Source organism: Leptolyngbya sp. 7M (assembly GCF_018128485.1).
In genome coordinates, this window is the sequence record NZ_CP070897.1 from 230,687 (window position 1) to 344,422 (window position 113,736).

Here is a 113,736-nt window from a genome sequence, read left to right on the forward strand (position 1 = left end):
TCAGCTGCAAATTGCTGAGCGGTTGCCTGTACGTCCTTGTTCTCCTTTAAGCGCTGTGCTACGCGCTCAGCCAGGGCCGCCGCTGCTTCGTAAGCCCGCCGGTTTCGTAGGCTGACGTCAAGCTCCTTTTTTGCTTCTTCAAAGGATTTAGGTACGGCTTCGCCGCGTCGAAGAATAAAATAGCGTCCCTGATAGTTGATCGGCTCGGTGATCTCGCCAGGCTGCATACGGATCAATCGCTGATATGGATCATCCGGCTTGTTCGGATTTTCGCGAACCGGCCCCGGAAGGTCGCCGCCCTTGCCTGCAGATGCAGGATTCTCAGAGAATCCCTTTGCAAGTTCGGCAAATGCCTCTTTTGTTACTGTTGCTCCATCTTTTCTGAGGCGAGACACGAGCTCGTTCGCTTTTTCGTAAACCTTGCCGTCAAATTCCGGTTTTGCAACACGGAGGACGATCTCCTGTCCAAGCACGCCGGAAATGCGCTTATCTTCGGGCAACTTATCATATTCTGCCCGAAGGTCTTCGTCTGTAATCGGAAGTTTTTCGCCGATCTTCGCGGTATTGACAAAAACGTAACGGATCTTTTTCTGCGGCATACTGATGTAATATGCCGACTTGTTCTTCTCAAAATAATCGCGAAGCTCTGCATCCGTCGGAACAATTGTTTGGGCAAGCGTCGCGGGTGAAAGAGCTATGTATGAAAGATCGAACTTTGTGTTCGAACGCTGAAAATCTGCTATAAGCTCTTCTTCAGAAACTGTTACACCGGCTGTTAGAAAGGTCTGCAGCTTTCGTCCGCTTATCTGATCACGGACCGATTCTTCGTAGGTCCTAACGCTTCCGAACTGATTAGTAACGTTCTGCTCATATCTAAGCTGGTCCCATTGTTTGCCCTCTTCGGGTTTATTTTGCTCGCGTATTTCGGCCGCAACCTCGGCATCAGAAGCTGTAAGGCCGAGCCTTGCCGCCTCAAGCCGAATTATTTTGCCGCTGATCGAACCGTTCAGCACCGTTCGCGTCGGGTACGGGCGGCCCTGCATAAACTGGCTCATGGCCTGTTTCTGCCTTGCGATCTCGCCGACCGTGATATACTCACTGCCGACTTTCGCAGCGCTCTCTGTGCTGTTGATCAGATTGGCATCCAGCCCGCCTCGCGTAGGTGCATAAAAAAGCACAAGGCTGAGCACCATAACAATGGCAAACAAAAGAAGAACGAAATTTCGGGTCCGTTCCAAACGTCTGAAAAGCTTAAGCATCGGTTTTTACTTGGTTACTACTAATATTCTGGCCTCTAGGGATAAATAAAAAGTGTAGCAAAGGCGCAAGATTTTCCAAAGTAAAATGAAGGTCTCGGGCGGGGCGAGCGGTTGCTTAGAGATCCGTACGATTGCGTCATAGAATATACGGGATTATTGTAAATAGTTGGCTCCAGAACGTTTTGCCTTTCGATGACGGAAGAAAGAAAGATCGAAACTATCGGCATTGTCGTCAAACCAGGCCACACCGATGCTCTGAAGACCGCTCGTGAATTAGCCGAATGGCTCGTTTCGCGTGGGCTCAACCTTGCGGGTGAACCGCACTGTCCGGCGGAAGCGATCGATCAGAGCGATTCGCTGGTGGGTGCCGAACTTTGCTCTTTGTCGGATCTGATCGTCGTTCTGGGCGGCGATGGGACAATGATCTCGACCGCACGGCTCGTCGGCGATTCTGAGGCTCTTGTTCTGATCATGGTGACCTGACAGGATTCATCGATCATTATTTCGACACGAACATTGGCCATAAACGTGAACGGGAAAGTTATCTAAAGATAGTCAAGACGGTGGGATATTCCGCTGAACAGATACTCTTCGTCTCAGATATTCCACAAGAATTGGAAGCCGCGATGGAAAGTGGACTTCAGGTGGCATTGTCAATTCGTCCCGGGAACGCTGAGGCCACCGCGGAAAACATTTTTCCTACCTTGAAGAGCTTCGACGAGTTGGAATAGATTGCCCGCAACGCTTGATTTACATTTTCAGCTTTGTTTGTATTGAGCTATGAAAAGCGGAATTGAAACAGCAACATTGGCGGCAGGGTGTTTTTGGTGTGTCGAAGCAGTATTTGATGACCTAGAGGGCGTTCTTGACGTAGTTTCAGGGTATTCTGGCGGTTACAAAGAAAACCCGACCTACCAAGAAGTTTGCTCCGAAACTACCGGCCACGCCGAAGTTGTCCAGATCAAGTTCGATCCCGAGGTTTTGAGTTATGCAGACCTCCTTCGTGTATTTTTCTCAGTTCATGATCCGACTACGCTCAACCGTCAGGGTAATGACATAGGCACATCTTACCGCTCGGCGATCTTTTACCACTCTAAAGAGCAGGAACAAACTGCACACGAGATCATTGATGAGGTTACCAAGGAAGGTATTTACAGTGATCCTATAGTTACAGAAGTGTCCCAATTTGATAAGTTCTGGCCGGCTGAAGATTATCATCAGGAATATTTTGCGAATAATCCGAATCAGCCCTACTGTGCTGCCGTGGTAGCACCGAAAGTAGCAAAATTCAGAAAAAAATTCACAAGCCGCTTAAAACAAAAATGAGTTGACGGTTTAAACATTGTTTGTTAGTATTTCATTTACTTCGCTTTGCGAAGTCAAATCCTTCCACGTATCTCCTTCAATTTACCCTCCCTCAAAAAGTTCTATCTATATTTCTATCTATTTGGGAGCCGTGTCTCATGTTGCAGAGATCTGGTGCAATAAAGTTTTGCGCATCTTGTTTTTTACTCATCATATGTGTTGCTTTCACACACTTGCTAGAAGAAATTACTTTTGCTCAAAAGTATAACGTAAGTGAACCAGCATTAATGGCCGGGAACATTTCCGGAAGGGTTTTTCAAGACTTTAATGGAAACGGGAATTTCGATTCGACAACTACGATCGCTAACAATGGCTTTGGGACTATCGGTGTCGCCATTGACCGCGGCATAAGCGGTGTGCAGGTACGAGCGTTCAATGCCGCCGGTGTTAACGTTACGCCGGGAGGGGTTGTGAATACTGACTCTAGCGGAAATTACACGATCTCGACAACAGATGCGGGTTCTGGTCCTTATCGTGTTGAGTTCACTAACCTTCCAGCTGGGTACTTCCCTTCGGCACGCAGCACAGATTCTGTGAATGGCGGGACAGCGACAAATTCTGGGTCAACAACACAGTTTGTTGCGTCAGCCCCGACCTCGAACGTTAATCTTGCGATAAACCATCCAATGGATTACTCTCAAAATAACCCTGAAGTTGCGGTCGCGATCTACTATGCTGGCGATCAGATAACTGGGGTGAACAGCGCATTACCCGCGCTTTCTACATTCCCTTATTCCGCAGGTAGTACCGACACATCCACGTCTGCAAGTATCCCCCTCTACGATTCTCCGGCATTGAATCCGATGGATATTACTGCGAGCCAGGCGGGGCCGACATTTGGCCTCGCATATGCAAGACGTGCAAAACGCCTATACGCAGCCGCATATTTCAAACGTCATGTTGGTTTTGGGCCACAAGGGCCAAATGCGATCTATGTCATTGACCGAACAGGACTCGGGACGGTTATTGGCCACTTCATCGTACCCGGTCCCGCCACCAACTTTCACGACACTTCGAATTATCCTCGTGATAATGGCAACACTGGTTGGGACGCTGTAGGCAAATCAAGCCTGGGCGGGCTTGCAATATCTGAGGATGAATCTATTTTGTACACCATAAATCTGGCGAACCGGACGCTTTATGCGCTGAATTCCAGTACGGGTGCGCTGGTAGCTTCACAGGCTACGCCGACAAGTTTGCCTTTGCCTTCGGGGACTTGTCCTGCGGCAGATGCTCGTCCTTTTGCGGTTACTATGCATCGAGGGCTGCTTTACGTCGGAATGGTGTGCAGTGCACAATCCAGTCCGAACGTTGACAGTTTTACGGATTCAAACAGCAATGGCATTCACGATGCGGGTGATTATTTCGTTGACTATAACAACAATGGTGTTCGCAACACAGGTGAGCCATATCTAAATCTGGTGGGCGGCACTGGCTATGATGCGGGAGAGGCTTTTACTGACGTGGACGGAAATGGTGTTTACAATTTGGGCGACGCCAGAAATCTTAGAGCATATGTTTACACGGTAAATCCATCAACGCTTGTCTTTAGCTCTTCACCTGTGTTTCAGATGCCGCTTAACTATCGCCGCGGCTTCAACCAAGTAAATCAGAGCGCGACCGGAACCTGGCGTCCCTGGTCAACGATATATCGAAACGCTTCGACCAATGCGACGCGTGTCGTTTATTCGCAGCCAATGTTGACCGATATCGCTTTCGATAACGGCAATTTGGTTCTTGGCTTCCGTGACCGGCTCGGTGATCAAGTCGGTAATGGAGCCTTATCGAATCCGGGTGATCCAAGCAATACGACATTCTATCAGCCGCGAACTGCGGGTGATATTATCAGGGCATGTGGAACGTTAGGGTCATGGACATTGGAAAACAACGGGCTGTGCGGTGGAACGGGAGGCGCCCCCGCCAACGTCGCCGAAGGTCCTGGCGGCGGTGAGTTCTACTACGGAGATTCATACACCCTTTCCGCTAATTTCGTTTTTCCAACGACTACTATCTTTGGAAAAGGAAGTAATCATTCAGAAACCGGCTCAGGCGGCGTAGCACAATTGCCTGGCGCACCAGATGTTATGATCACGAACTTCGATGCCGTACCTAATGTTGCTAATACGATACACGATGGCGGTATCCGCTGGCTGAGCAATACAACAGGGGCGTTCACAAAAGGGTATCGTCTTTATGACGGAGACGGTAACGACCCGGATACGATGGGAAAAGCCGGAGGCGTTGGCACAAGCATTGAGCTGCTTGTAGATCCGGCCCCGATCGAGATAGGGAATCGCGTTTGGCGCGACCTGAACAACAACGGTGTTCAGGACCCTAACGAACCCGGCATCGCCGGTGTAACGGTCAGGCTCTATCAGGGTTCAACCTTGGTCGGAATAGCGGTTACCGATGCAAATGGCGAATACTATTTTGTCGGCTCTTCATCCCCGGATTCTAACACGAGTGACAATATCGGACAGGTCAATGGTGGCATCCAATATCAAACAGCTTATCAGGTTCGCATAGACAATCCGACCAATTACGCATCGGGCGGGCCGCTTTTTGGGTTGATCGCAACAATACCTAATCAGAATACCCAGCTTGGAGATACCGATCAATCAGATTCAGATGCCTTGAACATGCCGAACCCGCCTGGTTCTCCTTCTGGCACGTTTCCCGTTATATCACTAACAACGGGCGGGCTAGGAGCAAACAACCATACATTCGATGTAGGATTTCGCCTCGCGCCTTCAGCTGCCAACGTTACTATATCTGGCTCAGTTTTTACGGCAAAGGGTATCCCTTTAAGTGGTGTCGATGTTTATCTTGTAGAAGCCGACGGCAGCACTCACCGTAGGCGAACCGGAACATTTGGTCACTACGTTTTTGCGGACATTGCCGCGGGTCAGCATATATTCGTGCATGTTGCCTCTCGACGATATAGCTTCATCGACCCGGTTAGATCAATAACGACGCTGGATAACATAGACGACCTGGTGTTCCGGTCCAGTGAACCTTGATCAAAGTTTACCGAACAGCATAAGCACACCGATCACAATGAAGGCTACAGCGACGATACGCTGTAGCCATTCTGCGGGAACTACTTGGGTCAACGCTCCGCCAACCAAAACCGCGAGCAGCGACACAATTACCAGTGCTGCACTTGCACCAAGAAACACAGCGATCTTTGAATCGGTCTTGGCGGTCAGGGTTATGATAGCGAGTTGGGTTTTATCACCAAGTTCGGCAAGAAACAGGGTTATGAACGCGGTTCCGAATATCTTCCAATCCATTCGGTCAGTTTAGCGCGAAATGCTCACGTCAACTCAATAGTCCGCGAGCTTTTCGAACTGACGGGTAAGCAGCATCCGATCGATCAGTGCCCGACGGCGACTGATCACTGTTCGAAAGCGGTGTGTGGTAAAACCCAACAGCTTTTTTAGCTCGGCAGATTGTTGCAACTTACAGAACATATGCAGCAGGATGGCTGATATGGCATTTGCTAATTGAGTTGCTGAGATACGCTCTGAAACATACAGTCTGCTGTCGGCAAATTCAAACTCTTTTTTTGTCGGATCGACAAATGGATAACGTTCGGCGACAAGTGAGCAAGCATTAGAAAAAATCCGTTCAAAATCTAGTCGCTGCGCAATGAACGCCATTTCCGCATTCTTCAATAGCTCAAGGATCAGTTCTTTTAGCTCAGCACGGTCGCGCATTCGCGAAATCTCGTCACGCTGCCTTTGTGACGAAATGATCTCAGAAGCGTTCGTATCGGTCCTCGAATAGGCCATTCTTCTAGCACTGGCTGAGATGTGCTCATCGACATAGACCCGCGCGGGTCTTTCCTTGAAAATGTATTCAAAAACGTTGACCTGCCCATGAGGTTCTCTTGACCGTGCAAGCAAATCCTTTAGAGCCTTCTCACCATTGTCAAAGGTTTTTGTTTGATGATCGAATTGACGTACGTGAACGCTACGTCCGGGCCGAAAGATCACCTCAGCCTCATAGTCTGAAAACTCGATGTGGATCCGGCCAACGAAGTGATAATGATAAAGGTGCTTTATCAGCTTCCCGACGTCAACAAATGACGTACTAAGCTTCTTATGGATAGGTTCTATCCGCATCACACCAAATGAGGCCGCAAATACCTCAGGGGATCAACTCTCTTTACTCTTGCTAGCACAAAAGGGCGAATCGGATAGGCATTCCAATTTTCTATTGCAGGATTTCTTGTTTTCTTAGTATTAACGTCGGCATTAACACCTTTACATTTCTTTACGATTCGAAACGAGACCATTCGTTGGATACACACGTCTAAATGATGCAGTTTTAGATCAAATAAGAACTACTTCCTTTGGAGGGTAATATGATCCAAGTACTCGTATTTTTGGCCGTGTTTGTGATAAGCGCTATCTCGGCTTTCTCACAGAGCGGTGAGGTAGATTTCTCAGGCAAATGGTCGCTTGACATCGAAGCTTCAAAGCTCGAGGCTCGTGACCGCATTGAATCAATGACAATGGACGTCTCGCAAAGCGCTGCCGAGATAACCATCGGAACAGTGACCAAACGTGCTGCCCCGCCGGATGGCGGAATGGGCGGACGCGGCGGCGGAATGGGAATGGGCAGGCCCGGCGGAGATGCCAAATTGACCTACAGCCTTGACGGTAAAGAAAAAACGATCGATCAGGCTACCCCAATGGGATCCGTGCCGGTTAGCCTAAAAGCAAAAATGGACAGCGGTAAACTGAAATTGAGCCAGACCCGTACTATAAGTGGTCCAATGGGAGAGATCTCCTTGACGACAAAAGAAGAGTGGAGCTTATCTTCGGATGGCAAGACATTGACAGTAAAACGCGAGACCATAACCCCACGCGGGACAATGTCCTCTACATTGGTCTTTACAAAAAACTAAAGCTTTCGCGATTGCCGATGATCATTCGGCAAAGCTCAGTTCTTCCGTTATTTCCTTAGCATAGTGCCGGGCAAGCTCAAGCTCGTCCGGCTTTAATGAAACTGCCCCAACCACTGCGTGTCCGCCGCCGCCATACCTTTCGCAGATCTCAGCAATGTTATGGACCCGCGGGCGCGGGGACCAAGGATTCGACCCGACCGAGATCTTTGTCCGGAACGAACTTTGGCTTACTGATACGACGTATGTGGTTTCGGGATAGAAATAATATGGTATGAACTTATTGTATCCCTCTATTCCGGTTCCGGCCAGATCAAAGGTTACAACGCCGCGTTCATAGGACGCCCGGCCCTTTATAACATCAACCGTCTTCCAGTGTTCATCGAGTATCGGATCAAGACGGGCTTTGATCGCATTGTCTTCAATGATCTCATCAAGCCGCATCTCGGTCATCATAGTAATTATTCGCTCAACAAATACAGGATCGCGCTCGCCTTCGATGACCTGCATTAATTTAAGTGCCGAAGATCGCAGCTCCACACACTGAGCCGCGTTCTCATAGAACGCCCCATCAATTATGTGGGCCCATTCTACAAGCTCCTCCAGGAATGGATCATAGAACCCGAACCTCTCCCTTGCGATACGTGCAATGAATTCAGCACACGATGCACTCTTAGTATCCAAAAATTTTCGTCCAGAGGTATCTGCAAGGAAATGTCGCTCATCTGCTTCCGACAAGAATGCTGATTGGTGATGATCGAACCACCAGGTCAAACGGTCGTCAGCACAATACTTGAAGTCGACTATTGCATTCTCATCTCCGTCAAGCAACTCCCTGTCAAAGGCATTGCCGGCGCGATGCATTGTAGGGGTATAACCGATCTCTGCATCAGCTGCTATCGAGCCGCGATAGAATTTTGTGAATATTGCGGCTGAAGAAACACCATCGAAGCAATTTCCGTGATAAAGGATCCGAAGTCTCATATGAGAACCTTTGCCCGAAGGCAAAACACTTCAGCTTAGAATTCGGGGATCCTTTCGTCAAGGGGTGAAAGCTATCAGTTTCGGCCCTTCAGGTATTCAGACGGAAGCGGATTATCAGGCGTCTCCGCAAGCCAGAAGATACTCATCACCCACCAACGCTTGCCGTCATATAGCAGCTGGATGCTGTTTATTCCGCGCATGAACGGGGTTTTCTCTTCTCTTTTTCGAAAAGCCTCGTAGGTTGAGAATGCATGGGCCAATGTGCCGTATCGGTCAACACGCCGGGCAACCTCCCGTTCATGAAAGCCATTATTCTTAAAGAACGGAGCGTTAGCGGTAATATAATCCTCCACGGACATTACGCTTGCAGCGGTCATACCTGTTTGGGCGTTTCTTCCGCTTGGAATGAGGCGTGCATCTTTGTGAAACAGTGTGCGGAGGCGATCCCAATCCCGTTCGACACCAGCATCGCCAGATATCACATCGTAAACAGCTTTGAGGATCTGGTCGATCGAGCCGACGTCCGCTGGATCTGCTTCTCTAGGTTGTGCAGAGATCACCGTCGCCGAGGTTGAAAGCATTAACAAAAGTATAAGTGCATATTTCATTCCGCTTTTTACGAAGCATCGATCATTAAGTTTCATCGTTAAGGGCTCCGAATAGAAAATTTGGTCTCGATCCGCTGTTGCACCAATGGCGGCAGCTGTTCGAAAAGATCAAGGCCGGTGCGTTCTTCTATCTCGGAAATGCTTGTAAGATACATCTTCCAGTCATTATTCTCTATCTTTTCAATATTAGGCATATCTACGGCGATGATCTGCATTCTATTTGGCAGTTCCTCGATCCTTCGTCCTCGCGGTACTGAAACGATCACCTTCCAGCAATTAGTTGGGGCGGTTACTTTTCGCTTTAGCCTTTCTCTTTCACCGTAAACACCGGCTATCTGATATACATCATTGCCCCGTCTCACAAGCGAACGTGCATGGGATTCAAGCTTCTGCCACGGATATTGGTTCAGAGCCGGTGTTTGAGGAACGATATTCGTCATCATGAAAGTTTCTTCATTAAGACGGGCATTGCCGAATCGATCAGCGCTCGGCACCATATGCCCGCGATCGTATCCGCTACCGGAGTAGTCGTAATAGTCTATTCGGGCAAATCCCTGCGGCAAACGCAGATCAGGACGGAACTGCGGTCGCATCAGCGGATCGCCAAGATCTTCGCGGACAGTTCTCCAAGAAACCCAGTTCACTGTCCCAAGCGACTCGTTGTAAGAAAACACTGAGCCGTTGCCGACCACAAGGAAATTATTTCTATCCGTAGGATCAAGAGTTGCCTTGGAAGGATTGCCAAAAGCGGCATGCGGGCTTTCAGGCCGAAACACCTCTTTTACAGGGCTATCTCCAGCTGCTGAGTGTTCTACCTCGCGGCCCCATGGCAGCTGTACGCAACCATTCAAAAAGAACGCGCAAAAAAGCAGAACTAAAAACATTCTAAACATTCGGCTACGGAGTCTCTCGCCAAGGATCATCTCAAGAATATTACCAAACTGCATTGCTCTTGGTTGCAAGCCAAAGTGGGTTGAGAAAAGCCAATTATCTTAGTGACGCCACAATGCGTTAAAATCAGTATGATGACGGATCGTCTCCATATACTCGGAAAAAAGCGGAGCGAATTGGCACAGATCTTTGCCGAAATGGGAGAGCCCCGCTTTAGAGCAGACCAGATGTTCCGCTCCGTCTACGGCCGACGCCTTCGTTCTTTTGATGAGATGACGGACCTCCCAAAAGGATTGAGGAAGAAGCTTTCGGAGGAAATTCAGCTTTGCTCGTTGATTGTCGAGTCAACGTTTATATCACTCGACGGAACTCGTCGATTTTTGATGAGAACTCATGATGGATATCCGGTAGAAACGGTTTTCATCCCCACAGAGAACCGCGATACGATTTGTTTTTCTTCACAGTCCGGATGCCCGCTTAAGTGCGATTTTTGTCTCACCGCCCGTCTTGGTCTGTTAAGGAATCTGACAGCCGGAGAAATAATCGAACAGATAATTATTGTACTTAATGATGTTTACGGCGTTGGAAAGGAGGCTCCGCACGGCACGAACTTGGTCGCTATGGGAGAAGGTGAACCTTTTCTTAACTTCGAGAACCTGCTAAACGCGGTTGAGATAATGTCGGACGAGACTGGTCTTCATATAGTTCCCGGCCGGATAACCATTTCGACCGCAGGGATCGTGCCCAAGATATATGAATTTGCTGAGCTTGATCGGAGACCGAATCTGGCCATTTCATTGACGGCCGCGAATGACGAACTGCGCAACCGACTGATGCCGATCAACAAACGCTGGCCAATAAAGGAATTGATGGATGCTGCCAAAACTTTCGAACAGACACTGAAACGCGGCGAGCGGTTTACATTTGAATATGTACTTCTTGGCGATGTAAACGATTCAGCCGAGCATGCTGCCGAACTTGCCGAGCTGATAAGAAAAAGCGGCTTGCAAAAAGTAAAGATCAATTTGATACCGCACAATCCTGCGGAAGGCCTTGAATACTCCCCTTCGGACCCACAACACGTAAAACGTTTTAAGAAAGATCTTGCCTCCTACGGGATCGATTCATATATCAGAACGCCACGCGGGCGCGACATTTATGCCGCTTGCGGACAACTAGCTGCAAAAGCGGCTTAGCTTTGTTATGGAACTTTTAATTCCCGGACTTATTCTTGTTGCATTGATGGTCTGGGCGTCAACCAAGATCAAGCGAGATGCTGCTGCGGCCTTTGCGGCTGAGAGGATCGATAATGAGCGCTTCTCTATCGATAAACCCGAAGGTTTCTTGCATGTGATAAATGATGATTCCGGCTTCGCATTCCGGGCATATTCGAAAGAATACGGTAATGGGGATGCTAAAGGCATAAGACAGGCAGAAATAGAGATCGAGATCTTTGAAGACTCAACTATCGAAGAGCGCAAAGAGACCCTGGCCAATGAAATAGGAGCTATTGATAATGAATATGTTTTTATAGATGCCGGTCGTAGGGCGTTTCGGGGTTTGATACCATATAAAAGGAATGAGATCGGGTTCTGCCAACATTTCAAGATTGTTCAGGAAAACAGTCGCGTGTTTGAATTGCGTGCCATCGTTCTCGCAGAGCATTTCGAATCATTGGAAGACGATCTGGAAAAAGCTATGAAAAGTTTTCATATCAAATGAACCATCTGACAGATAATTATTTGCATCTCATCTTACTTATGAAACGAAACGCCATTTTCTCTCTACCAATATTTCTGGCGGTTGTTCTCGCGGCCTCCTTAACGTCATCCGCTCAGACGGTATCCGGGTCGATCGGCAATGGGACCGTAGCAAAAGGCGGAACAGCCAGGGGAACGATCGTACTTTCGATACCCGGGAATTTGCATGTCAACTCTTCGCGTCCCAATAGTGAATATCTTATCCCCACCTCGGTCGCCCTTTCCACCTCGGGTGGTGTAGTTGTAAGCAGAGTGACATATCCGCGCGGCGTAAACCGCCGATTTCAGTTCTCTGATAAGCCGATAAATGTGTACGAAGGGACGGTAAGGTTTCCTTTTACGGTCCGCGTGCCCTCCAATTTTCGCGGAAATACTGTAACAGTAAACGCCGTGGTCAGATACCAGGCTTGCAATGATGAGGTTTGTTTCCCTCCGCGAGTTCGCAACATTACAATGACGGCGCGTGTCCGGTAAGTTTATCGGATTACATCAAAACTCTGGGGCACAAATTCTACTGCCCTTAATTCGCCGACAATCTTTCCTTTTGGCTTTGCATCGGGAAAGTAGGTGACGACTGCCCATAAACCGGGAAAGCGGGAGTTGCAGCCAAGTTCGACTTTACCCGCATTCGAAACAAAAGATGTTAACGTGACCGCTCCGGATACAGGAACCCGTAGGCTAATTTCCTGTGCTTCGACCCATGCGATCGCAGTCATATTCTTTCCGGAACATTCGATCCGGTCTATCTGGCCTAGCTTTCTGATCTCACCTTCGGCAGGCTTCCGCAAGCCCTCATTTATTTGCTGAAGGATCAATTTACTCTGCTCGCGTTCGTATGCGGCCTGGCGACTCCGCCGGAGTTTCGCAAGCTCTTCTTCGATCTTCCGTTCATTCGCAGCCAGATCGGTGGGCGGACCACCGATAACGTAGGTCGTTGGTGCGGCAAGCTCTTCGGCTGTCATAAACCTAAAGAATTCAGGAACAAAAATGATCGTTGAAAGAACCCCTTTGGTCTTGCTCCGCTCATCAGTCTCAGGACGATAGAAAAGCACAACAAGGTCCTCTTTATATGAGACATCGCAACCAATTTCGCGTTCGTTGGTTCCCTCAAGCAGCACGTCCAACGAGATCGATTGAAAATCACGGCTTTGCAACGCGAAGTCCCCTTGATCTCCCTTTATCTCATAACGAACCAACCCGCCGGAACAGGTTATGTGTTCTATCCGGCCTGTTGCTTTTACCTCTCCATACTTTGGGACGCCGACCCTGTGGTTTAGGTTTCTTAATACGCGTTCCCTATCAATGCGTTTTACCTCTTCAGCTGAAACCTCCTCTCGTCGCACCAACCTGATATCTGGTCGGATTGAGATCAGACCGCCATTCATCAGCTCGATCCCGGCAAGTTGTCTATTCGATTCCTCTAACTGCTTAACACTAGCAACTATTTCTTCAGCCTCACGGCTAGTGCGTTCATCAGAAGAGTTTTTCATCAGTCTTTCTGCCAGAGTTCTCGCATCTGCGAACTTTCCTTGCCGAAGCAAGATCTTCGACATCAATATGATGATCTCCTCGTTTCCCGGTTCCATCTGAAGTCCTCGGCGCAAAAGTCCTAGTGCTTCATCGATATACACACCGTTGACCATATTTACCCAGGCAAGCATCTTATAGCTTTGGGAAAACTCTGGGTTGAGTTCGATCGATCTCTGTAGAGACTCCCGAATTTTGGCGAAATTCTCTTCAGGAAAGCTTCTTACATAACCGAACTCGTCCATGCTCTCGCGACTAAGGGCATAAGCGTAAGAATAATGCGCAAGATGGTTTCGGTTGTCCGTCGCGATCGCCGTTTCGAGAAGCTCTCTTGCCTCATCAAATCGGCGTTCGCGCATACGCATCAGGCCGAGAGATGTGTGGGCCAATACTGAACCTGAGTCTAGTTCAAGCGCGCGTGCCAGATACTTTTCAGCGGCTTGACTGTCTCCTAACCGATAGAGCAGATCACCTAGATAAGCATTCGCTTGTGCCTCAGGCAGCGGAGTTGAGGTCATTGAATCCTCAAAATTTAGCTTGTTGCCCAACTTGATCACGGCTCCCTTGAACGAACGCTGGTCCAAATACTTTTTGAGCTCGCGTTCCATTTCCGAGTAACTTACCCCGAATGCCTTATTAAACCCTGATTCGAGCGAGCCTCCTTTGACAATGTCCGATACGAAGCTGCCTAACGAATCTGCGTTCGAGTCCTGCCGGCCATGCATAAGAAAATGAATTAGGGCCCAAGACTGAGCGTAAAAGATACTTCGAGAGCGTTCCCCGCCCGCGTGAACCTCACGATTGCTGATCGTAAAAAGATCTTTAAGAGGCATCATTTTGCTCGAACGAAGAAGCTCAAGATGGGCTACGTGATAATCGCCAAGAAAGATAATCTGGTCTTGTTCTATGCGAAAAGTTTCATAGTATTCAGCAAGGCCCTCATTAAACCAAGCCGGCAGATTCATTCTTCCAAAATTAGTGTCCATAAGATAATGGACGTACTCGTGGAATATGGTCTGAAAAGGATCCTGACTGCTTTTTTCAGCCGAAAGAGTTATGTAATTCATATCCTCGCTGGCCTGAAAATATCCGACGATCCCGTCATCTGGTTTTCCGTCGGGACGCTTCGGCTTGAATGACCGATAGTTTGACGAATTTTTGAAGACGATCACATTGGTTTGGCGTGGACTACTGAATTGAATTTTAGGAAAAAGAAGGCGAAAGGATTCGCGGAACTGTTCCAGACGGGTGCCGATGGCTTTTATGTCCTTTTCACTTGCATCTCCTATCAGATAAAAATTCTTAGTCCTAACCGAGATCCAGTTACCTTTCTCTCTCAATTGGCCATTGCCCGAGAAAGTCAATACTAAAAGGACTACAAGCGATGGGATTATCCTACATTTCAAAAACATTTTTACCTCTGGGATGGTATCGCGATTCTATTAGAGAGAAGTTGTTTCGGTCAACAAGAATGTGACCCGATAAGTGTGATCACACGGACCCGATCACCGAGAGTAGGCGGCCCGTCCGGCCAAATTTCTGTTTCTCGATACGATATGAAAAAAAGAGGTCGCTTCGCTCCATTGTGCAGAATGGGGCAGTAAATATCTGAGCAGGTGGAACACCTCTTGAGGTGAGTTGTTCGCGATTCGCTTGATGAAGATCGATAAAGGCGTGCCCCGGCCGCGTTTGCTTGAAAAGATGATCCGCGGCTTCGAATGCAGAGCTAAAGGCGTCTATCACTTCCTGCCCAACCTCATAATTTCTTCCACATGCGGCCGGACCGATCGCGGCCCATATGTCATTCGGATCCGTATCGAATTCCTGCATCATTCGATCAATTGTTAACGTTACGATGCCGCCTACGGTTCCTCGCCATCCTGCATGAACTGCCGCATAGGACCCGGTACGTTCATCACCGATCAGCACAGGAACACAATCCGCCGTCTTTACACCAACAAGCAGATTCTTTACCTGCGAAATGATGGCATCGCTTCGGGTTTCCGTTTCATCGGCATCAACTTCATTGCGAATGATCTTGATATCTGTTCCGTGCACTTGCCATACTGTCGATAGTTTAAGGTCACCCGGAAAAAGGTTCATGAAACGACGACGATTCTCGAATATATTTTCCGCTAGGTCGTCATCAAATCCGGCTAGATTAAGATCCGTCCCGAATCCCGCCTGTCGGCCGTCCTCCAAATTATTAAGGTTTGAAACACCGCCAAGCCGTGTCGAAAATGCGTTTATGAAGCCGGCCTCCTTTAGCGGTTCGCAGATCAATGCCCTCAGACCTGCCTCGTCTCGCCAATAGAACCCCGATTCTGCTAAAGTTTCATCGTCAACGGATGAATTGCTGGTTATGATCCTGTCCACGGGCATAGATATAGTCGAAGTCTATCGCATCGCTGAAACAATGGCGAGAACGCCGCGTTTTCGTGAGCGCGTTTTCACGCCCGCCGAACAAGAATATTGTGATTCAAAAGGGGCCGCAGCAGCACAGAGCTACGCCGGACGATTTGCTGCAAAAGAAGCCTTTCTCAAAGCTCTGAAAACGGGCTGGCGAGGAAAGATCACGTGGCATGATATACAGATAATCAACGATGCTGAAGGTGTGCCCGAATTGTCTATCTCAGGTGAGGCCGAACGTATTTTTGCCGAGCGAGGTTACGTCAGCTTACATCTTTCTATCTCTCACACGACAGAGCATGCGGTCGCTCACGTGATCTTTGAAGGGTAATGTTGTGTGCTGGCAACTTTGTATGCTGCCGGCTGCTTCCATGATACTGCTCAGATCAGTGTTTGTGTTGATATGAAATACGTCTGATAACCTTTATTTCACTTCTCCAGTCCTCATGCAATTCCCACCGCCATAGCTCGATCTCCGGCACAAGCAAACGGGCAAAACGGTCGAAATCATAATGAAAACTTAAAGCTGGAGCAACGCAATAAACCAAGGCGGGTCGATCCGCGATGATCCTTTCTCCAAACAGTCGGCCATGATTCAGGATACCTTTTCGCCGCTGTGATTCGATCCTTCGCCAATAATCCACGGCTTGCAAGACAAAAAGCGGATCGGGAGAGATCTTCAACTCGATGATGACAAGTCGGCCGTCGCGGCGGATAGCAAGAAGGTCAATCTTGTCATTCGAAGAATGAAACTGATTATAGACCGGCGAAAGTTCTAGGTTTGGGTCTAACTGTTTTATGTTCCGACGAAGGATCGATTCAAGCCAGGCTTCAGACATTCGGCGGAATAGTTCGTTCCTTCGGTTTGATGATTTGGGTGAACGGTGGATCCGTAGTTCGTCGATCATACCTGCTAGTTCCGGCTGTGTTCGCTGATCCAGTCGCCTTTGGACCTTATCGGTACCGAACCAAGCGGCTTCTCGTCCCAACACTTTGCGAACACGCGCGAAAGGAAGTCCATTAAAGCGCAGCGTTTCGCCGCGACGCGAGAAGACCACATCGATCGAATGCGGATCTTCCTGAATTATGCTTCGTGTTGTCCGGCTTGTAATTATCTCTGCCGGGATCGCAAGTTTTTGCGGCCGCCCTCGCCAAAGATCAGACAGCCGGAGCTCACTCAGGAATTCAGCTCTAGGAGGTTCTGCTGTTCGATCGATGGAGATGATCCTTAGGTTCTGTTTACTACCTTTTGCCAATAACGGAAACAAACGCTGCAATGCCCGAGCCTGACGGTTTTCCGCAGCTATCCAAACCTCTTCGGCCCCATCACGCGTTCGAGCACGAAGGTGATGAAGCCACTTTAATGCAGAAGCAAAGAGCGATTCGTGTGAAATGGTACCGGTAACATCGACTAAAACTCCGATAAGGCGTTTCCCTTTAAACCTAACCAGTATCTCAGCTGATCTTCCATTTGTTGTATTAAGCGACAAACAATGCGGCACTAGTCCATCAATGTTGTCTATAAGTATTTGGGCGATCTCATTTGCTCGCTCGAGCCGAGCGTATTCGATATTCGCCGCAAGTTCGGCAGCCGACGCTCGCGGGATCAGTCGCATTTCTTCATCGTCCGCTCCAAACCTGGATCGTAAGCCGATCACTATTCCCTTGTCTTCTATCGAGACCGACCGGACCCGCCGAAATGCGAAACCTTTCTCGTCCACGAAGCCGAAAAGAACTTTATCACCTACTTCTTTCAGTTCGATCTCATCACGGCGGAGCGACAGCGTCTTTCCGCTTTCCCGAACGGCAAGCCATTCGAAGCGGGACGCCAATGTTTCTGAAAGGCAGTTTAATTCTTCCATTCGAAAGTTTCGTCGAAGTATCTCATCATCGCATCCGCCCAATCACGATACCCCTGTTCCGAAGGATGAATGCCGTCAGCAAAAAATCCTTCTATCGGAACATTAGCAGGTTGCGGATAATAATAGACACGTTCCATTCTCGATGTGAATTCCCGCGTGTTCGCATCGTGTGACTGTGAAAGTGCCCAAAGTATGCCCTTGATGGGCTGAGGGATCGCCGGTGAAAGCTTGATCATCGGACAATTAGACATAAATATTGCAGCACTTGGATTCGCCCGACGGAGGATATCGAGAAGTTCGATCATATCGCGGCGCCATTTTTTCGGGCTGGAAAGCTTCATAACGTCATTCCCTCCCAAACCGACCAGAACGTGATCATGCTCTTCTTCAGGCATAAGCGGCACAAGCTCTTCGATCGTGCGCCGTGCAGTAACGCCATTCTTGCCCAAGACGCTCCATCGGACAGGCCTGCCGATCCGTTGGCTCAACTGAATAGCAAACTGTCCGGCTAAGGCTTCCCTGTGAGTCCGGGCGCCAAGACCCGCGACCGTTGATTCGCCAATAACAAATAGTTTTGCCGGCTCTTCGCTTCCTTCTCCGACAATACCTGAGGTCTCGCCAGTCGCCCCGGGTAATACCCCGACCTTTTTTCGGGTCAACTGGCCCTGTATATAAAGGAATGGTGATACTGGCAGCAATGCAGCGGCCGCGAGAAGATATTTCGTTTGCCACCTAGTAAGACTCATACCCGCAAATTCATCGACCCTATTATGATAAAATTCATTCAACCTGATGGCTTTGTCAAATATCTTCCAACCTGCAGGTTTTATTCTGGCAATGTTAATGTTGTCCGCCTCGTGCAGCTATTGGCGGTCAGATGAGCCTGCTAGCATCGCATCTCGCCCAACGCCGCAGCCTGATCTTCCGTTCGAAATAAGGGAACCGGAAGAATTCAAAGCTGAGATCGTTACCAAAACCGGCGCCAAACTATCCAAACGTGAGATTTATAAAGACGGGTCGAGGCTTCGTATAGATCTGTTTAACGGAGAAACAGTGTGGGAGACTTTCATTATGAATGGCCGATCTGTTGCGATCGATCATTTACGTCGCGTCTTTTGCGAGATCAGTGAAACGATCGGCGGTTCGGAGCCGGACTTTGCTCAAGACCTTACCATCAGACTGCTTAATGATCGGAAGTATTTGTCTTTCGAAGAGATAGGGATCGAGAATGGACTTCGGATATTTCGTGTAAGCGAAACCGTAAGATCGGACAGCCAGGCAAGGATATACTATGATGAGAATCGCAAGTTGATCGTCAAACAAGAGATATCCGATCTGCGAGGCGAAGGCAGAGAGGCCGTTCGTCTGGTAGAGGTCCGTTACAGCGAAACGCAATTGCCTGATTCGATTTTTACAATCCCACACGAATATAGACAAATATCGGAGGTTGAGTATTTCTCTGCCCGCCGCTGATATTTTGCCGCAGATTCTGCTCATATGGAACAGCTACGGAAATTTGCAAAGTATTTCGGTCCATATCGCGGCAGGATATTTCTTGGGATATTCTTCATCCTCGCTTCGATGTCTTTCGGGCTCCTAATACCGTCGCTTGTCGGCAAGGCAGTTGACGATCTTGCGGTTGGGATAACTTGGGAAAAGATAATTTACTATCCTCTGATAATTCTCGGAGCTAATTTAACAGCTGGCGTCTTTCTCTTTCTGCAAAGACGCCTCTTGATAAATACCTCACGACATATCGAATTCGATATGCGTAATGATTTTTACGCCGCGCTCGTCCATCAGCCGCTTGAATTTTTCCACAACAATCGGGTTGGCGACCTGATGGCCCGTGCGACCAACGATCTTGCCGCGATCCGGCAAATCGTCGGCCCGATGATACTTTACACATTTCAGGCAGTTTTCGCTCTTGCGATAACACTTCCGATCCTACTAAACATATCCGTAAAGCTGACTCTTTTTCTGCTCATCCCGCTTCCATTCGTTTCGCTAACGGTAAAGTTTTTGGGTGAAAGGATCCATCAGCGCTTTGAAAGGATCCAAGCATTTTTCTCCGATATCACCGCTCGGACACAAGAAAATTTGACCGGAGTACGGGTTGTACGCGCATATGCCCAGGAAGCCGCAGAGATCGAGGAATTTGAAAAACTTAATCAAGAGTATGCGGCACAGAATCTTCGACTGGTGAAATACTCTGCGGCAATGCGCCCGCTGTTGTTCTTTTTTATTGGGCTTGGTTTTGTGATCATCGTTGCGGTCGGGGTGCCGATGGCAGTCCGAGAAGAGATAACGGCGGGTGAGTTCACGGCTTTCATTCTTTACCTTCAGCGTATGATCTGGTATTTGATCGCCCTGGGCTACGTGGTGAATCTGTACCAGCGAGGAACTGCATCACTTAAACGATTCAATGCGATCCTAGAAACTGAACCGACAATAAAAGATAAGGACGACGTTCAAGAACAGCCGCCTATTAAAGGCGCCGTCGAATTCAAGGAACTCACGTTCTCATACAACGGCAGATCCGCCCTTAAGAATATCAACCTAAAAATCGAACCGGGAAAGACGATCGCATTCGTTGGACGTACGGGAAGCGGTAAATCAACTCTGATGCACCTCGTGCCAAGATTGCTCGATGCACCAGCCGGAAGTGTTCTTATCGACGGCCGTCCGATCCGTGAGTATCCTCTTGAACAGCTTCGTCGTGCTATAGGGTTCGTACCGCAAGAAACTTTCCTTTTCAGCGATTCGCTTGCAGAGAATATCGCATTCGGCGTTTCAAACTATGGGTCATTACAGTTCAGGAATGGAAAAGCCTCAGGGCTAGAGCGACCTGCGGGTCCGAATGACGACACAACCAAATCATATCGTCCGGCAGCTTCATATCCCGTTGGTTCAATATCTGTTGAGAAGGCCGCGTCCGTTGCGGGATTGACGGAAGACATAAAGGGCTTTCCAAACAAATACGAACAGATGGTAGGAGAACGCGGTATTACACTTTCGGGCGGCCAAAAACAAAGAACTGCTATTGCAAGAGCCATAATGCGCGATCCGCGAATACTTATTCTTGATGATTCGCTTTCTGCGGTCGATACATACACTGAAGAGCAGATACTGCATAATCTGCGAGGCATCCGCCGCGAACGAACAACCCTCATCGTGTCGCACCGAGTATCGACCATTCGCGATGCCGATCTAATATGTGTGCTTGAAGAAGGCAGTATAATCGAACGAGGTACGCACGAAGAGCTGCTCGCACAGAACGGGGAATACGCACAACTTTATCAGCGGCAATTGCTTGAAGAAGAACTCGAATCTGCATGATCTATCTAACCGTAATGACCACAACCGATGAATGAACTCGACCAAAAATATCGTACGATGGTGATCCTGTGGGCGATACTCCTTTTCTCGCAATTGCTTTTTGTCGTGGTCATCTATTCAGCAAAGGGTGGCGAGATCGTGCTTGACCCGGGGCAGTCATTGCTTGGTGACCTTTCCCCGATAGTCATTGGCGCGGCGATGCTTGCCTTTGCCAATCTTGTGATCTCGTTTGTTTTAAGAAAAAAGATCATCGAACAGGGTATAGGAGAACAAAAACCACAATATATTCAAACGGCTTTGATACTCGGCTGTGCAATTTGCGAGGTGATCTCGATAACCGGACTAGTCCTTGCTCTTGTATTCCACTATCCATATTTTTACCTTTGGTTAACACTGGGTTTTATTGGTATTTTCCTCCACTTCCCGCGGTATAGACACCTTGAGGCGGCCAGTATGAATCAACAGAAATAAAAAGCCGCCTCGGAAAGGCCCAAGGCGGCACCAAGATTAAAAAAATTTTTGATCTATGGAACGTGAACCGTTACTGTCCGGCGGCCAAAGCGACGTGCTTCAGCACAACTTGCCATCCAAATATCGATCTTGTTCCCTTTGATCCTACCTCCAGTATCAGCAACGACATAATTGCCGCTGTAAGCACCCGCACCAAGATTCACCTTTGTGCCGAGCTTTAAGACACGTGGATCGGCAGCAATAACGCCATTACCGACCATTCGTCCGGAGGCTGTCTTCCCCCGTAGACAATATGCAGTGGCCGTAAATCTACCTCGGTTTGCACCAACAGCTGCTGATGATACTGTCTTTTCAACTAACTTCTTGTCTTCTGCCTTTTCTCCCTCTTTTTTCTTATCTTGCTCTTTATTTTGTATTAATAGATCAAGTGTATTTTTATCTTCTTTACTAATCTCTAATTTCTTATTATCTGGTGTTGCCTCTGGTTTAATAACGCTTATATCAAATTGTAATTGCGAATCATTCGCTATAACGGGGACATCCTCTGTCTGCGTCTGTGCGTAAACAAATACGAAAAGACCGCTTACTAACGACAGAATAATTCCTCCTCTAACGAGATCTTTCATTATTCTTCGTGCTCCTAAATTGTTTTCCCAATAAAACGCAAAAATAGTGGTTTAGACGTAGGGACGTCGGCCACTATTTGCTAAGCAAGCATAATATTGAGACTTACCTGACAAAGAAAATCTTTGCCTTGTCCCGACAAGATCTGCCAGAACAATGAAAAAGATTAGCATTTTCAGCGGCCTATGTCCATCCTGTGCAAAACCTGCCGGATAATCGGCGTTTCACATATAAAACGCCGAATTGTGAAAAACTTCCTCGATTCTGCTAGACTTATCCCGCCCGTGACCGCCGAGACAGAGCGCCGCCGGGACTTATTTCAAATTTCCTGGAGATCAATGCAAATGGCCGAACGCCGCCAAAGCGAACGATACGCAGTTTCATTTCCTATACGCATTAAATGGAAGGACGATGACGGCAATGTGATCACGGAAGAGGGGCTTACCGAAAATGTCGGGCTTAACGGCACGCTTGTTTTTTTGCCGCGGCGTTTGCCCTCTGTGGGGTCAAGAGTGAATTCCTTTGGCATCGGCGGTGAGATGGAGATCCGAACAGGCGTTCATACTCAAAAGCAGCTTATATCTTCGCCGAGGGTTCACTTCGGTCTTGGAGAGGCGACCGCAACTGATGTACTGCGCATCATTTGGAACAATGGGTTCGTGCAGGCTGAGTTCGATCTCCAGGCCGATCAGGTCATAGCTGCCGAACAGCGGCTGAAGGGTTCTTGCCCGCATCTGTTCACCTGGAATGGCGAGCGGTTCGTAATGGTCAAAGATGCCCCGCCGTGGAGCCCGGCATTGGGGCTAAAGATAAACGCACAAGACATTGCGGGCGTGATGGAGACGGAGGAATGGTTCAAGATCCCCGGCGAGACCGTGAAGCCAAAAGACGGCGCGTATGAATTCCGGATAACCGGAGAGTATTGGGAATCGTTCTATATCGATCATTACAAGCTGATGGTAATAGATCATCCGGAGGGGACGGAGATCTTTGCGGATGAGCGTTTTGCGGTCCCGCCGCCGCCGTTGAAGGTTCATACCACCGGAGCCGCGCGTCCATTTGCCAAAGTTTTCGATCATAACGGAAACGATGTGTCGGAGACGGTCCGGGCTATCGATGAGGTATATCTTGATGGCATAAAGCGGGGTAAATTTCAAGGCGTAGCGGAGGACCATTGGGCGGAGTTTGTGCTTCCTGCAGATGCCCCGACCGACAAAGAGCTAATGCTGGTCGCAGACGGCTGGCTTCATCCGACCGATGCTTCGATCAATGTGCAGCTTGGTCAAAGCTCCTTCACGCCGCCGAAGAGTTTGAGTCTTGAAGTACCCGATGGCGATGGATGGCGGGTCGTAAGAGAGAACCTTGGCTTTCCTGCCGGCAAAATGAAAACGGTTCTTGTCGAGCTGCCGCCGGGCGAACGAAGATTTCGGCTCCGGACGAATATGGAGATCTACTGGGACCGCCTCGTCTGGGCAGAGATCAAAGACGGCGACGAGAATCGGACCACGACTATCGAGCTAGGCTCGGCAGAGCTAAGGTATAGAGGCTTTTCCGTGATCGAGAAAGCCAATGCCTCGTCTCCGGAGAAGCCTATCTATGATCAGATATTGACGACGGGTCAGCGGTGGCGCGACCTGGAGGGGTATTACACGCGTTTTGGGGATGTAAGGGAATTGCTTACGGGCGTGGATGGACGGATGGTGCTGATGAACGCGGGCGATGAACTTATACTTCGTTTTCCTGCATTGCCTGATCCGCCGGCGGGCTATAAACGTGATCTGGTGTTCGTCGGAAATGGATGGATAAAGGATGGCGACCTTAATTCCGTTTTCTCAAAAACGCTTTTGCCGCTGCCAAGACATGATTCCAATGATTATACGATACCGCCAACCCGGCTTGAGGATGATCCGGTCTATAAACGACATATGTCTGACTGGCTAAATTTTCACACTCGCTACGTTGCACCGGACAATTTTCGTGATAGGGTGCGTCGCCCTTAAAATATATTTACCTTTGATGAAAAGATCTGGAAGGATATTCGCGGCTTTGGTCTTCGCAGCGCTTCTTTCCGTACCTTTTTGGCTTCGAAGCGGTTATGAGCCCTCCCGAACCTCGGTCGATGCGCCGGTGGCGCTCGAGCGCTATGGATTCTATTTTGTCGAATCTGCCAAAGATGCCGGCATTGAATTCGTTCACGTCTCACCCCGACTCGATGAAAAACTCGACCACATAATGCCGATAATCGCCTCGATGGGTGCAGGTGTTTCCATTGTAGATATCGACCGCGACGGCTGGAACGATATTTACCTGACGAACAGTGGCGAAGGTTCAAAAAATGCGCTTTACAGAAACAATGGCGATGGGACATTTACAGATATTGCAGCCGAACTCGGCATTGCCCAGCTTAACGATCGTGAGAACGGCGTTTCAATGGGGGCCGTTTGGGGCGATATGGACAATGACGGTTACGAAGACCTGTTAGTTTACAAATGGGGCCGAACAGAACTCTACAAGAACAATGGCGGAAGCAGCTTTACACGAATCGAGAACACAGGATTTCCGGAATGGGCTAATATAAACACCGCGATCTGGCTGGACTACGACCGCGATGGGGTCCTCGACCTTTTTCTTGGCGGATATTTTCGCGAGGACCTTAACCTCTGGGACTTAAAGAACACGCTGATGATGCCGGAAAGCTTCGAATACGCCAAAAATGGCGGCAGGAACTATCTATTTCGCGGCCTTGGCGGCGGCAGGTTTGAGGACGTAACTGAAGCCGCCGGTTTGGGTTCGACGCGTTGGGCCCTTGCCGCCGGTGCCGCCGACCTGACCGGAAACGGCTTTCCGGATATCTTTATTGCCAATGATTACGCTGTCTCCGAACTGTTTCTGAACCAGGACGGGCGCCGATTCATCGCCGCGGGCGAATCAAGCGGTGTTGGCTTCGCGCCAAAAAGCGGGATGAACGCCTCCTTTGGCGATGTATTGAATGACGGACGCATCTCCATCTACGTTTCAAACATCTCGGAAGAGGGAATTTTGCTGCAGGGGAATAACCTATGGGTGCCGCGCGTGGGAACTTCAGGCAACGCCATTAAGTATGACAATCAGGCGAACAATTTCGGTGTCGAGCTTGGCGGATGGAGCTGGGCGGCGCAGTTCGGAGACCTAAATAACGATGGTTTTCAAGACCTGTTCCTTACCAATGGATACATTTCTGCTGATAAGACGGCGAATTACTGGTATGATTATTCGAAAGTAACCGTAGGGCATAATGCGATCATCGGCAATGCCGCCAATTGGCCGCCAATGGAAGGCCGCAGCCTAGCTGGTTTTCAGCAAAAGCGCGTTTGGCTTAATGATGGTGCCGGACGGTTCAATGAGATTGCCTTAGCCGTTGGCGTAAAGGAAACGCTTGATGGGCGTGCCGTTGCAGTTGCCGATCTTTGGAATCGTGGTGTTTTGGATGTTGTGGTCGCAAACCAGAACGGGCCGGCATTTGTGTACAAGAATCAGGTGGCTCCGGGCCGCAATTGGATCCAGTTCGACTTAGAAGGCAGCGGCAGCAGCCGTTCGGCCATAGGCGCCACAGTAACGGTTTATTGGAACGGACAAAAACAGCGTCAGGATGTAACCGGCGGCATAGGCTTTTGCTCACAGAATCAAAGAAGGCTGCATTTTGGGCTTGGGAAAGCGGATAAGATAGAAAAAGCCGAGATAAAATGGCCATCTGGCAAAGTATCAACACTCAGTTCGCCTGAGCTGAACAGGCTTCACAAAATAAAGGAAGAATGAGCACGAACGTATCGACATTGCATCCTGTAGCGGGGGCGGACTCCATCCCGTTGAAGATGTGGGGCATAGATTCACGCTTTGTGCCTCCCATTTTGATCACGATGATACTGCTTGCCGGGCAGCTATCGTTCGGCTTCCTTGAAAGTTATCCGCAAACCCTGACGGCGATCGGCGTCTGCATACTCTTTGAGATCGTGCTTTCATACACGGTCTATGGAAAGTTTCCGCATCTTGCAAGCGCATACATTTCCGGCATCAGTGCAGGAATTCTTATTCGCTCGCCTGAATTCTGGCCTTTCGCTTTGTGTGCGGCGGTAGCCATTTCGTCGAAGTACGTTCTTCGCGTGGATGGGCGGCATCTCTGGAATCCGACGAATTTTGCGGTAAGTTTTATGCTTTTCGCCGCGCCGTTCTCTGTGGCAAGCCTGTCGATCCAATGGGGCAATGATCTTTATGCGATGCTTGTTATCTGGCTGCTCGGTTCGGTGATAATCTATCGGCTAAAGCGGTTCCATATAACGCTGACCTACGTTTTGGCCTTCGTTTTCTTTGCCTTTATCAGAAGCGCCTGGACGGGCCATTCATTCCTTGCAGAGGTCGCTCCGATAACGGGTCCGATGTATCAGCTCTTTATATTCTTTATGATCACGGACCCGAAGACGACAGTCCGCCATTCAAAGCGGGCGCAGATAATTGTCGTTCTGTTCATTGCGGCGGCCGAGGCGGTGCTTCGCCTTGCGGAAAATGTTCACGCGCCCTATTATGCCCTCTTTATCGTTGGGCCGATAGCAAACCTGATCGACATATATTGGCTCTCACCGCGAAAAGCAAAGGCAGAAGCGGCTGAGAATAGCGTATGAAACATAGTGTGTTTCATGTTGCACGGACGCAACATCTGTGATAGGTTGTAACTCCAAAAAATTTTCCAGATAAGGAGACAATTATGAGCAATACTGCAGCAGCAAGTTCAAACAATATCGCGTCCGCATTTATCGCAGAGCTTCAGCACGAAGCGGAGACCACCCGAAAATGCCTTGAGCGGATCCCGGCCGAGAAGTTTGATTGGAAACCGCACGAAAAGTCGATGACCTTTGGTGCACTTGCCTCTCACATAGCCGAGATGTTCGGCTGGACACCAGCAGCGCTTACCCAGACGGAGCTTGATTTTGCCAAGATGGATTATACCCCGTTCCAGCCGGCAACGACCGAAGATCTTGTGGAGTTTTTGGACAAGAACGTGGCGGAGGCGATAGATACGCTTAGAAATACGCCGGACGAGGTATTTATGGAGCAATGGTCTATGCGCAATGGCGAGACCGTCTATTTCACAATGCCGAAAATAGCCGTGATGCGTTCCGTTGTAACCAATCATATAATTCACCATCGCGGCCAGCTTTCGGTCTATCTTCGGCTGAATGACATTGCCGTCCCGCAGATCTATGGCCCATCGGCCGACGAAGGGCAAATGTGATGCGATAGCACTTTGAAGCATCTAGGCTGCCCGGATCGGCAGCCTTTTTCATTGGCCGCAGGGACCTGGCCGGCTCCTGACACGGCATCAGCCACAGATACCAAATTGGCCCAGAATGCGCCCCTGGCCGAAGAAAAAGGATCGCTCCCGTCCAGCCCGGCTAGTATTATGAATACAAGGTCAGGGCAACAGCTGCGAAGTCCATATCAAACTTCTCGAATTCCGCGCTGGTTTACGGGGTTGGTTAGTCCACGCGACCAAGAGCTGCCTTCACATCCAAGGTTGATCTGGTGCGATGTTCCTTAATTTTAAGGGGGTTCTGAATGGGCCTCCTTTTCGTTTTTGCGGCGATAATGCGAAAATCAGGTATATGTTACGTGTCTTGTTATTGGCAGCTATTGTTTCTTCTTTCAGTGTCGTATGCGTTGGGCAGGTATCGAGAGCTCCGGAGTTTTCGCGTTACCCTGCTGTGGTTACACGGGTGAAAGCAAAGGATATTGACTTTCGTTCGCATAAGGATGCGAGGATGTTCCGAACGCGGTTGCGCGAAGCTCTTCGCGGCGGAGTGAATTTTGCGGGCCGATATATCATTGCCACCTGGGGTTGCGGAACGGGGTGTGTTTCCGGGGCTGTTATCGAGTCCCGAACCGGAAAGGTCTTTTTCCCAAAGGAGCTTTCGCCGTTTATCGCCGGCAATTATTATGCGGATGATGATAAACCGATCGAATACCGAACGGACAGTAGCCTTTTAATAATGGATGGGGCGATCGGAACCGGCGACGATAGGGACGAACCGAAATTCGGCAAGTATTATTTGGTCTGGAAGGGTGCCAGATTTGAGTTGGTAAAATTTGAACCGCAAGACAACCGACGATGATCGATACTGAATTCATTGATCGGCTATTTGCCGGAGACGTTAGAACAATTGCCCGTGCGATCACGCAGGTGGAAAATGGTTCGACTTCTGCGGCAGAGCTGATGAAAGCGGTTTTCCCAAAGACTGGCCGGGCGATGATCATCGGAATAACCGGCGCACCCGGTGCTGGTAAATCGTCGCTCGTCGATAAGCTTGCACTGCATTACAAAGAAATCGGTTTGCGTGTAGGGATCATCTGCATAGACCCTTCAAGTCCATTTTCCGGCGGAGCTATTCTCGGCGACCGGATACGGATGTCCACGCTTGGCCTGGATAAGAATATCTTTATTCGCTCGATGGCAACGCGGGGAAATCTGGGCGGGTTGTCGCGTGCGACAGTGGACGCCGTAGCGATCCTTGATGCAGCCGGGTTTGACAAGGTGATCGTGGAAACGGTCGGCGTCGGGCAGGATGAGGTAGAGATAGTAAAGGCCGCGGACGTTTCGGTAGTTGTATTGGTCCCTGGAATGGGCGATGACATACAGGCGATCAAGGCTGGAATAATGGAGATCGGCGATGTTTTTGTGATCAACAAGGCCGACCGCGAAGGCGTCTTGCGAACGCAGAAAGAGCTTGAAGCATTGCTTTCGCTCGCGCATAGGCCGGATATGTGGAACCCGCCGATAGTCAAGACCATCGCAACGGAGAACAAAGGCGTTGAAGAGCTAGCGGCGGCAATTGATAAGTATGTAGGCTATGCCGCGAGGGCATATGGTGAGGAGATCTCTGACCGCAAAGCATCGATCGCGAAGTGGAGATTGCTGGAACTGCTCAGCGAGCGGCTGCTTTCCGACCTGTTGAATGCTAATGGGACCGATGCAAAGCTGGAGAGCCTTGCCGCGGAGGTTGCCGCAAAACGCATCGATCCATATTCCGCAGTGGAGGAGATATTGGCAAAGAACCATTCCTAGATAACAGCATTTGGCAGAAGCGGCGGCGCTTGTGTGGCTATCTTCGGTGAGGCCAGAAAGTTATGAAGATCAATCATTTGGGTATCGCAACAAAGGATATAGATAATGCGTTGAGATTTTGGGAGGGCTCTCTTGGGCTTGAGAATGTGCATACCGAGGTCGTTGAAGATCAAAAGGTCCGAGTAGCGATGCTGCCGATAGGTGAAAGCCGAGTTGAATTGCTTGAACCGACCTCGGATGATTCACCTATAAGCAAATTCCTCGAAAAGCGAGGCGGCGGGATACACCACATTGCTGTTGAGGTCGAGGATATCAATGCTGCGCTTGACCGGATGAAAGCGGCCGGTGCTGAGCTTATCGATAAAGCACCGAGAATTGGCGCAGAGGGCTGCCTGGTGGCATTCGTTCATCCTCGGTCATCAGGAGGTGTCCTGCTCGAACTGGTGCAAACCGTTAAGTGAGGGGCAGCATCTTAGCTGTTAGTTTGGCGATATTTTTGCTATGATTTCCGTTTGAATTCAAGGACGGGAAACGCTTTTAGAGCATAGGAGAAAAACATTGAGTAGTTTAACAAAGGGCCTCATCTTGCTTTTGGTAGTGCTTGGCATCGGAGTAGGGCTTGTTTTCTGGAAGAAGAACGTCGGTCATACCGGATCGAATGTAAATGGCATCACGAAAGAAGAGATCGAACTGTTGGTCGCTGATCTTGCAAAGGACAACCCGGCGTATTTGAAGCGGCTTGGTGAAAATCCTGATATGCGGAAGGAGCAGATTGATAGCCTTCGCGAGCTTTTTGCTCTCGCAAGCGGTGCGCGTGCGGAGGGATTGGCGAATGATCCGACGAACAAGACCGAGCTTGAAACCATCCGGGCGCAGGTGATCGCCGTAAATTACGATCGTGAGATTCATAAGGACGCCGGGCCGATGCCGCCTTTCGGTTTTATCGAAGAACCGCAGATCAATGCGTTCTACGGGCAAGGCGAACAGACCGAAAAAGGCTTTTTCGACAATCTCAAAGACAAGATCGGGTTAGGGGCTCGTGATAATGAGCTTGCGTTTCAGAGATTTCTTGAATCAAAGATCGCTCTTATCAAGGAAAACAATCCTTCATTAGCCGACAAAGAGATATCTGAAGATGAACGCAAACAGGCCCGCGAGATGTTTGCAAAGGTAGGGATCTACGAACAAGAGTTTCAGCAAAAGGCGCAGGCCGGCGAACTTGATCCGAATTTCGTAAAGAAAGTGAATCTTCAGGTCAAACTCCAGCAAGCGCAATTCCTCGCCCGGCTTTATTCCAAAAAGAATGCCGAGAAGATGAAGGTAACGGACGAAGAGGTCGAGAAGTTCATTGCCGAGAATCCTGCCTACAGTGCCGCCGAGAAAAAGACAAAAGCAGAGGAAATACTCGCTCGTGTAAAGAATGGTGAAGACTTTGCCACGTTGGCAAATGAATTTACTGAAGATCCCGGCAACAAAGCCCCCGATGGCAAACTCAAGGGCGGCCTTTACGAAAATAATCCAAAGGGCCGAATGGTCCCTGCATTTGAGCAGGCCGCGCTTTCGCTCGAACCGGGTCAGGTTTACGACACTCTTGTTGAGACAGACTACGGGTATCACATCGTCAAGCTCGAGCGAAAGGGTGTTACGAAAGACGATTCCGGCAAAGAGGAAGAGACTTACGACGTAAGGCACATACTTATTTCCAACGGCATCAAGGATCCGGACGATCCGGAATCACAGGAGATGCCGGCGAAAATGCTTGTTAGACGCAAACTGGAAGAAAAGAAACAGAAGGACCTGATCGAAGGGCTGATCGCACGAAACGGTGTTTCGGTTCCGGATGATTTTGATGTGCCGGAAGTTACCGATGAGATGATCCAGGAAGCGATGCAAAAGCAGCGGAAGCAGATGGGTTTAGATGAATCGGAAGCTCCGGCCGCGGATAAGGCGCCGCCGGCGAAGAAAGAAGAGGCTAAACCTAAAGGGAAGTAATGGAGATCGGTGATTATCGGGTTGAAATAGTCCCCGACACTGAATTTAGGCTAGACGGAGGGGCGATGTTCGGAGTCGTCCCTCGCGTTCTTTGGGAGCGTGTTTGCCCTCCAGACGAACTTAACCGAATTCGTCAGCAGATGAATTGTGTCTTTATTGATACAGGCAAGGAGAAGGTGCTTATAGAGACCGGCATTGGAGAAAAATGGACCGAGAAAGAAATGAGGATGTACGGCATCTTCCGTGAAAGACCCTTTGCCGAAACACTGTTTGAAAAAACAGGCTGCACACCCAATGACATAACAATAGTTATAAACACGCATCTGCATTTCGACCATGCTGGGGGAAATACGGTTCACAGTGATCGGTTGCCTGTGGCCGGTGGTAAGCCAGAACCGATTGCATCAGCAGGCGACCGGTTCGGATCGAGATCAGCCGTGCCGCAATTCAAAAATGCGCGCTATTTAGTTTCCGCACGCGAGATCGAACACGCCGAATCACCCCACGAACGCGACCGTGCCAGCTACCTGCCGGAAAACTGGCGGCCGATGGTCGAGACCGGCCAGCTTGAAGCGATGCCGGAAGAATACGAACCGATCCCTGGACTAAAGCTCCAAACGATCCGCGGCCACTCTGAAACAATGCAGACCTGGCGGCTCGACCGAGGAGGCAAGACGATGTACGGCTTTGCTGACCTTATCCCGACCAGCCATCACGTTCCGTTGCCGTGGATAATGGGCTATGACCTTTATCCGACAGAAACGCTCGCGTTCAAGAGAGAAATTTTGCCGAAAGCGGTTGAAGGAGGCTGGATGTGTCTTTTTTATCACGATTTTGATCGGCCGCTTTGCCGACTTAAGGAAGTCGATGGCAAAATTAGAGCTCTCGAACTATTTGAATAATGGAAACAGTAAAAATTGGAATAATTGGCGGCAGTGGTCTCTATCAGATGCCGGAATTGGAAAATGTGCGGGAGCAAATGGTCGAAACGCCGTTCGGGGCGCCTTCGGATGCGTTCATCATTGGCGAACTTGATGGCGTAACGGTTGCTTTTCTGCCGCGACACGCACGGGGGCATAAGTTCCTGCCGACGGAAGTGCCGTATCGTGCGAACATCTATGCGATGAAGCTGATGGGCGTGGAGTACATTCTGTCAGTTTCAGCGGTAGGTTCTCTGCAAGAGCAGTATGCTCCAACCGATATGGTGATCCCGGATCAGTTCTTTGACCGTACACGTGCGCGTGCCAAGGAATCGACCTTTTTCGGCGAGGGCATCGTCGGGCATGTTACGTTCGCTCATCCGGTCTGTAATGAGCTTGGTGACATTCTCGAAGCCTCATGTAAAACGGTAGGCGTGAATGTCCATCGCGGCGGTACGTATCTCTGCATGGAAGGCCCGGCATTCTCCACGAAGGCCGAGTCTAACGTTTATCGCCAGTGGGGTATGGACATCATAGGTATGACCAATTTGCAGGAGGCAAAGCTTGCTCGCGAAGCAGAGATCGCCTACGCAACCCTCGCGCTTGTGACCGATTACGATTGTTGGCACGAAGGCCACGACGACGTAACGATAGATATGGTGGTCGAATACCTGAATAAGAACGTGCGGAACGCTCAGTTGATCCTGAAAGACGCCGTGAAGCGAGTTGCCGCGAAGGAAACACCGAATCAGTTCGCCGGAGCGACTAAGAACGCTATCTTCACCGCTCCGGAACATTGGCCTGCGGAGACAGCGAAGAAGCTTGACGCAATTATCGGAAAGTACCGGGCCTAGAATGCGAACCGCACCGTGACTTGGTGCATCATAAGGTTTATGTTACGAACATTGCCACTCTTGTTTCTTCTCTTAGTATTTCCGATGCTGGATGCATCTGCGCAGCGCAATCCCGTTCCGGCTCTAGAGCGTGACCCGATCCTTGAGGCTGACGCCAAGAAGAACCTCGATGTTGCATGGCAAGGTTTCGGGCCGGCAAAGAAAGCATATAAACAGGTTCTGCTCCGCTTCGAGGAAACCTACGCGGCATATCCGGATTTTTCTAAGATAGACGAATTCCTGTATCTCGCCGGGATGAGCAGCTACTACCTTTCAAAGAACGAAGGCAAGCAAAAGGTAAATCTGAAGATTGAACGCGAACGCGAACGTTATGATCCTGCGAAACTGCGCGAGGATGCCATAGCCTATCTAAGCCTTATGATCGAAAAGAATCCCGACAGCCCATATAAAGAGAATGCTGCGAAGGTGCTCAGAGAACTAAAGCAGTGAACTTAAACCAAGTAACCATTTATTCTTCGAAGACGATGGAGACGGTCGAGTTTTTCCAAAAACTCGGCCTTCGTCTTATTGTGGATTCGCTTCCGCGATATGCCCGTCTCGAGTGTACGGACGGAGAGGCAACCTTGTCGGTGAATGTCGCCGATGAAAAGCCAGTGGCTAGTGACGTCGTGATCTATTTCGAGTGCGAGGATCTGGATGCCGAGGTCGAGCGGCTCGAAAGATTAGGTCTTGAATTTGCTGATGAACCGGAGGAGAAGGAATGGCTCTGGCGCGAAGCATATCTCAATGACCCCAACGGGAACAGTATCTGCTTATTCTATGCGGGGGAGAATCGCAAAAACCCGCCGTGGCGTGTAGAATAATTGCCGAGCATTCAATATCTAATTTTCGGAGTAACATTTAATAGATGTCTTTAACAGTTGTAGGTTCTGTCGCCTTTGATGCGCTTGAAACCCCTTTTGGCAAACGCGAAAAGGTGCTTGGCGGTGCGGCGACGCATTTTGGCCTTTCGGCGAGTTTTTTTACTGAGGTCAATGCCGTTGGTGTAGTTGGAGGCGATTTCACGGACGCCGAATGGGAAGTCTTTAAGCGCCATCAGATCAATACTGATGATATCGAGGTTGTGCCCGACGGCAAGACGTTCTTCTGGCAGGGCCGTTATGATTACGATATGAACACGGCGCATACGCTAGATACCCAGCTCAATGTGTTCGAAACATTCGATCCAAAGCTTTCAGAGAATTCAAAGAATGCCGAATTCCTGTTCCTTGCGAACATTCTTCCGATGCTTCAGCAAGACGTCCGTGAACAGTGTCCGAACGCGAAGTTCGTGGCAATGGACACGATGAATTTCTGGATCTCATCGATGAAAGATGCGGTGATCGAAACGATCAAGGTCGTCGATTGCATCATCATCAACGATGCTGAGGCACGCCAGCTGACCGAGGAGCCTAGTATTTATAAAGCTGCCCGCAAGATAATGGAGTATGGCCTCAAGGCGGTCGTTATCAAACGCGGTGAATACGGGGCGACCCTGTTTACCAAGGACGGCTACTTCGTTGCTCCTGCATATCCGCTCGAAAGCGTTTTTGACCCGACCGGTGCTGGCGATACGTTTGCCGGTGGATTTATGGGTTATCTCGCTGCACAGAATGAGATCAATGATGAAACGATGCGGCGAGCGATGATATATGGCTCGGTAATGGCCTCGTTCAATGTGGAAAAGTTCGGTACGGAGCGAGTGGATGCGCTGGACTATCCGGAGATAAATCAGCGGTTCAAGGACTTCAAGCGGATGACCCATTTCGACGATATTGCCTTTGAGATGGTATCTAGCGCTGCCTGACACGATCGATGCAGAACAGGCTCGAAAACACGAGCTCGGTATTTGAAAACCGCGTGAGCTTATTTTCGCTCGTCGCGACCGGGACAATGCTGGTCGTGCTTGTCTTGATCGGCGGTCTTATATCGGCGAATTCAGGAAATTGGCCTGCAGCTTTGATCTTTATTCTGGTTCTTCTTGGCTTGGTCGGTTATCTCGGATTCATCCGATTCAGATTTCGCCGAATGACTTCCAGGCTCGGGCTCGGCCAGATCGAGTGGAGCTCGGCGATTCCAGAATTGCAACGGCAAAGCCTCAACATAGAAGTGCGTGAACTTTCGAGAATACTTGATGTTGGCGATGGACAATTAACCGACTTGCAGTCGGCATACATCGTTGCCGAAGATCTGGCGCTTCGGCAGATACAGCATGAAGAAGGTGTCCCGATCCTTCGTCATGTTAGCGTTGCGGAGGTTCCGTTTGATGCCGTGTTTCAGAAGGATGGCGTGCTCGTTTGCTGCGAAGTTGTTTTCCTCGTCTCGCCGGAGCTCCGGCGAGACCGCATCAATTCGATGCTGAAAAAGATCGCGCAGACGAAAACTGCGATCGAAAGTAAAGGGAAGGTGGCGAGTGTGCGTTTGATGATGATCCTGGTTACGCAAATGGTCTCTTCGGATGAGGAGCTTTTGCGTGCTTTTTTGAAGAAGGAGAACTTTGCCGAAACGCCGGTCGATATTGATATTCGCCTGCTGGATTTTGAATCTCTGCAGAGACTCTACATAACGGAATAAACAATATGTTGGAAAACAAGATCGGAATGATCTTTGGTGTTGCAAACAAGCGTTCGATCGCTTGGGCGTGTGCTTCTGCGTGTGCGGAACACGGTGCAAGACAGGCTTTCACCTATCAGGGAGATCGTTTGAAGGAAAATGTCGAAAAGCTTGCCGGCGAATTGACCGATTCGCTTGTTGTGCCGTGCGATGTAACAGATCAATCTGAAGTAGATGCCGCATTCGCAGCCGTGAATGACAAGTATGGCCGCCTTGATTATCTTATACACTCGATTGCGTTTGCACCCAGGGAGGCGTTGGAAGGCGAATTTGTTACAACAACCCGTGATGCTTTTCGCACAGCGCTTGAGATAAGCGCTTTTTCTTTGACTCAGGTCTCGTTGGCGGCCGCTCCACTTATGAAAGATGGCGGCAGCATCGTAACGATGTCATATTATGGGGCGGAGAAGGTCGTGCAGAATTACAACGTGATGGGTGTCGCAAAGGCAGCTTTAGAGGCTTCGACACGTTATCTGGCAGCGGATCTTGGAAAACAGAACATCCGCGTGAATGCGATTTCTGCCGGGCCGATCAACACCTTATCCGCACGCGGTGTCAAGAACATGGGCTCTTTGTTGGGCTATGTAGGGGAAAAGTCGCCGCTGAAGCGTAATGTTACCGCGGCCGAGGTTGGGAACACCGCTTTGTTTCTTGTAAGTGACCTTGCCTCCGGCATCACCGGCGAGACGATCTATGTAGATTGCGGTTACAACATAATGGGCATATAGAGAAAGCAAGTTTAGGATCCGGCTTGCTGAATTCTTAGAAGCTCGCGTATCGAAAGTTCCAGATCCTGTATTTGAGAAGATGGCAGAAACCGACGCAAATAAACCAAGAAAAGCAAAAGACAAAGGCAAGCCGCCCGAACCCAAAACAGTTGCCGAAGCAAAACGGCGGCAGCGAGAGCCGGGTTATTGGCGGCTGACCGATGACGAGGTGCTGCTTCGCTCGCCGGAGCCTGAGGACGAATACAAAACGTCCGATTCGTGGCGTGTATTCCGAATAATGGGCGAATTCGTTGATGGCTTCGATAACCTTGCGACCATCACACGCGGTGTATCGATTTTCGGCTCGGCCCGCACGAAAGAAGACGACCCGATGTACATCGCTGCTCGCGAAACGGCACGCCTTCTATCGGAGCTCGGCTTTGAGATAATTACCGGAGGCGGCCCAGGCATCATGGAAGCCGGAAACCGCGGAGCTTACGAAGCAGGAGGTGTTTCCGTGGGCTGCAATATCGAGCTTCCTTTTGAACAATCTGCGAATCCGTTCCAAACGCGCTCTCTCTCATTCAAATATTTCTTTGTCCGCAAGACGATGTTCATCAAGTATTCAAATGCTTATATTATCTTTCCGGGCGGATTTGGAACGATGGACGAATTATTCGAGGCCCTAACACTGATCCAAACGCGAAAGATCAGGAATTTTCCGGTGGTTTTGTTCGGCTCGCAATATTGGCAGGGGATGCTACAGTGGATAACGTCCGTAATGCTGAACGACCACTACATTTCGCCGGAAGATTTAAACTTGATACATCTGACCGATTCTCCGCAAGATGCGACGGATTTTATAGTCAGGACGGCTGGCGCAGGACCGGAGAAAGCAAAGGATGAACTAGCTTAAACTATCCGAAAGCCACTTGGCGTAGGAATCCGATACTCGGTCAGCTTCGAGCGCGACTATTTCCGGGGTGTCATAAGAATGATTTTCTGAAATGAATGACTCAAGTCGGTCATATCGCTCCGGAAGAGTCTTTATCAAAAGCAGGAATTCATCATCAGCGTGAATTTCGCCTTTCCAGCGATAAATGGAGGTCATTTGCGGGAGCAATTGTACGCAAGCGGCCAGCTTTTCCTCGACCAGTTTTTGCGCAAGGGTTTTGCCCTCATCTTCGTTTGCCACGGTTGTTAGAACGATCATCATTGTTTGGTGATAGTCTGGAGCCGGATCAGCTTTGGATCAATTCCAAAGCTTTTTCTATTGGGCGGGCGATGACTGCGCGATCGCCGACAACCACGATCGGGCGATTCAGCAGTCCCGGATTCTGAACGATTGCGTCAATTATCTCGTCTTCGGGCGTTTCGGGCGTAAATCCGCGTTCCTTAAATTCTTTTTCCTTCGTACGCAGCAGCCCGAACGCCGGTATTTTCAGCTTCGCCAGCAGCATTTTTACATCCGCCGCCGTCAGCGGTTCTATAAAATAATTTTGCTTTTCATAGTCAATGCCGTTTTCCTTCAACAACACCGCCAAATTTTTACAAGTTGTACAAGTCGGTTTTTCGTAAACAAGGATTCTCATAAGGTGGCCAATATTGGCTATGATACTAAGAAACCTCATCTGTTGCTACCGAGAAAATTCGTGGCTCTTTTTGCAAGTTTCCGCAACTCGTTCGTTTTATATACATATGTCATACGGATCTGAAAGCACGTAATTTGTCACTTCGATTTACCGCAGTTGAACTTATTTAATGGAGTTGACGTTAGACTATGGCGGATCCTAAATATGGACGACAGTGAATTGATTCAAAAAGGAAATGATGATTAGGAAATTATTCTTTGCAATGTTTTTGGCGGCGGGTTTTGTTTTGTTCGCCGCAGTTACGGGCGTTAATGCTCAGACAGTAGTCGGAAAATACTATACTGATACGAAGATCGACGATGGCCGGAACGATTTTCGACTTCTTTTCGATCTTAAGGAAAAGGGCGTTGCTGTTTATTCTAACGAGCAGAACGGCGACGAAACGCAAAGCAGAAAAGGAACATGGAACCATAACAAACGCACGAATCGGATAACCGTTGTGCTCCCGCCGGTGAAAGATAACCCGATGATGGGCCAAGAGGTTAAATTGACGTTTGTGTTCAAGATCGAAGGCGAGACGCTAAGGCTGATCAGCGCGAAGCCGTATAATGATGGCGTAAATGCAATTTACAAGAGATTGGAGAAATGAATGGTTGCAATAAAATTTTTAACGCTAGTCTTCATACTTTTTATTTCGGTTACCGTTTCGGCGCAGATCTATGAATTTCGGGAAGTCGAAGGCACCGGAATGAGCGATGTCGGCGGCCCGGCGAAATGGAACTTCACGATCGGCGAGGATTCTTATGAAATACTTGCGAACGGACTCGGAACTCGGACCACTGCGGCGAAAAGATCGACAGCGTTCACCATTCCCATTGCGAAAGACGAATTGCTTACGCGAAGCATCTTTTGGGCAAAGTATGAAACTGACGTAGTGTTTGTCTATGAGGTGTCGGATGGACCTTCCGGAGGCGGCGGAGCGATAAGGCTTAATGGAGCAACACTAAAGCCGCGTTGGAAGAAGGTGGCGGACATCGGCGGATTTAATGTTTCAAGAGGCTTGATCGAAAATCAGGAAGCGTATTTGGCGGCGCACGGCTTCGTCGGCCGTCTCGATCTAGATACCGGAGTTTATCTGTGGAAGCATGATGGTCTATACCGAAAGTTCACTAAAAAAGGAGCGTTCAATACGTTCGAACTGCCCGAGATCGAAGGCGAAATGGTGATATTCACAGAAACGGCAAACGTAGATCGGCCAAACATTTTGGTCATCGACAAATCAACCGGAAAAATAATCAGAAGCGTGGTCGATGGAGGGAAATAACTGACCGATCAATTAATTCCCATTTGTTTATAAACCGATCTTAGTGTCTCGGCGGCGATTTGACGGGCTTTTTCGGCGCCTGCAGAGAGGATGGCTTTCAGCGACTCCTCGTCATATTCTTTGACACGGGCCTGAAACGGTTTAAGGAACTCGACAGTTACTTCGGCAAGCTCGGTCTTGAAGTGGCCGTAGCCTTTTCCTTCAAAGTGTGCGACGCATTCTTCGCCTGTCTTTCCTGTTAGCAATTGAAAGATCGTGAGCAGATTTGTGATCGCGGGCCGCGTTTCGTCGAACGTTATGTCAGTGCCGGAATCTGTGACGGCGCGTTTTATTTTCTTTGTGATCGTATCGGGATCGTCAAGCAAAAATATCGAACCGTTGGCGTTCTCGTCCGATTTCGACATCTTCTTTTCGGGGTCCTGCAGCGACTTGATGCTTGCGCCTGCTTTTGGAATATAAGGCTCCGGCACTTTGAAGGTCTCGCCATAGTCGCGGTTGAAACGTTCGGCGAGGTCACGTGTCAGCTCAAGATGCTGTTTCTGGTCCTGCCCGACTGGCACAAGATCTGTTTGATAAAGCAAAATATCTGACGCCATCAGGATCGGATAAGTGAAAAGCCCGACCCCGGCACGCTCTGTATTTCCCTTGCCTTTGTCCTTGAACTGCGTCATTCGTTCGAGTTCGCCCATTCGTGCGATGCAGGAAAGCGTCCAAGCGAGTTCGGCATGTTGGGGAACGTCCGATTGGATGAAAATTGTGGACTTGGCAGGATCGACCCCGGCCGCAAGATAGATCCGGGCTAGGTCTAGTGTCGCCTTCCTTAAGCTCGCCGGATCCTGCGGCAGCGTTATCGCATGCAGATTGACGATGCAGAAAATGCTCTCGTAATCATCCTGCAACTCCACCCAATTCTTCAGAGCGCCAAGATAATTACCAATATGAAGCTGGCCGGTGGGCTGAGCACCGCTAAAAATTCGTTCTCTCATTCTAAAACCAAGGCGTGAAGAGCAAATATTGGACAAGCAAATAGAACGGCCGGATGATGAAACCGATCACGCCCATATAAACGAGCAGCAACAAGATCATAAACCCGAATTGTTCGAGCATCTGGAAAACCGGTTGAAAGCTATCTGGCAGGAAGGTTGACAGCACTTTGCTTCCATCCAGTGGCGGGAACGGCAGTAAATTGAATACGGCCAGCGAAACATTAAGCATTATCAAATAATTCAGGAATATGACCAAAGGCTGAACAATGCCGCCCGAAGCGTTTCCGGCATTTATGGTGCCGGTCTCAAGAAGCGTTTTGAAGATAATGAATCCGATCGTTGCAAGTAGAAGATTTGCCCCGATCCCCGCGATCGAGACCATAACATTTGCCAACTTATAGTTTGTCCAATTGCGCGGGTTTACAGGAGTTGGTTTGCCCCAGCCTATCAGTGGGATGCCAGCAAGTGCTCCGCCTATTGCCCCAAAGGTGAAGGCGAGTATCGGAATCAAGAGCGTGCCAATCGGATCAGTATGGGCGACCGGATTCAAAGTTACACGGCCAAGCATAAATGCCGTGTCGTCGCCGAATTTATGCGACATCCAAGCGTGTCCTGCCTCGTGAATAGAAACGGCCATCAGCAGCACTACGAGGAACATCACCAGATGGCTGACCAGAATGGCTATATCGATATCGCCCATTAAATCCCCTATTTCTCGATGTTTCCAAACGTGTTGAACTTCAAGTAAACGTTGTCTTTATTCTGGAATTGTGCCATTCTTTTACGACAAAATAAACCTTTGGCGGAGAATAGTAAATGCTAAACAAGATACTGTTCGGCGGAGAGAGCGGTTTGTCGTTTGCTGCAAATGCGGGGCTTGCGTTGCTCAGGATATTTGCGGGTATCGCAATGGCGTTCGGACACGGGGCCGGTAAGCTGCCTCCAGGTGAAGGTTTGATAGCCCGCACGGCCCAAATGGGCTTCCCTATGCCGACATTCTTTGCATGGGCCGCCGCAATATCAGAATTCGGCGGCGGAATCTTTCTAGCCTTGGGCTTCTTGACTCGGGTCTCAAGCTTTTTCATAGCAGTAACGATGCTTGTCGCTCTGATCGGTGTGCACGGTTCCGATCCTTTTGCGGCGCAAGAGAAAGCTTTTCTTTATTTATTTATTGCCCTAGCATTCGTGATAAAAGGTTCGGGAGATTGGAGCATTGACAGCTATCTCCGGAAAGAGGGCACAGCGGGCATTTGATGAATTCTTGCGTCAGCGAGACTAATTCAATATGAAAAAGCACATTGTCTGCATCGCCAGCGAACAGAAGGGAAATGAATTCCTTGAAGAATGCCAGTCTGCCGATTGGTACGTAACGCTCGTTACGCGAAAAAAATTGCTCGATGAACCATGGGCCTGGACCGCCCTGAATGATGTAAGAACCGTCGAGAACGAGGCTTCGATGGAGGATTATGTTCGGGCCGTTACCAATATTGCCGGTGAGCGAAAGATAGATCGGGTCGTTGGTCTGGACGAATTCGACGTAACGACCGCCGCACGAACCCGTGAGCATCTCCAGCTTGGCGGAATGACATTTTCACACACAATTCGTTTTCGCGACAAGCTAGCGATGCGCAACATCGCAAACGCGGCCGGCATACCGTGTCCGGATTTTATCTGTCCGTTGAACCCCGCTGCAATAAATGAATTTCTTGAAAATGTCGAGATGCCGGTGATCGTAAAGCCACGGCACGAGGTGTCGGCCTTCGGTATTAGGAAATGCGAAGATGCCGGGCAGGTCTGGGATGTGCTGACCGATCTGGACAGCCGCAATAATTGGCGCGATCATCCCTCGCAGTTCCTGATCGAGCGGTTCATCGAGGGTGATGTCTTTCACGTTGATTCTGTCGTCAGCAAAGGCAAGGTGATCTGCTCCGGTGTCAGCAAGTACGGTCGACCTCCATTTTCCGTTACGCATTACGGCGGTGTCTTTACGACCTCTATCGTCGAGTACGGTTCTAAGGAGCGCAAGGACCTTGAAAAGCTCAACGCAAAACTTTTAAAGGCTTTTAATTACGAGAACGGCGTTACGCATGGTGAATTCATTCGCAGCAAGGCAGATGGAAAATTCTACTTGCTTGAGGTGGCGTGCCGGGTAGGTGGTGCATACATTGCGAATGTACTGGAACACGCCTGTGGCTTCAATCTTTGGCGTGAATGGGCAAAGATTTCGATCGCCGATGGAGATCATCCTTACAGCCCACCAAAGCTGAGGAAGGACTATGCCGGCATTGCTCTTGCTCTTTCAAAAGATGAACGGCCCGATACCGCGCACTATACGGATGAAGAGATCGTTTACCGGATCAACAAACCCAAACACGTTGGACTGATTTTTTATTCGCCCAAACGAGAACGCGTTTCCGAACTTCTAGAGATATACTCGCAGCGTATAGCCGACGACTTTCTTGCGATCGCTCCGGCCAAAGAACGCTACGACGATTGAATGTCATCTATGTTGTGTGGTAGCGGCGTACAAGTATGTCTCTACGGGCGCAACTTATGTCTTATTCTTTCACCCTGTTTTGCCCAAAGTAGCCCTCCCCCATTTTGACAGGAGCGGTCAGTATTGGAACCAACGGTATGTCCGAGATCTTTTTACTTAAGTATTCGTCAATGGTCATCTTTCTGATCGTGCCGGATTTCTACAGCTATATTTTACGGTGACATCGCATAATGTGCATTTTGGTAACTAATATGACCTGCCTTTATTCTCCTACACCTATCTAAGCTTAGATAAGATCAAATTCACCCTTATCGTATGTCGGCGCAGATGAGCAAATTCCTGACCCTTTTTGGGTCTGCGCGAAAGATCATTTCGATGGAAATTTCGGTGGAGACGGCATTCCATTCCGCGGGATAATATTCGAAGTTGGCACCTGTCCCGCAACCGATCTCAAGCACGCTTCCGGCATCGGGCAATAATCCAAGAGCCTCCTTCCGCCAACGGGCAAGACCGGCACTTTCGAGCGGAGAAAAGAACCGGTCGTAATACGGTGCGAAATTATCGTATATCGGCACTATTGAGGAAAATACTGGAATGAGACGGCCAGGTAAAGTCTTCGACATTGTTTGCATCGTAGATTGTTTTCTGTAAATTCATTAATCTGTTCATATGGCGAAGAAAGGAAACATCCTTATCTGCGATGACGAGGAGATAATGCGCGACGTTCTTGAAACGGTACTCTCCTCAGCAGGATACAAGATAGAGCTTGCAAAGACCGGCGAGGAGGCGCTGCGACTCTATGCCGAGAGATCCTTTGATGTCGTTCTAATGGATGTTTCGATGCCCGGTATGGGAGGACTGACCGCGCTTGAGGAATTGATAAAGCTGGATGCAGAGGCCGTGGTGCTGATGGTTACGGCATTTGCCACATTTGACACGGCTATTTCCGCTTGGGAAAAAGGCGCGGTCGGCGTCATACGAAAACCGTTTCAAAATGAGCAGATCCTCGCTCTCGTTGCGAAAGGGATAAAAAAACGCAAGAAAGAAGAAGAGCGGCAAACGCTACGGCAGGTAATGACGCGCTCCGTCAGCCGCGATGCGATAATCGGCAGATCAGAGAAGATGGAGGAGATTTTCCGCCTTGTAGAGCGCGTCGCTCCGGCCCGCTCTACCGTCTTGATAACGGGCGAAAGCGGAACGGGGAAAGAGCTGCTTGCGAAGGCGATCCACGAGGCAAGTCCGCGCTGCGACAACCCTTTTGTCGTAGTAAATTGCTCAAATATTCCTTCGGAATTGCTGGAATCAGAGCTTTTCGGACATACAAAGGGAGCGTTCACGGGCGCAGTTGCGGCAAAGAAAGGTTTGTTCGAGATAGCAGATTCCGGGTCGATCTTTTTGGATGAGATCGGCGATCTGCGGCCTGAGATGCAGGTGCGACTGCTTCGTGTTATCCAGGAACGAGAGTTCATTCCTATCGGTGAAACATCGTCGACGAAAGTGGATGTTCGGATCATTGCGGCAACGAATGTTGACCTCAAGGACGCTGTAAAGAACGGAACTTTTCGCGAGGATCTTTATTACAGGCTATCCGTTGTACCCATCGAGCTCCCGGCGCTGAGACAAAGAACTGAGGATATCCTTCCGCTCGCACAACACTTTATTCGCAAATATAACGCCGAAAATGGCCGCTCCATTTCGGAGAATCTTCGGCCGGAAGTCCTTTCGCTTCTCGAAAATTACAATTACCCAGGAAATGTGCGCGAATTGGAGAATATTATTGAGCGTGCGGTAGTTATTGCTGCAACGGATGAGATCACCGAAGATTGTCTAAGGCCTGAGGTTCGTGACCCCAACCTCGCAATGAAGATGCTTGAGCAAACAGAGGGGACATCGGGTGCGATCGATATAGGCCGCGGCGTGAATTTTTACGACGAGGTCAAGAAATTTGAGATAGACCTGATCCGTAGGGCATTGGAACAAACCGGTGGACATCAGTCGCGAGCCGCAAGGCTGCTGGGGCTTAACGCAACTACATTGAATTCAAAGATAAAGGGATACAACATCCAACCAAGATCATAGAAGTGTGGGACTTAGGCAATTTGAGCAAAATAATGTCAAATTGATCAACATTGTTCATCAGCCTAACTGTTGAAGTGAATCGGTTTTCCAAAATCCTGAACAAAAATTCAAAATCCGTCGTGTTAAGCCTAAATGCGTCCCCGAAGAGTTCTGACTAAACCGACTGTATATTCAGCAAGATTTAGACTTTTGCGATTTTGCCGGATAAAGGACTATATGGCATAATCCTTGCCTAATTGTTCTGTACTACCCGTAAAGGGTTTCTACTAATAAACAAAACAAATTCATTCATCTGTACGTCGTTACGGTCTGTTCTTTGATCGTATTGGTTGATTGACAATTTTTTCGGGCTTTTTCACCTGGTGAACCAAGAATTGGTTCGGGCTTTTATTTGCTCTTTTTCGCTCAATACTAAATAAAAACCCAGGAGGATAAGATGAAAAAGCTGATAAACGGCTTGGTTGTGTTTACCCTTTCGGTAATGTTCGCAACCGTTGCCTTTGCCCAAACCGGTTCTATCGGCGGCACCGTTGTTGATGAAGCGGGCTCCGTTGTTCCGGGGGCGACCGTTGTAGTTCGGGGCCCTGCCGGCCAAAACTACACAGCAGTAACCGGCTCAAGCGGCGGATATAATGTTCCGGCCGTGGCCACCGGTATATACACAGTTTCGATCAGCTCTTCGGGCTTCAAGACCCTTGTGGTCGAGAACGTGAAGGTTGACGTAGGAACCCCGACACGCGTTGATGGTGTGTTGCAAACAGGCGGTGTTGAAGAAACAGTTGTCGTTACCACTGGCGGCGAGGTTCTTCAAACCCAGACCGCGGCAGTAGGAACGACCATCCAGGGTCGCCAGATCCTTGAAACGCCGATCCGCTCGCGCGATGCGCTAGATCTTATTTCACTTCTTCCCGGAACGGCAACAGTGGGCCGTCCGCGAAGCGCATCTATTAACGGACTTCCAAAAGGAGCCCTGACCATTACCGTTGATGGTGTAGATGCCCAAGACAATACGCTTCGTTCGTCAGACGGTTTCTTCACATACGTCCGCCCACGTGTTGACGCGATCGAAGAAGTAACTGTTTCCACCTCGAACCCCGGATCAGAAGTTGGCGGTGATGGTGCAGTTCAGATACGTTTCGTTACCCGTCGCGGTACGAACGACTATACCGGCGGACTTTTCTGGAAACATAGAAACGAGGCTCTTAACTCGAATTACTGGTACAACAATCGCGACCGCATCGCTCGTCAGAGGATAATCCTCAATGAGTTTGGTGGACGTGTCGGCGGTCCGATCCCGTTCCTTGGCTTCGGAAATGGTGTGAAGCCATTTGATTCGGGCAAGAATAAGCGATTCTTTTTCGTCGCATGGGAAGAGTTTAGGCTTCCGGAATCTGTGACCAGGACGCGAACGATCTTTTCACCTGCTATCGCGACCGGGAACTATAGCTACATCACCCAAGCTGGCGTTCAAACGGTCAATCTATTCAATATCGCGGCAGCGAATGCAGAGCTTGCTACGATCGACCCAACGATCTTGAGCATTCTGAACCGGATACAATCCGCCGCAAACAGCATCGGGACGACCTCTGCGATCACCAATGACCCGAACCGTCGCTTTTACAACTTCACGAATTCAGGCCTTAACACAAGGAATTTCTTTGCATTAAGGCTTGATGCGAACATCACCAAAAACCATGCGGCAGAATTTGTTGTCAACAGGCAGCATTTTCGCCCTGGAATGGATTTCCTGAACTCTCGTGACCCGATCTTTCCGGGCTTCCCGTTCTATGGCCAGGGCGGCATCAGACGCTCATGGTCCTACGCTCTTCGTTCGACCTTTGGCAAGAACGTAGTAAACGAACTTAGGTATGCCCAATCCGGCGGTGCCACTGACTTCTTTGGAACGGTTTCGCCTGCCGATTTCGCCTTCTCACAGGGATTTCTACTTGATTTCGGCGTGGGTGGTGTAACAACTCCTTATAACAACAACTTTGCTCAGGTCCGGAGCACTCCAACCTATGACCTGACCAACTCGACGACGTGGGTGACGGGCCGACACTCTATCAACTTTGGCGGCCAATACAAGATAATCCGTACGCTGAATACCAATCTGAATCGCGTAGTTCCGACGGTTGGATTCGGTATCGTCAATTCGGGCAATCAGACCACGGCGTTCGGGATGTTCAATGCGACCACGATGCCGGGCTCTACAGCGACCCAACAGGCAGAGGCTCGCAGCATCTATTCGCTGTTGGTTGGCCGCATTATCAGTTATGCATCTAATGCCTACCTGAATGCGGAGGGTACCTACGTAGAAAATGGCGTGCAAATCCAGAATTTCCGACAGAAGACCTATGGGCTTTTCGCACAGGACAACTGGCGGATACGTCCGAATTTCTCTGTTAATTTCGGAATTCGATGGCAGCCGCAGGAAGCATTTGAGATCCGTACGGCTAACGTAGGTAAACTTGAGAATCCAGATCAGGTCTGGGGCATCTCGGGTAAGGGAAATATTTTCCGACCGGGTGCAACTGGCGGACAGGCACCTCGAGTCATTCTGTATCAAGTCGGTGAAAAGGCTTATTCCGACGATATGAATAACTGGGCACCGTCTGTAGGATTCGTGTGGAGCCCTGGCTTCAAGGGTAGCGTAGCAAGGTTTATGTTCGGTGAACAGAACCAAAGCGTTTTCCGGGGTGGTTTCTCGCGGGCATTTGTTCGTGAAGGTTCATCCCTGCAGACGACTATCACCGGCAACACACCGGGCGGTCTGCTCTCACTCACTCGGGCCACCACAGTAGCAGGAAGCCTTACCCTTGGAACCAATCTGCGTGATGCAAACAATCCGAACCTTGTATCGCCGAGCTTCAACCCAACCCCAAACTTCCCACTAGCGCTGACGGCGGCGAACCAGGCTCTTGCTGTAGATCCGGACATCAAGACCGGTTACGTTAATTCGTTCAGCCTAAGCTATCAGCGGCAACTGGATAGAAACTCAGTTGTCGAGGTGCGCTATGTTGGCAACCGCGGTTACGGTATCTATCGTTTGAACTTCATTAATGAAACAAACGTGATAGAGAACGGCTTCGCACAGGAATTCGTACTCGCCCAACAGAATCTATATGCGAACGAGGCAGCCTTCGCTGCAGGCCAAACGAATCGCCGTTTATGCCCTGCGTTTGTCAATATGAGTGGAAACTGTGTCGTCAGCTCTACTGATTCCACTCCGGTTGCAAGGGTCCCAACCTTTGGTTTCTTCGGACCGGGAACATCGACGTCACCTCTCCCAATAATTTTGGCGTATTTTAACAACTACGGTAACCCGACAGCTTACCAAGCAGCAATCAACAACCCAGCCCAGTATTTGTCTGCTACAAACTTTGGTAATGCAGCTCTTGTGGCGTTGCTTTCCGTGAATAACCCAAACGTGCTCGGCTTTGTTGGCAGCGCATCGTTTGAAAACAACGCTACGCGGCGTGCTAATGCGATCGCGAACGGACTTCCGGCAAACTTCTTCCGTGTAAACCCGACTGTTCCGGCTGGTGCGTTCCAGCTAAGCGATGACGCTCGGACTTGGTATGACTCGGGAACGATCGAATATCGTCGCCGGCTTTCGGACGGGGTTCGTATCCAGTCGAGTTACGTTTGGTCGAAGGCTCAGTCTAATGCATTCGCCTCAAGCGGAACTCAGCAGTCAAATTACAGCCTCCGTCCGCAGGGCATCATCAATGCAAAGAATGTTCAGGTGTTCGATGTACGGCACGTGTTCATTTTCGATGCCACTTGGGATCTGCCGTTCGGACGCGGACAGAGATTTGGACGCAATATGAATCGTGCTGCCGATCTGATAGTCGGTGGATGGTCGATAATGCCGGTAATTCGCTGGCAGAGCGGCTCGCCGTTCCAGTTTGGAAATGTCACGCTTGTTGGTATGACCAAAAAGGAACTCCAAAAGGAGATCAAGGTCCGCAAGGGCCCGAATGTGGTCACCTTCCTTCCGGATGACATAATTCTGAACACCCAGAGGGCGTTCGATATCAGTATAACAAGCCCAACAGGTTATGGAACCACATTTGGCGGACCACCAACTGGGCGCTTTATCGCACCGGCAGGTTACGGAAACTGTATCTCTAAATATGCCGGAGAATGCGGCTTCACGAACCTGATCATGTACGGCCCCGATTTCTTCCTGTTCGATGCTTCCATTTCAAAGCGGTTCAGGATCGACGAGAAGCGAAATATCGAGTTCCGTATGACGATGCTTGACGTGCTCAACCAGCCCCCCTTCAGGGTTGGCGGATGGGGAGCCGACGTCACGGCCGCGGGCGTTGGCGGTGCAACATTTGGCCAGCTCGGTGCCGGCTCTGCTTATCAAGATCTTTCGACCACCAATAACCCAGGTGGCCGTATGATCGACCTTAGCTTCCGATTCAACTTCTGATCGAATTGGAATACTGAACTTTGCGGTGTCGAGCGATCGGCACCGCTTTTTTGTTGTGCTTGATGGTTGTTGTTAGAGGCTCTGTGCTTTGTGCGGTCACTATAACGCTCGGAGACCGGCAGCCACGTTCACTTCGATGTCGGGATGTTCGGGTGAGATACGTATGCAGGCAGCTTGGTGACGCGGTTTGATCTCAACAAGCTGGGGTTTTGTTCGACGGCATTCATCGATGGCGTAAGAGCAACGAGTATGGAAATGGCAGCCCGCGGGCGGATCTATCGGTGAAGGCACATCGCCCTGCAAAATTATGCGTTCGCGTTTTGCTTCTATTTCAGGATCAGGCACGGGCACGGCCGAGATCAATGCCTTCGTGTAAGGCATAAGCGGGTCAGCATAAACGTCCTTTCCTGGGCCGAGTTCGACGATCTCACCTAGATACATCACTGCCACACGATCTGAGAGATGCCGGACCGCACGAAGGTCGTGCGAAATGAAGAGATACGTCAAACCCTTCTTGGCCTGCAGCTCTTCCATCAGGTTCATTATCTGTGCCTGGATGGAAACATCTAATGCAGAAATAGGTTCATCAGCGACGATAAATTCCGGATCGACGGCAAGAGCACGCGCGATGCCGATCCGTTGCCGTTGCCCGCCGGAAAACTCGTGCGGATAACGGCGAATGAAACGACGGCTGAGTCCAACGGTTTCCATCAGTTCAGCGACGCGTGCATCCGCGGCAGCCCCGCTCGCCAAACCGAATGTTCGGATCGGTTCACCGATGATCTGTCCTACGTTCATTCGAGGATTGAGGGATGCGTAAGGATCTTGGAAGATCATTTGAAGGTGCTTTCGCTGTTCGCGCATTTCACGCTGCGGCATTCCGGCTAGATCTCGGCCATTGTAAAGTACGCGGCCGCTGGACGGCTCCGTCAGGCGAAGTATCGCTTTACCGAGCGTTGATTTTCCGCAGCCTGATTCACCGACCAAACCGAGCGTTTCACCTTTCTTGATGTCTAACGAAACCCCATCGACCGCCTTAACGACCTTTTCTGCACTAAAAAGTCCGCCTCCAATGCGATAATGCACTTTTAGGTCTTGCAAGGAGATCAAATTGTTACCGTTCGTTTCCATCTGCTTTCGTTCATTTCCCTGTAGGCGGTTCGATAACGATCTTCGTTGCATAGTCATAGAGGATCGTCATGGTTCTCAGGTCTCCGGTCTTGTAGTCCGCATCCACTTTTATCGGAAGCCCGTCAGAACGTCTAACCCAGATCCGAGATGTATATTCATTCCCCCCGCCTGGGGCTGTTCCCGAATATGAATATCGATAGGCGGATTGTCCTTCGGCCGTGTCTTCGCCTTCGAACCTTATCTCTTTAAACCACTTAAGCCCCTCCTTGCTAAAAGTCTCCCGCATATTTGGCATTGAAGTTCCGATATCAACGCCCATCTTTTGCCATCGGCCGCCGACGTTAAGATAAGTGTCCTTCCCGATAACGATCATCTCAGTGCTTTGACCATTTGGCAGCCCCGTCTTGAGCCGGAAGCGGTCGGGTGCAAGGAAGTCCATCTCTGCCTTCATATCGGTCTTGCCGGTGCCGGTCATTTCGGCTCGGAAGGAATCAAGTGCAAGAAATCTGTCTGACATCCTCTGTATATCTTCTTTGGGATCGCCGCTTGGCTCGAATCGTGCAGCGGATGTTTCACTGGTTGCGTCACTAGTGGCAGATGAAGGCTGCTCCGCGGTATTAGCCGCCGAGGGGTCACCTGAGGAACGTTCGGAAATAACACGCTCGATATTTGAGCACCCGAGAGCCATACCTAGAAGAAGGAGAAAAGGGGCGAAAAACAAATTCTTTCTGCGTCTAATCATTTCGAGCCTCTGAGTTGGATCCTGCATACACCTCTTCTGCGAAATGGCAGAGTGAATGGTGATGATCGTTTATCTGGACGAAAGGTGGATATTCTGCCCGGCAAATCTCTTCTGCACGGTCGCAGCGTTCGGCAAACGGACATCCCGGCGGCAGATGTGCGACGTCCGGCGGCAAGCCGGGAATCTGATAAAGCGGCTCGCCCTGTTCATGTGCCGGATCGGGCACGCTTTTCAGCAAGCCTTTTGTATACGGATTGGCCGGTGTTGTGAATAGCTCTTTGGTCGGAGCCTGTTCGAAAACCTTGCCTGCGTACATAACGATTATCTTGTCGGTCATTCCGGCGACCACGCCAAGATCGTGTGTGATCAGTATTACACTCGTTCCCATACGGGACTTCAAGCCTTTGATCAACTCAAGTATCTGCGCTTGGATAGTTACATCGAGAGCGGTCGTCGGCTCGTCTGCGATCAGCAATTCAGGATCACAGCTCAATGCCATTGCGATCATCACACGCTGTCGCATCCCTCCTGAGAGTTCATGCGGATATCCGTCCATTCGAGATCGCGGATCAGGAATGCCGACCATCTCAAGCATTTTCACACCGTGCTCGTAAGCCTGTTTCTTGGTGTGGCCGAGATGGAGCCGCGTTACTTCCATCAGCTGTGTCGAGATCTTTAGGAAAGGATTCAGCGAGGTCATCGGGTCCTGAAAGATCATAGCAATGCGCTTCCCGCGGATCTTGCGAACTTCCTCGATCGGAAGTGCACGAACATCGATCCCGTCAAAAATGACACTGCCGCCGACGATCTTTCCGGGCGGCACAGGTATCAGCCGCATTATCGAAAGATTGGTGACCGATTTACCGGAACCTGATTCGCCTACGATGCCAAGCGTCTCGCCCTTCTTAAGTTCGAACGAAATACCATCCACCGCCTTTACGATGCCGTCCTCGGTCTGAAAATAGGTCTTTAGGTCCTTGACCGAAAGTATTGTGCCGTTGCTATCCATCGATCAAAACTTCCTCGTCTGCGGATCCAGTGCGTCACGCAAGCCGTCGCCCAAAAAGTTAAGAGAAAAAAGCGTTAGCGCCATCGTTACGCCGGGAAAAAGCATTTGCCACGGGAAAATCTGAATGTTCTTGATGCCGTCTGAGGCCAAGCTGCCCCAAGAAGCATACGGTGCTTGAACACCGAGCCCTAAGAATGACAGGAAAGCCTCCGCAAGCATAACGCTCGGAACAGTAAGAGTTGCGTAAACGATCACCGGCCCGATTGCATTCGGGACAAGGTGGCGAAAAATGATACCGAATGTTGATACTCCCGTGGCTCGTGCAGCAAGGACAAATTCTTGGTTCTTCAGGCTAAGTATCTGACCGCGGACAACCCGTGCCATTGTTAGCCAAGAGACAAGCCCGAGGGCGAAGAAAAGCAAAAAGATCTGGCTCAGTCCTTGTCCCGCAGAGGCAAGGAATCTCTCAGCTATCCACCCGCCCAATTGCCCGAGAAAAGCGGTATGCATCCACGCATTTATCAGCATTATCTCAATGACAAGCCCAATGAAAAAAAGAGCAAACAGCGCCGATGCGATCTTCATTGGCAGTGGTGAGACCCGGCTTGAATAATGTTCTATGAAAGCACGATATGTTCTCACACCGAGCCAGACCAATAATGCCAATGAGATCAAAGCGGTTATGCCGACCGGAATAGCGCTGATCAAAAAAGCGGTGTTCGGCCCGCCAAAGACCGAAAGCAAAACGATGACAACAAGGATATACGGTATCGAATAAATTATGTCGACTATGCGCATCATAATGTTGTCGATGCGCCCGCCAACGAATCCCGCGACGGCTCCCCATGAAACGCCGACTATCAGGGAAACCACCGTCGAGATGATGCCGACCATTAAGGAGATGCGGCCGCCTTGAAGGACTCGTGCCAATAGGTCGCGTCCTTGGTCGTCAGTGCCCATCGGATGCGTCAAGGATGGTGGAAAAGAACGAACACGGTCACCGCCGTCAATTCCGGACGGAATAAAATCAGGCGTGAAACCATTAAGCAAATAGACCAGGGTCGGGCCAACCGCAACAAGCAAGATCATTGACCAGACCACCACAAGGCCAAATACGGCCAGCTTGTTCTTCAGCAAACGTTTCCAGGCATCGGCCCAAAGAGAGTTCTTCTGACTGGTCCGAACTGACCAGATCGCATATGCCGTCAGAGCAAAAAAGATCACCAGGAAAACGACCAGGCCGACCTCGTTGAAATGATCGGTCCTTGTGCTGACGTGCAATACTATCAGCGAGAGGCCGATCAGCATCAAGAGACCTTGCCCGACCATTCGCTTACGAAGGTCTTGGTCAAGTTCATTGGAAATAGTGTACTCGCCAGCTGGCATAAATGACCAAAATCGGATCAGTCGTACCGGATCCTCGGATCAAGAAAACCGTATGAGATATCTACAATAAGATTGAAAACCATTATCAGGATCGAAAGAAACGCCACTATGCCAAGCGTCAGCGGCTCGTCGCGGTTTAGCACAGATTGAATAAAGATGTTCCCAAGTCCGGGGATCGCGAATACCTTTTCCACTACGACGGTTCCGGCAAGCAGGCCCGCAAGTGCCGGACCGGTATATGAGACCACCGGAATGATCCCGCCGCGGAGACCATGTTTCAAGAGGACCTCCTTTTCGTCAAGACCTTTCGCCCTTGCAGTTCGGATATAGTCCGAACGCATCACCTCAAGCATTCCGGCACGGGTCAAACGTGCTATGTAGGCCATATATATCGCCGAAAGGGTAATGACCGGCAGAACAAGATTGGAGACCCCGCCCCAGCGTGCCGGCGGGAACCAATAGAGCCAGAGCGAGAAAACGATGACAAGTATCGGTCCGAGAACAAAGTTAGGCACCGAAAGTCCGAGCATGGCGGCCGTCATTGACGAATAATCCCATGCAGAGTTCTGCTTCAAAGCCGCTATATTGCCGGCGACCGATCCAATTGCAAGAGCAAGAATATAGGCGAGAAAGCCGATAGTTGCCGAATAAGGCAGGTGCCTAAATATTATCTCGTTCACCGATTGGCCGACATACTTAAGCGAATCGCCAAAATCGAAACACTTGAAAGTTGTGTTAAAAAGATTGAAGCGAACGCCGGTAGTTGAGGTGTCGTTTTCTGGCGCGGTTCGGCAGGTGACGTTGCCGAGCATCATAAGATACTGCTGATACCAGGGCAGGTCGAGCCCGTATTTTTGGCGTATATTCGCCTCTATATCTTCCGGCAGGGAACGCTCATCCGAATAAAAATTCCCCGGAGCAACGCGGATCAATCCCCATGTTACCGAAACCACAAGCAACGCCATTGGGATGATTATTAAGAGTCTTCGGAGAATGAACCCGATCATAGATCAATAACCGAACATCTTTGCTTCAATATAGCCTTTCTCACGTTCGACGGCCGATGGCTGTGTCGCGATCAGTCGCTGGATCTGCTCAGTAACCCACTCGTCGCGAACATTGAAGATGTTATCAACATCTCTGTCCCACTTGGCTGGATCCTGTTCAATATACACGAATTTCCATGAATGCAGAGTACCCGGATTAGGATAAAGACCTTTTACATACGGCTTGCGGAGGAAGTTCGTTTTTTGTGTTTGCCAAGGCAGTACCGGCTGATCCTGAATCATCATAAACTCGGCTTCCGCCATCTTTTCATACCGCGATTTCGGGTCTGGCTGGCTGTTGGCTTCGTCGATCAACTTATCAAATCTGGAGTTTGACCAACCGGTAGAACTGTCGTTGTTCTTTCCATAGAACAATTTCAGGAACGACATCGGGTCCATATAATCGCCGATCCAGCCCGCACGACCAAGACCGCTATACTCAAGATTCTTTCGAGTATTCAGAAACGTTTTCCATTCCTGATTTTTTAGCTGGAGTGTTATACCGAGATTCTGTTTGAATTGTGCCTGAATGAATTCAGCTATTGATTTATTGTTGTCGCTTGTATTGTAAAGTATCTCCACCTGATCGACCGGAAAACTCGGACAGGACCAGTTTCCATCACTTCCATTTACAGGAAAGCCGGCTTCTCCGAGCAGCTTGCGCGCCTTCGCGGGATCGAATTTTCTGGCTTTCCATTCTTCAAGCGAACTACCTATCTTTGCGAGTTCGCGTTCGTAAACTTTTGCCCTGATCGCTTCATACTCAGGAAAAAGGCCCTCCGGCGTGAAGTCGATCAGAGGCTGTGTCGTCTTTCGGAATTTCGCCAAAGCGTCACGATCAACCGCTAGAGCGAATGCCTGCCGAACTTTTAGGTTGTTCATTGGCGGTTTGGTTACATTGACCGTGTAGTATTCGATCGCGACCTCCGGATGATTCATATATTCGTGCTTGTATTGCCGAATGGTCTCGACCCAAGCAGCCGGAACTGTGTGATTGTAGATCGCATCGACGCGCCCGGTCTTGTAAAGGTTAAGCATCGTGGTCTGTTCATCAAGAGGATAGAATTCTATCCCATTTAGGCGCACCATTTCCGCATCCCAGTAACCAGGATTTTTTGCGACCACAACTCGGTCATAGGGATGATGTTCCTTCAGCACGAACGCACCGCTTGTAACTATATTCTCGGGCTTGGTCCAATCCTTCCTGAAGCGTTCTATCGTTGGGCGATGCACGATGCGAAAGAACTGATGTCCAAGCAAGCCAATGAGAAACGGCGCCGGCTGCTTAAGCTTTATGCGAAAAGTTAGGTCGTCAATGGCCTCGACCCCAATGTCTTCTGCCCTAACCGGCACGAGATCAGCACCTTCCGCAATGGCCTTTAGTTTCGGATCCTTTTCAAATAGTTCGTTCCGCGCCTTCTCACCCGAAGGGACTGTAAGCCTTTCGGGGCCATCAATGAATCTTCTGAATTCGCTTGCTGATGATTCCGTTTCGACTGGTTGTGTGTCGTCGGTGCTTTCCGGACTCGACTGACCATTGGGGTTAAGGTCTGACTTTAAGAGAAATCGCCCTGTCTTATCGCGCACGAACGAACGCTTAGAATTGTATTCCTGGGCATACTTTATGTAGTGGGCAAGATAAGCATTCTTTGCGGCAAGGTTGGGATCAAGGGCCCGACGGAATGTATAGGCGATGTCGTGAGCCGTTATCGGATCGCCATTGGAAAAGGTGGCATTATTCCTAAGTCGAAAGATATATTCAGTGTTTTCCTGCCCCACTTCCCAGCTTTCCGCAATACCGGGTATCGGCTGCATCGTCCGCGGATCATATTCCACAAGCCCATCATATAAAGCCATCAACATTCGTGCTTCCGGCTGACCGGTCGGGATGGCAGGATCTAGAGATTCGGGTTCAGAGCCTGTTATGTATCGGAGAACATTGTCCTCAGGAGCATCGGTCATCCCATAGAACTCTGTCTTAGCCGATGCAGAACACCCGGCGATCGCAAACGCCAAGATGACGACATACAGGAAACGCGACGTCCGAAGCAAATGTTCAAGGCACATAGAACCCCTCACCCAAAAACCTGACGAGACCATACCGAAAGGGGATTAGTTGAGACCATACGGTCGTAATACGGGAGCGCAATGCATAAAGATTCACTATCCCTAAAGGATTACGATTCCCGCTTGACCGTTTTCGGTTGCCAACTGTTGTCAATACGCACTTTCTGAAGAAGCGGAGCATCAAGAACATTCCCTTCAAATCCGATCACGTACGGCTTCACAAGGGAATAAGATGTTGGAAAATAAAGCGGTATCACCTGCATTTCATAAAGTGCGATCTCTTCGGTGATCCTCGGCTCTTCGATCTCTGGTGGCAGTACGGAGATATTTGAATTGGAATTGCCCAAGACCGAGGAGTTGGTATTAGAAACTGTCCCGGACGTTTGAGATGGTCTTACTGCTGAAACCGCAGGTCGGTCGAAAATAGCGCTTAAACCCGCTTTTTCATCCGTTGTGGGAAACACAACCCCACGCCGCACCAGATCGTAATCGCCATTTTCAAGGGCAAGCCGAACCTCATCGGTTTCTTTAACAATGATCTCTGTTTCAACATTGAGATTCTGCTTCCACATCCTTGCGACCGACCTTGCGATACGCTGCTGGACGTCATTTCGGTTCACTATGAGGCGTAGTACGGGAAAATTCTCACCGTCAGCGAATCCGGCTTCTTCGAGTAAATCACGAGCGCGCTCCTTATCCTCAGCGATCTTTGAAGACCTCGAACTGCTTCCAAATGGAAGAAGGGTGAATGCAGGCCGCGTCGAACCGGCCAGCTCGCCATCTGTCAGCCGCTCACGTTCGATCGCGATAGCTAGAGCTTGTCGTACACGCCGGTCCGAAAAAGGGGCTCTGTGTAAATTCACCTGATAAAAATTCACGGCTGCAAAGGTATTCTTTCTAAGGTCCTCATACGCCTCAAGAAGCTTTAACGCAAGAGGCTCGAAAACGGCATTGGTCACAGCATCGATCTCACCGGCACGGTAGGCTTCAAGGGCCTCTTCGGCCCGCGGCTTTGCGACAAAGCGTACAGATTCCAGCACGACCGATCCTCGGTCCCAATAACTCTCCGAGCGCACCAGTGTGATCGACTCAGGTTCGATAGAATCGATCGAGAATGGTCCGTTTGTAACCGCTGTTCTTGTAAGAACATCCTCCGCCAGCGTTTCTCCTCGACCGTAAACGGGCCTGAAGATCACATTGGCAAGAAGCCGTGGAAGATCTTTGTCCGGCGTCTTTAGCCTTACGACCAACGTGTTTTGATCTTCTGCCCAAAAAGCAAGATCAGGTCCGGCGGGTGGAACAGCAGATGACTGATCGAGCTCTGCATCTTTATTAGAAACGGAAGTATTCGTATTTCCTGGATTAGGCGCCTGCGGGAATGAGTTTGGAAATGTGTCCTGCGGCTGATCGGACGAGGCGGGGGCATTCTGACTTTCCGGGCGTCCCCTAAAATTTTCAAAAAGCTGTGTATTAGCAGCCCGATTGCCAAGGGCCAACAGTCGTGACCAGGAAGAAACAAAATCGAAAGCGGTTACAGTCTTTCCGTTTGTCCAACGAGCGGATCTGCGGATCTTGAATACCCATTTTGTGTGGTTATCAAGGCTTTCCCAACTTTCCGCCGCCGCGGGAACGGGTTCAAGCGTGACAGGGTCGATCTCTGTCAAACCCTCATAAAGTGCTCGGACGATATCTGTTTCGGGAGCAGAAGAGGCACGAGCCGGGTCCAGATGGCGCGGCATTCGCCCGTTGCTCCAACGGAACTCTTGCTTGGGCGGCGGAGGCGTTTCCGAAATGTAAGTCGCCGCTGATGGCGGTTTTATCTCCGAACACCCAGACAGAAAAAGGATCATCACAACGATCGAAATACGCAGTACTGCTGCAGCGCATACTTGCGACGAACTAGCTGCTGCCATCGCCTCAGACCCTTTCATATTATTATAAGTTACCGGGTGAACTTTCTAAGTTGCTCGTAAACGTTTAGCGTTTGAGCCCGCGTTTCCTCAAATCCCGCAGAGGTGTCGATCAAAAGATCGGCGTACTTTTTCTTTTCTTCTTGCGGCATTTGTGCGGCGATCCTCGCTTCTGCTTCCTTGGGTGAAAGGCCGTCACGCTCAATTAGGCGTTGAAGCTGGATGTCTGCATTACACCACACAACGACCAATTTGTTAAATCTTTTGTAACCGCCGGATTCTATCATCAATGCCGCATCGATCACGGCGATGGCATCAGGCTCGACAGCCTGGGTCTCATTAAGCCATTCGTTTTGAGCTTCGATCACAAGCGGGTGTACGATGGAATTCAGAGCCTCACGCTCCTTCTCGTCGAAGAAGATTATGCCTGCGAGCGCCGGACGGTCAAGCGAGCCGTCTTTACGCAGAACTCTACCTCCAAAATGCGAGACGATACGCTTCAATCCAAGTGAACCGGGGGCGACGACGTCGCGGGCCACGCGGTCCGCATCCAGCACCTGGCACCCGAATTCCTTCAAAAATTGACAGACGGTTGATTTCCCGACCGCGATAGAACCTGTCAGCCCAACTGTTATCATTGTCTGTAACTATAGACGAGCAGCGATCAGCGGACGCAAACGCCAGCATACGCTCGATAAGTATGAGATGGCGGTCAACGCCCGTGTCGCTTCGCGAGCTTGTTAACGTTAAATTCCGCGATCTCCTCAAGGCTCAGCCCAAGTTCGTCTGCACACGCGGAGATATACCAGAGAACGTCGCCGAGCTCATCTTTTAATTTCGCCCGAATGTCGTCGTTCAGCACGCCGCCGTGGTCGCGCTGGATCTTCTTTACTATATTCGCAACCTCGCCCGCCTCGCCCGCAAGGCCGAGTGTCGGGTATTCCAGGTTGCTTAAGCGCCGTGGATAAAGAGCTGTCTGGCTCGCTTCGGCTTGGTAATCTTGAAAGTTCATAATCTGACCATGTCTGAAGAATTTATATGGAATTTAAGAAACGATCGTTCGTTGGGTTCAAATATCTCGTCTAGCCTTTGCTGCATCAACGGTGTTTCGCATTAGCATAGCTATCGTTAGCAGCCCAACCCCCCCCGGCACCGGTGTGAAGACTCCGGCTTTATTCATTGCATCCTTATGGCATACATCGCCAACAAGCGTAGCCCCACGTTTTTCGATGGCGGTCAGCCGTTTTTCAAGCTCATCGCCCTCGAAGAATTCGGATAGCCGGGTCGGATCGGACACACTGTTTATTCCAACGTCAATCACCACGGCACCTTCTCGGATATGGTCGGCGGTAACGAAACCAGGTCGCCCAATGGCGGCAACGATTATATCCGCCTTACTTGTGATGGACGAAAGTTCGTGCGTCCGCGAATGGCAGATAGTTACAGTCGCATTCTCCTGAAGAAGCAGAGCAGCCATCGGTTTGCCCACAATATTACTTCGGCCAATGACCGCGGCATTCTTTCCCGCGATCTCGACACCAGATCGCTTCAAGATCTGGATGACCCCTGCAGGAGTACAGGGAACGAGACTTTGCCGTCCCTGTGAAAGCCTGCCGACATTGATCGGATGAAAACCGTCAACGTCCTTGTTAGGATCTATCGCATCAAGAATTCGCGCCTCATCAATGTGTTTCGGTAACGGGAGTTGGACAAGTATTCCATCAATGTCTGGGGCACGATTCAGCTCGTTTACTATGTCGAGGAGTTGCAGCTCTGAGGTTTGAGTCGGCAGGTGGCGATGCTCAGAAATGATACCAAGCTCCTCACACGTACTCACTTTATTGGCGACGTAAACTGCCGAGGCGGCATCATCGCCAACGCGTACAGCGGTCAACGCAGGAATGATATTTTTGGCCGTACGGAGTTCGCGAACCTCTCCCGCTATTTCAGCCTTTATCGCATCGGCGATCTGGCGCCCACTTAATATCTTTGCAGCCATTGTAAAAGCGAGATTCTATCTAAAAGCGTTGAGAATGTCAGTCAAGGAACATCTTTTTGGTCTATAATGGTCAGTATGATCAAGGGGTTTGCAGGCGTCCTGTTCATATTATTTTTTGTATCTTATTCTTGTTTCGCGGTTTTCGCCGCAGAGAATGATACGGCCCAACCGGACCGATATTTGGCAGGTTGGCGAACAGTAACAATTACGCGCCCGAATTCAACTACGTTCACCGCGCGTCTATATTACCCGGCAACTCAGGCCGGGCTGGACACTCCGCTCGATCCTGCGGGAGCTCCTTTCCCTGCAATTACCTTTGGGCACGGATTCTTTCAGGCCGTTTCAACCTATCAATCCACACTGGAGCACCTTGCCAGGCACGGTTATTTGGTGATCGCAACAAACTCTGAAAGCGGCTTGTTCCCAAATCATCAAAATTTTGCCAATGATCTGCGTTTTTCGCTGACATTCTTAGAACAGGAAAACACGGATCCGGCATCTGTGCTTTTCGGTCGGGTCGCGATCAATAAGTTCGGTGCTTCGGGGCATTCTATGGGCGGCGGAGCGAGTATTCTTGCAACTTCTCAGGATCCGAGGATTCATGCTCTTGCTAATCTTGCCGCCGCAGAAACCAATCCTTCGGCAAAGATGGCGATGGCTTCTATCAATGTTCCTTTCAGTTTGATCTCAGCAAGCGCAGACACCATCGTTCCTGTTGCGACAAACGGGCAAGATATGTATAACCGCGGACGAGCGCCAAAGCTACTGCCGATCATTCAAGGCGGATGGCACTGCGGATTTCAGGATGTCAACGGGATCGGTTGTGATAACGGCACCATCCAAAGATCTCAGCAGTTGGCAGAGACCCGAAGGCTTCTTACCACATTCTTCGATCTTTATCTTAAACAAGACATATCAGTTCGCGATCAGGTTTGGGGAAACGGGTTGTTCACGCCGCTTGTTACCGCAGAAAGAAATTCGGGCATCGGTCTAACCCCACAATCTCAAGACATAACGGCCTCGGTTGGCGTGAATGTTTCTTTCCAGATTGAGATCGAGAATATGGGTAACGTGCCCGCTGCGTTTCGCATAGAAGCGGCACAAAGACGCTGGATCGTAAACATACAACCAGCGACCACCGCTGTTATTGCTCCGAAGGAAACCGCAACCGTTACGCTATCAACGCGACGTTTATGGAAGAATCTTCCGACGCTTAATGAGTTACCAATAACAGTAACGAAGGCAGGTGATCCGCGGACCGCATCGTTTGCAAAGGTTAACTTCAGATAGTCGGTCATAATAAAGCTTTGCCTATAAAATAAATTCAACTATTCTCGTATTCTCGACGTTCCTTGTTCAAAACGTATGTCCGCTTTTTTCGGGAATTCACTCCGATTCGCGCTTTTGTGTGGACATAATTGGTTGAAAAAATGAGGAACAATGCTTTCATCACCGATCTTTTGCTTAAACGTCGCTCATCATCCTTGTATCGGATCGCGCTGATCGGTGTGCAGTTGTCTCTGTTAGTTATAACAATTGATGCGGCTAGTCCTGTTGATTCGCTAACAATTTTCAGGGGATCAAAAGGTTTGTGGGCGCAACAAGGCCGCGACAACGATAGCGGTTTCTCAGTGGTTAAGCTTGGCACAAAGAACGATGTGCCACTGAACGGCGACTTTGACGGAGATGGCTACATCGACCCGGCGATCTGGCGATCTTCTACGGCGTCCGCACTCATCTGGAAGACCTCAGAAGCAGTTGTGGTCGAAATAGCTTTCGAGATCGCCTCCAAAATCTTTGCAGGAAAAGCAGTCTCAGCCGATCTTGATGGTGACGGCAAAAGTGACCTTACACTTTTCGACCCCGAAACAGGCAACTGGCACGTACTTTTTGCAAAGAGTGGCTTTTCACAAGAAACATCTCTGACATTCTGTTGGGGACAGATGGGAGATGTCCCGGTGCCGGCCGATCATGACGGCGACGGCCGAGCCGACTTTGCGGTTTTTCGTCCGTCAGAGCAAAGCTGGCATATATTTGAAAGCCGTTCGCAGCGTTCGCTAAGCATCGTTTTCCCGGCCAAGACCGGAGAGTATCTAGTTCCCGCCGATTATAATGGCGACGGCAGGGCCGACATCGCGGTTTTCGGAAAGGGATATTGGCGAATACTCTACAGCACTAGTGGTAAAACAGAGGCCTTCGTCTTCGGGCAGGCATCCGCAATACCAGTTCCGGCCGACTATGATGGCGACGGTGAGACCGACTTTGCGGTCTGGAACGAGGGCACCTGGTATTTCTATGAGAGCTCTAAACCCGGCTTAAGCGCTGTCAGATTCGGTGAACCCGGTGATGTGCCTATAACGCTCAGGCAAGTCCGCAAGATCGAATAGGACCTTTGATCCCCCGAAATGGCCTACACGGCATTCCCGGAGGCGCTCTGCGTCTCCTTTTTTTTCGCTCACTGCTTGGTTAGAATCAGGTGATGTTTCGCCTTTTCAGCGTTTCCGTTTTGATCGTGTTCTCTGTTTCGCAGCTCCCGGCCATTGAGGTTGCGTCACATCAGGAGCTGATCAAGCTTGTCGCCGAACGCAGCGACACCGCTGCAATATCACTTTTGCAACGTCTTCAGAGCGAAAAGCCGGAAAGTTTGAGCTTGGCCGGCGCATTGCAATGGGCAATGCTGCTCTCGGTTCGAAGTTCTTTAGCTCAGGTGTATCACAGATCGCATTCTTATCGGCGGGTGGAAGGTGTGATGTATTCGAGATCTGCAGACGCCAATTAGTTATATCGAGTTCGGTCGCTCTGGAAACTTTTGAGTCAATAGGCGGTCTTGGTGCAGCAATTGATGATGTAACCTTTCTTGAGCAGGTCCTTCAGTTGGCAGCAGAGATATCAAGACGTTCCGCGAAGCATAGCTCTGAGTTCTTAAAGTACTCTCCGATGGTTGCTGATTCGATCCGGGAACTAGATCGGGCGGAAGCCAAGGTGGATGCAGGAATTTCGTTGGCATTCATTGAACTCGCCTCTCGTTTCGCTAATCGAACCGGCGGTATGGCGGCAGATCTCTGGGCAAATATACCAAGCTCATTGGCCGGGCTTTCGGGTTCTCAGGCGATCGAACTTGCTAAAGCGACGGGAGCTATGCTCGATCACGGAGGCAGTGTTGCGCTCAATTTTTTGACCGCTGGCAGTGAAGTTCTGCGAAACGAGCCAGATATCTTTAACGATTGGCGCAAGGTGCTTCCCAGTATTTCCTCCCAGGGAAATGCGGTACTCATCGCATTCCTTAGAGCCACACCAAGATTTTTCAAGAGTATAAAAGGTATACGGCTTGACGGAGCAGAGGAAGGCAGCGTAAGAAGTGCGGCACTCCGACGGCTGATGCGTTTGTTGTATGACGTCGCAGAAGCTGACGGCGAGAGTTCGCTTGCTGCATTTCGCTCGGCTGGGACAGCATTGCGTTCGGTTTCGCTTGACCAGTATCAGAAATGGATCGAAGCCGGACTTGCCGGGGCCGATACTGTATCGGCAAAAGCAAGACGGAGCTATTTTGCGCTCGAAACCCGCCAATCAAACGACCAGCTCAAACAAACGCGATCCGGACTCGACCTGGAAGCTATTCGTCATGTACTCCGCTTGTATATAGAGGCACTTACGGGCCGTGAGGTAGAGATCGCGCCACAATCGGCTATGCCGCAGGAAGCTCGTATCGGCGACGGAAAAACTATTTATCTTCCGAATAATATCGCTGAATTTGATACTGAAGAAAAGGACTTCCGGTTATACAAGGTTCTTGCAGCCTACGGTGCAGGACAGATCGAGTTCGGCACGTTTGTAAAAGATTCGGTTGCATTGAAAGCGGCATTTGCCGACCTTTCAGAGCTCTACTCAGCCACTGCTGAAGAAATAGATGCATTCTCGCTAGCCGGTTACATCGAGGATGTCCAAAAGGGGCAACGTGCGGTGTCAGATGAAGAGATCGTCGCAGAAGTTAGCCGCCGAAGAAGATCACTGCCCCCTGGTTCCGACTATAAGGCCGTTCTCAATGTGTTCCCTGAGCCGCGACTCGCCAGAAAGATATTCACGACTATGGAGAATGCGAGAATTGACGCATTGCTGCGACGGACATACCGCGGATTGAGAAAAGATCTTGACCTGATGCAGGCATTGATACGAAAGAATAGGCCATTTATTTTCGATGTCCCTTATCACCAGGTGCCCTTCGAATTGCTTTTTCAGATAACGTTATGTGGCGGGGCAACCGAAGACGCCAGGCAGTTTTACGGGCAGATCGTATCAGAGATAGAGACAGTTATCGAAAAACATATTCATGGTGCGTATCGAACGGATGTCCTACCAACCGTTGCAGATTCCCTTTTCGCAACATCGCGGGTTTATAATCTTTTTCAAAACATCTCACCTGAGCAAACCCAAGAAGCGGAAACAGAAAGTACGGACGATAAAAGCGAGTTCGCATATGATGACAAACATGCGGATGAAGCAGCCACCGAAGAAAAAGGGAGCCGCGATGAGCGTCCCCAGTCGATGCAGGATCTTCGCGATCTTTTCAATGCATGGAATATGGATGAGGAGAACGGCGAGCCGGATGACATCCGCGGGGCTGAATCGTGGTCGCAAAATGAGATGCCCGAATTGCCGCTTGAACCTGGCGACGAAGCATTCGCCTATGACGAGTGGGACCGTGAACTGAATGACTATCGTGTAGGTTGGAGCCGCGTGATCGAAAAGCGGGTAAAGCGAGGCGACCGGACATTCGTCGAGCTTACTCGCTCGCGATATCGTGGAGTGATATCGTCGATACGCTATCAGTTTCAGCTAATGAAACCTGAAAATCTGACCAAGATCAACCGTGAGATCGACGGCGAAGACTATGATCTGGGCGCGTTGGTGGACCTTGTTATTGATAGAAAAGCAGACGGTCGGCAATCGGAGAATATATATACGAAACGACTTAGGCGGCAGCGGGACGTTGCGGTTTCTATATTGCTCGACCAATCATCCTCCACCGCACGGACTATCACGCGTAACCCCTTGCAGCCTTATACATATCCAGGCCGCCGAATAATCGAGATCGAAAAAGAAGGTCTCGTATTGATGAGCGAAGCGTTGGAAGCGGTTGGAGATGTCTATTCGATCAATGGATTTACAAGCGAAGGACGCCGAAACGTAAAGTTTTATGTTGTTAAGGATTTCAACGAAAAATATTCGGAAGAGACTGAAAAACGCATCGGTGGTATCACATTTCAGAATAATACGAGGCTAGGTGCGGCTATCCGTCATGCCGCGCACAAACTACTGAAGCAGGAGAACCGAACCAAGCTGTTACTGATCCTGACCGATGGACGGCCCTATGATCATGACTATGGAGATGCGCGTTATGCACGAGAAGACGTCCGGGAAGCGTTGATCGAGGCAAAGATCAACGGCATAACTCCTTTCTGCATTACGATCGACCGCGAATCAGAAGCGGAATTAAGAGACCTCTACGGCGACGTCGGTTATACGATCATTGATGACATCCTTTCGCTTCCCGAACGTATGCCAAACATTTATAGGCGTCTGACCACCTAACTATTACTGCTGATCAGACGTGACGTGGTACCGAAACGCCATAGACGCGCTGTTTCGAATGATCGGCCTTTGGGCTGGTGACCCAATCTTCTGAGTGTTCGGTCAGTTCGTTGGAATGCGTTATCGAAACCGGCAAGACGAACATCATTCCGAAGTAGATCAAACCAAACGTTATCATTCCGAAGATTATAAGCGGAAATCCCGCCATCCAACCTGTTGCAATAGCCACCAAGCCAGTTACTGCCCAAAGTGCCCACAATCCCATATAGATCTTTGTAAACATATGATGCCTCCTAGGGTTCAGATATGATCGATCTCCAGAACATTCCTCTGAACCTATACTTTATGTTTGTATTTGGACGGCAAACTGACAATAATCAATTCACATCATTCTTATGATGAGAGTTTTCAAATGCGGCTCCGTGAAGTAAAGGAACTAGTGGATGGAACTGCTGAACCTGCCTTTGCGCTGGATCATAATGGCCAGATTGCTGCATGGAATAAAGCCGCGAAGCAGACATTCGGATTTGACTCCGCTGAGGCGATCGGCCAGTTCTGCAGTGATGTTTTGTATGGCGTAGATGAGTGCGGAATGGAGTGTTCGCACGACTGTGCGATACGTCACCGTGCAGAGAAGCGTGAACCCCTGAAAAGCTATGACATTCAGCTGACAACAAGACAGGGGAAGCGTTGGTTCAATATGATCGTAACGTCGGTTATTGGTGTAAAGGGTGAGCAGATCTACACGATCCACATTGCACGTCCGGCAGACCTACAAAAGCGTTTAGAAGGTATCTTTAAGGAATTCGCAGCAAAAGAATTAATTTTGGGCGATTCGACAGGTACTGGTATCGTGGAGGTTGAGCGGACAACAACACATCAAGTCGATCTAACCCCTCGTGAGATTGAGATCTTGAGACTGATCTCTAACGGTTATACTTCCGCAAAGGTTGCTTCAGAACTTTTTATAAGCAAGACGACCGTTAACAACCATGTGCAGCATATCTTAAAGAAGTTGAATGCTTCCAGCCGTTTGGAAGCGGTGAGGCGAGCTGAGCGAGCTAGATTGATTTGATCGGATTTTCTTTCAACCCGCTATGCCCTTTAGTAGGACCCCGACCGCATAGGCAAGACCGGCTGCCAAAGCCCCGACGAAAAGTGTTTCGAGTCCCGATCTGAACCAAGAATGAGTTGACCATCTGCTTTTGAAAGAACCGATAAGAAAGAATGTGAATCCGGTCATTATACAGGCGACAACGAAGGACGAGCCGGCCCCAAATAGGTAGGGCAGCAGAGGAACGAGTCCGCAGATCACGAATGCGCTGAACGTGCTCGCCGCCGCGAGCCACGGCGAGCGAATTTCAGACGGCAGGCCGTATTCATCGGCTAGCATCGTTTTGACCCAGCGATCTTTATCGGCAGTTATCAATTCGACAGCCTTTTCAAGCTCTTCCCCCTCAAAACCTTTTTCGCGATAGATCTGGCGTACCTCTTCGCGTTCACCCTCTGGAGCTAATTCAATATGGCGATATTCGATCTTCTCGATCCGCTTATAATCGTCGATCTCGGCTCGCGTCCCAAGAAAATTACTTGCTGCCATTGAGAATCCATCGGCTGCAAGATTAGCGAACCCAAGTATCAACACGATCTTTGTGGAAAGCTCTGCACCCGCAACACCGGAAACCACAGCAAAGGTGGTAACGGCACCATCAACCCCTCCGTAGATAAAATCACGAATGTAGTTGTGGTTTGAGGCAGCGATACGTTCGGCGATCGCCTCTGTGGTGTGTTCGTGTTCGAGCGGATCCATGCAGGAATAATAACCCGAAACAGGGAACCACCCGAACCTAACACTGCGCCTGAGAACACGTTTGATGTCTAACGCAGGTCGAACAGGAGGAATTCAGTGTTGTCGGCACCTGCACGAAACTCCATTAGTGATTCATCACTGACCGCAGCACCGTCACCGGGTCTCAGGATTTCACCGTTAAGGTCCAGCTCGCCGGAGATAAGCTGAACCCATGCATATCGGCCTTCGGCAAGTTCATGTTTTACTGAATCATCCGCCGCAAGGATCGAGGCATAAAGGCGCGCATCCTGATTTATATGGACGGAGCCATCATCACCGCCGCGGGAGGCAACAAGCCGAAGTTTGCCCTGCTTTTCTTCTGGCGGAAAGAGTTTCTGTTCATAGCTCGGCTGCAAGTTCTTCTTTTCGGGCAGTATCCAGATCTGCAAGAGGTGCGTCTTTTCCGTCGGGGAGCTGTATTCGCTGTGCATCACGCCAGTTCCTGCCGTCATCCGCTGGACCTCGTGCGGGCGGATCGTTTCGCCATTGCCCATCGAATCTCGATGGGAAAGTTCGCCTTGGACTACGTAGGTTATGATCTCCATGTCGCGGTGGCCATGGGTCGGAAAGCCCTGTGCGGGCTCGATATAGTCTTCATTAATTACTCTAAGATCGCGGAAGCTCATGAATCGCGGGTCATAATAATCCGCAAATGAAAAGCTGTGATAAGTGTCGAGCCAACCGTGATTGGCATGCCCGCGTTCGTTTGAGCGTCTGATAGTTATCATTGCGATTCCTCCTTGTCTTTAACTATCGAGTCTAACGTCTTGTGGCTGGAATGTAACCATCAATTTTGGTGGTTCGAAACTAATACTTTTAGGTGAGTTACAGTAGCTTACGTACGACCATCAATCCGTCACGTATCGGCAAGAGGAGGCTTTCTACGCGGTCGTCGGTGAGGACCATTTGGTTGTATTCGTGGAGGGCCTGTGTGTCTTCGTCTTTTTCTTCCTCGAGCACGCGGCCGCTCCAGAGAACGTTGTCGGCGACGATGAAGCCGCCGGGCCGGACCTTGTCGAGAACCAGGTTGTAATAGTTGGAATAGTTTTGTTTATCGGCATCGATGAAGACGAGATCATATGGCCCGGCGACGTGCGGCAGCATAAAGATGGCGTCGCCGAGCCGGAGCTGAATGCGATCGCGGAACTCGGTCTTGTCGATAAAGCTTTGTGCGACATGGTTTGTTTCTTCGTTTATGTCGAGTGATATGACCTCTCCACCTTCAGCCAATCCCTCAGCCAGGCAGATGGTCGAGTAGCCAAGATACGTGCCGATCTCAAGCACCTTCCGAGGCTGGATCATATGGGAAAGCATAGAAAGCAGCCGCCCCTGATAAAAACCTGAAAGCATCGAAGAATTTTTGTAATGAGCGAAGCAGTATTCGCGGAGTTCTCGCAACACCTCACTTTCTCCGGAAGTGAATGCTTCAGCGTATTCGGTCAGAGAGTTTTTGATCTCGTTCATATTTCACACGTAACATTCAAAGTGTGCAGTCGGTCTCGATCATAGATCGATCCTGACAAGGCCGCGTTTTATAGCCGTCGTCGCGGCCGAGGTGCGGTCAGAGACGCCAATTTTCCCAAAAATGTTCTGGATGTGTGATTTTACGGTGTTCTCGCTAATGTCGAGTGCAAATGCTATTTCTTTGTTTGACATTCCTCCGACTATCATCCTGAGGATGTTCGATTCTGCAGGAGTCAGTTCTTCCTGGCTAATATTTTCGGTAAGTATCTGTGCAATATCTGCCGGAATATACTTGCGGCCTGCGACAAGCGTTCTGATCGCTTCCATGAGCTCGTTTGGCGAAACGTCTTTGCAAACATACCCGGCAGCTCCTTTCTGTAACGCCTTTCTGATCTCAGCGTCACCTGCATGTTCGGCAAGCACTAAGACCTTTGCATTTGGGTTCGCGACTAGATAATTATCCAGGTCATCTATAGCGCAGGAATCTGGCAGCCGTAGTCCGAGAATGGTTACATCGGGCCTAAGCTCCTGAAAAAAACGGAAGCCATCCACTGCATTGTCCGTTTCGCCGACGACTTCAATGTCAGCTGCATCAGCAAAAACTGCCTTTACGCCGAGACGCGTAAGTGGTTGGTTTTCGATTAGCAGAATTCTGGTCGACATCTAGAGATATTGACGGCGTATGAGGGAGTTTAACCGAACAAAAATATATGTTCTTGATCACCCTGTCTGGCGGTAGTTTATCCATCTGGTGTGATAAATCTTCTTTATTTCACCTTTGCCAGCGATGCAGTGTATTCCACGATCGGCTTTATAAGATCGGTTTCGTAATTCGTTTTCACATTTTGCATTACTGCGGCAATCCTTTCTAGACCCATACCAGTATCGACCGAAGGAGCCGGCAGCGGAGTCAAGGCAAAAGTGCCGTCTTCATTCTGCGTCCGATTGTATTGCATAAAAACGAGATTCCAGATCTCCATCGTCGTGTCGCCGGGACCGTTTACAAACTCGGCACGATTCTTTTGCGGATCGAGCGGGTCGTCGCCCATATAGTAGTGAACTTCCGAACACGGGCCGCACGGACCGGTGTCGCCCATTTGCCAGAAGTTAACTTTACGGCCGAACCCAAGAACTCGGTCAGGCGACGCTCCGACTTTGATCCACAGATCGCGAGCTTCTTCGTCTGGGCCGACCTCGTCATCACCCTCGAAGACCGAGAACCAGAGCCTGCTCTTCTCCAGCTTTAGTTCATCTACAAGAAACTCCCACGCATATTTGATAGCGTCCTCTTTGAAATAGTCACCAAATGAAAAATTGCCAAGCATCTCAAAGAAAGTGTGGTGACGAGCGGTTTTGCCGACCTCGTCGAGGTCATTGTGTTTACCGCCGGCGCGGATACACTTCTGTGATGTTACCGCACGCTTATAGTCGCGTTTCTCGTTTCCCAGAAATACGTCTTTGAACTGGTTCATTCCGGCGTTTGTAAATAGAAGTGTCGGATCGTTTGCGGGAAGCAGCGGCGAAGATGCCACGATCTTGTGCCCGTTGCGCTCAAAATACGTTAGAAATTTATTTCTTATCTCATTGCCGGTCATACTTGAGAATTTTAGCATAACCGGGTTCAACCTACATTGGATAAAAAAGAACGCCGCAGCATATCGCACAGCGTTCAGTAAAAGGAGAGGAAGTGGCATTCCTCTTTGCTACAAAGGCCGTCCATTCGACGGGACGGCCCATGCATTTTTCGGTCATGCAAGCAGACTGATTGAACGGCCTACTTGGTACGATTCAGAAGTTATTTAGGCATCACAACGGAATCGATCACGTGAACAACCCCATTCGAAGTCATCACATCGGTCATCAGGACAGTCGATTTATTACCCTTCTCGTCTTTAAGGACAACATTCTTACCATCCATCTTTGCCCAGATCTTTCCACCTTGTACTGTGGTAAGTTCGGCCTTGCCGTTGCCCGCTTTGATCGCTGCCACAACATCTTTTGCTTCAAATTTACCTGCAATCACGTGATAAGTAAGAACCGAGGTCAGCATACCTTTGTTCTCGGGCTTGAGAAGCGTTTCGACCGTGCCCGCCGGTAACTTTGCGAATGCATCATTTACCGGGGCAAACACGGTGAATGGACCATCGCTCTTCAAAGTATCGACGAGTCCAGCCGCTTTGACCGCTGCAACCAGGGTCGAAAGTTGCGGCGTCGCTACAGCTGTATCCACAATGTCCTTTTCATTAACATTCATCGATGCAGGCACGTAGTTCTGAGCCATAGCCGATGAGCCAACCATTAGTGCCAAAACAAAAGCAAATACTCCAATTGCAAACGTTTTCATTATCGTTCTCCCATTTTCGTTAGTATTTTTACGTAAAGGTTTTAGCCTTCTGGAAGGAGTTTTCGGATCTGGGAGGGTTTTGGATTCAAAAAATCGTCAATCGATCATCTCTTCAATTACAGAACTTCCGCTGGATCTGTCTCCGCTGGTCCATTGCCAGGTTTCATAGAGGCGAATACGCCCGTCCGGTAAGAGCTCCGGAACCGACCGACATATACCGGTCATAAGTTCACGCGATAAGTTGATGTGATGGTAACGCATATCCAGCACGCCATCGTCATTACAAATAGCGATCAGATTCCCTAAAATGATGCCTCCGCCGGAATATTCGGCCCAGACAAGGTTTTCACTCTGGTGATAATGGAATACTGTATCGCCACCGACCTCTCCATTAGCTGAATTGTGAACCGATACAAATTTACGGGCATCATAATTGATCATAGTTTTAACGCACATTATGCTTTTGTTCGCCCTGTGAGGTCCGATAATCTGGATCTGATCAAGTCTAGATCAAAGCCCTGCCGGAGCAGGTGGTCAAAGAGCTTTTTTGTATCTTCACTTGTTTGAGGGACTCCCGTGGTCCTAAGGCGTTTTTCGATCACAAGATCGATCAGACTCTCTTCGGGAAATTCCTTAAAGGCTTTTAAGATCGCCCCTTCGACTTTGTCACGATCGATCTTCTTTTTTGATAGTGAGTGGAGTAATTTTCTTCTGCCCTGAGGCTTTCGTTTTAGCTTTGAAATAGCAAGATCACAAACAAACTGATCGTCATCGAGGTACTTATATTCTTTTAGCTGTTCAATAACTGCTCCTACGATCTCTTCATTCGTCCAAAGTTTTTCAAGCAGACGCTCTTTTAGTTCTGCGATAGAACGCGGCTTGGCAGCAAGCAATTTAATTGCACGATTCATCGTCCGCTCGCGCGAGCGCTGGACATTGTTAATTATCGTTTGGCCGTCATTGATAGTTGCCTTTTGCCACCGTCGCATTTAGTTAACTATTCTAGATTTTGTCCGCTGGATACGAAAGCGCGGTTAAGCTTGACCCCAGGATTTTTAACTGTTGGATTTCAGTTGTTCAACATTTTTATGGTTAGATTCATACCGTGGATGGCATTCTGATAATTGACAAGCCAGCAGGCATAACTTCGCACGACGTTGTGAATACGGTGCGTCGGATTTTAGGCATCAGACGTGTAGGACATACCGGCACGCTCGATCCTTTCGCGACCGGTGTCATGGTAGTTCTTGTTGGGAAAGCAACCCGTCTGGCACGTTTTCTTGACAAGGATGAAAAAGAATATGAAGCCCTGATGCGTATCGGATTTGAAACTGATACGGGAGATCGGACCGGCAAAAAGATCGAAGAGGAGGGCATCCCTCATCCATTTATGACAGATATGCGAGCTATTCTCGTCGCGATGATGGGCTTCTTTGACGAGATAGAACAGATCCCGCCGATGTTCTCCGCAAAGAAGATCAACGGGCAAAAGCTGTACGAACGTGCGCGAAGAGGTGAGAACGTAGAGCGAAAACCGGTTAAAGTCGAGATACACGAAATGATGTTGTTCGAAAATAATGGAAAATGGCCTTGGCCTCCCCACGATCTGCTTGCGCGGACAAAAGACGTCGGGCTCCGGGTCGTGTGTTCGGCGGGCACTTATATCCGGACACTCGCCGAGGATATTGCACGCGCGGCAGGGACAAGGGCACATCTCGCTGAGCTTGACAGAACACGCTCCGGGCGTTTTAAGAAAGAGATGGCGATCTCACTTGAGGAACTTGAAGCTATGCCGCATCCTGGATCGGCTCTGTTACCATTAGAGGAAGCAGTTTCTCACCTGCCCGCATTTGAATTGCCGCCGGAGCGGGTAAGCCCGACGCTAAAAGGTTTATCAACGCGGATCAAGGAAACGGACCGACTAATTCCGGATACCGATTATAGGATGATATCTCCCCAAAAGGAGCTTGTAGCGATCGGCAGCTTTGACCCGCATGAAAATGTCATTCGGCCGAAGTTGGTATTAGGGGGCGATAATCGCAGTTAAGCATCCAATGCACATATGAAAACCCGACATCTATTGATCGGCGCAGGTGGATTTGCCGTGGCTGCCATCGCAGTCAAGATGCTGACACGCCCTTCAAATGTTGATTGGGATGAAGTGGGACAGAGCATTCCGCATTTTGAGAACTCGCATTTTGCCGAAATAGACGGCATTAGGATCCATTTCCAGCAGTTCGGGGAGAAGACTGAACTGCCGATCATCCTTATTCACGGCTATACTGCTTCCGTCTATGTGTGGAAAAGTGTAGCTCCGTTGCTATCCCAAGCCGGCTTTAGCGTGATCGCCATCGATCTGGTAGGTTTCGGTTACTCAGAAAAACCAGCTTGGTTTGCTTACACGATCGATGCACAAGCTCGGATGATCTCTCGTTTTATGGATCGGCTTGGCATCGGCCAAGCGGTCATCGTTGGCAGTTCCTATGGCGGTGCGGTGGCAGCGACATTGGCTCTTGACTACCCTGCAAGGGTTGAAAAACTTGTTCTGGTCGATGCGGTCATCAATGATGAAGTAAAGAGCCATCCGATACTCCGTCTCGCCGCCGTACCTGGAATTGGCGAGATGATCACGCCGTTTCTTATTGATTCAAAGTCATTTATGCGGTTTCGAATGCGCCGAACGCTTTCGCCGGCCAACCATCATATGATCACTAAAGAGCGCGTTCGTTTTGTACAGCAGCCGTTGACAAATGCAGAAGGCCATCGGGCAGCGCTCGCCACCTCGCGCAATTGGCATGCTGAACGTATTGAGAGGGATGCCCACCTTATAAACCAACCGACCTTGCTGCTCTGGGGTCAGGACGACCGTGTCATCCCAGTTGAAAATGGTTATAAACTTTTCGAGGCGATACCGCATTCCCGGTTCGTTCTCCTGAAGAATTGCGGGCATCTCCCTCAAGAAGAAAAGAGCACAAGATTTGTTGATATCGTTGGAAAATTTTGTGCCGGTCCGGCATCCATTGGAGCCAGTGATGTCGTTGGGGAACGAGAAGTCGCGTGACGGGATCTAGAACGACAGACTTACATCTTTCATCAGCTTTCCTATATGGGAAAGGAGTATTTTCTACTATAGCCGTGTTCGATGGACTGCCTTTCTTATGGGAAAAACACTGGAGACGCCTGAATAGTAATGCGGCGGCGATCGGATTGGATCTGAGTGAATTTAATGAGAACTATGTTTTTGAGCGGCTTCGATCCGAGATAAGAGATTCGGAGCTGAGCGACGGCAAGGCACGAATTTCATTCTTCGATCGAGCGCCTAGCCCGATGTGGTCGAACCCAAACGGAGCTCCCACTATAGGTCTTTCGATAATTACCAGACGAAGACAGTCCCGGAATGCCAACTTAAGCCTGACGGTCTCTCCTTTCCCTATAAATTCCCGATCGCCGCTGGCTGGGATAAAATCCTGCAACTATCTTGAAAATCTTCTTGCGATCGATGATGCACACAGAAGAAGATTTGACGAAGCTGTGAGAGTCAACGAACGAGGCGAGATCACATCTGCCTGTCTGGCAAATATTTTTTGGATGTGCGGAGGGTGTCTCTATACCCCGGCTCTGTCGACGGGCTGTCTGCCAGGAACCACCAGGGAGTTCATTTTGGAAAACCTGGAATGCATGGCCGGAGAGTTCGATATTGATGAGCTTCGAGTAGCCGAGTCAATATTTCTCGCGTCTGCGGGCCGGGGCGTGGTGCAGGTATCGGAATTTGAAGGACGCAAGCTGGATACTACAACACATCAAATAATGAACCTTTTACCAAAGTCCGAATTCTTGTAAATGGAGCGCAACTAACTGCCGCCTGCAAATCCGCAACCGCTCGATATTTTTATCTATTGTTGTTCGGAAAGCTTAGCCGGCGGTCTCAAAAAGAGAAAGTATCTGTTTGCCTTCATTCGAACGCGGATCGATCGTACGAATATGCTTTTGACCCTGCATTTCCCAGATCGCGGTCACGGTTCCTTCCTTTTCAACTGCCTGATAGTGGATCGCATCTGAATCCGCGGACGGAGCCGTTTCTTCAGCCTGCATAACTGCTTCTTCTGACATTAGATGTATAATTCTCTCCTAACTGCTTCTTAGTTTTTATTCATCGCCATCTTTTCGTTCGGCGATAGTTATCGTCGGTTTCGCGGCCGACTGCGTTTCCTCGTCTTTTCGTTCTGCGATAGTGATAGTAGGTTTGACGGAGGATCCTTCGGTACTGGTTTCTTTTTCGTCTTTTGTATCGGACATCTCAAACTCCTGAATACGGTCTTTGCTGCGAAAACTCAAATTAAGGTTATATCCATTTCTGTCTTAGATCGGTTTGACTCTCACTATTCCGCAATAGTGATGGTTAATATTTTGCCGGAGATCGGATCCGCAATAGAGAACGACGATGGAGTGTCCTCAGCGCTGTCCCCTTCTTCCTTTACTGATGAACCTCCGCTTATCTCAATATAAATCTTAAGCGTTTTGCCTTCATGGCCATCTACAATGACCTCGCTCTTTTGGGACATAAGATCCTCCGCGGGCAGGTTTATAAAACGGTAATTGTATCAGAATCTTATACGCAGGGCACAGACTTGTCCAGCTTTTTATTTCTTTCGCCTTGGCGAAAGCTCATAGAACCAAAAATCACTATTCGGTTGGTCGATCTTAAGCTCGTCTGTTTCACCGTTCTTATCGATAGTAAAAGTAACAAATCCGCGAGGAAAATTATATGCGACCGAAGGGCGCCAGCGGATCATGAACGTGTCGAAATGCCAATGTTCAAGGTCGGCGACAAAATTCGGGGCCGGTAGGAACCGCATAACAAGCCTGCCTTTCTCCTCGCTGATGGTTATATCTCCGTACATCTTGTCCGAATACGTGCCAATATAATTTGGGAGCGGCAAGCTTGGCCGCGTATTAAGTTTTCGTGAGGTATCGACCTTCCGGTCTTCTTCCGCCTGCCGATCTTTCGCCTGACGTATACTCTCGGCTGCTTCTTTGTTCCAGTCACGTTTCGGAGCATCTAAGAACACATCAAGTATCTTGTTCATCATTACTCTGAATGCCGGAGATTCGCTGTTCGTAAGTACAACAAAACCAAGCTGCTCTTCAGGTACCAAGACTGTGAAAGACAACATTCCATCAAGTCCGCCACTATGATTTATTATCTTTCTTCCTTGGTAATCATAAACGAACCAGCCCATCGCAACGCCGGAGAAGTGACGAGTGGGATTGTTGCGTGAGGCCGCCTCTGAGATCTGTTGGGCCATATAGGGTTGATGCATTGCCCATGCCTGCTGCTCGCTGAATATTAGCCTGCCTTCGAATTTGCCGCGGGCCAGCTGTGTTCTTATCCATTTGGAGAGGTCGTTCACAGAGGAGTTCAATGCCGCTGCAGATGATGAGCCATCTACATTGCCGCGATGGAGAACACGCAGACGTCCTCCTGATTCATTGTGTGGAAATGCCGAATTGTTCGGAAGATCACTGACGCTACAGGTAGTCCTCAGCATTCCAAGTGGGTCGAGGATGCGTTCCTTTACGAATGCGCACCACTTTTTGCCTGATACTCGTTCGACGATCTGTCCTGCGGCAATGAACATCAGGTTCTGATATCCATACCGACTTCGAAAGCTGGAAACTGGCCGCAAGTGCTTTACCCTTGCCAGTATCTCTTCCGGCTTGTATGTTGTCTCATACCAAAGCAGGTCGCCGCTGAATGTATCCAGTCCTACACGGTGTGTAACAAGGTCGCGGATCGTCAATTCACTCGTTACCCACGGATCGTACATCTCAAATTCCGGTAAGTATTTGGATACTTTGTCGTCCCAATTCAATTTCTTTTCATCAACTAATATTGCTATCGTCGCGGTAAGAAAAGCCTTCGAATTGGATGCGATCGCAAAAACGGTATCGGGATCTACCTTCCCATCTTTACCCAGTTCGCGCAGTCCAAACCCTTTCGCGTATGCGGTCTTGTCATCCTTGACGATCGCAATTGCCATTCCCGGACCACCATGTGTTTCAAGAACCGTTTGCGCATATGCATCGATCTCTGAAAGTCTGCTTTCTAGAGATTGCGGGTAGGCCGAATAAACAAATGCGGTAAGTATAAGAAAAAGACCAAGTATTTTGCTCATCAAGTCACTCAACTCCATTGTCAACTGTAAAAAGACGCCATTTGCCCTCGATTCCATCGAAACTATGCACGCCAGCTTCCGAAAATCGCAAGCCGGAACCGGCGACGAGATCTTTGACGGTCCGGGAAACCAATATCGAGCCAGGAGAAGCTACATCGGCGATCTCCGCAACTAGATCTACGGCAACTCCCCCGAACCGATCGTTTATCACATCGCATTCACCGGTATGAAGGCCGGTTTTGACCCCTATCCCGAGCTGCTCGGCAGAGCTAGAGATCACGGCAGCGCATCGGATCGCGCGGGCCGGTCCATCAAATGCCGCTAACAGACCGGTCTCATCATATGAGACCGGTCGGCCACGGAAAAGCTCCAATTGGCGCCGGACGAATGTCTCCGCTCCGCTAACCAGTTCATTCCATTCTGTGTTGCCTCGCTTTGCCGCCTCGCTTTTTGGATCGATGATCCTTATGTTCATTACGGTCGCCAGTACACGGTCAAAGTGAGCCCCAGGGGCCGATCCGGTTACAAATCGCTCTATCTCATCGAGTATCGCGTCTTGATCTCCGACAAATGGAAGGTGATCATCTCCCGGTAATTCTACGAAACGGCTTGCTGGTATTTTTGACGCTACAAACCGACCTTCCTCTACATTCAAGCACATATCGCCAGTACGATGAATGACGAGCGTGGGGACACGGATCGAAGACAATATATTTCGGACATCGATCTCCGCGTTCATCTTTGTGAGAGCTACTGCCGCACCAGGACTCGCACCCATTCGCAGATATGTAGCCCACCACTCTCTGAACCTCTGGTCATTTGCCATTGAAGGGGCTCTTTCTTCGATCCCGACAGGACCTCCCCATTCCTGTTGCATAGTTTCAAAGAAAGCCTCTCGTTCCTCAGTGGTCGGAGCCCAGAGATATTCCTCGTCACGGATACGTTTTGCGTAAGTACCGATCATTACAAGGGCACGCGTCCTTTCCGGGTAGGTCGCGGCAAAAAGTGAACACATTGGGCCGCCCTCCGAAACCCCAACAAGTACTGAGCTTTTAGAGTCAACAGCATCCATTACGGCATGAAGATCTTCCATTCGTTGTTCAAGTGTAGGAAGTTTGTCGATCGGTACCCGGTCCGAAAGACCGGTTCCACGTTTGTCGAAGAGTATCAAGCGTGATATCGAGGCTAATCTCGTTAGAAATGATGCAGACAAAGGATGCTTCCAAAAATACTCGAGGTGTGATATCCAACCCATCACAAAAACAATATCTATAGGGCCGGTTCCTATTACCTGGTACGCAATGTTCACATCTCCGTTTTGGACGTAATGTGTTTCTGGTATGGGGAAATCGAGCGGGGTTTCTTTACGCATTGGCGAGAAGCCGAACGCGATACCTTGAGCGGCAGGGTTCTCAATAACGGTGACCGGTGCTACAAACCGATAACCCAATTTAGGTACGGTTTCAATATAAGAAGCAAATTCTCCGAACGTTTTGCGAAGGAACGAGATGTTTTGTGCAAGATTGTTTTCTTCGACGAAACAATCTTCCCAGATGATTCGAATCATCTCTTCTTTGGAAAGCACGCGACCAGGATTTTCGACCAGCAATGCAAGCGTATCAAATACCTTTGGTGGCAGCGCTATCGTCGTTTCTCCGCTGCTGAAGCGCCGCTCAGCTGGTTCAACTCGATAGTTTCCAAATTCGTATATCTTTATATTCGCTTCCTGCACGCCTATGTTGAATTTCTTCAAAAATTACTCAGAAAACATTCATCCGGAGCTAAAGATTTGAATATACCTAAGGTGCTTCAATCGCTATGTTGTGAGGCATCGTCCCCAGTCAGAAAGTTACAACAGACGATATCTTACTCGAACGGTCAACATATTGGAATTTTTTTTGGAGGAGAAAGACTCAATGTTTTGCATTCACTGTCAAATGACCAAAGCCGGAGCGGGGGCATATCTACCCAAAAGCTCAATTAGAGTTTGTACGGATTGTTTCTTAGAAATAGTTGGGTCGATGCCGCTGCCGTCTGCTGCGGGAAATCTTTTCGGGAAGTTTGCCGATGCGCAGAAGCTGACCAGTGCGCTAAAGAACGAAGGAAGTAAAAGGGCTGGGTCATTATTCAAAGATCTCTCAAGATCGATAGTTGGCGGGAATCTGAATGGAATTACCGACGGCACGTCGAATACTATCGCTGAACTTGGGGAAGCGAAAGAATTTGCACAATCAAAGTTGCTTGGACGACTTGAGTCGATAAAGACCAAGCTAAATGACCAAACCGGGAACTTAGAGGAAGCACTCGGTGCACGGGCAACCGGTTTGACGGAAAAGGTGAATTCAACTGCCGGAAAGTTTTTCAAGAAGCTCGAGGGGCTGAGAGGGCGATTGGTATAGATCGTTTGCAGCCAAGCGAAGAGAATGCTTGAAAAAGAAAGAAAAAATGGCGAGCTTGAAGACCTTTCAACGAGGCATTCTTTCGAAGGGCAAAATTATTGCCGAAAGTGCGGCAGGTACACTGCATTTATTTCTATCGATGAGGCCAGAGCATTCCTGCGAACGGATAGACTTCGCGCACTGAAGTTCATCAATTATTGCAAGATCCACAACCGAACAAATGAGGTCGGTGAGCCAGACATATGTCTAAGTTCGGTGGTTGATAAATAAGCATCGTTACAGCGTTCTCATGAAACAGTCTTAAGAACTAAAGTTCAAAAACCTGGGGAATAGTTAGTGGCGTTTTGCCGCGGAATTTAAAAGTGACCCATCTAAGGGCAGATTAGTTAATAGGAGTAAACGAAAATAATGAATAAAAGGAAACCTAATATGCGACCAGCGATCTGGTCATTTATGCTATTGCTCATATCTGGATTGAGCTCCTTTTCTGCACCGATCGTCAGAACCGCTGCCGGTGCCAATGCGGCGGCGATACAATCTGCTGTTGATGCATTTCGAAATGACCTTGGCGGCGTTAACAACGGTGTAGGCGGATCATTCAAAACAGGCCGCCGCGAGATCAATTGGGATGGCGTCCCGATAAATTTTTCATCCCCTAATAACCTGCCTCCGGACTTCTTTAACTCGAATTCTCCCCGGGGTGCAGTATTTACAACACCTTGCGGCAACGCATTGTTTCGCGTCAGCGCAAATTCTACGACCGGCACCCCAGTTCGCTTTGGCGAAATCGATCCAAGTTATACAAATACATTTACGACGTTTTCTCAACAAAAACTATTTACCAATCTCGCAGGAGATGCAGCTCCCGGATGCAATATTACGACGATCAGATTTTTCATTCCGGGGACAAATATCCCCGCGACTGTCAGCGGATTCGGTGTAGTATTTACCGATGTTGATGTCCAGGGATCGGCACGGATGACTTTTTTTGATGATCGGGGAAATCTGATGTCGCTTACGTCTGCACAGCCGGCCGCCTTTGATGGCGGGCTGAGTTTTATCGGTATTTCCTACAATGCCGGCGAACGGATAGCAGAGGTTCAGATCCAAAGCGGCACAAGGCGATTAGCGCCAGGAAATCTGGATGGATCAAGCATCGGCAACGACTTAGTTGTAATGGACGATTTTATCTATGGGGAACCGCGTGCATCACAGTTTCATTCGGGAGATTTTGATGGCGATGGATTTGCGGATCCGGCCGTATTTCGACCGAGTACAGGAACTTGGTTCATTTTGAATAGCGGAACTAACACGGTCGATATAGCCCAGTTCGGACAGAATGGAGACATTCCCCTTAACGGAGACTTCGACGGTGACAGGTTGGCCGATATCGCAATATTCAGGCCGAGCGACGGCGGCTGGTCAATACGAAGGAGTTCAGACGGGACGTTTATCACCCAAGCATTTGGGCAGGCAGGTGATAGGCCCGTTCCCGGGGATTATGATAAGGATGGCATAACCGACCTTGCGATCTGGAGACCGAGCAGCGGCAACTATTTTGTGGTTAGAAGCAGCGATAATAGAACAAGCTTCTTCGGCTTTCCGTTTGGCACCAATGGAGATATACCTATCTTAGCCGCCCCTCAATAAGACAAATTTCAGCGGCGTTATGAGACGGCTGATCCCTCCGCCGTCTCTTTTTCTGCTTCATATTCGTTGTGTGGTTTAACTCTTTCAAAATACACGGTTTTCGGGTATTCTTTGCGAACGATGACCGAGATAACGATCACCCTGACCCTGCTCATATTGGCAATCGTTCTATTTGCGACGGAGAAATTGCCGGTTGACGTGGTAGGAATTCTCTTGGTGGTTGCTTTGATCCTCACCAATGTGCTTACGGTGCCGCAGGCCGTTGCCGGGTTTGGGAATGACATCATCATAACGATTGCCGGGCTTTTCATTCTAGTTGGCGGACTTATAAAGACCGGACTCGTGGACCTGATCGGCCGGCCAACGCAGCGTTTCTGCCGAGCGATACAGGACGGCATTGAGCGTCTCGGCCTGTTTTTCATCCTTTACAAGCTCCCATGGCTTCGCATCCGATATCATCTTGTCAATACGTGCGATCACTGCCCAGAGATCTTCAAGCGCCTGACTGAACTCAAAATTATCGAAACGCCGGATAAATTCGTCTCTCGCATGTTCAAGTACTGACACAATTTCGCCGCCGTCGGGGTCTAGGCCTGCACGCCGAGCGTGAATGTAGTTTTCCTCACTGATCTTTCCCGCAGGCAACTTGCCCTCACGGTATTTGTGGATCATGGAGACGGTCCTGCTGAGCAGATTGCCAAGGCCGCTCGCAAGATCGGCGTTCGCCCGTTCGATCAGAGCTTCATAGCTGAATTTGCCGTCTTGCCCGAAAACCATCTCACGCAAACAGAAATATCGGACGGCATCAGTCTGAAAATGCTTATGTAAAACATCAACTTCGATGACATTCCCCAGTGTTTTCCCCATCTTTCGGCCATCGGCATCCAGCCACATTCCGTGCGCATAGACGGTCTTTGGCAAGGGCAAACCGGCGGCGTTAAGAAAAGAGAACCAATAAACTGTGTGAAATCTGAGAATATCTTTGCCGACCAAATGCGTTGTGTTTGGCCAATATTTTTCGAATCCTGGTGCCCCTTCACGCTCGTTCCCGTAACCGAGCGCCGTTATATAGTTCGATAAGGCATCCAGCCAGACATACATCACATGGTCGTCGTCCCCAGGAACCGGTATGCCCCACGAAACCGATGTCTTTTCTCTACTTATTGAAAGATCTTGTAAACCTCCTTTTATGAATGAGATAACCTCATTGCGGCGAGATTCTGGTTTAAGTATCTCCGGGTTGTTTTCTATGGTTTGGAGAAGAAATTCATCGTAGTCAGAGAGCCGAAAGAACCAGCTCTCCTCCGAGACTCGGTCCAAGTCACGTTCATGAATAAGACACCTAGGAATCTCAGAACCTTCAGGCAGGAAATACTCATCGTTTAGTTTGAAGGCGGCACAAGGTGCGCAGAACCATCCTTCGTAAAAGCCCTTATATATCGTGTCGTTATCTTTAGGGGTCTTATTCTTCGCGATCTCACTCCATAAATACTGGACGCCTTGATAATGAAATGGCTCAGTTGTCCGCATAAAAATGTCATAACCGCCATTCTTAGGATCAAGGCTGAAGTCGGCAAACAATCTTTTTAACTCATTTGAGATAAGGTCAACCTGTTCGCGTGGAGAACGACCCGCCTTTTCGGCTGCACGCTGAATGTTTATGCCGTGCTCGTCGGTTCCGGTAAGAAAGAAAACGTCGAAGCCACGCTGCATCTTGTATCGATGTACCGCGTCGGCCACGATCGTCGTGTACAAATGTCCCAAATGCGGCAAGCTGTTGGCGTAATAGATCGGGGTTGTTATGTAGAAGGTGTCCATTCGAGAAAGAAAAGTGTAGCGTGCATGCCGGATTTTATCCACACGCTACACTTTAAGAGCTTCATTAAATTAGATCAGTTTCTCATCCGTTTCTTATCCGCCAGCGAAAATTCATCAGTATCCAAATATCGCGGCATCGTCGGCGAATTTGCGATCTTAAGAGCGATCGCCATCCCAAGCTCAGCATTCTGCACCATCGCGGAAGCATCCCACCAATCGTAATATTGATCTGACGGCTGGTGGTAATACTTTGCCGTGTAATTGCTGAAAAACTCTAATGCCGTACCGGTTAGCGGCGTTACAAAATCATCACCATGCCGCAGCGATATAGCGGGAATTCCAACCTTGGCGAAAGGAGAATGATCCGACCGGAAAAAGAATCCCTGTTCCGGACGCATATCGCCTTCAAGTGTCATATTCCTCTCTCTCGCAACCTCTTCCACAAATAAACCTATTGTAGAGCGCTCGGCTCCGAGAGCTGAGAAATCTTTTGTTCTGCCGAAAAAATTGACACCGTCGATATTCACATTTCCTGCGATCTTGTTGAGCGGGATCAGTGGATACTGTGCAAAATATTCTGCACCGAGAAGCCCTTGCTCTTCAGCCGCCGGAAACAGGATGTATATCGAGCGTTTTGGTTTCTGGGCCTTTGGCATCTTTGCGATAGCTTCACCAATACCAAGAACTGCCGAAACGCCTGAGGCATTATCATAGGCTCCATTATAAATGCGATCACCGGTGGCATCCGGCTCACCGATACCCAAATGGTCCCAGTGTGCCGTAAAGAGAACATACTCATTCTTCCTCTTCGGATCTGCTCCATCGATCTTGCCCACAATGTTTGGAGATTCGAATCTGGTTACGTCAGCTTTGAGATCTATCTTCACACGCAAGCCGGTTTTGATGGGCTTGAAATTCCGCGTTCCTGCCTTCAACCGCATTCCCTCAAAGTCTAACCCAGCCTTCTCCATAACGGACTTTGCCATTCCATCGGTCATCCAACTCATCAGCGCCAAAAACGGCGTTTTGTCACCTGCTGAACGCTCGATCTCCGAACGAGAACCGCCAAACGATGTTCGAACCACATTCCAGCCATAACCCGCCGACTCGGTTGTGTGGATCAAAATAACTCCGGCCGCTCCGCGTCTGGCGGCCTCTTCATATTTGTACGTCCAACGTCCGTAATAGGTCAGTGCCCTGCCTCCGAATAGATTAGGCTCCTCGGCTGTTGCAGGTGGATCATTCACCATTATTATTAGAACTTTACCGCGATAATCTTCGGCGGGACCGCTATAATCGTTCCAGTTATAAAGCGGAGCATCGATGCCATATCCCATAAACACAACTTCGGCATCAATTGAGACGTTTGAGGTTTGTGAACCAGTGGTTGCAACAAAATCCTCACCGAATCTGAAGCTCCGTGGCTCGCCGCGTCCAGTAAAGGTCATTGGTGTGGCCGGATCTGCCTTTATGCCGACCATCTTTACATTCTGATAGTAACTCTTGCCGTTTCCAGGTTTTATCTTTGCGGCTTTCATTTGGCCCACGATATACTCTGCGGCCCGCATACTTCCCGGAGTTCCGGGCCCACGCCCCTCAAAGTCATCAGCTGACAGTCTTTTTACACGCTCCCTGATCTTTACAGGATCTATTAGGGACTCATAAGTCTGTCCGCGATGGTCAACGATGAGCAATCCAACCAAAAGAAGAAACAACAAAAATGTCTTTTTCATAGGTTTCCTGAAGTGATGAATCAATTGTCTGAGAGCGACAGTTAAAGTAAGTTCGCAGACCTATTATCCCTTGATCAGGGCCATTGCTTCCGCACGAGTTCGCGGATCCTTTCTGAAGCCGCCGAGTACCGCCGACGTAATCGTTTTCGAACCCGGTTTCTTCACGCCGCGAAGCGTCATACAAGTATGCTCTGCCTCGACCACAACCATAACCCCAAGCGGCTCAAGCTCTTCAAATAGAGTCTTTGCGATCTGTTGAGTCATCCGTTCCTGCACCTGTAATCGCCGAGCAAAAATTTCCGCGATTCGTGCCAACTTTGAAAGTCCGACGATCCTTCCCTCTTTTGGGATGTATGCAATATGACACTTGCCAACAAAAGGTGCCAGATGATGCTCGCAGACCGAGGCGATCGCTATATCCTTCACCAGGACCATTTCGTCATGCGAATCACCTGGAAGAGGCATGATGTGCTCCTTTGGGTCTTGCCACATTCCTTCTGTAAGCTCAACGTAGAAATCCGCTACCCTTTCAGGTGTTTTCTTCAATCCATCGCGATCCGGGTCTTCACCAATCCCTTCAAGGATCAATTTAACCCCTGCCGCGATCTTTTCCGGATCGACCGATCCATTTGATCTGTCAGTCATATGCTTGATCTATGCTTCGAGTTTAACGGTTTTTATCGAAAATTTGAAAGCGTCTGTGAGACGAATGCCTCGATTACTACGCGTTTTGGTATAGGAGGTTTCGAACAATGCTACGCACATATCTGAGGAAAACATACATTTCCATATCTTGCATATCTTTACTTTTTACAGGCGCTTACCAGGCCTTTCCTAACATTTTGATTAAGTTTCCTCCGGGTAAGAATGAGGTAACTGTCAGCGGGCGGATCGGAGCTGCACGGAAGGTATGTTACTTTGTTATCGGTAAAACGGGTCAAAGTCTCAGGGCATCGGTAAGCTCCCGTAATGGATTTGTATCGATATTCGAAAGCGGCGAAAAAGACTACGAATATGTTCTTGACGTTCCCGGTAAAGCCTCCGTTTGTGTTGATAACCTCGGACGTGCTACTACATTTTCTCTAACAATCTCGATGAAGTAACGATCTCGTTTTCATTTCACTTTTTCCAGAGCGTATAATTACGGTTTTTAGTTTGATCGAAATTTAACTGTAATGACGCTTCTTGAGATCCAAAACCTTCTTCGCGACAGGGTTCGTGAAACCGCCGTTAGAACCTTTTCTATTGACCTAGGTGAGATCGCGTCCGAGATACCGCCAAAGACCGAACTCGGCGACCTTGCGTTTCCCGTTGCCTTTGAGCTGGCAAAGCTTATAAAACAGCAAACCGGGGAAAAACAGAATCCTCGAGCCATTGCTGAAGTTATCAAAACAGAACTTGAATCTTTTGATTTTGTCGATCGCGTCGAAATAGCGGGACCGGGCTATTTGAACATTTTCTTCGACCGAGCATTATTTCTTTTGGAAAACTTGGATTCCGAGCCTATTTCCATATGTGATGCTTCTGGGCCGAAGGTCTGTGTAGAACATACCTCGGTAAATCCGAATAAGGCAGCTCATATTGGCCACGTTCGAAATTCGGTTCTTGGCGACACGTTTCAGCGAATACTTAAAGCCACGGGAAAGCGCGTGGAAGTCCAGAACTACATTGATAATACCGGTGTTCAAGTTGCTGACGTAGTGGTTGGTTTTGTTTACCTCGAAAACCGCGATCTTTATGCAATAAAGACCTTGGATTCCGAGCTTTCTGAACAAGGCGTGAAGTTCGATTACTATTGCTGGGATCTTTATGCAAAAGTCGGGCAAGCATATCAGATCGACGAAGAACTGAAGGCAAAGCGGGCAGAGGTTCTTCACTTGATCGAAGAAGGCAACAATGACATTGCACGACTCGCAGATCATGTCGCCACTCGGAATGTTCAATGCATCACAGACACGATGGAGCGATTTGGTATTCGCTATGATCTGCTTCCGCGTGAGTCCGAAATACTTCATCTGAAATTCTGGGACCGAGCCTTCGAGCAAATGAAACAGCTAGGTGTTATCCATTACGAAACCGAAGGAAAGAATGCGGGATGCTGGGTGATGCCTTTCGAGGAACATACCGGGACAGACGATCACGAATCCGACAAGATACTTGTCAGGTCAAATGGAACCGTTACTTATACGGGAAAAGACATTGCCTATCAAATGTGGAAACTTGGGATTCTCGGAATGGACTTCCATTACAAAAGATTCCACAGATACGCAGACGGTAAGGAGTTATGGATAACCACCTCTGACGTCTCGGAAGCCGAGGGCGATCACCTGGAATTCGGTCACGGTGAAACGGTTTATAACGTTATCGACACTAGACAATCCTACCCTCAAGAGATAGTAAAAAAGGGTGTAGCGGCCATAGATCCGGTAAGGGGTGAGCTTGCGAGCGTTCATCTTTCTTATGAAATGGTCGCTCTTTCACCTGCAGCAGCAGCAGAATTAGGGTTTCAACTCTCTGAAGAGGATAAAGCGCGAACCTTTGTAGAAATGAGCGGCAGAAAAGGCCTTGGTGTAAAGGCTGATGATCTTCTGGACCGGCTCGAGGAAAAGGCCCTTGTTGAGGTAGAGGCTCGGCATCCGGCAATTCCGTCTGATGAAAAGAAGAAAATCGCGCACCAAATAGCTGTCGGAGCTCTTCGTTATTTTCTCCTTAAGTTCACCCGAAATACAGTGATCGTTTTTGATTTTAAGGAGGCTTTATCATTTGACGGAGAAACCGGCTGTTTCTGTCAATATTCCTGTGTCCGGGCTAATTCGATCTTTAGGAAATTAGAAGAAAGAGGCGAATCGCTTGAGACGATCAGGACAGGATTACAGGAACGCGAATCCGTTGCAAGAACATTTGCACACGAGGATGGCAAGGATATATGGGCTCTTCTATTGATGGCACTTCGTCTGGAGGAAACCCTTATATCGGCGGCAAGGACGAATGAGCCGGCGATTCTTACCAAGTACGCATTCAATCTAGCTAAATCATTTAATCTCTTCTACCACAACCATAAGATCATTCCCGAACCCGATGCAACGAAACGGGCGATCCTTATAACCGTGGCTGATCTGGTACGTAGGTCGCTAACTGCTGCCCTGGAAACAATGGGCATTGAAATTCCCGAAAAGATGTGATTGACAATTACTGGTTAACTTTGATAAAAAACAGAAAATGATTCAGCTCTCCAGTTTCAAAACCGTTAATTGTGCTTGGCGTCGCTGGCGTCGTCTTGCGGTTTTGTCTCTGATCCGTGAACCCATCTCTTGTCCCTAAGGTCAAAGGATAAAGTTCAACTCTCCGTTCCGAGCATTACCGCTAACCATTATGGTTGGCGGTTTTTATTTATGAGATCAAAAAATGTGGTAGATAAAAAAGTGAACGTGGTCCCGGTAGTTGAAACGTTACCGGCTGACCTCCTGACACCGTTGGCCGTTTATCTGAAGATCTCAGCCGATAGCAGAAGGTCTTTCCTTTTTGAATCTGTCGAAGGCGGAACCTCATTGGCACGATATTCTTTTGTCGGGTCCGATCCGCACATGCTCGTTCGCGGTAACGACCAATTGGTCATTACTGAAATAAAGGAAGAGATCCGGCATGAAGAAATATCTATCCTCAGCTATATACGCGAGCATTTTTCAACAAACCATCTGGCTTTAGATCCTGATCTGCCAAGCTTTTCAGGCGGAGCTATAGGCTCGTTTGGTTTCAACTGCTGCTCTTGGTTTGAACCCACTTTGAAAACCACCCTTACACCGACACCAGACGACGTAGAGCTTATGTTCTTTCGCACGATCGTTGCTTTTGATCATGCCAGGCAGCTGATCAAGATAATCTCATTGGTTTTTATAGACGAAGCATGTGGAAGTGAGGAAGCATTGAAGCAACTCTTCGATGCTGCCACAAAAAAGAACAGAGCGATTAAGAACAAACTTGAAGCCGATATCCTTAGACTTCCCTACAGCGGGAAATATGAGCATAACAAGGCGATCCGATCAAATTTCACAAGAGAACAGTTCGAAGACTCTGTCAATGAGATAAAGAAACAAATCGCAGCCGGAAATGTATATCAGGTGGTTATATCGCAAAGATTTGAAAGAAGAACTAACGTCTCACCTATAAGTATTTACCGTGCCATAAGAAGATTAGATCCGTCGCCTTATATGTTTTTGATAATGAATGGAAGAGGAGCTCTGATCGGTGCTTCTCCTGAAATGTTGGTCAAGTGCAAAGGAGAAGAATTGGAATACAGACCGATTGCCGGAACACGTAAGCGAGGTAAGACAAAAAACGAGGACATAAAACTTTCTGAGGAAATGCTAAATGACCCCAAAGAGGTTGCGGAACATTTAATGCTTGTTGATCTTGGACGAAATGACCTTGGTCGCGTTGCAAAATACGGCAGCGTACAAGTGAAGAAGCTGATGAGCGTTGAAAAATATTCACACGTTCAACATCTGGTCAGTTCTTTGACGGCAGATCTACGCGAAGACTTAGATCGTTTTGACGCGCTGACCTCATGTTTCCCCGCAGGTACTGTTTCAGGTGCACCAAAGATCCGCGCAATAGAACTGATCAGCAAATTCGAACCGACCGATCGCGGTTTATATGCAGGGAGCATAGGATACTTTGATTATTCCGGCAATATGGATACGTGTATCGCAATAAGAACAATGCATTTGGAAAATGGAATCGCTCGTATTCAAGCAGGTGCAGGAATCGTAGCAGATTCTGATCCTTCCACTGAATATCAGGAAACTGTCAACAAAGCATCCGCATTACTTGGTGCAATTGATATTGCTGAAGCCCAATACGCCAATGATCAGGAAGTTGCGGTCTAAAGAGGAAATTGTGGTAACGAACATCCTTACCAAAATAACGGCAGATCTTCAGTCAGGCCAATCGATCGATGATAACAATGCTGAGGAGTTTCTGGATGCCTTGATCAGCGAAACAGAGCAGAAACCCATTGCGGAGCTCCTAAGAGCTTGGCATTACAAGGGAATCACTTCTGATGAGATCTATTTAGTGGCCAGCATACTTCGGAGACGAATGAATCGTGTAAATTCAAAACATAAGACATTTGTGGACATCGTCGGCACAGGAGCAAGTAAGAGCAAAACATTCAATGTTTCAACTGCAGCCGCATTCGTGGTAGCCGGGGCAGACGTACCAGTTGCAAAGCACGGTAACAAGGCTGCCACAAGCAATTCAGGAAGTGCAGATGTTTTAGCTGAGCTAGGAATTGATCCTGCGACTGATAGAGATACTGCCGAAGAAAATCTGCACAAGATAAATATTTGCTTTATGTTCGCCCCAAAATATCATCATCTGTCATCGACCTTAGCAACAGTACGCCGAAATCTTGGATTCCCCACCATCTTTAACTGCGTTGGCCCACTCTGTAATCCGGCATCTGCGCCACATCAATTGATCGGCGTATGGGATAAAGAATTGGTCCCAAAGATGGCTACAGCCCTTTCACGATTAGGAACGAAAAAGTCATGGATAGTCCATGGCGAGGATGGACTGGATGAGATCTCTATCACCGGCCCCACCTATGTTGCTCAAATAAATGGAACAAATATTCGCGAATTCCAGATCGAACCCAGCGATTATTTTTTAAGGTCTGGTTCTGTTTCAGATCTTTCGGTCACAAATCCATATGAAAGTGCGCAAATTATACGGCGAATACTGCGTAATGAAATGGCTGGCACCTCGGCCGAATCAATTGTGCTGATCAATTCAATGGCAGCACTTTGCTTAACAGGTAGAGCACGAACCATCAAAGACAGTTTCGCCATTGCAACCAGAAGCATCAGAGATGGCTACGCAATGAATAAGTTTGAACAGCTGGTGTCTGGCACAAATAAACAAAATAGACACAAGATCTAAATGAATACAATTTTGGATAGGATAATTCTAGACAAACGAAGAAGACTCGAGTCCACAAAGGCGGTTTGCAGTGTCGAAAAGATCCGGCAGGCTGCAGAGCGGAATGTAACCATTACCTTTCCATTCCGGCATGCGATCGGTGCTGCAGGTCCAAGGATCATAGCAGAATTTAAACGTGCCTCGCCTTCAAAAGGAATAATCAATGATCGTACCAACCCAATGGAAATGGCAAAAAAGTATCAGTCCGGCGGTGCGGCTGCGATCTCTGTACTAACTGAAGAGGATCACTTTCTAGGCTCTGTCAAGGATCTGGATCCGATCAGAAATGTAACGGCACTTCCCATACTCTTAAAAGATTTTGTGATCGACAATTACCAGATTTATGAAGCCGCAAGAATAGGTGCAAGTGCCATACTGCTGATCGCATCGATCTTATCCTACAAAAGCTTGGAAAGCTTTCAGAGTTTAGCTCATTCATTGGGCCTTGACGTTGTCATTGAAGTTCATGATCCCACGGAAATGATGGTTGCGATCGATACTGGCGCAAAGATGATTGGCGTCAACAATCGAAACCTTAAAACTTTTGAAGTCTCGCTTGATGTTTCACGGCAGCTGATCGAAATGAGGCCAGAAGGCACGCTAATGATCTCCGAAAGCGGTATTTCAAGTTCTGGTGATATAGCTGAGCTTCACTCGCTTGGCTACGATGCATTTTTGATCGGCGAAAAACTGATGCTCAGCAACGACCCGTCTGCCGAACTGAGGAGGCTATATGGTGAGGGTTAAAATATGTGGGATCACCAATCTTAAGGATGCTATTTCTGCTATTGAATACGGGGCAGATGAGATTGGTTTTAATTTCTTTCCCATGAGCAAACGATCCATCTCTCCGAAAGAGGCTCGAAAAATAGTGAATATGCTGCCCTCAAATATTCAAAAAGTAGGAGTGTTTGTTAATGCTCCTATTCATTTTATATCAGATCAGATATCTTTCGTCGGTTTGGATTCTATCCAGCTACATGGGGATGAATCGTCTAACTATCTGGCTATCTTACGTCAGAAAACTGATAAAAAAATAATTAGAGCGATCCGCATAGCCTCAAATACAAAATTGACGAGCATAATATGTTCCGAGGCCGACTATGTTTTACTCGATACCGCTTCAACAGGTTCTTATGGCGGCTCAGGTAAAAGTTTTGACTGGGCGATCGCAGATCGTGCAACTGAGCTCTTTCCTTACCTGTATTTGGCAGGCGGATTAACGACTGAGAATGTGGTCCGCGCCATCCGAACCGTACGGCCCTACGCGGTTGATGTTGCAAGCGGTGTTGAATCGTCACCAGGTATGAAAGACACAGAAAAAATGAAAACATTCATTCAAAAGGCAAAAAATGCATGAGAATTTACGAACCAGATGACCAAGGTTATTGGGGCGAATATGGTGGACGCTTTGTTCCCGAGACTCTTATTGCTCCACTCGATGAACTTACTGAGGCCTATTTTACATATAGAACTGACGCGTCATTTCAAAGCGAGTACATAGCTTTGCTTCATGATTTCGCTGGTCGCCCAACCCCACTATATTTTGCTGAACGTCTTACGAAAAAATTGAATGGGGCGAAGATCTACCTAAAGCGTGAAGATATAAATCATACGGGAGCCCACAAGATAAATAATTGTATCGGACAAGTATTACTCGCCAGGAGAATGGGGAAGCGACGAATAATTGCCGAAACGGGTGCGGGGCAACACGGGGTGGCTACTGCAGCCGTGTGCGCTCGAGCCGGCATTCAATGTGTTATCTACATGGGCTCCGAAGACATGCGGAGACAGGAATTGAATGTGCGTCGAATGCAGCTTCTGGGGGCCGAAGTTCTCGAGGTCAATTCAGGCTCTCAAACACTTAAAGATGCGATAAATGAAGCATTGCGTGATTGGGTAACAAATGTGGCTGACACCTATTATCTTCTTGGATCAGCTCTCGGACCGCACCCATATCCACTGATGGTACGCGATTTTCAAAGCATAATCGGCCGAGAAGTACGATCTCAGATACTAGAGAAAGAAGGCCGTTCACCCGATCTCTTGATCGCATGTGTGGGGGGCGGATCCAATTCCATCGGATTATTCTATGAATTTTTAGGTGATCCAAAAGTGCGAATGATAGGGGTCGAAGCCGGGGGGATTGGTAATGCATCCGGCCAGCATGCCGCAAGATTTTCATTTGATCACTCCATCGGTGTATTGCAAGGCACAAAAAGTTACTTGTTACAAGACTTACATGGACAGATATCTACCACACACTCGATCTCAGCCGGACTTGATTATGCATCTGTCGGGCCAGAGCACGCGTTTTTACATGATAGAGGAAGGGTTGAATATACATCAGCTACAGATGATGAAACATTAGATGCATTTAGGTTCCTGTCGGCAACGGAAGGCATAATTCCTGCTCTTGAATCGGCCCACGCTATAGCCCACCTCATCAAGATCGCGGGCAAAATGCCGAAAGATTCCATCATTATTTGTAATCTTTCAGGTCGTGGCGATAAAGATGTAGATAGAGTCACAAATGAATAGGATCGGACAAAAATTCAAAGAACTTAGACAGTATAAGCGAAAAGGTTTTATCCCTTTCATAACCGCTGGGGATCCAGATATCGAAACCTCAAAACAGATCGTGATCGGATTGGCGAGACTGGGAGCCGACATTATAGAACTCGGGATCCCTTTCACCGATCCAATGGCTGATGGCCCAACCATACAGGCTTCGTCAAAACGCGCACTGGAACAGAGAATAAACTTACATAAGATCCTACAGATGGTAAAGGAAATCCGGTTAGAAACAGATACCCCCATAGTGCTTTTCAGCTATCTGAATCCTATTCTTAAATTCGGTTATCAACAATTTTCTGAAAAGGCTTCGGAGGCTGGGGTAGACGGACTGCTCGTAACTGATGCAGTTGATCATACAGCTTTGGAGATAGCAAGCATATTAAGGGCTAACGGGCTCGATCTTATCTCGCTTGTTGCTCCGACCACTAGTGACAAGCGTCTAAAAACTATCACAGCAAACGCCGGAGGTTTTATTTATGCGGTTTCCAGGGTCGGGATAACAGGAGTGCAGAATGAAACTAGCAAGTCAGCACAGGTACTTGTTGAAAGGATACGGGCATATACAGATCTGCCGATAGCCGTTGGATTCGGCATTTCAACACAAACACAGATAGAGGAAACTTGGGAATATGCCGATGCCGCAGTAGTGGGTTCAGCTATCGTTGAGGAGATTGAACGATCACTTGGACATATCGATCTTGTTAAACAGGTTGTCCAATTTACCAAGACACTCGTACCACCTGTTGCAATCAGACAGACCAAAACCTAAAGTTTAAGTTTTATTTCAAGGACAAACGATTATGCTTATAGTAATGAGGCCGGAAGCTACTTCAACAGAAGTTGACGGCGTGCTCGAAATAATAAAAAAGCTTGGCTTCAGAGGCCATGTTATGCCGGGTGCAACCCGTACAGCCATTGGAATTACCGGCAATAAGGGCTCAATAGATCCTGCCTATTTTGAGAATCTCCCTGGTGTTGCAGACACGATAAGAGTTACAAAACCTTACAAACTTATTTCAAATGACCTAAAGCCGGAAAAATCCTCGATAAAGATTGGGAATTCTGTTATCGGAGATGGCTCATTGTCAATCATAGCAGGCCCCTGCGCTGTTGAGAGTCCTGAACAGGTGTTTGCCGCGGCTGAAGCTGTTTCTGGCGCCGGTGCAAAGTTTTTCCGAGGCGGAGCATTCAAACCCCGGACATCGCCGTATGCCTTTCAGGGAATGGGTGAAGAGGGTTTAAAGATCTTGGCAGAGGTACGTGAGCGTTACGGTTTGAACATTGTAACCGAAGCTATGGATGAACATGGCATCGATCTGGTTGAAAAGTATGGTGATTGTATTCAGATCGGAGCAAGAAATATGCAGAATTTTGCGTTACTTAAGTACGCTGGAAAAACAAGGAAACCGATCCTCTTAAAACGTGGCCTTTCCGCTACACTTGATGAACTGCTTCTTGCCGCCGAATATATTATGGCTGAGGGAAATTATAATGTGATCCTTTGTGAACGCGGAATCAGAACATTCGCAGATCACGCACGGAATACTATGGATCTTTCCATAGTGCCGGCGGTTCGCCGTTTATCTCATTTGCCGATAATCATCGATCCTTCTCATGGGACCGGTCATAACTATATGGTGGAGCCATTGGCCCTTGCAGGGGTCGCAGTCGGGGCTGACGGCCTGATCGTTGAAGTTCACCCGCAGCCCGAAAATGCCAAATGTGACGGAGCCCAAGCAATCACACCTACACAGTTCAAACAGCTTTACACTAAGGTGATGGCGTTACACCAAACCCTCACGCCAGCATCTCAACCCGCACAGGTATCACCGCATTAAAATGAACTGTACCCGATCGTAGTTATTCTGTATAAGCAATGATCTTAAAAAAGATCCGCATATGTCCCGAAACATATGCGGATCTATTATGGTCGTCTGTCGCCTTTTGCCTAAGCGCTCAAACGGAATCGCAGTATACCATAAAGCTGAAAATACAAGCTAAAAAATGCCGAGGCTATCAAAAGGGTCATAGGCATATATGCAAACCATTCAGGCAGCAGAATACCTATCGCTTGTCTCATCAAAAGTCCCATTACAATACCAAACGCAGCCAAAATAAAGCGTCCGGCGACCCATCCTTGAAACAAAGGCCGCTCTTCCGAAAATAGGAGGAAATAAGGGAGAATGATGAACGCCAAAAGCGTAATTGTCGACAAAAGCCCCTCATAACCGAGTCCGATCCATGCTTGGCCAAAATCCAGCGCCAAAAAGAACAATACGAACGTCGTATCCAGGGCAAAAGGTGTAGCACCTGTTTCATTTATCGCAACTAACGGACGATTATCAAATTCAATGCCAACCGCACGTAGATAACTTGTATTTTGCATTTTTACCTCTTAATGATTAACTACTTGTTCTTCGATTCAGGGGCACTGAACTGTTTATAAGCAACCCGAAAAAGCTCGGAAAGAGCCTTTGCAGTTTCGGGTGAAAGGTTCTTATCGGCTCTCAAATGCGCTTCCACGATCTCCGGCGTCGGTTCATGCGGATAATAAACAACGGCCTCAACATCCGTCTTGCTTTTCTTGTTCATTACACGATCGATCGGCATATCAAGCCATCCGGTCAATCTTGCTATATTGTCAGCATCCGGCTTACCGGTTCCGTTCTCAATCCGCGAGAGTGTAGAAGCCGATACATTTGTTACATCAGCAACATCTCGAAGACTTAATCCCAATTCTTCCCTCCGGCGCTTGATAGCACGCCCAAGTTCGATAGTGTTTATAAGGTTCTCATTCTTAAACGACATATTGTCCTGCCTCCGTAAGTCGTAAGTGTCATAGGTGCACTATAGATTTCATAGATAAAACATACCACAGAGAAATTTTAAATGCAACACCTTGTTTTATACTTGCAACAAATAATTTGTTATGATACGCTGTTTCACAGATAGGACACCACGCGGCCTGTCAAATTGAAATTGCTGAGTTGCCCATTGCCTGGGGGTAGCGAACAGAAACCGAGCCGAACGGGTTGGCGGTAAAAAGGCATTACCGCTGGAATCCTTAACAGCCAACGGTTTGAGATGACCAAAAGAGGAATGCATATGAAAGAGAAGTTAGAAACGCGAAATATTGATATAGTTCAGCCGGAAATATTTGAGACTTCAGCGGATGGTGGAAATGTTGTCAAATTCCGCTCAACGCTGAAAGAACTTCGGAGCAATGTAGAGCCAAAAATGCTACGTCATCGCGAAGGGTTACGGGGACGGGACGGACGTCCACGCACTGTTGAATATATAGAATGGCATACAGTCGCCGATATTCTGGATGAAACGGCTTCGAATTGGAATCACACGGTAAAGGATATAAAACCGCTCGGAGACTATGTGGTAGTAACAGTTGCGATAACCATTGATGGTGTAACTCGTGAAGGCATCGGAACCGGATCTGCTCGCAGTGAGATGGGAATAAAAAAAGCCGAGCACGATGCGCTGAAGCGCGCTGCCGTGAAGTTTGGAATTGCTCGCGATCTTTACAAGCGTGATGTGGAGAATATCTCTGTTACACTCGACAAAACTGAGCTGACTGATACCGTTGCCCGCACTATATCCGACCTCATCACCACAAAACAGATGGGAATGATCCGTGCTATTGCCCGTGAACAGAAGGTCGATGCGGATGCTATGTGCAAAGAAGTTATGAAGTGTAAGATCAACGAGCTCTCGCGAAAAGCGGCATCTCAGCTGATCGATCTTTTGCAAGAACAACCGGCGGCCACGCCAATGCGTAAGGTAGGCTAGTTTGTTTCCTCCCACGCTGCCATAGTTTTGAGTTGTGGGCGGCCGTCCTGCCATTGACCCTACGGCCGAAGTTTCTCCACCCACAGCTCAAAACTTTTGCAGAAATGACCTAATATTTACACTCAAAATCAACAGTGATATGCTTCACGGCGCACATTCAAAATTCTCAGACGGAGAACATTATGCCAGAAGCACGATCAGATGAATCGATCCAGATGCCGAAGCACGGCGAATTTTGCTGGACCGAGATCAACAGCCATGACATAGCGAGCAGCAAGCCATTTTACACAAATATTTTCGGATGGCAGTTTGCACAAAGCAAATCCGGGCAAGATATGGAATATCTGGAATTCGCATCGAGCGGCGAAGGATATCCGGACGGAGCTCTTTTCGAATTGACCGAGGAAATATGTGGAGGAAATATGCCGCCTGCACATATTGCACACTACGTCTCAGTTGACAATGTTGATGCCTCGTGCGACAAGGCTAGGTCGCTAGGCGGAGCCGTTTTGTTTGGGCCGCATAATATACCCAATGTAGGCCGGTTTGCGACCATTGCCGACCCAACCGGAGCCGCGATAAACATAATAACTCTTATCCCGATGAACTAATGAGTATACATACTGAATTACAGAAGCTTGCTGGACAATGGTCCGGCACAAACAAATTGAACCTTTCATGGATGCCCGATCCGATCAAGGAATCAGCTTCGACCGCAACAGTGACCGAACGCGTCTCAGGTCAATGCTTGGAGATCGCTTACAGGTGGGAATACGAAGGCGAACCGCAGGAAGGATTGATCATCATAAACGGCAACGGCGGTTCAAATGCGGTCAATGCCTTTTGGACCGATTCATGGCATTCGAAGAATGTGCTTATGGCCTGTGAAGGCTCCGTCTCAGAAAACGGGGCGGTAAATATCAAAGGACATTATTCTGTCCCAGATCATCCGGATTGGGGTTGGCGAACAGAAATCATCCCAAATGGCGACACATTCAAATATTTAATGTTCAACGTCTCACCCGAAGGCGTCGAAGAATGGGCAGTTGAGACGGAGTTTGCCCGCAGTTGAGGAGACAATAAAATGGCGGAATTTACGATACCGAAGCACGGAACCATTTGCTGGCGCGAACTGGCGACTAAGGACATCTCGGCGGCTGAGACGTTTTACAAAGAGATGTTCGGTTGGCATTTGGAACAGACAAAGGTTACCGAGATGAAATATTCCGAGATCCACATTGATGGTAAAGCGGTCGGAGGAATGATGCCGATGGATGAGAATTGGGGCGATGCTCCGTCTCACTGGACAGCCTACATCGCCGTCTCAGATACAGACGACACCGCAGAGAAGATCAAAGAAAATGGCGGTTCGATTAAGCATGGTCCGTTCGATGCTCCCGGCGTTGGCCGAATTGCAATGGCCGCTGCCCCCGATGGCGCAAACTTCGCCGTCATCCAATTCGAACAATGAGGTCGATCTTTCCCGGTATCGAAAGTGAACGAGGCTGCTGCTCGGCGAAAGGAGCCCGGAATGATCTGATCGAATTGTCAAATGTCCAGAATCCGACATATGGAGTTTCTGCTACTTATTACAAACTCGGGACGAATCTGACGACCACCTTGATGCTCAACAACAAAGGCCCGGAACCGATTCTTGCAATGCCGAGGATATATAGTTTAACCGGCACCCGACTCCATCTTGCACCCATTTCCGTTCCTGCAACATCATATCTCGATATTGATATGAACGAATTGCTTGCAGCGGCCGGGCCCGATTTTCGCGAAGGAAGCCTGAAGATCAACTATCAGGGCGGCGATTACCAACTCGGTGCTCAGGTCAAGATGATGAACGAACAAAACGGCTTGATCTGGGCAGAACAGCTTGTTTATACCTCGAAATTTGTTTCGAATAAACTCGAAAACGTCTGGTGGCTGCCGACCGAAAACATGGAGACACGGCTTGTCGTCTCGAACACTTCCTATTCGAGCGTTACCGTTACCTTGAGCGTGGATGGGACAACTCCACATCAATCGGTTCCTATTCAGATAACTCTCGCCCGAAGTGAAACTCGAGTTTTAGACATAATGGCCGATCTTGTCGGCAGTCCAAGCGCCGTGCTTCATAACAAGGGTGGAGTATCGATCACACATACCGGAAACCCCGGCGCGGTTCTGGCGAGAATGTTTGTCGCCAAACCAAGTCACGGTTATTCCGCTTCCCTTCCCTTCATCGACCCTGAAAATACGACCTCGCAGAAATGGCATGGAAATGGATTGAGGCTAAAGAATCTAAACGGAGCAAGCCTAACGCCTTTGCTTATAGCGCGAAACACAAGTGATCAGATCTCCAGAATCCGAGGCAAGATTCCCTACACAAGGCCGAATGGCGAAATGGCGGCGGTAAATGTTCCAGTAACGAATATCTCACCCAGCTCTACGAGAATAATCAATCTTCAAAACTTGCTAAACGGAGCAAATGTCCCGGCCTCGGTAAATCATGCTGGTATTGAGCTCGAATACGATACGCCAAAAGGAACCCTGATCGTTCAGGTTCAAAGCGTGAGCCAGAACGGAGAACATGTTTTTCAAGTTCCGATGTTCGATCCACAAAAGACGCCTTCAAGCGCGGGCGGTTACCCGTGGAAAGCGGACGGCGATTTCCATACGATTTTGTACATAAAGAATGAAACTGATCAACCAAAGAAATATACCGCGTTTATGAGCTGGGACGGTGGCGGATATTCTCTCGGTGTGAAAGAGATCAAACGCAATCAGACCCTGGCGATAGATTTCCGAGAGCTTCGCGACAACCAAACACCCGACGTGAATGAGACGCTTGGAATTGCAAGCACCTATGCCTGTTACAACTGCTGCGGAGATTCGTTCTATGACGGATGAATATTACCGTTTAATGAGGTCATCTGTCAGGCCCAATTTATAACTGAGCCGCATTAACACAAAGAAATCAGGCTCGCGTGCCGGTGAATTCGAGAGCGTTCGGGATCATTGGTGATTCGATGGATCCATTTATTGAATCACCATTGACGGTTCCATTGATGTTGAATTCGACCGATTGGCCCTGTATCTCGGTTGCGGCGGTTGCGGATACTTTGTTGCCGTTGACGCGGCCGCCTTCGATCTTGCCTTCGCCGAGCATGGTGGTTAGCGTTCCTGAAACCGAGGAACCGTCTTGTTCAAGCGACATCTTGATCTCAACATCGCTACCCATGAAATTCAGCGATAGCTTCCAATCGCCGGCGACATTCGCGGCGTCGGCACTTTCCGATGTTTCGTATTCTGACATTTCTTTCGGTACCCCATCCTTATCGAATATCTCGATCGAATCAGCAAAATCACGGGCCTGGCCAAGGATCTCACTAGCATCTCCGACTACAACCAACACCATATCATCAGGCCTGATATATTTGTTAGCCACGCGGCGAACGTCCTCGACCGAAACCGCCCGAACATGATCGGGTCACCTTCCGAGTCAGAATCTTCCGTAACAAAAAACTCCTGAACATCCGCGATCGAATCTGTCTTTTGCTGAGAACTCCACAGCCTTCGACGGGTAATGATCAGTTCACCGCGCTGGCGGTCTATCCGCACGGTAGTTATTGGAGATCCCCACAGCAACCAGAGACCGGCTACAGCTCCAACAGATCCAAAGATGAATGCAAGAACACGTTCCCAGGCAGCCATCTCAGATACGTTATGAAATCCGCCCAAGGCACCATAGACGAATAGAGCTCCGATGACGATGAAAAATCCGCCGAGAAACCACACGATCGCGGGCGTCTCTTGAATGACCAATGATCCGTGTTCTTCCCAGCTTTTCAAGCGACAAGGTCTTCAAAGTCCTCAACCGAGGGAAGGTCGGAGAGGTCCTTTAGTCCGAAATGTATCAAAAACTCTTTAGATGTCCCGTAAAGCATTGGTCGGCCAACTGTTTCCTTATGGCCTTTGGTTACGATCAGCCGCTTCTCTAGAAGCGTTTTTATTGCCGACGCGGACTGCACGCCTCTGATCTCCAAGATCTCAGGCACGGTTACAGGCTGCTTGTAGGCAATAACGGCAAGCGTTTCGAGAGCAGCGATCGAAAGCTTTGCCGAGGGTCGAGTCTTTAGAAATTGTCGAATGTATTCGTGCAGCTCTGTCCGTGTAGCGATCTGCCAGCCACCTGCGACCTCACGCACTTGCAAGCCACTTTCACGATTCTCATATTCTTCACGAAGTGCCTGCAGCGCGGCTTCAACACTGGGGCGATCTTCCTGCAACAAGTCGGCGATGGTTCGGGCAGTGATCGGCTCATCGGCAACGAAGATCAATGCTTCGGCCAGAGCCATAAGCTCACCGGTACTTCGTACACTTTTTGTCGTTTCTGCTGCCACCTCTGCCATCAAGCTTTTTTCAATATTATATCGTCAAAGGTCTTTTTCTGGATCAATTTTACGCTCTCGGTGCGTACCACCTCGAGCACAGCGATAAATGCTGTTACAAGCTCACGGCGCGTTTCAAACTCCTCAAAAAACGCTGCAAGGCTAAGCTCGGCGTGTTCCAAGATCCGTGATCTTAACCGCTTTATCATCTCGGCAAGCGAGACCTCGTCTCGCTCGATCTCCATCGTGATCTTCTCTTTCTGCCGCTCGACGATCTTTTGGAAAATTGTGATCAGGTCAAAAACGGTCGCGCTGATCTCGGCATTGTTCTCATCGCTGTCGATCTTGCCCCGAGGGAACACGGCCTGTTCGATGGTCGCCTTTTCATAGAGCATCTGGGCGGCCGATTTGTATTTCTCGTATTCGAGTAGGCGATCTACAAGTTCCTGACGGGGGTCTTCGGCTTCTTCTTTCTCTGCCAGCGGGTCGCGCGGCAGTAACATCTTCGATTTGATCTCGATCAGCTGTGCAGCCATCACAAGAAAATCTGCTGCGACCGCAATATCAAGAGATCTCATCAGACGGATATATCGAACGTATTCATCCGTTATACGTGCTATCGGGATATCGAAGATGTTGGCTTGTTCCTGTCGGATAAGATAGAGCAAAAGGTCGAGCGGTCCGGCAAATTCACCGATGCGCACACTAAGTTCGTCGCGCGACTCGGCGACGATCTCGGCCGTTTCCGTAAGGAAATCAAAGCTATACTGTTCAACTTCTTCCTGCATCAGGGAAATTGGCATTTTAGCTTAAAGTAAGATCGCAAGCTATCTGAGAATCACACAAAACATTGATCATAAGCAGCCTAGAAATACTTGGTTTCCCGAAGATAAATAATATAGTCGATCTTAGGGGGCTCTTGCCCTGATTCTCTAATGAGGGTCATAAGATTCCCACGATGGATCGTGGAATGAACGAGAATGTGCGTCAGCAATTCGCGATATGTGTTCTCGTGGGGAATACCTTCGCTTGTGTGGTATCTTGCCCGCAGGTCAAGCCCTTCATCATCAAAATTCTTAAGCAACTTATCGAAGCGTTCGGCATTTTGTCGTGCTGCTTCGCCGCATTCCTCCAACGTCCGATCCGGCCAGAAATCAAAACCTGTCGAATTCTTACCGTGAAGCCTTTCGTAATATTCATTCTCAGTGGTGAGAAGATGGGAAAGAATAGCCAATGCTCGCTGTGATCGCGATGACCTCAATGCTACGATCAGCCGTCGATTCGCCCAATCATTGTATGCAAAAAGTTGTCGTAGATGTTCGATTGTCTGCATTCAATCAAGATCGAGAGCATATCGTCGAAGGTCGTCGATAGTGACGACGGTAAGTGCAGCTTCATGAGTCGCCTTCAAGTAAACCTTCGGGGCCATTCCATGTTCGAGAGCCTCTCTCCATCGGAGCATACACAAACACCACTTATCGCCTTGCTTCAGTCCGGGAAAAGCCCACTCGGGACGCGGCGTTGAGAGATCATTTCCGACTGACTTCGAAAACGCCAGGAATTCATCCGTCGCCTCTATGCAAACAGTATGGCGACCCGTATCATCGATCCCCGTACGACAATAACCGTCGCGGTAAAATCCCGTCATTGGATCAAAGCAACACGGTTCAAGTTCGCCGCCGAGAACATTTCGCGGTTTTGGGTTGTGTCCATTGCCATTAGTGCTGCTCATCATCAGTTATTATCCATTACCTTTTGATATTCACCTGAATCAACCCACTTCAGTATCTCCGAAACACGCCATATCGGAAATGGATGTGAGAGCCCGGCGTTAATGATATCTGCCCAAAATTTATCAAGCTTGTTCTCGTCATAATTCTTCTGGAATTCTCTGGCCTGCTCAAGAAAAAGCTCATAATCGATCCTTCCAGTCATAGTTCCGCCAGCAAGCTTCATCATTGTTCGGCCGACAACGTGCGGGTCCTGCACAACCAGCATCGCCGCTCGATCACACGAGAGCTCCGCCCTTCGCGCCCAGGCGAGTAATGCGCTTGATATACCGGCAGAAACAATGAATTTGATGATCTCCGAACCCGGGACAAGACGTGCGACCGAGATGTTTGCCAAAGCTTCCATAAGCCGGGCCGCCGTAAGATAGAGCACGTGTTCTGCGTGAATATGGCCAACCTCGTGGGCTATGACCGCAAGCCTTTCTTCATCACTAAGTCTTTCTATGAGGGAAGAATGTAGCACTATAATTGGATGTTCAACGCCTCCGGTAAATGCGTTGACCATCGGATTCTGCTGGATGAATAGATCCGGCATATCGACACCGAGCGTGGTGCAGGCGATCTGAAGCTTCGCAAAAAGGTCCGGGCATTGTTTCGGCGTCACCTTGACGGCGCTCGCCATAAAAGTAACGCGAATGGCAGATTCGCCCGTAACTGCAAGCAGCTTCTTCAGAGCTGTGTCGATCCCCGGTATCGCCTTTAATGCGGCAAGAGCCTTGCTATCCGCGGGATGTATGTAGTCGTGCTTCCTAAGATCCGCATATTTCTTGTGGGGTTCATCAGAAAGCGGAAGCTTGCACTTACCGCAATTTGCTGCATTATTTTGATAGCCCTCCTTAACCGAATTCTTTTGACCGCAATACCGGCATCGAATAAACAACCCCTTCGCAACTGCGGTTCCCTCGCGACCTTCATCCTTTTTCTTCGCCATACCAAAAGTCTAGTTTAATGGAGCACCGATACACAACCCCAAGATCGCTGGCTGGTAACACTTGCAGGGTGATATTGATATCATCAGTTAAAAGCTACTGATGGATCTGAATAAACACGATATGACAAAGAAGATGATCTATACGAACACCGAAATGGTACCGGGACGCGAGATAAGCGAAGTGCTCGGCGTCGTAACCGGAAATGTTGTTCAAACAAAACATGTTGGGAAAGACATTTTGGCCGTCTTACGATCAGTGGTTGGCGGTGAGATAACGGGCTATACGCAAATGTTGACCGAAGCCCGACAAAAAGCGATCTCCCGAATGGTGATCGCCGCCCGTGAACTGGATGCCGACGCGGTCGTCAGTTTACGGTTTACCACAATCTCAATAATGACAAATGCCTCTGAGATACTTGCCTACGGAACGGCGGTCAAACTAAAAGACTAGCCATTTCGCTCAAGATGGGCAATCGTTTCTACGTGATGGGTCTGCGGGAAAAGGTCAAGAGCAACTACGCCGCTGATAGAATACCCGCTCCCGATAAAACGTCTGAGATCGCGTGCCAAGATAGATGGTTCACAGGCGACAAAGGACACGCGCTGCGGAGCTAACTCGATAAGATTCATTATCGTGTCGCGTTCCGTGCCGGACCTTGGCGGATCAAGCAAAACAAATTCTGGCGGAGGCATCTCTCGTGAACCCAGAAACTTCCGAACACTTTCTCTTCTTTGTTCAATATTGTTTAACCCTGCTAGGCTTGCATTCTTGGCGGCGAACTCGACCGCAACGGGATTGTCCTCAACGGCCACAACCCGGGAGAACCGTCTTGCCAGCGGAAGGGTGAAAAGGCCGACACCTGAGTAAAGATCGAAGGCAAGATCGCCGCTGGCGTCAGCTAGAGCCTCTTCAACGAGTCGATCAATGAGCCATCGGTTCCCCTGAAAGAAAGTTCTTGCTGAAAACGACAGCCTTTCACCACCGAATTCGAAGTAGATCTCTTTTGCTGTCTTATTTTCCGTGTTGGAATATGTAGAGACCAAGCCCTCAGAACCCACAGCCGCATCGATCTGTGTCTTTCCATCGATGGCTGGATCTAATGTTCTTCTTTGTCGCTCTAGTTCAGCCTGTAATTCCGGCAATAGAACGGCGCACTTTTCCACATTAACAAGCGAACGCGAATTTCGCCGATAATAGCCGATCTTGCCCGCGGCCGGTTCCGCATGCCATTGTGCCCGGAGCCGATATCCGAGCTGTGCCGGGCTGCCGATCATCTTTATCTCGATGTCTTGGTCCAGTTTTGCGATACGGCGAAAACAGTCTAAGATCATCGCACGCTTCGCGGCTAGCTGCGCGGCATATCCTAGCTGCATCAGATCACAACCGCCACATTCACCGAAGTATTCACATATTGGATCGATCCGATCCGACGATGGTTCCAATATCTCAATGATCTCAGCAAAGGCGCTTCTTCCCTTTATTTCATAGATACGTACATTTAGTTTGTCACCGACGGCTGCGAGCGGAACGAAAACGGTTAGGCCTCCCGAATGACCGAGTCCAAGACCGCGTGGAACTATTCGCTCGATCCTGATCTCGAATTCATCCCCGATGCTGTGAGTTGGTTCTATGTTCAATGGTTAGTCAGGGCGTCAATTCAAGGAAGGTTAAGATCCCCTTTTGCAAGAATATCACGAAAGTCCTTTAGGTCATGCGGCTTGGAATAAGAAAGGGTGAATACAATGGCAACACCTCGTCGCACCGTGGCATACATCCGCTTTTTCCCCGCGGATGTTTCTGTATCAAGGAATGCGAACTGCATCTTCCCGAGTTTCTCGGCATCAGTTTCGGAGTATTTGAAGTCGCCGGGCAAACGCATGACCAAATATTGGCTTCGGATCGCATCAAAGTAATCCACGGCATCTTTGATCTGGGGATTTAAGCTAAGATCTTCGGCCAAGATCTGAATAAACGCAGGATCAGATGCTCCTTCCGGAAGACGCTGTGCTGTCAATAATACTCTTACTCGCTCAAGCGAACGGTTGATTTGAACACGGCTTGCCCGGTCAATTGTCTCGGGTGCTTCCAGCCCAATGTCCGCTGCCTTTTCACCGAGCCCACTACTCTTGATCTGCCAGTAGTCAGGAAACGTTATCTGAAACTTAAGTTCTGCATTGGTGTAAGTTTGCCCATTGATCCCGGTAGAACTAGGCTGAGCTGAGACGGAGAGAACGATAAAAAATAAGCCGATGAGCGAATATGTAGCTCTCATAAATAGAACAAAGTAAGCCGCGGGATATTGTAGTGTTCACGGAGCCGCTTCAGTAACATAAGCTTGTGCGTGCGTTGATACGAGCTCTTTTCCATATGGCTCTTATATTGACGAAGTTCTCCGGCCACCTCTTTCTCTATTTTCTTTAGATGCACCGATTCGATATTTGATAGCATCGCCTCTTCTAGCATACCCTCAATGTCAGAAAGGGCACCGTCGATCTGTTCAGGACGGTCGGCCATCGTTTCATTAAGTTCGATCAGGCGCTTCGTCGCCCGATCGATAGCTTCACCCAATCGCGGTTCGGCAACTTCTCTCAATTTTTCGATAAGTGAACTTATATGCCTTCTTATTACCTCACGAGAAAGATCATTTTCATTTCCATCTACGGGGACCCCTTCTGCTTTTCCTATCTGCGTTGCCGCCCATTCCTGAAAAAGAGCCTCAACCTCCTCTTTACAAAAGACAAGGCTTTTTATCGTCCTCGGTCGTGGATTCTTCTCGAAATTATCAAAAACCGTTTCAATGCCGCGCAGGACAATATGAAGCGGAATACCCCGCTCCTGCCACGTTTCGATCATTGCCCAGTCGAGGGGTGAAAGCAATAAATTCTTACCCCTTCGCCGAACAAACGTATCCTCGATCTCAGTGAAATAGTTGAAATAATTCAAAGCGAATCTCTCCGACCCTTCCTATTATACGACCTTGGGCGGTCTTGAGAACTACCCTGCCCTATCTAGCAAATTGCGGATAGCTTTTACTAGGAATAGAATTCCTTTTAATGACGGAAAGACGAGAACGATTTGAGACATCCTCCGGCATAGAATTGCCCAACGATTTTAACCCCTCTAACACGGAACCGATCGATCTTCAGCGAGATCTCAGCTCGCCCGGCGAGTTTCCATATACCCGCGGCGTGCGCCGAAATATGTACCGCGGCCGCTTTTGGACGATGCGGCAATATGCCGGATTTGCAACCGCCGCAGAATCGAATGAGAGGTACAAATATCTTCTCTCTCAAGGAACCACGGGCTTGAGCGTTGCATTCGATCTGCCGACGCAGATCGGGCTTGACAGCGACGATCCTCTCTCAGCCGGAGAAGTCGGAAAGGTCGGTGTCGCGATCGACAGTCTTGAAGATATGCTGACCCTGCTGGACGGGATACCGCTTGACAAGGTCTCGACCTCAATGACCATAAACGCTACAGCATCAACGCTATTATGTTTATATCTGGCGGTCGCGAAGCGTCAGGGCGTCCCGTTCGACAAGGTAAGCGGAACGATACAAAACGATATATTGAAGGAATACATCGCGCGGGGAACATATATTTATCCGCCAAAACCTTCGTTGCGTTTGATCACCGATACGTTCGAATTCTGCGCATCTGAGGTGCCGAATTGGAATACGATCTCGATATCCGGATATCACATCCGAGAAGCGGGCTCGACGGCCGCCCAAGAACTTGCATTTACCTTGGCAGACGCGATCTGTTATGTTCAGGCAGCCATCGATGTCGGTATGAAGGTCGACAATTTCGCTCCGCGATTATCGTTTTTCTTTAACTCTCACAATAACTTACTGGAAGAAGTGGCAAAGTTCCGCGCTGCAAGAAGGCTCTGGGCCAGAATAATGAAGGAACGATTCGGGGCACAAGATCGACGTTCGATGATGCTCCGTTTTCATACTCAGACTGCTGGCTCAACGCTTACTGCTCAGCAACCGGAGGTAAATATCATACGGACTACAATTCAGGCATTGGCTGCGGTCCTAGGTGGGACCCAAAGCCTTCATACCAATTCAATGGATGAGGCGCTCGGACTTCCCACAGAATCGGCAGCCCGTATCGCTTTGCGCACTCAGCAGGTAATAGCTTATGAATCCGGAGTTGCTGACACCGTCGATCCGCTTGCGGGCAGTTTCGCGATCGAAGAACTTACGACCCAGCTTGAACGGCGTGCTATTGAATATATCGAAAAAATAGACGCGATGGGCGGAATGCTGCGCGCTATTGAAACAGGCTATGTTCAACAGGAAATACAGGATGCTGCGTATACATATCAGCGGGCCGTTGAGACCGATGATGCAGTCGTCGTGGGCATTAACAAGTTTCGCATAGAAGAAGATCGGTCGGTACCAATCCTTTCTGTCGATCCGCAGATCGAGCGTGATCAGATAGACCGCGTTCAAGCGCTGCGTGATAAACGCAATGCCGCACTCGCCAATGCCGCTCTAAACAGACTCGTGTCCGCCGCCTCGGGAACTGAAAATGTATTACCTGAGATTCTTGCCTGTGTCGAATCTTACGTAACGGTTGGTGAGATAAGCCATGCGCTTCGCAAAGTCTGGGGAGAATATAAGGAATCCGTCACGATTTAAGAGTGTTCGGTCCGCGACCTTATCCCCGAATGCAGATTCTTTTTTTCTTTACTTTGATACGTTAAAACGTGTTAAAATCATAAGAGTCCTCGGCCGCTTCGGCCGTTCCTCGGGACTGCACGATCGATCCTCATTCCACCATTTTTCTCTAACACTCGATGGAACAATTAAATCAACTTCTCAAGAATCTTGTCTCTACGTCTGGAAAGGAACTGCATCTAGAGCCAAACCGCAAACCTTACATCGTCGCAACGGGCGGTGTTATGGACATAGATACACCTGCCTTGCAGGGGGCGCAGATCACCACTATGGTATTTCCGCTGATACCTGATGATGTGAAACAGACCCTTCCGAATGAACCAAAGGTTGAATTCGTGCATCCGCACAACCTTGGCCGCTTCTCCTTTACGGTGCAGAAATCACCAGCCGGTTTCAATGTTACTGTCCGGCCATTGAAGGAAAGTGAGTCGGCTAGCACTTCACGGTCATCTCTCGAAACGAATAGTCCATCACAAAATGTGACCTTTTCACCCATCGAACCGATTCGCGAAGAAAGTGCCCAAGACTTTGTATTTGAAAGCTCATCTGCCCAAATGAACGAACAATCCCGAATTGAAACACCAGCCACAAATATCCCTGAGCTTGAATTCGAACTTTCGGCAGAAGAGTCTGTGCCCGCCACAAGTTTCGGCGGGCCTGAGATAGAGGTCGTGTCTGCTAATGATCCGGAGTTTGTAACCGTTTTCTCCGACACATCGACCTACGAACCACCAGGCAGACGCGACGACCTCATTCAAGGGGAGGGATTCGTGCCGCCCGTGATCGAATACGTTTCTGGTCCGCAGAACAACAAAATGGATACTGCTACAGTCAATTCGGTGGATGCAAAGAATAGACAGGCTAATAATCCGGGCATGCAAAACAGAATGAATGAGCTATTCCGACGGATGGCTGATGTTGGAGCATCTGATCTTCATCTCTCTGTAAGTATGCCGCCGATGGTACGCAAGGATGGTAAGATGCAGCCGCTTGAATGTGCGGAGCAAACACTGACTCCCGAGGTGATGCGCGAATTGCTTGCTTCGATCATGCCTGAAAAGAACCGTGAGGAATTCGATCGCCGTCATGATACGGACTTTGCATACGAGATCGCAGGACTCGCCAGATTCCGTTGCAACGTCTTCATGGACCGCAAAGGAATGGGAGCGGTTTTCCGCATCATTCCGACAAAGATACTAACGGCTGAACAGCTCGGGCTTTCTAAAGCCATAATGGATCTATGCTCCCTATCTAAAGGCCTTGTCGTTGTTACGGGTCCGACAGGTTCGGGTAAATCGACAACGCTTTGTGCAATGGTCGATCACATCAACAAAACTCGCGAAGACCACATTATCACCATCGAAGACCCGATAGAGTTCGTTCACGACAATCAAAAATGCCTCGTAAACCAACGCGAGGTACACAACCATACGGATTCGTTCAAAGACGCATTACGTGCCGCGCTCCGCGAAGACCCAGACATTCTGCTGGTCGGTGAAATGCGCGACCTGGAAACCATCTCGATCGCTATCGAAACTGCTGAGACGGGCCATCTTGTTTTCGGCACCCTCCACACTACAACCGCTGCTTCAACAGTTGACCGTATAATCGACCAGTTTCCCGCCGACCGCCAGCAGCAGATACGTGTAATGCTTTCGGAATCGTTAAAGGGCGTAATAGCCCAGACACTCCTGCCGAAAAAGGGCGGCGGAAGAATAGCCGCGCTTGAAGTGCTTATCGTCACGCCGGCGATCAGCAATCTCATCCGCGAAGGCAAGACATTCCAGATCCCATCCGCAATGCAAACCGGAAAGAATAACGGAATGGTAATGCTTAACGACGCATTGTTTGAGCTTGTGCAGAAAGGTATTGTAGAACCCCGCGATGCTTACATAAAGGCGGTCGATAAGACCGGATTTGAGACGATGCTCACACGCGGCGGCTTCAAGATCTAGCCTAAGCCTTGCAAAGTAGCAAAACTTAACGTAGCTCAATATTGTTCTCGACCAGCGTACGGCCGAGAACTCGATGGAGATCGGATATTGCCTTGTTAAGATCTGTTCGCGCCTGAAGTTCACGGCTTCTGGCGGTCACTAGTTCTAGTTGGCGTTGCTGGACGAGATAAAACGTTGTCGTACCTGCACGGAACTGGCGCTCCTCGCTTTCCGCAAGCTGTTCAGCGGCCACACGTGTTGCCCGAGCTGAGGCCAACCTTGCTTCTGCAGAACGGAGAGCCTGTAGTGCATTTCTCACCTCAGCTTCGATCAGCTGTTCGGCCCGGTCTCGAAGATCTCGGATCCTTGCCCCTTCAACTTCAGCGATGCCAAGATTTGCTTTGGCAACCCTGTTTCCCCACGGAATACCGATAGTGATGCCAACACGAAAGGTCGGGTAATCCTGCTGCAGAAGATTTGTGAACGACTGCCCGAATCCGCCAACCAAGTTCGGCGGTACCCGACTTAAGCCTGTTGTCGGATTGATAGCCGCGGGCGTTTCGGTTCCTGCCAGTCCTTGTGATGTGTAAGTGCCGACAAGATTTATTTCCGGCTTTGTCTGGTCGCGGAAGAAGCGTTTATCTATCTCGTTGATCGCAGCGGTCTCTGCCAGCTGGTCTAATTCGGGACGATTCCTTAATGCCTCTGCGAGAGATGCCTCGAGTCCAAGCGTCGGGGTATCTATCTCAACGACTGAGACGGGCGTTATGGCACGCTGCCATTCGGGGGCATTACGATCAGGCAGCATCAGGGTTTTCAGGGTATTCTCGGCCCGGGTCACGCTTTCCTGAGCAGAGTAAACAGCTTGTTCGAGCGTGGTTATCTGAGCCCCGGCCGCAACAAGTTCTATAGGAGCAAGAACGCCGCGTTCAACCTGCCGACGGTTGCTCTCAAACTGGTCGCGGGCCTGGCGGACGGCATCGATCTGAACCTGTAGGTTCCGCATTGCGAAAACAAGATCCCAATAGGCTCTTTCAACACCTGCAACAACATCTATGGCCTGCTGCCGCAGTTGAGAATCTGTTATCGCGATGTTTCGCTTTGATATCTCGATAACACGACGCTGATTGTCAATTCGCAGGCCGCGCCAAAGTGGCTGTGTATAGCCTAATGCAAGAATGGATGGAAACTGCGGATTAAGGAATGCATTCGTATTGCTCGTGGTGGTCCTGGATGCATCAAGGCGTGCCGAATAGCTGCCACCGAATCGAGGCGATAGCCCGCTAATCCCTCCGCTACCAAAAAACCGAGTTTGGGTGACAGCCCCGTTCACTGCTCCACCTATTGCCGATGCTGTCGGCGTTGACGCGCGCTCGTAATAGCTTTCTGCTGCAATGAATGGATCATAGACGCCACGTGCCGACATTAGTCGGAATTCTGATATCTGTTTCTCGCGTCGAACGGTATCAATGTCATTGTTGTTGTCGAGCGCAAGCTGTATCGCGCCGTCAAGAGTTAACGTTAGCGGCTGGTCGGCGGACACACCGATACGCTCGGAACTCGGCATCGGCCGCAATGGCGATGCAAAATTTGGTGCGACCGGCGGCGGATCATTTGGCAGCGGTGCCGGAATGACATCTGCCGGACTAATGGGATCCACAAAGGGTGTAGGTGTTGGCACAGGCTCCTGCGACCAAACAATTGAGCCAGGCGCAAAGCTGAAAAGGCACAACGCGGTCAATAAAATCACGCGCAGAATTCCCACAAATGATGTGTTAACGGTCGCGGCCATGAAGAATTGGAAGTTAACGTGCGGCTTCCGGCTCAATTCCTCCTTCTCCGCTTTGGGTTGATGAAACGGATGCGGCCGTTCGTTCGTTTATGAACTCATCGCGAACCTTGTCTCTTCGAAATATCTTTGAAAAGACCGAGCTCAAAGATCCGCTTATTCGCCGCATTATTTTCGTCTCGCCGGCATCATCAAAAAGTGAATAGAATACCGGCACCGCAAGAAGCGTTAGCAATAAACAAAGCGATTGTCCGCCGACGACCAAGATGCCGATAGAGCGGTTCGTCGCCGCTCCGGCCCCACTTCCTAGCGTTAAGGGGATCATTCCGGCAACTAAGGCAAGCGTCGTCATCAGGATCGGACGAAGTCGGTCGCGATTTGCCTGAATGATCGCATCATAACGGCTC

General features: G+C 49.1%; 118 protein-coding genes and 1 pseudogene (2 of these 119 only partly in view). 62 read left to right on the forward strand and 57 right to left on the reverse strand.

Features of this window, described 5'->3' with window-relative positions; translation table 11 throughout:
• On the reverse strand, positions 1-1,259 hold the 5' portion of the coding sequence (locus tag JVX88_RS01045; RefSeq protein WP_211624922.1) for a peptidylprolyl isomerase. 751 nt of this gene lie to the left of the window's left edge; only the first 1,259 of its 2,010 coding nucleotides appear in the window; the start codon lies at positions 1,257-1,259; the stop codon falls past the left edge of the window.
• 192 nt (positions 1,260-1,451) lie between these two features.
• Here JVX88_RS01045 and JVX88_RS01050 point away from each other — a divergent pair, with 192 nt between their 5' ends.
• The 4 genes from JVX88_RS01050 to JVX88_RS01065 all read left to right on the forward strand — a co-directional run bounded on the left by JVX88_RS01050 (position 1,452) and on the right by JVX88_RS01065 (position 5,644).
• Positions 1,452-1,742: an NAD(+)/NADH kinase gene (locus JVX88_RS01050; RefSeq protein ID WP_211624924.1), complete on the forward strand. Its 291-nt coding sequence runs from the start codon at positions 1,452-1,454 to the stop codon at positions 1,740-1,742.
• A gap of 80 nt (positions 1,743-1,822) precedes the next feature.
• Positions 1,823-1,990, forward strand: a complete 168-nt coding sequence (locus JVX88_RS01055; protein ID WP_211624926.1) for a hypothetical protein — start codon at positions 1,823-1,825, stop codon at positions 1,988-1,990.
• A 49-nt stretch (positions 1,991-2,039) separates the two neighbouring features.
• A complete protein-coding gene (gene msrA / locus JVX88_RS01060) occupies positions 2,040-2,585 on the forward strand; it encodes a peptide-methionine (S)-S-oxide reductase MsrA (RefSeq protein ID WP_211624928.1) in 546 nt (181 codons plus the stop codon).
• Between the two features lie 212 nt (positions 2,586-2,797).
• Positions 2,798-5,644: an SdrD B-like domain-containing protein gene (locus tag JVX88_RS01065; protein WP_211624930.1), complete on the forward strand. Its 2,847-nt coding sequence runs from the start codon at positions 2,798-2,800 to the stop codon at positions 5,642-5,644.
• Here JVX88_RS01065 and JVX88_RS01070 read toward each other — a convergent pair whose 3' ends face one another.
• Together JVX88_RS01070 and JVX88_RS01075 are read right to left on the reverse strand one after the other, a co-directional pair.
• Complete coding sequence (locus JVX88_RS01070; RefSeq protein WP_211624932.1) at positions 5,645-5,917, reverse strand: TMEM165/GDT1 family protein; 273 nt, start codon at positions 5,915-5,917, stop codon at positions 5,645-5,647.
• A gap of 33 nt (positions 5,918-5,950) precedes the next feature.
• Entirely contained in the window at positions 5,951-6,751 is an 801-nt protein-coding gene (locus JVX88_RS01075) for a hypothetical protein (RefSeq protein WP_211624933.1), read from the reverse strand.
• A gap of 242 nt (positions 6,752-6,993) precedes the next feature.
• Here JVX88_RS01075 and JVX88_RS01080 point away from each other — a divergent pair, with 242 nt between their 5' ends.
• The gene (locus JVX88_RS01080) at positions 6,994-7,539 is read left to right on the forward strand and encodes a hypothetical protein (protein WP_211624935.1); all 546 of its coding nucleotides are present in this window, start codon (positions 6,994-6,996) and stop codon (positions 7,537-7,539) included.
• Between the two features lie 21 nt (positions 7,540-7,560).
• Here the strand turns inward: JVX88_RS01080 and JVX88_RS01085 are convergent, their stop codons facing one another.
• The 3 genes from JVX88_RS01085 to JVX88_RS01095 all read right to left on the reverse strand — a co-directional run bounded on the left by JVX88_RS01085 (position 7,561) and on the right by JVX88_RS01095 (position 10,012).
• Positions 7,561-8,520, reverse strand: coding sequence for a hypothetical protein (locus tag JVX88_RS01085; RefSeq protein WP_211624937.1), 960 nt, complete (start codon positions 8,518-8,520; stop codon positions 7,561-7,563).
• Positions 8,521-8,594: 74 nt separating this feature from the next.
• Positions 8,595-9,164: a hypothetical protein gene (locus JVX88_RS01090; RefSeq protein ID WP_211624939.1), complete on the reverse strand. Its 570-nt coding sequence runs from the start codon at positions 9,162-9,164 to the stop codon at positions 8,595-8,597.
• 2 nt (positions 9,165-9,166) lie between these two features.
• Positions 9,167-10,012: a DNA/RNA non-specific endonuclease gene (locus JVX88_RS01095; protein WP_211624941.1), complete on the reverse strand. Its 846-nt coding sequence runs from the start codon at positions 10,010-10,012 to the stop codon at positions 9,167-9,169.
• Between the two features lie 138 nt (positions 10,013-10,150).
• On the opposite strand from JVX88_RS01095, the gene rlmN reads away from it, so the two are divergent.
• The 3 genes from rlmN to JVX88_RS01110 are packed head-to-tail and all read left to right on the forward strand — an operon-like array spanning position 10,151 to position 12,253.
• The gene (gene rlmN / locus JVX88_RS01100; protein ID WP_211624943.1) at positions 10,151-11,215 is read left to right on the forward strand and encodes a 23S rRNA (adenine(2503)-C(2))-methyltransferase RlmN; all 1,065 of its coding nucleotides are present in this window, start codon (positions 10,151-10,153) and stop codon (positions 11,213-11,215) included.
• A gap of 7 nt (positions 11,216-11,222) precedes the next feature.
• Positions 11,223-11,741, forward strand: a complete 519-nt coding sequence (locus JVX88_RS01105; RefSeq protein ID WP_211624945.1) for a hypothetical protein — start codon at positions 11,223-11,225, stop codon at positions 11,739-11,741.
• 38 nt (positions 11,742-11,779) lie between these two features.
• Positions 11,780-12,253 carry a protein-disulfide reductase DsbD domain-containing protein gene (locus JVX88_RS01110; RefSeq protein WP_211624947.1) on the forward strand — a complete coding sequence of 158 codons (474 nt, stop codon included), beginning with the start codon at positions 11,780-11,782 and terminating at the stop codon, positions 12,251-12,253.
• 2 nt (positions 12,254-12,255) lie between these two features.
• Here the strand turns inward: JVX88_RS01110 and JVX88_RS01115 are convergent, their stop codons facing one another.
• Positions 12,256-14,646, reverse strand: a complete 2,391-nt coding sequence (locus tag JVX88_RS01115; protein WP_211624949.1) for a tetratricopeptide repeat protein — start codon at positions 14,644-14,646, stop codon at positions 12,256-12,258.
• 151 nt (positions 14,647-14,797) lie between these two features.
• The gene (gene pgeF / locus JVX88_RS01120) at positions 14,798-15,682 is read right to left on the reverse strand and encodes a peptidoglycan editing factor PgeF (RefSeq protein ID WP_211624951.1); all 885 of its coding nucleotides are present in this window, start codon (positions 15,680-15,682) and stop codon (positions 14,798-14,800) included.
• On the opposite strand from pgeF, the gene JVX88_RS01125 reads away from it, so the two are divergent.
• Entirely contained in the window at positions 15,669-16,046 is a 378-nt protein-coding gene (locus JVX88_RS01125; RefSeq protein WP_211624953.1) for a holo-ACP synthase, read from the forward strand. The two genes, pgeF and JVX88_RS01125, sit on opposite strands and share 14 nt — an antisense overlap.
• Before the next feature lie 55 nt (positions 16,047-16,101).
• On the opposite strand, the gene JVX88_RS01130 is transcribed toward JVX88_RS01125, so the two are convergent.
• A complete protein-coding gene (locus tag JVX88_RS01130) occupies positions 16,102-17,577 on the reverse strand; it encodes a hypothetical protein (RefSeq protein WP_211624955.1) in 1,476 nt (491 codons plus the stop codon).
• On the reverse strand, positions 17,565-18,323 hold the full coding sequence (locus tag JVX88_RS01135; RefSeq protein WP_211624957.1) for an SGNH/GDSL hydrolase family protein: 759 nt from the start codon (positions 18,321-18,323) through the stop codon (positions 17,565-17,567). The genes JVX88_RS01130 and JVX88_RS01135 overlap by 13 nt, the downstream gene beginning before the upstream one ends.
• Before the next feature lie 91 nt (positions 18,324-18,414).
• On the opposite strand from JVX88_RS01135, the gene JVX88_RS01140 reads away from it, so the two are divergent.
• Genes JVX88_RS01140 through JVX88_RS01150 form a run of 3 tightly spaced genes read left to right on the forward strand, consistent with a single transcriptional unit; the run spans position 18,415 to position 21,387 of the window.
• Positions 18,415-19,050, forward strand: coding sequence for a hypothetical protein (locus JVX88_RS01140; RefSeq protein ID WP_211624959.1), 636 nt, complete (start codon positions 18,415-18,417; stop codon positions 19,048-19,050).
• Between the two features lie 24 nt (positions 19,051-19,074).
• Positions 19,075-20,916 carry an ABC transporter ATP-binding protein gene (locus JVX88_RS01145; protein WP_211624961.1) on the forward strand — a complete coding sequence of 614 codons (1,842 nt, stop codon included), beginning with the start codon at positions 19,075-19,077 and terminating at the stop codon, positions 20,914-20,916.
• A gap of 27 nt (positions 20,917-20,943) precedes the next feature.
• Positions 20,944-21,387: a hypothetical protein gene (locus JVX88_RS01150; RefSeq protein WP_211624963.1), complete on the forward strand. Its 444-nt coding sequence runs from the start codon at positions 20,944-20,946 to the stop codon at positions 21,385-21,387.
• A 53-nt stretch (positions 21,388-21,440) separates the two neighbouring features.
• On the opposite strand, the gene JVX88_RS01155 is transcribed toward JVX88_RS01150, so the two are convergent.
• Positions 21,441-22,013, reverse strand: a complete 573-nt coding sequence (locus tag JVX88_RS01155) for a 3D domain-containing protein (RefSeq protein ID WP_211624965.1) — start codon at positions 22,011-22,013, stop codon at positions 21,441-21,443.
• A 243-nt stretch (positions 22,014-22,256) separates the two neighbouring features.
• Between JVX88_RS01155 and JVX88_RS01160 the strand changes: the two genes are divergently transcribed.
• The 16 genes from JVX88_RS01160 to JVX88_RS01235 all read left to right on the forward strand — a co-directional run bounded on the left by JVX88_RS01160 (position 22,257) and on the right by JVX88_RS01235 (position 37,145).
• Positions 22,257-24,011 (forward strand): ASPIC/UnbV domain-containing protein, encoded by a 1,755-nt coding sequence (locus JVX88_RS01160; RefSeq protein ID WP_211624967.1) that lies wholly within the window; start codon positions 22,257-22,259, stop codon positions 24,009-24,011.
• Positions 24,012-24,027: 16 nt separating this feature from the next.
• Positions 24,028-25,806 (forward strand): CRTAC1 family protein, encoded by a 1,779-nt coding sequence (locus tag JVX88_RS01165; protein WP_211624969.1) that lies wholly within the window; start codon positions 24,028-24,030, stop codon positions 25,804-25,806.
• Positions 25,803-26,666: a hypothetical protein gene (locus JVX88_RS01170; protein ID WP_211624971.1), complete on the forward strand. Its 864-nt coding sequence runs from the start codon at positions 25,803-25,805 to the stop codon at positions 26,664-26,666. The genes JVX88_RS01165 and JVX88_RS01170 overlap by 4 nt, the downstream gene beginning before the upstream one ends.
• Before the next feature lie 83 nt (positions 26,667-26,749).
• Positions 26,750-27,277 carry a DinB family protein gene (locus JVX88_RS01175; RefSeq protein ID WP_211624973.1) on the forward strand — a complete coding sequence of 176 codons (528 nt, stop codon included), beginning with the start codon at positions 26,750-26,752 and terminating at the stop codon, positions 27,275-27,277.
• A gap of 481 nt (positions 27,278-27,758) precedes the next feature.
• Positions 27,759-28,154, forward strand: coding sequence for a hypothetical protein (locus JVX88_RS01180; protein ID WP_211624975.1), 396 nt, complete (start codon positions 27,759-27,761; stop codon positions 28,152-28,154).
• Positions 28,151-29,104 (forward strand): methylmalonyl Co-A mutase-associated GTPase MeaB, encoded by a 954-nt coding sequence (gene meaB, locus JVX88_RS01185; RefSeq protein WP_211624977.1) that lies wholly within the window; start codon positions 28,151-28,153, stop codon positions 29,102-29,104. Before JVX88_RS01180 ends, meaB begins: the two co-directional genes overlap by 4 nt.
• Before the next feature lie 62 nt (positions 29,105-29,166).
• On the forward strand, positions 29,167-29,565 hold the full coding sequence (gene mce / locus JVX88_RS01190; RefSeq protein ID WP_211624979.1) for a methylmalonyl-CoA epimerase: 399 nt from the start codon (positions 29,167-29,169) through the stop codon (positions 29,563-29,565).
• Between the two features lie 97 nt (positions 29,566-29,662).
• Entirely contained in the window at positions 29,663-31,096 is a 1,434-nt protein-coding gene (locus tag JVX88_RS01195) for a peptidylprolyl isomerase (protein ID WP_211624981.1), read from the forward strand.
• Positions 31,096-31,998, forward strand: a complete 903-nt coding sequence (locus tag JVX88_RS01200) for an MBL fold metallo-hydrolase (RefSeq protein WP_211624983.1) — start codon at positions 31,096-31,098, stop codon at positions 31,996-31,998. The genes JVX88_RS01195 and JVX88_RS01200 overlap by 1 nt, the downstream gene beginning before the upstream one ends.
• Entirely contained in the window at positions 31,998-32,870 is an 873-nt protein-coding gene (locus JVX88_RS01205; RefSeq protein WP_211624985.1) for an S-methyl-5'-thioadenosine phosphorylase, read from the forward strand. The genes JVX88_RS01200 and JVX88_RS01205 overlap by 1 nt, the downstream gene beginning before the upstream one ends.
• A gap of 84 nt (positions 32,871-32,954) precedes the next feature.
• Positions 32,955-33,359 carry an outer membrane protein assembly factor BamD gene (gene bamD / locus JVX88_RS01210; RefSeq protein WP_211624987.1) on the forward strand — a complete coding sequence of 135 codons (405 nt, stop codon included), beginning with the start codon at positions 32,955-32,957 and terminating at the stop codon, positions 33,357-33,359.
• The gene (locus tag JVX88_RS01215; protein WP_225931323.1) at positions 33,356-33,733 is read left to right on the forward strand and encodes a VOC family protein; all 378 of its coding nucleotides are present in this window, start codon (positions 33,356-33,358) and stop codon (positions 33,731-33,733) included. The genes bamD and JVX88_RS01215 overlap by 4 nt, the downstream gene beginning before the upstream one ends.
• A 44-nt stretch (positions 33,734-33,777) precedes the next feature.
• Positions 33,778-34,716 carry a PfkB family carbohydrate kinase gene (locus tag JVX88_RS01220; RefSeq protein WP_211624991.1) on the forward strand — a complete coding sequence of 313 codons (939 nt, stop codon included), beginning with the start codon at positions 33,778-33,780 and terminating at the stop codon, positions 34,714-34,716.
• Between the two features lie 8 nt (positions 34,717-34,724).
• The gene (locus tag JVX88_RS01225) at positions 34,725-35,483 is read left to right on the forward strand and encodes a hypothetical protein (protein ID WP_211624993.1); all 759 of its coding nucleotides are present in this window, start codon (positions 34,725-34,727) and stop codon (positions 35,481-35,483) included.
• Between the two features lie 5 nt (positions 35,484-35,488).
• Positions 35,489-36,250 (forward strand): enoyl-ACP reductase, encoded by a 762-nt coding sequence (locus JVX88_RS01230; protein WP_211624995.1) that lies wholly within the window; start codon positions 35,489-35,491, stop codon positions 36,248-36,250.
• A gap of 79 nt (positions 36,251-36,329) precedes the next feature.
• On the forward strand, positions 36,330-37,145 hold the full coding sequence (locus tag JVX88_RS01235; RefSeq protein WP_211624997.1) for a TIGR00730 family Rossman fold protein: 816 nt from the start codon (positions 36,330-36,332) through the stop codon (positions 37,143-37,145).
• Here the strand turns inward: JVX88_RS01235 and cutA are convergent.
• Together cutA and JVX88_RS01245 are read right to left on the reverse strand one after the other, a co-directional pair.
• Positions 37,137-37,445 (reverse strand): divalent-cation tolerance protein CutA, encoded by a 309-nt coding sequence (gene cutA / locus JVX88_RS01240; RefSeq protein ID WP_211624999.1) that lies wholly within the window; start codon positions 37,443-37,445, stop codon positions 37,137-37,139. The two genes, JVX88_RS01235 and cutA, sit on opposite strands and share 9 nt — an antisense overlap.
• Before the next feature lie 25 nt (positions 37,446-37,470).
• On the reverse strand, positions 37,471-37,860 hold the full coding sequence (locus JVX88_RS01245) for an ArsC/Spx/MgsR family protein (RefSeq protein WP_225931324.1): 390 nt from the start codon (positions 37,858-37,860) through the stop codon (positions 37,471-37,473).
• Between the two features lie 196 nt (positions 37,861-38,056).
• Between JVX88_RS01245 and JVX88_RS01250 the strand changes: the two genes are divergently transcribed.
• Both JVX88_RS01250 and JVX88_RS01255 read left to right on the forward strand, forming a co-directional pair.
• Positions 38,057-38,470 carry a hypothetical protein gene (locus JVX88_RS01250; protein WP_211625003.1) on the forward strand — a complete coding sequence of 138 codons (414 nt, stop codon included), beginning with the start codon at positions 38,057-38,059 and terminating at the stop codon, positions 38,468-38,470.
• Complete coding sequence (locus JVX88_RS01255; protein WP_211625005.1) at positions 38,471-39,145, forward strand: hypothetical protein; 675 nt, start codon at positions 38,471-38,473, stop codon at positions 39,143-39,145. It abuts the gene before it with no gap.
• An 8-nt stretch (positions 39,146-39,153) separates the two neighbouring features.
• On the opposite strand, the gene trpS is transcribed toward JVX88_RS01255, so the two are convergent.
• Both trpS and JVX88_RS01265 read right to left on the reverse strand, forming a co-directional pair.
• Entirely contained in the window at positions 39,154-40,131 is a 978-nt protein-coding gene (trpS, locus tag JVX88_RS01260; protein ID WP_211625007.1) for a tryptophan--tRNA ligase, read from the reverse strand.
• A 1-nt stretch (position 40,132) separates the two neighbouring features.
• Positions 40,133-40,831, reverse strand: coding sequence for a site-2 protease family protein (locus tag JVX88_RS01265; RefSeq protein ID WP_211625009.1), 699 nt, complete (start codon positions 40,829-40,831; stop codon positions 40,133-40,135).
• A 116-nt stretch (positions 40,832-40,947) separates the two neighbouring features.
• Between JVX88_RS01265 and JVX88_RS01270 the strand changes: the two genes are divergently transcribed.
• Both JVX88_RS01270 and JVX88_RS01275 read left to right on the forward strand, forming a co-directional pair.
• Complete coding sequence (locus tag JVX88_RS01270; RefSeq protein ID WP_211625011.1) at positions 40,948-41,385, forward strand: DoxX family protein; 438 nt, start codon at positions 40,948-40,950, stop codon at positions 41,383-41,385.
• Between the two features lie 31 nt (positions 41,386-41,416).
• A complete protein-coding gene (locus tag JVX88_RS01275; RefSeq protein WP_211625013.1) occupies positions 41,417-42,628 on the forward strand; it encodes an acetyl-CoA carboxylase biotin carboxylase subunit family protein in 1,212 nt (403 codons plus the stop codon).
• 308 nt (positions 42,629-42,936) lie between these two features.
• Here the strand turns inward: JVX88_RS01275 and JVX88_RS01280 are convergent, their stop codons facing one another.
• On the reverse strand, positions 42,937-43,251 hold the full coding sequence (locus JVX88_RS01280; RefSeq protein WP_211625015.1) for a hypothetical protein: 315 nt from the start codon (positions 43,249-43,251) through the stop codon (positions 42,937-42,939).
• Positions 43,252-43,297: 46 nt separating this feature from the next.
• On the opposite strand from JVX88_RS01280, the gene JVX88_RS01285 reads away from it, so the two are divergent.
• Together JVX88_RS01285 and JVX88_RS01290 are read left to right on the forward strand one after the other, a co-directional pair.
• Positions 43,298-44,707 carry a sigma-54-dependent transcriptional regulator gene (locus JVX88_RS01285; protein WP_211625017.1) on the forward strand — a complete coding sequence of 470 codons (1,410 nt, stop codon included), beginning with the start codon at positions 43,298-43,300 and terminating at the stop codon, positions 44,705-44,707.
• A gap of 436 nt (positions 44,708-45,143) precedes the next feature.
• The gene (locus JVX88_RS01290; protein WP_211625019.1) at positions 45,144-49,148 is read left to right on the forward strand and encodes a TonB-dependent receptor; all 4,005 of its coding nucleotides are present in this window, start codon (positions 45,144-45,146) and stop codon (positions 49,146-49,148) included.
• 99 nt (positions 49,149-49,247) lie between these two features.
• On the opposite strand, the gene JVX88_RS01295 is transcribed toward JVX88_RS01290, so the two are convergent.
• The 10 genes from JVX88_RS01295 to JVX88_RS01340 form a co-directional block, all read right to left on the reverse strand.
• A complete protein-coding gene (locus JVX88_RS01295; RefSeq protein WP_211625021.1) occupies positions 49,248-50,279 on the reverse strand; it encodes an ABC transporter ATP-binding protein in 1,032 nt (343 codons plus the stop codon).
• Positions 50,280-50,289: 10 nt separating this feature from the next.
• Positions 50,290-51,021, reverse strand: coding sequence for a hypothetical protein (locus JVX88_RS01300; protein ID WP_211625023.1), 732 nt, complete (start codon positions 51,019-51,021; stop codon positions 50,290-50,292).
• Entirely contained in the window at positions 51,014-52,030 is a 1,017-nt protein-coding gene (locus JVX88_RS01305) for an ABC transporter ATP-binding protein (RefSeq protein WP_211625025.1), read from the reverse strand. Before JVX88_RS01305 ends, JVX88_RS01300 begins: the two co-directional genes overlap by 8 nt.
• Positions 52,031-52,033: 3 nt before the next feature.
• Entirely contained in the window at positions 52,034-53,416 is a 1,383-nt protein-coding gene (locus JVX88_RS01310) for an ABC transporter permease (RefSeq protein ID WP_211625027.1), read from the reverse strand.
• 17 nt (positions 53,417-53,433) lie between these two features.
• Positions 53,434-54,381, reverse strand: a complete 948-nt coding sequence (locus JVX88_RS01315; protein WP_211625029.1) for an ABC transporter permease — start codon at positions 54,379-54,381, stop codon at positions 53,434-53,436.
• A 45-nt stretch (positions 54,382-54,426) separates the two neighbouring features.
• Positions 54,427-56,529 (reverse strand): peptide ABC transporter substrate-binding protein, encoded by a 2,103-nt coding sequence (locus JVX88_RS01320; RefSeq protein ID WP_211625031.1) that lies wholly within the window; start codon positions 56,527-56,529, stop codon positions 54,427-54,429.
• A gap of 110 nt (positions 56,530-56,639) precedes the next feature.
• A complete protein-coding gene (locus tag JVX88_RS01325; protein ID WP_211625033.1) occupies positions 56,640-58,460 on the reverse strand; it encodes a peptide ABC transporter substrate-binding protein in 1,821 nt (606 codons plus the stop codon).
• A gap of 11 nt (positions 58,461-58,471) precedes the next feature.
• A complete protein-coding gene (gene coaE / locus JVX88_RS01330) occupies positions 58,472-59,077 on the reverse strand; it encodes a dephospho-CoA kinase (RefSeq protein WP_211625035.1) in 606 nt (201 codons plus the stop codon).
• Between the two features lie 74 nt (positions 59,078-59,151).
• Entirely contained in the window at positions 59,152-59,451 is a 300-nt protein-coding gene (locus JVX88_RS01335) for a nucleoside triphosphate pyrophosphohydrolase family protein (protein WP_211625037.1), read from the reverse strand.
• Between the two features lie 57 nt (positions 59,452-59,508).
• Positions 59,509-60,438 carry a bifunctional 5,10-methylenetetrahydrofolate dehydrogenase/5,10-methenyltetrahydrofolate cyclohydrolase gene (locus tag JVX88_RS01340; protein ID WP_211625039.1) on the reverse strand — a complete coding sequence of 310 codons (930 nt, stop codon included), beginning with the start codon at positions 60,436-60,438 and terminating at the stop codon, positions 59,509-59,511.
• A gap of 75 nt (positions 60,439-60,513) precedes the next feature.
• Here JVX88_RS01340 and JVX88_RS01345 point away from each other — a divergent pair, with 75 nt between their 5' ends.
• From JVX88_RS01345 to JVX88_RS01360, 4 genes are all read left to right on the forward strand, one after another.
• On the forward strand, positions 60,514-61,728 hold the full coding sequence (locus JVX88_RS01345) for a chlorophyllase/cutinase-like alpha/beta fold protein (protein ID WP_211625041.1): 1,215 nt from the start codon (positions 60,514-60,516) through the stop codon (positions 61,726-61,728).
• A gap of 140 nt (positions 61,729-61,868) precedes the next feature.
• The gene (locus tag JVX88_RS01350) at positions 61,869-62,825 is read left to right on the forward strand and encodes an FG-GAP repeat domain-containing protein (RefSeq protein WP_211625043.1); all 957 of its coding nucleotides are present in this window, start codon (positions 61,869-61,871) and stop codon (positions 62,823-62,825) included.
• An 89-nt stretch (positions 62,826-62,914) separates the two neighbouring features.
• Positions 62,915-63,217, forward strand: a complete 303-nt coding sequence (locus JVX88_RS01355; RefSeq protein WP_211625045.1) for a hypothetical protein — start codon at positions 62,915-62,917, stop codon at positions 63,215-63,217.
• Between the two features lie 158 nt (positions 63,218-63,375).
• Positions 63,376-66,027, forward strand: a complete 2,652-nt coding sequence (locus JVX88_RS01360) for a nitric oxide reductase activation protein NorD (protein ID WP_211625047.1) — start codon at positions 63,376-63,378, stop codon at positions 66,025-66,027.
• Between the two features lie 13 nt (positions 66,028-66,040).
• Here JVX88_RS01360 and JVX88_RS01365 read toward each other — a convergent pair whose 3' ends face one another.
• The gene (locus tag JVX88_RS01365) at positions 66,041-66,310 is read right to left on the reverse strand and encodes a hypothetical protein (RefSeq protein WP_211625048.1); all 270 of its coding nucleotides are present in this window, start codon (positions 66,308-66,310) and stop codon (positions 66,041-66,043) included.
• A gap of 129 nt (positions 66,311-66,439) precedes the next feature.
• On the opposite strand from JVX88_RS01365, the gene JVX88_RS01370 reads away from it, so the two are divergent.
• The gene (locus JVX88_RS01370) at positions 66,440-67,102 is read left to right on the forward strand and encodes a LuxR C-terminal-related transcriptional regulator (protein WP_211625050.1); all 663 of its coding nucleotides are present in this window, start codon (positions 66,440-66,442) and stop codon (positions 67,100-67,102) included.
• Between the two features lie 12 nt (positions 67,103-67,114).
• Here the strand turns inward: JVX88_RS01370 and JVX88_RS01375 are convergent, their stop codons facing one another.
• The 8 genes from JVX88_RS01375 to JVX88_RS01410 form a co-directional block, all read right to left on the reverse strand.
• Positions 67,115-67,837, reverse strand: a complete 723-nt coding sequence (locus JVX88_RS01375) for a VIT1/CCC1 transporter family protein (protein WP_211625052.1) — start codon at positions 67,835-67,837, stop codon at positions 67,115-67,117.
• Positions 67,838-67,905: 68 nt separating this feature from the next.
• A complete protein-coding gene (locus tag JVX88_RS01380; RefSeq protein ID WP_211625054.1) occupies positions 67,906-68,604 on the reverse strand; it encodes a pirin family protein in 699 nt (232 codons plus the stop codon).
• Between the two features lie 97 nt (positions 68,605-68,701).
• Positions 68,702-69,340 carry an O-methyltransferase gene (locus tag JVX88_RS01385; RefSeq protein ID WP_211625056.1) on the reverse strand — a complete coding sequence of 213 codons (639 nt, stop codon included), beginning with the start codon at positions 69,338-69,340 and terminating at the stop codon, positions 68,702-68,704.
• A gap of 39 nt (positions 69,341-69,379) precedes the next feature.
• The gene (locus tag JVX88_RS01390) at positions 69,380-70,003 is read right to left on the reverse strand and encodes a LuxR C-terminal-related transcriptional regulator (RefSeq protein ID WP_211625058.1); all 624 of its coding nucleotides are present in this window, start codon (positions 70,001-70,003) and stop codon (positions 69,380-69,382) included.
• Positions 70,004-70,107: 104 nt separating this feature from the next.
• Positions 70,108-70,953 carry an alanine--tRNA ligase-related protein gene (locus tag JVX88_RS01395; protein ID WP_263975459.1) on the reverse strand — a complete coding sequence of 282 codons (846 nt, stop codon included), beginning with the start codon at positions 70,951-70,953 and terminating at the stop codon, positions 70,108-70,110.
• A gap of 182 nt (positions 70,954-71,135) precedes the next feature.
• Positions 71,136-71,684: a fasciclin domain-containing protein gene (locus JVX88_RS01400; protein ID WP_211625060.1), complete on the reverse strand. Its 549-nt coding sequence runs from the start codon at positions 71,682-71,684 to the stop codon at positions 71,136-71,138.
• A gap of 96 nt (positions 71,685-71,780) precedes the next feature.
• The gene (locus tag JVX88_RS01405) at positions 71,781-72,125 is read right to left on the reverse strand and encodes a hypothetical protein (protein WP_211625062.1); all 345 of its coding nucleotides are present in this window, start codon (positions 72,123-72,125) and stop codon (positions 71,781-71,783) included.
• Between the two features lie 14 nt (positions 72,126-72,139).
• Positions 72,140-72,673 carry a regulatory protein RecX gene (locus JVX88_RS01410; RefSeq protein ID WP_211625064.1) on the reverse strand — a complete coding sequence of 178 codons (534 nt, stop codon included), beginning with the start codon at positions 72,671-72,673 and terminating at the stop codon, positions 72,140-72,142.
• Between the two features lie 116 nt (positions 72,674-72,789).
• On the opposite strand from JVX88_RS01410, the gene truB reads away from it, so the two are divergent.
• Genes truB through JVX88_RS01425 form a run of 3 tightly spaced genes read left to right on the forward strand, consistent with a single transcriptional unit; the run spans position 72,790 to position 75,524 of the window.
• Entirely contained in the window at positions 72,790-73,731 is a 942-nt protein-coding gene (truB, locus tag JVX88_RS01415; RefSeq protein WP_211625066.1) for a tRNA pseudouridine(55) synthase TruB, read from the forward strand.
• Positions 73,732-73,746: 15 nt separating this feature from the next.
• A complete protein-coding gene (locus tag JVX88_RS01420; RefSeq protein ID WP_211625067.1) occupies positions 73,747-74,745 on the forward strand; it encodes an alpha/beta fold hydrolase in 999 nt (332 codons plus the stop codon).
• Positions 74,742-75,524, forward strand: coding sequence for an aminotransferase class IV (locus tag JVX88_RS01425; protein WP_211625070.1), 783 nt, complete (start codon positions 74,742-74,744; stop codon positions 75,522-75,524). Before JVX88_RS01420 ends, JVX88_RS01425 begins: the two co-directional genes overlap by 4 nt.
• A gap of 72 nt (positions 75,525-75,596) precedes the next feature.
• Here JVX88_RS01425 and JVX88_RS01430 read toward each other — a convergent pair whose 3' ends face one another.
• The 5 genes from JVX88_RS01430 to JVX88_RS01450 form a co-directional block, all read right to left on the reverse strand.
• Positions 75,597-75,794 (reverse strand): hypothetical protein, encoded by a 198-nt coding sequence (locus JVX88_RS01430; RefSeq protein ID WP_211625072.1) that lies wholly within the window; start codon positions 75,792-75,794, stop codon positions 75,597-75,599.
• A 36-nt stretch (positions 75,795-75,830) separates the two neighbouring features.
• Positions 75,831-75,980 (reverse strand): hypothetical protein, encoded by a 150-nt coding sequence (locus tag JVX88_RS01435; RefSeq protein ID WP_211625074.1) that lies wholly within the window; start codon positions 75,978-75,980, stop codon positions 75,831-75,833.
• Between the two features lie 83 nt (positions 75,981-76,063).
• Positions 76,064-76,246: a hypothetical protein gene (locus JVX88_RS01440; RefSeq protein WP_211625076.1), complete on the reverse strand. Its 183-nt coding sequence runs from the start codon at positions 76,244-76,246 to the stop codon at positions 76,064-76,066.
• 78 nt (positions 76,247-76,324) lie between these two features.
• Positions 76,325-77,860 (reverse strand): serine hydrolase, encoded by a 1,536-nt coding sequence (locus JVX88_RS01445; RefSeq protein WP_211625078.1) that lies wholly within the window; start codon positions 77,858-77,860, stop codon positions 76,325-76,327.
• 4 nt (positions 77,861-77,864) lie between these two features.
• The gene (locus JVX88_RS01450) at positions 77,865-79,613 is read right to left on the reverse strand and encodes an alpha/beta fold hydrolase (RefSeq protein WP_211625080.1); all 1,749 of its coding nucleotides are present in this window, start codon (positions 79,611-79,613) and stop codon (positions 77,865-77,867) included.
• Positions 79,614-79,776: 163 nt separating this feature from the next.
• Between JVX88_RS01450 and JVX88_RS01455 the strand changes: the two genes are divergently transcribed.
• The 3 genes and pseudogenes from JVX88_RS01455 to JVX88_RS43820 form a co-directional block, all read left to right on the forward strand.
• Positions 79,777-80,259 (forward strand): hypothetical protein, encoded by a 483-nt coding sequence (locus tag JVX88_RS01455; RefSeq protein WP_211625082.1) that lies wholly within the window; start codon positions 79,777-79,779, stop codon positions 80,257-80,259.
• A 429-nt stretch (positions 80,260-80,688) separates the two neighbouring features.
• Positions 80,689-81,909 (forward strand): FG-GAP repeat domain-containing protein, encoded by a 1,221-nt coding sequence (locus JVX88_RS01460; protein WP_211625084.1) that lies wholly within the window; start codon positions 80,689-80,691, stop codon positions 81,907-81,909.
• A gap of 120 nt (positions 81,910-82,029) precedes the next feature.
• Positions 82,030-82,230: pseudogene (locus JVX88_RS43820) on the forward strand (SLC13 family permease); the annotation flags it as partial.
• Here the strand turns inward: JVX88_RS43820 and metG are convergent.
• From metG to folE, 3 genes are all read right to left on the reverse strand, one after another.
• Positions 82,222-83,727: a methionine--tRNA ligase gene (gene metG, locus JVX88_RS01470; protein ID WP_211625086.1), complete on the reverse strand. Its 1,506-nt coding sequence runs from the start codon at positions 83,725-83,727 to the stop codon at positions 82,222-82,224. The pseudogene JVX88_RS43820 and the gene metG overlap by 9 nt on opposite strands.
• A 74-nt stretch (positions 83,728-83,801) precedes the next feature.
• On the reverse strand, positions 83,802-85,460 hold the full coding sequence (locus JVX88_RS01475) for a M28 family peptidase (RefSeq protein WP_211625088.1): 1,659 nt from the start codon (positions 85,458-85,460) through the stop codon (positions 83,802-83,804).
• 63 nt (positions 85,461-85,523) lie between these two features.
• Positions 85,524-86,105: a GTP cyclohydrolase I FolE gene (gene folE / locus JVX88_RS01480; RefSeq protein ID WP_211625090.1), complete on the reverse strand. Its 582-nt coding sequence runs from the start codon at positions 86,103-86,105 to the stop codon at positions 85,524-85,526.
• Between the two features lie 197 nt (positions 86,106-86,302).
• Between folE and JVX88_RS01485 the strand changes: the two genes are divergently transcribed.
• The 9 genes from JVX88_RS01485 to aroF all read left to right on the forward strand — a co-directional run bounded on the left by JVX88_RS01485 (position 86,303) and on the right by aroF (position 95,854).
• Complete coding sequence (locus JVX88_RS01485; RefSeq protein ID WP_211625092.1) at positions 86,303-86,563, forward strand: hypothetical protein; 261 nt, start codon at positions 86,303-86,305, stop codon at positions 86,561-86,563.
• A 72-nt stretch (positions 86,564-86,635) separates the two neighbouring features.
• Positions 86,636-88,642 (forward strand): arginine--tRNA ligase, encoded by a 2,007-nt coding sequence (locus JVX88_RS01490; protein WP_211625094.1) that lies wholly within the window; start codon positions 86,636-86,638, stop codon positions 88,640-88,642.
• A 210-nt stretch (positions 88,643-88,852) separates the two neighbouring features.
• Positions 88,853-90,346, forward strand: a complete 1,494-nt coding sequence (locus JVX88_RS01495; RefSeq protein ID WP_211625096.1) for an anthranilate synthase component I family protein — start codon at positions 88,853-88,855, stop codon at positions 90,344-90,346.
• Between the two features lie 10 nt (positions 90,347-90,356).
• Complete coding sequence (trpD, locus tag JVX88_RS01500) at positions 90,357-91,400, forward strand: anthranilate phosphoribosyltransferase (RefSeq protein WP_211625098.1); 1,044 nt, start codon at positions 90,357-90,359, stop codon at positions 91,398-91,400.
• On the forward strand, positions 91,401-92,186 hold the full coding sequence (trpC, locus tag JVX88_RS01505) for an indole-3-glycerol phosphate synthase TrpC (protein WP_211625100.1): 786 nt from the start codon (positions 91,401-91,403) through the stop codon (positions 92,184-92,186).
• Entirely contained in the window at positions 92,173-92,799 is a 627-nt protein-coding gene (locus tag JVX88_RS01510; protein WP_211625102.1) for a phosphoribosylanthranilate isomerase, read from the forward strand. Before trpC ends, JVX88_RS01510 begins: the two co-directional genes overlap by 14 nt.
• Positions 92,796-93,980 (forward strand): tryptophan synthase subunit beta, encoded by a 1,185-nt coding sequence (gene trpB / locus JVX88_RS01515; RefSeq protein WP_211625104.1) that lies wholly within the window; start codon positions 92,796-92,798, stop codon positions 93,978-93,980. Before JVX88_RS01510 ends, trpB begins: the two co-directional genes overlap by 4 nt.
• Entirely contained in the window at positions 93,973-94,785 is an 813-nt protein-coding gene (gene trpA, locus JVX88_RS01520; protein WP_211625106.1) for a tryptophan synthase subunit alpha, read from the forward strand. Before trpB ends, trpA begins: the two co-directional genes overlap by 8 nt.
• A 31-nt stretch (positions 94,786-94,816) precedes the next feature.
• Complete coding sequence (gene aroF / locus JVX88_RS01525; RefSeq protein WP_211625107.1) at positions 94,817-95,854, forward strand: 3-deoxy-7-phosphoheptulonate synthase; 1,038 nt, start codon at positions 94,817-94,819, stop codon at positions 95,852-95,854.
• Between the two features lie 110 nt (positions 95,855-95,964).
• Here aroF and JVX88_RS01530 read toward each other — a convergent pair whose 3' ends face one another.
• Together JVX88_RS01530 and JVX88_RS01535 are read right to left on the reverse strand one after the other, a co-directional pair.
• Positions 95,965-96,402 (reverse strand): hypothetical protein, encoded by a 438-nt coding sequence (locus tag JVX88_RS01530; protein ID WP_211625108.1) that lies wholly within the window; start codon positions 96,400-96,402, stop codon positions 95,965-95,967.
• A gap of 20 nt (positions 96,403-96,422) precedes the next feature.
• The gene (locus JVX88_RS01535) at positions 96,423-96,824 is read right to left on the reverse strand and encodes a helix-turn-helix domain-containing protein (RefSeq protein ID WP_211625109.1); all 402 of its coding nucleotides are present in this window, start codon (positions 96,822-96,824) and stop codon (positions 96,423-96,425) included.
• A 297-nt stretch (positions 96,825-97,121) separates the two neighbouring features.
• Here JVX88_RS01535 and JVX88_RS01540 point away from each other — a divergent pair, with 297 nt between their 5' ends.
• The 5 genes from JVX88_RS01540 to JVX88_RS01560 all read left to right on the forward strand — a co-directional run bounded on the left by JVX88_RS01540 (position 97,122) and on the right by JVX88_RS01560 (position 100,715).
• A complete protein-coding gene (locus JVX88_RS01540) occupies positions 97,122-97,817 on the forward strand; it encodes a Rad52/Rad22 family DNA repair protein (protein ID WP_211625110.1) in 696 nt (231 codons plus the stop codon).
• 182 nt (positions 97,818-97,999) lie between these two features.
• Positions 98,000-98,428: a VOC family protein gene (locus JVX88_RS01545; RefSeq protein ID WP_211625111.1), complete on the forward strand. Its 429-nt coding sequence runs from the start codon at positions 98,000-98,002 to the stop codon at positions 98,426-98,428.
• Positions 98,428-98,889, forward strand: a complete 462-nt coding sequence (locus tag JVX88_RS01550; protein WP_211625113.1) for a DUF1579 family protein — start codon at positions 98,428-98,430, stop codon at positions 98,887-98,889. Before JVX88_RS01545 ends, JVX88_RS01550 begins: the two co-directional genes overlap by 1 nt.
• Before the next feature lie 12 nt (positions 98,890-98,901).
• The gene (locus tag JVX88_RS01555) at positions 98,902-99,288 is read left to right on the forward strand and encodes a VOC family protein (RefSeq protein WP_211625114.1); all 387 of its coding nucleotides are present in this window, start codon (positions 98,902-98,904) and stop codon (positions 99,286-99,288) included.
• On the forward strand, positions 99,285-100,715 hold the full coding sequence (locus JVX88_RS01560) for a hypothetical protein (RefSeq protein ID WP_211625116.1): 1,431 nt from the start codon (positions 99,285-99,287) through the stop codon (positions 100,713-100,715). The genes JVX88_RS01555 and JVX88_RS01560 overlap by 4 nt, the downstream gene beginning before the upstream one ends.
• Before the next feature lie 67 nt (positions 100,716-100,782).
• On the opposite strand, the gene JVX88_RS01565 is transcribed toward JVX88_RS01560, so the two are convergent.
• The 7 genes from JVX88_RS01565 to JVX88_RS01595 all read right to left on the reverse strand — a co-directional run bounded on the left by JVX88_RS01565 (position 100,783) and on the right by JVX88_RS01595 (position 104,917).
• Entirely contained in the window at positions 100,783-101,223 is a 441-nt protein-coding gene (locus tag JVX88_RS01565; protein ID WP_211625119.1) for a hypothetical protein, read from the reverse strand.
• Positions 101,208-101,657, reverse strand: coding sequence for a hypothetical protein (locus JVX88_RS01570; protein WP_211625121.1), 450 nt, complete (start codon positions 101,655-101,657; stop codon positions 101,208-101,210). Before JVX88_RS01570 ends, JVX88_RS01565 begins: the two co-directional genes overlap by 16 nt.
• Positions 101,654-102,217 carry an SMC-Scp complex subunit ScpB gene (scpB, locus tag JVX88_RS01575; RefSeq protein WP_211625123.1) on the reverse strand — a complete coding sequence of 188 codons (564 nt, stop codon included), beginning with the start codon at positions 102,215-102,217 and terminating at the stop codon, positions 101,654-101,656. Before scpB ends, JVX88_RS01570 begins: the two co-directional genes overlap by 4 nt.
• Entirely contained in the window at positions 102,217-102,999 is a 783-nt protein-coding gene (locus JVX88_RS01580) for a segregation and condensation protein A (protein WP_211625125.1), read from the reverse strand. Before JVX88_RS01580 ends, scpB begins: the two co-directional genes overlap by 1 nt.
• A 62-nt stretch (positions 103,000-103,061) precedes the next feature.
• Positions 103,062-103,529: a DinB family protein gene (locus tag JVX88_RS01585; protein ID WP_211625127.1), complete on the reverse strand. Its 468-nt coding sequence runs from the start codon at positions 103,527-103,529 to the stop codon at positions 103,062-103,064.
• Positions 103,530-103,931 carry a DUF2237 family protein gene (locus tag JVX88_RS01590; RefSeq protein WP_225931325.1) on the reverse strand — a complete coding sequence of 134 codons (402 nt, stop codon included), beginning with the start codon at positions 103,929-103,931 and terminating at the stop codon, positions 103,530-103,532.
• Positions 103,931-104,917, reverse strand: coding sequence for a M48 family metallopeptidase (locus tag JVX88_RS01595; protein WP_211625129.1), 987 nt, complete (start codon positions 104,915-104,917; stop codon positions 103,931-103,933). Before JVX88_RS01595 ends, JVX88_RS01590 begins: the two co-directional genes overlap by 1 nt.
• A gap of 100 nt (positions 104,918-105,017) precedes the next feature.
• On the opposite strand from JVX88_RS01595, the gene JVX88_RS01600 reads away from it, so the two are divergent.
• Entirely contained in the window at positions 105,018-105,368 is a 351-nt protein-coding gene (locus tag JVX88_RS01600) for a heavy metal-binding domain-containing protein (RefSeq protein ID WP_263975460.1), read from the forward strand.
• Here the strand turns inward: JVX88_RS01600 and JVX88_RS01605 are convergent.
• The 3 genes from JVX88_RS01605 to JVX88_RS01615 are packed head-to-tail and all read right to left on the reverse strand — an operon-like array spanning position 105,365 to position 107,861.
• The gene (locus JVX88_RS01605; protein WP_211625131.1) at positions 105,365-106,555 is read right to left on the reverse strand and encodes a class I SAM-dependent RNA methyltransferase; all 1,191 of its coding nucleotides are present in this window, start codon (positions 106,553-106,555) and stop codon (positions 105,365-105,367) included. The genes JVX88_RS01600 and JVX88_RS01605 overlap by 4 nt on opposite strands.
• A gap of 20 nt (positions 106,556-106,575) precedes the next feature.
• Entirely contained in the window at positions 106,576-107,190 is a 615-nt protein-coding gene (locus JVX88_RS01610) for a hypothetical protein (protein WP_211625132.1), read from the reverse strand.
• Positions 107,187-107,861 carry a hypothetical protein gene (locus tag JVX88_RS01615; protein WP_211625134.1) on the reverse strand — a complete coding sequence of 225 codons (675 nt, stop codon included), beginning with the start codon at positions 107,859-107,861 and terminating at the stop codon, positions 107,187-107,189. The genes JVX88_RS01610 and JVX88_RS01615 overlap by 4 nt, the downstream gene beginning before the upstream one ends.
• Before the next feature lie 110 nt (positions 107,862-107,971).
• Here JVX88_RS01615 and JVX88_RS01620 point away from each other — a divergent pair, with 110 nt between their 5' ends.
• Together JVX88_RS01620 and JVX88_RS41690 are read left to right on the forward strand one after the other, a co-directional pair.
• Entirely contained in the window at positions 107,972-109,567 is a 1,596-nt protein-coding gene (locus JVX88_RS01620; RefSeq protein ID WP_211625136.1) for a methylmalonyl-CoA mutase, read from the forward strand.
• 158 nt (positions 109,568-109,725) lie between these two features.
• Complete coding sequence (locus JVX88_RS41690; RefSeq protein WP_315875318.1) at positions 109,726-111,561, forward strand: type IV pilus twitching motility protein PilT; 1,836 nt, start codon at positions 109,726-109,728, stop codon at positions 111,559-111,561.
• Positions 111,562-111,586: 25 nt separating this feature from the next.
• Here JVX88_RS41690 and JVX88_RS01630 read toward each other — a convergent pair whose 3' ends face one another.
• A complete protein-coding gene (locus JVX88_RS01630) occupies positions 111,587-113,368 on the reverse strand; it encodes a TolC family protein (RefSeq protein WP_211625137.1) in 1,782 nt (593 codons plus the stop codon).
• On the reverse strand, positions 113,346-113,736 hold the end of the coding sequence (locus JVX88_RS01635) for an efflux RND transporter permease subunit (protein ID WP_211625138.1). It continues 2,870 nt past the right edge of the window; the window shows 391 of its 3,261 coding nt (coding positions 2,871-3,261); its start codon lies beyond the right edge, outside the window — the gene reads right to left on this strand; it ends in the stop codon at positions 113,346-113,348. The genes JVX88_RS01630 and JVX88_RS01635 overlap by 23 nt, the downstream gene beginning before the upstream one ends.

What these genes read in the sequence shown, in the direction of transcription:
- JVX88_RS01050 (WP_211624924.1), top strand. Translation starts at nt 1,452, where the DNA reads ATGACGGAAGAAAGAAAGATCGAAACTATCGGCATTGTCGTCAAACCA.
- msrA (WP_211624928.1), top strand. Translation starts at nt 2,040, where the DNA reads ATGAAAAGCGGAATTGAAACAGCAACATTGGCGGCAGGGTGTTTTTGG.
- JVX88_RS01070 (WP_211624932.1), bottom strand. Translation starts at nt 5,917, where the DNA reads ATGGATTGGAAGATATTCGGAACCGCGTTCATAACCCTGTTTCTTGCC.
- JVX88_RS01075 (WP_211624933.1), bottom strand. Translation starts at nt 6,751, where the DNA reads ATGCGGATAGAACCTATCCATAAGAAGCTTAGTACGTCATTTGTTGAC.
- JVX88_RS01080 (WP_211624935.1), top strand. Translation starts at nt 6,994, where the DNA reads ATGATCCAAGTACTCGTATTTTTGGCCGTGTTTGTGATAAGCGCTATC.
- JVX88_RS01085 (WP_211624937.1), bottom strand. Translation starts at nt 8,520, where the DNA reads ATGAGACTTCGGATCCTTTATCACGGAAATTGCTTCGATGGTGTTTCT.
- JVX88_RS01090 (WP_211624939.1), bottom strand. Translation starts at nt 9,164, where the DNA reads ATGAAACTTAATGATCGATGCTTCGTAAAAAGCGGAATGAAATATGCA.
- JVX88_RS01095 (WP_211624941.1), bottom strand. Translation starts at nt 10,012, where the DNA reads ATGTTTTTAGTTCTGCTTTTTTGCGCGTTCTTTTTGAATGGTTGCGTA.
- rlmN (WP_211624943.1), top strand. Translation starts at nt 10,151, where the DNA reads ATGATGACGGATCGTCTCCATATACTCGGAAAAAAGCGGAGCGAATTG.
- JVX88_RS01105 (WP_211624945.1), top strand. Translation starts at nt 11,223, where the DNA reads ATGGAACTTTTAATTCCCGGACTTATTCTTGTTGCATTGATGGTCTGG.
- JVX88_RS01110 (WP_211624947.1), top strand. Translation starts at nt 11,780, where the DNA reads ATGAAACGAAACGCCATTTTCTCTCTACCAATATTTCTGGCGGTTGTT.
- JVX88_RS01125 (WP_211624953.1), top strand. Translation starts at nt 15,669, where the DNA reads ATGATCCTGTCCACGGGCATAGATATAGTCGAAGTCTATCGCATCGCT.
- JVX88_RS01130 (WP_211624955.1), bottom strand. Translation starts at nt 17,577, where the DNA reads ATGGAAGAATTAAACTGCCTTTCAGAAACATTGGCGTCCCGCTTCGAA.
- JVX88_RS01135 (WP_211624957.1), bottom strand. Translation starts at nt 18,323, where the DNA reads ATGAGTCTTACTAGGTGGCAAACGAAATATCTTCTCGCGGCCGCTGCA.
- JVX88_RS01140 (WP_211624959.1), top strand. Translation starts at nt 18,415, where the DNA reads ATGTTAATGTTGTCCGCCTCGTGCAGCTATTGGCGGTCAGATGAGCCT.
- JVX88_RS01145 (WP_211624961.1), top strand. Translation starts at nt 19,075, where the DNA reads ATGGAACAGCTACGGAAATTTGCAAAGTATTTCGGTCCATATCGCGGC.
- JVX88_RS01150 (WP_211624963.1), top strand. Translation starts at nt 20,944, where the DNA reads ATGAATGAACTCGACCAAAAATATCGTACGATGGTGATCCTGTGGGCG.
- JVX88_RS01155 (WP_211624965.1), bottom strand. Translation starts at nt 22,013, where the DNA reads ATGAAAGATCTCGTTAGAGGAGGAATTATTCTGTCGTTAGTAAGCGGT.
- JVX88_RS01165 (WP_211624969.1), top strand. Translation starts at nt 24,028, where the DNA reads ATGAAAAGATCTGGAAGGATATTCGCGGCTTTGGTCTTCGCAGCGCTT.
- JVX88_RS01170 (WP_211624971.1), top strand. Translation starts at nt 25,803, where the DNA reads ATGAGCACGAACGTATCGACATTGCATCCTGTAGCGGGGGCGGACTCC.
- JVX88_RS01175 (WP_211624973.1), top strand. Translation starts at nt 26,750, where the DNA reads ATGAGCAATACTGCAGCAGCAAGTTCAAACAATATCGCGTCCGCATTT.
- meaB (WP_211624977.1), top strand. Translation starts at nt 28,151, where the DNA reads ATGATCGATACTGAATTCATTGATCGGCTATTTGCCGGAGACGTTAGA.
- mce (WP_211624979.1), top strand. Translation starts at nt 29,167, where the DNA reads ATGAAGATCAATCATTTGGGTATCGCAACAAAGGATATAGATAATGCG.
- JVX88_RS01200 (WP_211624983.1), top strand. Translation starts at nt 31,096, where the DNA reads ATGGAGATCGGTGATTATCGGGTTGAAATAGTCCCCGACACTGAATTT.
- JVX88_RS01205 (WP_211624985.1), top strand. Translation starts at nt 31,998, where the DNA reads ATGGAAACAGTAAAAATTGGAATAATTGGCGGCAGTGGTCTCTATCAG.
- bamD (WP_211624987.1), top strand. Translation starts at nt 32,955, where the DNA reads ATGCTGGATGCATCTGCGCAGCGCAATCCCGTTCCGGCTCTAGAGCGT.
- JVX88_RS01220 (WP_211624991.1), top strand. Translation starts at nt 33,778, where the DNA reads ATGTCTTTAACAGTTGTAGGTTCTGTCGCCTTTGATGCGCTTGAAACC.
- JVX88_RS01225 (WP_211624993.1), top strand. Translation starts at nt 34,725, where the DNA reads ATGCAGAACAGGCTCGAAAACACGAGCTCGGTATTTGAAAACCGCGTG.
- JVX88_RS01230 (WP_211624995.1), top strand. Translation starts at nt 35,489, where the DNA reads ATGTTGGAAAACAAGATCGGAATGATCTTTGGTGTTGCAAACAAGCGT.
- JVX88_RS01235 (WP_211624997.1), top strand. Translation starts at nt 36,330, where the DNA reads ATGGCAGAAACCGACGCAAATAAACCAAGAAAAGCAAAAGACAAAGGC.
- cutA (WP_211624999.1), bottom strand. Translation starts at nt 37,445, where the DNA reads ATGATGATCGTTCTAACAACCGTGGCAAACGAAGATGAGGGCAAAACC.
- JVX88_RS01245 (WP_225931324.1), bottom strand. Translation starts at nt 37,860, where the DNA reads ATGAGGTTTCTTAGTATCATAGCCAATATTGGCCACCTTATGAGAATC.
- JVX88_RS01250 (WP_211625003.1), top strand. Translation starts at nt 38,057, where the DNA reads ATGATGATTAGGAAATTATTCTTTGCAATGTTTTTGGCGGCGGGTTTT.
- JVX88_RS01255 (WP_211625005.1), top strand. Translation starts at nt 38,471, where the DNA reads ATGGTTGCAATAAAATTTTTAACGCTAGTCTTCATACTTTTTATTTCG.
- trpS (WP_211625007.1), bottom strand. Translation starts at nt 40,131, where the DNA reads ATGAGAGAACGAATTTTTAGCGGTGCTCAGCCCACCGGCCAGCTTCAT.
- JVX88_RS01265 (WP_211625009.1), bottom strand. Translation starts at nt 40,831, where the DNA reads ATGGGCGATATCGATATAGCCATTCTGGTCAGCCATCTGGTGATGTTC.
- JVX88_RS01270 (WP_211625011.1), top strand. Translation starts at nt 40,948, where the DNA reads ATGCTAAACAAGATACTGTTCGGCGGAGAGAGCGGTTTGTCGTTTGCT.
- JVX88_RS01275 (WP_211625013.1), top strand. Translation starts at nt 41,417, where the DNA reads ATGAAAAAGCACATTGTCTGCATCGCCAGCGAACAGAAGGGAAATGAA.
- JVX88_RS01280 (WP_211625015.1), bottom strand. Translation starts at nt 43,251, where the DNA reads ATGTCGAAGACTTTACCTGGCCGTCTCATTCCAGTATTTTCCTCAATA.
- JVX88_RS01285 (WP_211625017.1), top strand. Translation starts at nt 43,298, where the DNA reads ATGGCGAAGAAAGGAAACATCCTTATCTGCGATGACGAGGAGATAATG.
- JVX88_RS01290 (WP_211625019.1), top strand. Translation starts at nt 45,144, where the DNA reads ATGAAAAAGCTGATAAACGGCTTGGTTGTGTTTACCCTTTCGGTAATG.
- JVX88_RS01295 (WP_211625021.1), bottom strand. Translation starts at nt 50,279, where the DNA reads ATGGAAACGAACGGTAACAATTTGATCTCCTTGCAAGACCTAAAAGTG.
- JVX88_RS01300 (WP_211625023.1), bottom strand. Translation starts at nt 51,021, where the DNA reads ATGATTAGACGCAGAAAGAATTTGTTTTTCGCCCCTTTTCTCCTTCTT.
- JVX88_RS01305 (WP_211625025.1), bottom strand. Translation starts at nt 52,030, where the DNA reads ATGGATAGCAACGGCACAATACTTTCGGTCAAGGACCTAAAGACCTAT.
- JVX88_RS01310 (WP_211625027.1), bottom strand. Translation starts at nt 53,416, where the DNA reads ATGCCAGCTGGCGAGTACACTATTTCCAATGAACTTGACCAAGACCTT.
- JVX88_RS01315 (WP_211625029.1), bottom strand. Translation starts at nt 54,381, where the DNA reads ATGGCGTTGCTTGTGGTTTCGGTAACATGGGGATTGATCCGCGTTGCT.
- JVX88_RS01320 (WP_211625031.1), bottom strand. Translation starts at nt 56,529, where the DNA reads ATGTGCCTTGAACATTTGCTTCGGACGTCGCGTTTCCTGTATGTCGTC.
- JVX88_RS01325 (WP_211625033.1), bottom strand. Translation starts at nt 58,460, where the DNA reads ATGAAAGGGTCTGAGGCGATGGCAGCAGCTAGTTCGTCGCAAGTATGC.
- coaE (WP_211625035.1), bottom strand. Translation starts at nt 59,077, where the DNA reads ATGATAACAGTTGGGCTGACAGGTTCTATCGCGGTCGGGAAATCAACC.
- JVX88_RS01335 (WP_211625037.1), bottom strand. Translation starts at nt 59,451, where the DNA reads ATGAACTTTCAAGATTACCAAGCCGAAGCGAGCCAGACAGCTCTTTAT.
- JVX88_RS01340 (WP_211625039.1), bottom strand. Translation starts at nt 60,438, where the DNA reads ATGGCTGCAAAGATATTAAGTGGGCGCCAGATCGCCGATGCGATAAAG.
- JVX88_RS01345 (WP_211625041.1), top strand. Translation starts at nt 60,514, where the DNA reads ATGATCAAGGGGTTTGCAGGCGTCCTGTTCATATTATTTTTTGTATCT.
- JVX88_RS01350 (WP_211625043.1), top strand. Translation starts at nt 61,869, where the DNA reads ATGAGGAACAATGCTTTCATCACCGATCTTTTGCTTAAACGTCGCTCA.
- JVX88_RS01360 (WP_211625047.1), top strand. Translation starts at nt 63,376, where the DNA reads ATGGTTGCTGATTCGATCCGGGAACTAGATCGGGCGGAAGCCAAGGTG.
- JVX88_RS01365 (WP_211625048.1), bottom strand. Translation starts at nt 66,310, where the DNA reads ATGTTTACAAAGATCTATATGGGATTGTGGGCACTTTGGGCAGTAACT.
- JVX88_RS01370 (WP_211625050.1), top strand. Translation starts at nt 66,440, where the DNA reads ATGCGGCTCCGTGAAGTAAAGGAACTAGTGGATGGAACTGCTGAACCT.
- JVX88_RS01375 (WP_211625052.1), bottom strand. Translation starts at nt 67,837, where the DNA reads ATGGATCCGCTCGAACACGAACACACCACAGAGGCGATCGCCGAACGT.
- JVX88_RS01380 (WP_211625054.1), bottom strand. Translation starts at nt 68,604, where the DNA reads ATGATAACTATCAGACGCTCAAACGAACGCGGGCATGCCAATCACGGT.
- JVX88_RS01385 (WP_211625056.1), bottom strand. Translation starts at nt 69,340, where the DNA reads ATGAACGAGATCAAAAACTCTCTGACCGAATACGCTGAAGCATTCACT.
- JVX88_RS01390 (WP_211625058.1), bottom strand. Translation starts at nt 70,003, where the DNA reads ATGTCGACCAGAATTCTGCTAATCGAAAACCAACCACTTACGCGTCTC.
- JVX88_RS01395 (WP_263975459.1), bottom strand. Translation starts at nt 70,953, where the DNA reads ATGCTAAAATTCTCAAGTATGACCGGCAATGAGATAAGAAATAAATTT.
- JVX88_RS01400 (WP_211625060.1), bottom strand. Translation starts at nt 71,684, where the DNA reads ATGAAAACGTTTGCAATTGGAGTATTTGCTTTTGTTTTGGCACTAATG.
- JVX88_RS01405 (WP_211625062.1), bottom strand. Translation starts at nt 72,125, where the DNA reads ATGATCAATTATGATGCCCGTAAATTTGTATCGGTTCACAATTCAGCT.
- JVX88_RS01410 (WP_211625064.1), bottom strand. Translation starts at nt 72,673, where the DNA reads ATGCGACGGTGGCAAAAGGCAACTATCAATGACGGCCAAACGATAATT.
- JVX88_RS01420 (WP_211625067.1), top strand. Translation starts at nt 73,747, where the DNA reads ATGAAAACCCGACATCTATTGATCGGCGCAGGTGGATTTGCCGTGGCT.
- JVX88_RS01430 (WP_211625072.1), bottom strand. Translation starts at nt 75,794, where the DNA reads ATGTCAGAAGAAGCAGTTATGCAGGCTGAAGAAACGGCTCCGTCCGCG.
- JVX88_RS01435 (WP_211625074.1), bottom strand. Translation starts at nt 75,980, where the DNA reads ATGTCCGATACAAAAGACGAAAAAGAAACCAGTACCGAAGGATCCTCC.
- JVX88_RS01440 (WP_211625076.1), bottom strand. Translation starts at nt 76,246, where the DNA reads ATGTCCCAAAAGAGCGAGGTCATTGTAGATGGCCATGAAGGCAAAACG.
- JVX88_RS01445 (WP_211625078.1), bottom strand. Translation starts at nt 77,860, where the DNA reads ATGAGCAAAATACTTGGTCTTTTTCTTATACTTACCGCATTTGTTTAT.
- JVX88_RS01455 (WP_211625082.1), top strand. Translation starts at nt 79,777, where the DNA reads ATGTTTTGCATTCACTGTCAAATGACCAAAGCCGGAGCGGGGGCATAT.
- JVX88_RS01460 (WP_211625084.1), top strand. Translation starts at nt 80,689, where the DNA reads ATGCGACCAGCGATCTGGTCATTTATGCTATTGCTCATATCTGGATTG.
- metG (WP_211625086.1), bottom strand. Translation starts at nt 83,727, where the DNA reads ATGGACACCTTCTACATAACAACCCCGATCTATTACGCCAACAGCTTG.
- JVX88_RS01475 (WP_211625088.1), bottom strand. Translation starts at nt 85,460, where the DNA reads ATGAAAAAGACATTTTTGTTGTTTCTTCTTTTGGTTGGATTGCTCATC.
- folE (WP_211625090.1), bottom strand. Translation starts at nt 86,105, where the DNA reads ATGACTGACAGATCAAATGGATCGGTCGATCCGGAAAAGATCGCGGCA.
- JVX88_RS01490 (WP_211625094.1), top strand. Translation starts at nt 86,636, where the DNA reads ATGACGCTTCTTGAGATCCAAAACCTTCTTCGCGACAGGGTTCGTGAA.
- JVX88_RS01495 (WP_211625096.1), top strand. Translation starts at nt 88,853, where the DNA reads ATGAGATCAAAAAATGTGGTAGATAAAAAAGTGAACGTGGTCCCGGTA.
- trpC (WP_211625100.1), top strand. Translation starts at nt 91,401, where the DNA reads ATGAATACAATTTTGGATAGGATAATTCTAGACAAACGAAGAAGACTC.
- JVX88_RS01510 (WP_211625102.1), top strand. Translation starts at nt 92,173, where the DNA reads ATGGTGAGGGTTAAAATATGTGGGATCACCAATCTTAAGGATGCTATT.
- trpB (WP_211625104.1), top strand. Translation starts at nt 92,796, where the DNA reads ATGAGAATTTACGAACCAGATGACCAAGGTTATTGGGGCGAATATGGT.
- trpA (WP_211625106.1), top strand. Translation starts at nt 93,973, where the DNA reads ATGAATAGGATCGGACAAAAATTCAAAGAACTTAGACAGTATAAGCGA.
- aroF (WP_211625107.1), top strand. Translation starts at nt 94,817, where the DNA reads ATGCTTATAGTAATGAGGCCGGAAGCTACTTCAACAGAAGTTGACGGC.
- JVX88_RS01530 (WP_211625108.1), bottom strand. Translation starts at nt 96,402, where the DNA reads ATGCAAAATACAAGTTATCTACGTGCGGTTGGCATTGAATTTGATAAT.
- JVX88_RS01535 (WP_211625109.1), bottom strand. Translation starts at nt 96,824, where the DNA reads ATGTCGTTTAAGAATGAGAACCTTATAAACACTATCGAACTTGGGCGT.
- JVX88_RS01540 (WP_211625110.1), top strand. Translation starts at nt 97,122, where the DNA reads ATGAAAGAGAAGTTAGAAACGCGAAATATTGATATAGTTCAGCCGGAA.
- JVX88_RS01545 (WP_211625111.1), top strand. Translation starts at nt 98,000, where the DNA reads ATGCCAGAAGCACGATCAGATGAATCGATCCAGATGCCGAAGCACGGC.
- JVX88_RS01550 (WP_211625113.1), top strand. Translation starts at nt 98,428, where the DNA reads ATGAGTATACATACTGAATTACAGAAGCTTGCTGGACAATGGTCCGGC.
- JVX88_RS01555 (WP_211625114.1), top strand. Translation starts at nt 98,902, where the DNA reads ATGGCGGAATTTACGATACCGAAGCACGGAACCATTTGCTGGCGCGAA.
- JVX88_RS01560 (WP_211625116.1), top strand. Translation starts at nt 99,285, where the DNA reads ATGAGGTCGATCTTTCCCGGTATCGAAAGTGAACGAGGCTGCTGCTCG.
- JVX88_RS01565 (WP_211625119.1), bottom strand. Translation starts at nt 101,223, where the DNA reads ATGGTGTTGGTTGTAGTCGGAGATGCTAGTGAGATCCTTGGCCAGGCC.
- scpB (WP_211625123.1), bottom strand. Translation starts at nt 102,217, where the DNA reads ATGGCAGAGGTGGCAGCAGAAACGACAAAAAGTGTACGAAGTACCGGT.
- JVX88_RS01580 (WP_211625125.1), bottom strand. Translation starts at nt 102,999, where the DNA reads ATGCCAATTTCCCTGATGCAGGAAGAAGTTGAACAGTATAGCTTTGAT.
- JVX88_RS01585 (WP_211625127.1), bottom strand. Translation starts at nt 103,529, where the DNA reads ATGCAGACAATCGAACATCTACGACAACTTTTTGCATACAATGATTGG.
- JVX88_RS01590 (WP_225931325.1), bottom strand. Translation starts at nt 103,931, where the DNA reads ATGATGAGCAGCACTAATGGCAATGGACACAACCCAAAACCGCGAAAT.
- JVX88_RS01595 (WP_211625129.1), bottom strand. Translation starts at nt 104,917, where the DNA reads ATGGCGAAGAAAAAGGATGAAGGTCGCGAGGGAACCGCAGTTGCGAAG.
- JVX88_RS01600 (WP_263975460.1), top strand. Translation starts at nt 105,018, where the DNA reads ATGGATCTGAATAAACACGATATGACAAAGAAGATGATCTATACGAAC.
- JVX88_RS01610 (WP_211625132.1), bottom strand. Translation starts at nt 107,190, where the DNA reads ATGAGAGCTACATATTCGCTCATCGGCTTATTTTTTATCGTTCTCTCC.
- JVX88_RS01620 (WP_211625136.1), top strand. Translation starts at nt 107,972, where the DNA reads ATGACGGAAAGACGAGAACGATTTGAGACATCCTCCGGCATAGAATTG.
- JVX88_RS41690 (WP_315875318.1), top strand. Translation starts at nt 109,726, where the DNA reads ATGGAACAATTAAATCAACTTCTCAAGAATCTTGTCTCTACGTCTGGA.